The 115,343-nt window shown below is 70.3% G+C and carries 106 protein-coding genes, 1 pseudogene and 3 riboswitches (2 of these 110 only partly in view); of the genes and pseudogenes, 70 read left to right on the forward strand and 37 right to left on the reverse strand.

Annotated features, from left to right (window positions below; all coding sequences use genetic code 11):
* A protein-coding gene (locus D457_RS0105635; protein WP_017579669.1) for a DeoR/GlpR family DNA-binding transcription regulator crosses the window boundary here: on the forward strand, positions 1–475 show its 3' portion. Its footprint begins 296 nt before the window's first position; only the last 475 of its 771 coding nucleotides appear in the window; its start codon lies beyond the left edge, outside the window; its stop codon occupies positions 473–475.
* A 77-nt stretch (positions 476–552) separates the two neighbouring features.
* Here the strand turns inward: D457_RS0105635 and D457_RS0105640 are convergent, their stop codons facing one another.
* On the reverse strand, positions 553–1,035 hold the full coding sequence (locus D457_RS0105640; protein WP_026116367.1) for a VOC family protein: 483 nt from the start codon (positions 1,033–1,035) through the stop codon (positions 553–555).
* A gap of 83 nt (positions 1,036–1,118) precedes the next feature.
* Positions 1,119–2,402 carry an MFS transporter gene (locus tag D457_RS0105645; RefSeq protein WP_017579671.1) on the reverse strand — a complete coding sequence of 428 codons (1,284 nt, stop codon included), beginning with the start codon at positions 2,400–2,402 and terminating at the stop codon, positions 1,119–1,121.
* A 214-nt stretch (positions 2,403–2,616) separates the two neighbouring features.
* On the opposite strand from D457_RS0105645, the gene D457_RS0105650 reads away from it, so the two are divergent.
* The 3 genes from D457_RS0105650 (at position 2,617) to D457_RS0105660 (ending at position 5,692) form a co-directional block, all read left to right on the forward strand.
* Positions 2,617–4,218: a sensor histidine kinase gene (locus D457_RS0105650; RefSeq protein ID WP_017579672.1), complete on the forward strand. Its 1,602-nt coding sequence runs from the start codon at positions 2,617–2,619 to the stop codon at positions 4,216–4,218.
* 73 nt (positions 4,219–4,291) lie between these two features.
* A complete protein-coding gene (locus tag D457_RS0105655) occupies positions 4,292–4,954 on the forward strand; it encodes a response regulator (RefSeq protein WP_017579673.1) in 663 nt (220 codons plus the stop codon).
* A gap of 39 nt (positions 4,955–4,993) precedes the next feature.
* Positions 4,994–5,692 (forward strand): HD domain-containing protein, encoded by a 699-nt coding sequence (locus tag D457_RS0105660; protein ID WP_017579674.1) that lies wholly within the window; start codon positions 4,994–4,996, stop codon positions 5,690–5,692.
* Here D457_RS0105660 and D457_RS0105665 read toward each other — a convergent pair.
* Both D457_RS0105665 and D457_RS0105670 read right to left on the reverse strand, forming a co-directional pair.
* The gene (locus tag D457_RS0105665) at positions 5,655–5,990 is read right to left on the reverse strand and encodes a DUF4031 domain-containing protein (RefSeq protein ID WP_017579675.1); all 336 of its coding nucleotides are present in this window, start codon (positions 5,988–5,990) and stop codon (positions 5,655–5,657) included. The two genes, D457_RS0105660 and D457_RS0105665, sit on opposite strands and share 38 nt — an antisense overlap.
* Complete coding sequence (locus tag D457_RS0105670; protein WP_017579676.1) at positions 5,987–6,454, reverse strand: Lrp/AsnC family transcriptional regulator; 468 nt, start codon at positions 6,452–6,454, stop codon at positions 5,987–5,989. The genes D457_RS0105665 and D457_RS0105670 overlap by 4 nt, the downstream gene beginning before the upstream one ends.
* Before the next feature lie 206 nt (positions 6,455–6,660).
* On the opposite strand from D457_RS0105670, the gene D457_RS0105675 reads away from it, so the two are divergent.
* From D457_RS0105675 to D457_RS0105685, 3 genes are all read left to right on the forward strand, one after another.
* Positions 6,661–7,566: a tryptophan 2,3-dioxygenase gene (locus D457_RS0105675; protein WP_017579677.1), complete on the forward strand. Its 906-nt coding sequence runs from the start codon at positions 6,661–6,663 to the stop codon at positions 7,564–7,566.
* A gap of 105 nt (positions 7,567–7,671) precedes the next feature.
* A complete protein-coding gene (kynU, locus tag D457_RS0105680) occupies positions 7,672–8,910 on the forward strand; it encodes a kynureninase (protein WP_017579678.1) in 1,239 nt (412 codons plus the stop codon).
* A 719-nt stretch (positions 8,911–9,629) separates the two neighbouring features.
* Positions 9,630–10,472 carry a hypothetical protein gene (locus D457_RS0105685; RefSeq protein WP_026116369.1) on the forward strand — a complete coding sequence of 281 codons (843 nt, stop codon included), beginning with the start codon at positions 9,630–9,632 and terminating at the stop codon, positions 10,470–10,472.
* A gap of 180 nt (positions 10,473–10,652) precedes the next feature.
* Here the strand turns inward: D457_RS0105685 and D457_RS0105690 are convergent, their stop codons facing one another.
* The 3 genes from D457_RS0105690 to D457_RS0105700 all read right to left on the reverse strand — a co-directional run bounded on the left by D457_RS0105690 (position 10,653) and on the right by D457_RS0105700 (position 14,184).
* On the reverse strand, positions 10,653–12,038 hold the full coding sequence (locus tag D457_RS0105690; protein WP_017579680.1) for a dihydrolipoamide acetyltransferase family protein: 1,386 nt from the start codon (positions 12,036–12,038) through the stop codon (positions 10,653–10,655).
* Positions 12,035–13,018 carry an alpha-ketoacid dehydrogenase subunit beta gene (locus tag D457_RS0105695; protein ID WP_026116370.1) on the reverse strand — a complete coding sequence of 328 codons (984 nt, stop codon included), beginning with the start codon at positions 13,016–13,018 and terminating at the stop codon, positions 12,035–12,037. The genes D457_RS0105690 and D457_RS0105695 overlap by 4 nt, the downstream gene beginning before the upstream one ends.
* A 68-nt stretch (positions 13,019–13,086) precedes the next feature.
* Positions 13,087–14,184, reverse strand: coding sequence for a thiamine pyrophosphate-dependent enzyme (locus D457_RS0105700; RefSeq protein WP_039830997.1), 1,098 nt, complete (start codon positions 14,182–14,184; stop codon positions 13,087–13,089).
* 133 nt (positions 14,185–14,317) lie between these two features.
* Here D457_RS0105700 and D457_RS0105705 point away from each other — a divergent pair, with 133 nt between their 5' ends.
* The 3 genes from D457_RS0105705 (at position 14,318) to D457_RS0105715 (ending at position 16,076) form a co-directional block, all read left to right on the forward strand.
* The gene (locus D457_RS0105705; protein WP_017579683.1) at positions 14,318–14,758 is read left to right on the forward strand and encodes an Lrp/AsnC family transcriptional regulator; all 441 of its coding nucleotides are present in this window, start codon (positions 14,318–14,320) and stop codon (positions 14,756–14,758) included.
* A gap of 83 nt (positions 14,759–14,841) precedes the next feature.
* Complete coding sequence (locus D457_RS0105710) at positions 14,842–15,642, forward strand: PhzF family phenazine biosynthesis protein (protein WP_017579684.1); 801 nt, start codon at positions 14,842–14,844, stop codon at positions 15,640–15,642.
* Positions 15,643–15,653: 11 nt separating this feature from the next.
* Positions 15,654–16,076, forward strand: a complete 423-nt coding sequence (locus D457_RS0105715) for a hypothetical protein (RefSeq protein WP_017579685.1) — start codon at positions 15,654–15,656, stop codon at positions 16,074–16,076.
* Positions 16,077–16,357: 281 nt separating this feature from the next.
* On the opposite strand, the gene D457_RS0105720 is transcribed toward D457_RS0105715, so the two are convergent.
* Both D457_RS0105720 and D457_RS0105725 read right to left on the reverse strand, forming a co-directional pair.
* The gene (locus tag D457_RS0105720; RefSeq protein WP_017579686.1) at positions 16,358–16,846 is read right to left on the reverse strand and encodes a hypothetical protein; all 489 of its coding nucleotides are present in this window, start codon (positions 16,844–16,846) and stop codon (positions 16,358–16,360) included.
* Positions 16,847–17,397: 551 nt separating this feature from the next.
* The gene (locus D457_RS0105725) at positions 17,398–18,639 is read right to left on the reverse strand and encodes a glycosyltransferase (protein ID WP_017579687.1); all 1,242 of its coding nucleotides are present in this window, start codon (positions 18,637–18,639) and stop codon (positions 17,398–17,400) included.
* Between the two features lie 267 nt (positions 18,640–18,906).
* On the opposite strand from D457_RS0105725, the gene D457_RS35620 reads away from it, so the two are divergent.
* The 4 genes from D457_RS35620 (at position 18,907) to D457_RS0105750 (ending at position 23,497) form a co-directional block, all read left to right on the forward strand.
* A complete protein-coding gene (locus tag D457_RS35620; protein ID WP_394297031.1) occupies positions 18,907–19,368 on the forward strand; it encodes a TetR/AcrR family transcriptional regulator in 462 nt (153 codons plus the stop codon).
* 106 nt (positions 19,369–19,474) lie between these two features.
* Complete coding sequence (locus tag D457_RS0105740; RefSeq protein WP_017579690.1) at positions 19,475–21,238, forward strand: ABC-ATPase domain-containing protein; 1,764 nt, start codon at positions 19,475–19,477, stop codon at positions 21,236–21,238.
* Positions 21,239–21,437: 199 nt separating this feature from the next.
* Positions 21,438–22,361 (forward strand): proteasome assembly chaperone family protein, encoded by a 924-nt coding sequence (locus tag D457_RS0105745; protein ID WP_017579691.1) that lies wholly within the window; start codon positions 21,438–21,440, stop codon positions 22,359–22,361.
* Positions 22,358–23,497, forward strand: a complete 1,140-nt coding sequence (locus tag D457_RS0105750; RefSeq protein WP_017579692.1) for a quinone-dependent dihydroorotate dehydrogenase — start codon at positions 22,358–22,360, stop codon at positions 23,495–23,497. The genes D457_RS0105745 and D457_RS0105750 overlap by 4 nt, the downstream gene beginning before the upstream one ends.
* A gap of 75 nt (positions 23,498–23,572) precedes the next feature.
* Here the strand turns inward: D457_RS0105750 and D457_RS0105755 are convergent, their stop codons facing one another.
* Both D457_RS0105755 and D457_RS0105760 read right to left on the reverse strand, forming a co-directional pair.
* Positions 23,573–25,105, reverse strand: a complete 1,533-nt coding sequence (locus D457_RS0105755) for a polysaccharide deacetylase family protein (protein ID WP_026116371.1) — start codon at positions 25,103–25,105, stop codon at positions 23,573–23,575.
* A 127-nt stretch (positions 25,106–25,232) separates the two neighbouring features.
* The gene (locus D457_RS0105760; RefSeq protein ID WP_017579694.1) at positions 25,233–26,825 is read right to left on the reverse strand and encodes a polysaccharide deacetylase family protein; all 1,593 of its coding nucleotides are present in this window, start codon (positions 26,823–26,825) and stop codon (positions 25,233–25,235) included.
* 209 nt (positions 26,826–27,034) lie between these two features.
* Positions 27,035–27,247, forward strand: a riboswitch (cobalamin riboswitch).
* A gap of 142 nt (positions 27,248–27,389) precedes the next feature.
* Between D457_RS0105760 and metE the strand changes: the two genes are divergently transcribed.
* Positions 27,390–29,666 (forward strand): 5-methyltetrahydropteroyltriglutamate--homocysteine S-methyltransferase, encoded by a 2,277-nt coding sequence (metE, locus tag D457_RS0105765; RefSeq protein ID WP_017579695.1) that lies wholly within the window; start codon positions 27,390–27,392, stop codon positions 29,664–29,666.
* Positions 29,667–29,773: 107 nt separating this feature from the next.
* On the opposite strand, the gene D457_RS0105770 is transcribed toward metE, so the two are convergent.
* Both D457_RS0105770 and D457_RS0105775 read right to left on the reverse strand, forming a co-directional pair.
* The gene (locus D457_RS0105770; protein ID WP_017579696.1) at positions 29,774–30,829 is read right to left on the reverse strand and encodes a hypothetical protein; all 1,056 of its coding nucleotides are present in this window, start codon (positions 30,827–30,829) and stop codon (positions 29,774–29,776) included.
* An 817-nt stretch (positions 30,830–31,646) separates the two neighbouring features.
* On the reverse strand, positions 31,647–32,702 hold the full coding sequence (locus D457_RS0105775) for a coiled-coil domain-containing protein (protein ID WP_017579697.1): 1,056 nt from the start codon (positions 32,700–32,702) through the stop codon (positions 31,647–31,649).
* A gap of 710 nt (positions 32,703–33,412) precedes the next feature.
* Here D457_RS0105775 and D457_RS0105780 point away from each other — a divergent pair.
* From D457_RS0105780 to D457_RS0105810, 7 genes are all read left to right on the forward strand, one after another.
* Positions 33,413–34,369: a methionine ABC transporter ATP-binding protein gene (locus tag D457_RS0105780; protein WP_017579698.1), complete on the forward strand. Its 957-nt coding sequence runs from the start codon at positions 33,413–33,415 to the stop codon at positions 34,367–34,369.
* Entirely contained in the window at positions 34,366–35,097 is a 732-nt protein-coding gene (locus D457_RS0105785; protein WP_017579699.1) for a methionine ABC transporter permease, read from the forward strand. Before D457_RS0105780 ends, D457_RS0105785 begins: the two co-directional genes overlap by 4 nt.
* Positions 35,098–35,202: 105 nt before the next feature.
* The gene (locus D457_RS0105790; protein ID WP_017579700.1) at positions 35,203–36,063 is read left to right on the forward strand and encodes a MetQ/NlpA family ABC transporter substrate-binding protein; all 861 of its coding nucleotides are present in this window, start codon (positions 35,203–35,205) and stop codon (positions 36,061–36,063) included.
* Between the two features lie 224 nt (positions 36,064–36,287).
* The gene (locus D457_RS0105795) at positions 36,288–37,685 is read left to right on the forward strand and encodes a GH1 family beta-glucosidase (RefSeq protein WP_017579701.1); all 1,398 of its coding nucleotides are present in this window, start codon (positions 36,288–36,290) and stop codon (positions 37,683–37,685) included.
* Positions 37,686–37,810: 125 nt separating this feature from the next.
* A complete protein-coding gene (locus D457_RS0105800; protein WP_017579702.1) occupies positions 37,811–38,842 on the forward strand; it encodes a LacI family DNA-binding transcriptional regulator in 1,032 nt (343 codons plus the stop codon).
* A 187-nt stretch (positions 38,843–39,029) separates the two neighbouring features.
* Positions 39,030–39,254, forward strand: coding sequence for a hypothetical protein (locus D457_RS36905; RefSeq protein WP_017579703.1), 225 nt, complete (start codon positions 39,030–39,032; stop codon positions 39,252–39,254).
* A gap of 108 nt (positions 39,255–39,362) precedes the next feature.
* Positions 39,363–40,028, forward strand: a complete 666-nt coding sequence (locus D457_RS0105810; protein ID WP_017579704.1) for a hypothetical protein — start codon at positions 39,363–39,365, stop codon at positions 40,026–40,028.
* A 42-nt stretch (positions 40,029–40,070) separates the two neighbouring features.
* Here the strand turns inward: D457_RS0105810 and D457_RS0105815 are convergent, their stop codons facing one another.
* Positions 40,071–41,225, reverse strand: a complete 1,155-nt coding sequence (locus D457_RS0105815; protein ID WP_239646020.1) for a D-alanyl-D-alanine carboxypeptidase family protein — start codon at positions 41,223–41,225, stop codon at positions 40,071–40,073.
* A 719-nt stretch (positions 41,226–41,944) separates the two neighbouring features.
* On the opposite strand from D457_RS0105815, the gene D457_RS0105820 reads away from it, so the two are divergent.
* The 15 genes from D457_RS0105820 to D457_RS0105890 all read left to right on the forward strand — a co-directional run bounded on the left by D457_RS0105820 (position 41,945) and on the right by D457_RS0105890 (position 58,483).
* Positions 41,945–45,274, forward strand: coding sequence for a sensor histidine kinase (locus D457_RS0105820; RefSeq protein ID WP_026116374.1), 3,330 nt, complete (start codon positions 41,945–41,947; stop codon positions 45,272–45,274).
* 229 nt (positions 45,275–45,503) lie between these two features.
* Complete coding sequence (locus D457_RS0105825) at positions 45,504–45,905, forward strand: roadblock/LC7 domain-containing protein (RefSeq protein WP_014909276.1); 402 nt, start codon at positions 45,504–45,506, stop codon at positions 45,903–45,905.
* Positions 45,906–46,003: 98 nt separating this feature from the next.
* Positions 46,004–46,420: a DUF742 domain-containing protein gene (locus tag D457_RS0105830; protein WP_239646021.1), complete on the forward strand. Its 417-nt coding sequence runs from the start codon at positions 46,004–46,006 to the stop codon at positions 46,418–46,420.
* Between the two features lie 34 nt (positions 46,421–46,454).
* The gene (locus D457_RS0105835; protein ID WP_017579707.1) at positions 46,455–47,051 is read left to right on the forward strand and encodes a GTP-binding protein; all 597 of its coding nucleotides are present in this window, start codon (positions 46,455–46,457) and stop codon (positions 47,049–47,051) included.
* A gap of 157 nt (positions 47,052–47,208) precedes the next feature.
* Positions 47,209–48,942, forward strand: coding sequence for a DUF885 domain-containing protein (locus D457_RS0105840; RefSeq protein ID WP_017579708.1), 1,734 nt, complete (start codon positions 47,209–47,211; stop codon positions 48,940–48,942).
* 94 nt (positions 48,943–49,036) lie between these two features.
* On the forward strand, positions 49,037–50,845 hold the full coding sequence (locus tag D457_RS0105845) for a DUF885 family protein (RefSeq protein ID WP_017579709.1): 1,809 nt from the start codon (positions 49,037–49,039) through the stop codon (positions 50,843–50,845).
* 108 nt (positions 50,846–50,953) lie between these two features.
* The gene (locus D457_RS0105850; protein WP_017579710.1) at positions 50,954–51,529 is read left to right on the forward strand and encodes an HIT family protein; all 576 of its coding nucleotides are present in this window, start codon (positions 50,954–50,956) and stop codon (positions 51,527–51,529) included.
* Positions 51,530–51,674: 145 nt separating this feature from the next.
* On the forward strand, positions 51,675–52,310 hold the full coding sequence (gene pgsA / locus D457_RS0105855; RefSeq protein ID WP_017579711.1) for a phosphatidylinositol phosphate synthase: 636 nt from the start codon (positions 51,675–51,677) through the stop codon (positions 52,308–52,310).
* 84 nt (positions 52,311–52,394) lie between these two features.
* Positions 52,395–53,345, forward strand: coding sequence for a phosphatidylinositol mannoside acyltransferase (locus D457_RS0105860; RefSeq protein ID WP_017579712.1), 951 nt, complete (start codon positions 52,395–52,397; stop codon positions 53,343–53,345).
* 77 nt (positions 53,346–53,422) lie between these two features.
* Positions 53,423–54,577 carry a glycosyltransferase family 4 protein gene (locus D457_RS0105865; protein ID WP_039831031.1) on the forward strand — a complete coding sequence of 385 codons (1,155 nt, stop codon included), beginning with the start codon at positions 53,423–53,425 and terminating at the stop codon, positions 54,575–54,577.
* Between the two features lie 17 nt (positions 54,578–54,594).
* A complete protein-coding gene (locus tag D457_RS0105870) occupies positions 54,595–55,095 on the forward strand; it encodes a hypothetical protein (protein ID WP_017579714.1) in 501 nt (166 codons plus the stop codon).
* A 220-nt stretch (positions 55,096–55,315) separates the two neighbouring features.
* Entirely contained in the window at positions 55,316–56,227 is a 912-nt protein-coding gene (gene pdxS / locus D457_RS0105875) for a pyridoxal 5'-phosphate synthase lyase subunit PdxS (RefSeq protein WP_017579715.1), read from the forward strand.
* 129 nt (positions 56,228–56,356) lie between these two features.
* A complete protein-coding gene (pdxT, locus tag D457_RS0105880; RefSeq protein ID WP_017579716.1) occupies positions 56,357–56,965 on the forward strand; it encodes a pyridoxal 5'-phosphate synthase glutaminase subunit PdxT in 609 nt (202 codons plus the stop codon).
* Positions 56,962–57,708 (forward strand): YebC/PmpR family DNA-binding transcriptional regulator, encoded by a 747-nt coding sequence (locus D457_RS0105885; protein ID WP_017579717.1) that lies wholly within the window; start codon positions 56,962–56,964, stop codon positions 57,706–57,708. The genes pdxT and D457_RS0105885 overlap by 4 nt, the downstream gene beginning before the upstream one ends.
* A gap of 337 nt (positions 57,709–58,045) precedes the next feature.
* A complete protein-coding gene (locus D457_RS0105890; RefSeq protein ID WP_017579718.1) occupies positions 58,046–58,483 on the forward strand; it encodes a DUF4282 domain-containing protein in 438 nt (145 codons plus the stop codon).
* Positions 58,484–58,630: 147 nt separating this feature from the next.
* On the opposite strand, the gene D457_RS0105895 is transcribed toward D457_RS0105890, so the two are convergent.
* The 6 genes from D457_RS0105895 to D457_RS31950 form a co-directional block, all read right to left on the reverse strand.
* The gene (locus D457_RS0105895) at positions 58,631–59,056 is read right to left on the reverse strand and encodes a PPOX class F420-dependent oxidoreductase (RefSeq protein WP_017579719.1); all 426 of its coding nucleotides are present in this window, start codon (positions 59,054–59,056) and stop codon (positions 58,631–58,633) included.
* Between the two features lie 151 nt (positions 59,057–59,207).
* Complete coding sequence (locus D457_RS0105900; RefSeq protein ID WP_017579720.1) at positions 59,208–60,596, reverse strand: adenylosuccinate synthetase; 1,389 nt, start codon at positions 60,594–60,596, stop codon at positions 59,208–59,210.
* Complete coding sequence (locus D457_RS0105905) at positions 60,593–61,588, reverse strand: hypothetical protein (protein WP_017579721.1); 996 nt, start codon at positions 61,586–61,588, stop codon at positions 60,593–60,595. Before D457_RS0105905 ends, D457_RS0105900 begins: the two co-directional genes overlap by 4 nt.
* 90 nt (positions 61,589–61,678) lie before the next feature.
* Entirely contained in the window at positions 61,679–62,797 is a 1,119-nt protein-coding gene (locus D457_RS0105910; protein ID WP_017579722.1) for a J domain-containing protein, read from the reverse strand.
* Between the two features lie 74 nt (positions 62,798–62,871).
* Positions 62,872–63,672 (reverse strand): NUDIX hydrolase, encoded by an 801-nt coding sequence (locus D457_RS0105915; protein WP_017579723.1) that lies wholly within the window; start codon positions 63,670–63,672, stop codon positions 62,872–62,874.
* 82 nt (positions 63,673–63,754) lie between these two features.
* On the reverse strand, positions 63,755–64,216 hold the full coding sequence (locus tag D457_RS31950) for a DUF998 domain-containing protein (protein ID WP_083926682.1): 462 nt from the start codon (positions 64,214–64,216) through the stop codon (positions 63,755–63,757).
* Positions 64,217–64,242: 26 nt separating this feature from the next.
* Here D457_RS31950 and D457_RS31955 point away from each other — a divergent pair.
* A pseudogene (locus tag D457_RS31955) lies at positions 64,243–64,668 on the forward strand (TetR/AcrR family transcriptional regulator C-terminal domain-containing protein); the annotation flags it as partial.
* Between the two features lie 95 nt (positions 64,669–64,763).
* On the opposite strand, the gene D457_RS0105930 reads toward D457_RS31955, so the two are convergent.
* From D457_RS0105930 to D457_RS0105940, 3 genes are read right to left on the reverse strand one after another with little or no spacing between them, the layout of a single operon-like run.
* Complete coding sequence (locus tag D457_RS0105930; protein ID WP_017579726.1) at positions 64,764–65,066, reverse strand: type II toxin-antitoxin system RelE family toxin; 303 nt, start codon at positions 65,064–65,066, stop codon at positions 64,764–64,766.
* Positions 65,063–65,344: a type II toxin-antitoxin system Phd/YefM family antitoxin gene (locus D457_RS0105935; RefSeq protein WP_239646022.1), complete on the reverse strand. Its 282-nt coding sequence runs from the start codon at positions 65,342–65,344 to the stop codon at positions 65,063–65,065. Before D457_RS0105935 ends, D457_RS0105930 begins: the two co-directional genes overlap by 4 nt.
* Positions 65,345–65,381: 37 nt before the next feature.
* A complete protein-coding gene (locus D457_RS0105940) occupies positions 65,382–65,576 on the reverse strand; it encodes a hypothetical protein (RefSeq protein WP_017579728.1) in 195 nt (64 codons plus the stop codon).
* Positions 65,577–65,810: 234 nt separating this feature from the next.
* On the opposite strand from D457_RS0105940, the gene ruvC reads away from it, so the two are divergent.
* The 6 genes from ruvC (at position 65,811) to D457_RS0105970 (ending at position 72,572) form a co-directional block, all read left to right on the forward strand.
* Entirely contained in the window at positions 65,811–66,359 is a 549-nt protein-coding gene (gene ruvC, locus D457_RS0105945; RefSeq protein WP_026116377.1) for a crossover junction endodeoxyribonuclease RuvC, read from the forward strand.
* A gap of 89 nt (positions 66,360–66,448) precedes the next feature.
* Entirely contained in the window at positions 66,449–67,075 is a 627-nt protein-coding gene (ruvA, locus tag D457_RS0105950) for a Holliday junction branch migration protein RuvA (RefSeq protein ID WP_017579730.1), read from the forward strand.
* Between the two features lie 64 nt (positions 67,076–67,139).
* Entirely contained in the window at positions 67,140–68,264 is a 1,125-nt protein-coding gene (gene ruvB / locus D457_RS31960; protein WP_017579731.1) for a Holliday junction branch migration DNA helicase RuvB, read from the forward strand.
* A gap of 325 nt (positions 68,265–68,589) precedes the next feature.
* A complete protein-coding gene (gene yajC, locus D457_RS0105960) occupies positions 68,590–68,955 on the forward strand; it encodes a preprotein translocase subunit YajC (protein ID WP_017579732.1) in 366 nt (121 codons plus the stop codon).
* 164 nt (positions 68,956–69,119) lie between these two features.
* On the forward strand, positions 69,120–69,683 hold the full coding sequence (locus tag D457_RS0105965; protein WP_017579733.1) for an adenine phosphoribosyltransferase: 564 nt from the start codon (positions 69,120–69,122) through the stop codon (positions 69,681–69,683).
* A gap of 705 nt (positions 69,684–70,388) precedes the next feature.
* On the forward strand, positions 70,389–72,572 hold the full coding sequence (locus D457_RS0105970) for a RelA/SpoT family protein (protein ID WP_017579734.1): 2,184 nt from the start codon (positions 70,389–70,391) through the stop codon (positions 72,570–72,572).
* Between the two features lie 71 nt (positions 72,573–72,643).
* On the opposite strand, the gene D457_RS0105975 is transcribed toward D457_RS0105970, so the two are convergent.
* On the reverse strand, positions 72,644–72,862 hold the full coding sequence (locus D457_RS0105975; protein ID WP_017579735.1) for a hypothetical protein: 219 nt from the start codon (positions 72,860–72,862) through the stop codon (positions 72,644–72,646).
* 188 nt (positions 72,863–73,050) lie between these two features.
* Between D457_RS0105975 and D457_RS0105980 the strand changes: the two genes are divergently transcribed.
* Positions 73,051–73,974 carry a GNAT family N-acetyltransferase gene (locus D457_RS0105980; RefSeq protein WP_017579736.1) on the forward strand — a complete coding sequence of 308 codons (924 nt, stop codon included), beginning with the start codon at positions 73,051–73,053 and terminating at the stop codon, positions 73,972–73,974.
* A 108-nt stretch (positions 73,975–74,082) separates the two neighbouring features.
* Here the strand turns inward: D457_RS0105980 and D457_RS0105985 are convergent, their stop codons facing one another.
* The 4 genes from D457_RS0105985 to D457_RS0106000 all read right to left on the reverse strand — a co-directional run bounded on the left by D457_RS0105985 (position 74,083) and on the right by D457_RS0106000 (position 77,525).
* Entirely contained in the window at positions 74,083–74,550 is a 468-nt protein-coding gene (locus D457_RS0105985; RefSeq protein ID WP_026116378.1) for a nitroreductase/quinone reductase family protein, read from the reverse strand.
* A gap of 66 nt (positions 74,551–74,616) precedes the next feature.
* A complete protein-coding gene (locus tag D457_RS0105990) occupies positions 74,617–75,810 on the reverse strand; it encodes an acyl-CoA dehydrogenase family protein (RefSeq protein WP_017579738.1) in 1,194 nt (397 codons plus the stop codon).
* 40 nt (positions 75,811–75,850) lie between these two features.
* Entirely contained in the window at positions 75,851–77,125 is a 1,275-nt protein-coding gene (locus D457_RS0105995) for a CaiB/BaiF CoA transferase family protein (RefSeq protein ID WP_017579739.1), read from the reverse strand.
* A 7-nt stretch (positions 77,126–77,132) separates the two neighbouring features.
* The gene (locus D457_RS0106000) at positions 77,133–77,525 is read right to left on the reverse strand and encodes a DUF3870 domain-containing protein (protein WP_017579740.1); all 393 of its coding nucleotides are present in this window, start codon (positions 77,523–77,525) and stop codon (positions 77,133–77,135) included.
* 215 nt (positions 77,526–77,740) lie between these two features.
* A riboswitch (SAM riboswitch) is annotated at positions 77,741–77,855 on the forward strand.
* 64 nt (positions 77,856–77,919) lie between these two features.
* On the opposite strand from D457_RS0106000, the gene D457_RS0106005 reads away from it, so the two are divergent.
* Complete coding sequence (locus D457_RS0106005; protein WP_017579741.1) at positions 77,920–79,308, forward strand: aminotransferase class V-fold PLP-dependent enzyme; 1,389 nt, start codon at positions 77,920–77,922, stop codon at positions 79,306–79,308.
* On the opposite strand, the gene D457_RS0106010 is transcribed toward D457_RS0106005, so the two are convergent.
* Entirely contained in the window at positions 79,305–79,769 is a 465-nt protein-coding gene (locus D457_RS0106010; protein ID WP_152514150.1) for a hypothetical protein, read from the reverse strand. The two genes, D457_RS0106005 and D457_RS0106010, sit on opposite strands and share 4 nt — an antisense overlap.
* Positions 79,770–80,149: 380 nt before the next feature.
* Between D457_RS0106010 and D457_RS0106015 the strand changes: the two genes are divergently transcribed.
* Entirely contained in the window at positions 80,150–80,833 is a 684-nt protein-coding gene (locus tag D457_RS0106015) for an SAM-dependent methyltransferase (RefSeq protein ID WP_017579743.1), read from the forward strand.
* Positions 80,824–81,390 (forward strand): DinB family protein, encoded by a 567-nt coding sequence (locus D457_RS0106020; RefSeq protein WP_026116380.1) that lies wholly within the window; start codon positions 80,824–80,826, stop codon positions 81,388–81,390. The genes D457_RS0106015 and D457_RS0106020 overlap by 10 nt, the downstream gene beginning before the upstream one ends.
* A gap of 138 nt (positions 81,391–81,528) precedes the next feature.
* Here the strand turns inward: D457_RS0106020 and D457_RS0106025 are convergent, their stop codons facing one another.
* A complete protein-coding gene (locus D457_RS0106025) occupies positions 81,529–83,736 on the reverse strand; it encodes a primosomal protein N' (protein WP_026116381.1) in 2,208 nt (735 codons plus the stop codon).
* 109 nt (positions 83,737–83,845) lie between these two features.
* Between D457_RS0106025 and fmt the strand changes: the two genes are divergently transcribed.
* The 10 genes from fmt to D457_RS0106075 all read left to right on the forward strand — a co-directional run bounded on the left by fmt (position 83,846) and on the right by D457_RS0106075 (position 94,237).
* On the forward strand, positions 83,846–84,781 hold the full coding sequence (gene fmt, locus D457_RS0106030; protein WP_026116382.1) for a methionyl-tRNA formyltransferase: 936 nt from the start codon (positions 83,846–83,848) through the stop codon (positions 84,779–84,781).
* Positions 84,782–84,857: 76 nt separating this feature from the next.
* Entirely contained in the window at positions 84,858–86,321 is a 1,464-nt protein-coding gene (locus tag D457_RS0106035; RefSeq protein ID WP_017579747.1) for an RsmB/NOP family class I SAM-dependent RNA methyltransferase, read from the forward strand.
* A gap of 394 nt (positions 86,322–86,715) precedes the next feature.
* Positions 86,716–87,384: a ribulose-phosphate 3-epimerase gene (gene rpe / locus D457_RS0106040; RefSeq protein ID WP_017579748.1), complete on the forward strand. Its 669-nt coding sequence runs from the start codon at positions 86,716–86,718 to the stop codon at positions 87,382–87,384.
* 260 nt (positions 87,385–87,644) lie between these two features.
* Positions 87,645–88,727, forward strand: coding sequence for a phosphatase PAP2 family protein (locus tag D457_RS31965; RefSeq protein ID WP_017579749.1), 1,083 nt, complete (start codon positions 87,645–87,647; stop codon positions 88,725–88,727).
* A 70-nt stretch (positions 88,728–88,797) separates the two neighbouring features.
* Positions 88,798–88,928, forward strand: a riboswitch (FMN riboswitch).
* A 118-nt stretch (positions 88,929–89,046) separates the two neighbouring features.
* Entirely contained in the window at positions 89,047–89,709 is a 663-nt protein-coding gene (locus D457_RS0106050; protein WP_017579750.1) for a riboflavin synthase, read from the forward strand.
* Positions 89,710–89,782: 73 nt separating this feature from the next.
* Positions 89,783–91,078 carry a bifunctional 3,4-dihydroxy-2-butanone-4-phosphate synthase/GTP cyclohydrolase II gene (locus tag D457_RS0106055; protein ID WP_017579751.1) on the forward strand — a complete coding sequence of 432 codons (1,296 nt, stop codon included), beginning with the start codon at positions 89,783–89,785 and terminating at the stop codon, positions 91,076–91,078.
* 98 nt (positions 91,079–91,176) lie between these two features.
* The gene (gene ribH / locus D457_RS0106060) at positions 91,177–91,650 is read left to right on the forward strand and encodes a 6,7-dimethyl-8-ribityllumazine synthase (RefSeq protein ID WP_017579752.1); all 474 of its coding nucleotides are present in this window, start codon (positions 91,177–91,179) and stop codon (positions 91,648–91,650) included.
* Between the two features lie 102 nt (positions 91,651–91,752).
* Positions 91,753–92,211 carry a PH domain-containing protein gene (locus D457_RS0106065; RefSeq protein WP_017579753.1) on the forward strand — a complete coding sequence of 153 codons (459 nt, stop codon included), beginning with the start codon at positions 91,753–91,755 and terminating at the stop codon, positions 92,209–92,211.
* A gap of 159 nt (positions 92,212–92,370) precedes the next feature.
* Positions 92,371–93,522: an XdhC family protein gene (locus D457_RS0106070; RefSeq protein ID WP_026116383.1), complete on the forward strand. Its 1,152-nt coding sequence runs from the start codon at positions 92,371–92,373 to the stop codon at positions 93,520–93,522.
* 142 nt (positions 93,523–93,664) lie between these two features.
* On the forward strand, positions 93,665–94,237 hold the full coding sequence (locus D457_RS0106075; RefSeq protein WP_239646030.1) for a nucleotidyltransferase family protein: 573 nt from the start codon (positions 93,665–93,667) through the stop codon (positions 94,235–94,237).
* Positions 94,238–94,250: 13 nt separating this feature from the next.
* On the opposite strand, the gene D457_RS0106080 is transcribed toward D457_RS0106075, so the two are convergent.
* The 4 genes from D457_RS0106080 to D457_RS0106095 form a co-directional block, all read right to left on the reverse strand.
* Positions 94,251–95,234: an aldose 1-epimerase family protein gene (locus tag D457_RS0106080; RefSeq protein WP_017579756.1), complete on the reverse strand. Its 984-nt coding sequence runs from the start codon at positions 95,232–95,234 to the stop codon at positions 94,251–94,253.
* Positions 95,235–95,270: 36 nt separating this feature from the next.
* A complete protein-coding gene (locus D457_RS0106085; protein WP_026116385.1) occupies positions 95,271–98,132 on the reverse strand; it encodes a protein kinase domain-containing protein in 2,862 nt (953 codons plus the stop codon).
* Between the two features lie 271 nt (positions 98,133–98,403).
* Entirely contained in the window at positions 98,404–98,661 is a 258-nt protein-coding gene (locus tag D457_RS0106090; RefSeq protein ID WP_394297032.1) for a DUF2470 domain-containing protein, read from the reverse strand.
* Between the two features lie 373 nt (positions 98,662–99,034).
* Positions 99,035–99,577, reverse strand: a complete 543-nt coding sequence (locus tag D457_RS0106095) for a YceI family protein (RefSeq protein WP_017579758.1) — start codon at positions 99,575–99,577, stop codon at positions 99,035–99,037.
* 169 nt (positions 99,578–99,746) lie between these two features.
* Between D457_RS0106095 and D457_RS0106100 the strand changes: the two genes are divergently transcribed.
* The 10 genes from D457_RS0106100 (at position 99,747) to D457_RS0106145 (ending at position 108,419) form a co-directional block, all read left to right on the forward strand.
* Positions 99,747–100,220, forward strand: coding sequence for a MarR family winged helix-turn-helix transcriptional regulator (locus D457_RS0106100; RefSeq protein ID WP_017579759.1), 474 nt, complete (start codon positions 99,747–99,749; stop codon positions 100,218–100,220).
* 492 nt (positions 100,221–100,712) lie between these two features.
* Positions 100,713–101,420 (forward strand): SseB family protein, encoded by a 708-nt coding sequence (locus tag D457_RS0106105; RefSeq protein WP_017579760.1) that lies wholly within the window; start codon positions 100,713–100,715, stop codon positions 101,418–101,420.
* A 139-nt stretch (positions 101,421–101,559) separates the two neighbouring features.
* Complete coding sequence (locus D457_RS0106110) at positions 101,560–102,549, forward strand: prepilin peptidase (RefSeq protein WP_017579761.1); 990 nt, start codon at positions 101,560–101,562, stop codon at positions 102,547–102,549.
* A gap of 74 nt (positions 102,550–102,623) precedes the next feature.
* A complete protein-coding gene (aroC, locus tag D457_RS0106115; protein ID WP_017579762.1) occupies positions 102,624–103,805 on the forward strand; it encodes a chorismate synthase in 1,182 nt (393 codons plus the stop codon).
* A 77-nt stretch (positions 103,806–103,882) separates the two neighbouring features.
* Entirely contained in the window at positions 103,883–104,233 is a 351-nt protein-coding gene (locus D457_RS0106120) for a hypothetical protein (protein ID WP_017579763.1), read from the forward strand.
* A 518-nt stretch (positions 104,234–104,751) separates the two neighbouring features.
* The gene (locus D457_RS0106125; RefSeq protein ID WP_017579764.1) at positions 104,752–105,270 is read left to right on the forward strand and encodes a shikimate kinase; all 519 of its coding nucleotides are present in this window, start codon (positions 104,752–104,754) and stop codon (positions 105,268–105,270) included.
* On the forward strand, positions 105,267–106,349 hold the full coding sequence (gene aroB, locus D457_RS0106130) for a 3-dehydroquinate synthase (protein ID WP_017579765.1): 1,083 nt from the start codon (positions 105,267–105,269) through the stop codon (positions 106,347–106,349). The genes D457_RS0106125 and aroB overlap by 4 nt, the downstream gene beginning before the upstream one ends.
* Positions 106,350–106,567: 218 nt before the next feature.
* Positions 106,568–107,131 (forward strand): elongation factor P, encoded by a 564-nt coding sequence (efp, locus tag D457_RS0106135; protein ID WP_017579766.1) that lies wholly within the window; start codon positions 106,568–106,570, stop codon positions 107,129–107,131.
* On the forward strand, positions 107,131–107,544 hold the full coding sequence (gene nusB / locus D457_RS0106140; protein ID WP_026116386.1) for a transcription antitermination factor NusB: 414 nt from the start codon (positions 107,131–107,133) through the stop codon (positions 107,542–107,544). Before efp ends, nusB begins: the two co-directional genes overlap by 1 nt.
* A 77-nt stretch (positions 107,545–107,621) precedes the next feature.
* Complete coding sequence (locus D457_RS0106145) at positions 107,622–108,419, forward strand: methyltransferase domain-containing protein (protein WP_017579768.1); 798 nt, start codon at positions 107,622–107,624, stop codon at positions 108,417–108,419.
* Between the two features lie 47 nt (positions 108,420–108,466).
* On the opposite strand, the gene D457_RS0106150 is transcribed toward D457_RS0106145, so the two are convergent.
* Complete coding sequence (locus D457_RS0106150; protein WP_017579769.1) at positions 108,467–109,411, reverse strand: ribose-phosphate diphosphokinase; 945 nt, start codon at positions 109,409–109,411, stop codon at positions 108,467–108,469.
* 267 nt (positions 109,412–109,678) lie between these two features.
* Between D457_RS0106150 and dinB the strand changes: the two genes are divergently transcribed.
* Entirely contained in the window at positions 109,679–110,965 is a 1,287-nt protein-coding gene (dinB, locus tag D457_RS0106155; RefSeq protein WP_051072873.1) for a DNA polymerase IV, read from the forward strand.
* Between the two features lie 244 nt (positions 110,966–111,209).
* On the forward strand, positions 111,210–111,629 hold the full coding sequence (locus D457_RS0106160; protein WP_017579771.1) for a DUF3040 domain-containing protein: 420 nt from the start codon (positions 111,210–111,212) through the stop codon (positions 111,627–111,629).
* A gap of 498 nt (positions 111,630–112,127) precedes the next feature.
* Here the strand turns inward: D457_RS0106160 and D457_RS0106165 are convergent, their stop codons facing one another.
* Together D457_RS0106165 and D457_RS0106170 are read right to left on the reverse strand one after the other, a co-directional pair.
* Positions 112,128–114,455, reverse strand: a complete 2,328-nt coding sequence (locus D457_RS0106165; protein WP_017579772.1) for a transglutaminase family protein — start codon at positions 114,453–114,455, stop codon at positions 112,128–112,130.
* Positions 114,456–114,472: 17 nt separating this feature from the next.
* Positions 114,473–115,343 carry the 3' portion of a DUF58 domain-containing protein gene (locus tag D457_RS0106170; protein ID WP_017579773.1) on the reverse strand. 443 nt of this gene lie beyond the right edge of the window, so the window shows 871 of its 1,314 coding nt (coding positions 444–1,314); the start codon falls outside the window, past its right edge; the stop codon is at positions 114,473–114,475.

A 115,343-nucleotide genomic window follows, 5' to 3' on the forward strand; every position in this document is an offset into this window, starting at 1 on the left:
CGCGGGCACAACCACCCTGCAAATGGTGCCGCTGCTCACCGACAAGGTCGGGCTGACCGTCATCACCAGCGACTTCAACGTCGTCGGCCACCTGATGGAGTACCCGGGGATCGAACTGATCCACACCGGGGGTGTGGTGTCGCACTCCGACCACTCCTCCGTCGGCCAGTTCACCGCGGACTTCCTCCGCCAGGTCAACGTCGACCTCGCCTTCATCGCGAGCAGTTCTTGGGACGCCGAACGCGGCTCGACTACCCCCTCCGAGGCCAAGGTGATCGCCAAGCAGGAACTGCTGCGCATCGCCTCCAAGAGCGTTCTGGTGGTGGACAGCACCAAGTACGGCAAGTTCGGCACCTTCCGGGTGGCCCGCCTGGAGGAGTTCGACCTGATCATCACCGATGACCGCCTGCCGCGCTCCGCGGTGGACGAGCTCGGCGAGCGCGACATCCGCCTCAAGACCGTTCCGGGCGAGTAGCCCCGCTCCTCCTCAGGTTTCCCAGATTCCCCGCGCAGAGCGCTCTTTCCTCGCAGGGAGCGCTCTGTCCGGGGGACTCAGTCCTCGCCGGTGTCGGGGTCGGCGGGCACGAACAATGCGAGTTCGGTGCCGTCGGGGTCCTGGAAGACCAGGGTCGAGCCCTCCGCGGTGTGGGCCACCGGGGTGTGTTCCACATCCATCCGGGTGAACCGGTCCTCCCAGGCTTCCAGCACGCCCAGGTTGGCCACGGCCAGGGTCAGGCGGCCCAGGCCGCAGCGACGGCTGTCGAAGCGGCCCTTGAAGTTGTCCCGGTGCTGGGCGAGCTCGATCACCAGACCACCCGGGTGTCGGAGCACGGTCTGGCGCAGGCCGTCCCGGTCGTCGGGGCGCTCCGGCCGGAACCCCAGCACGGAGCGGTAGAAGTGCGCGCTCACGTCGTGGTCGCGCACGGACAGGGTCACACGCGCGATTCCGGCGAGCGGAGGGGACGGTGGGGAAGCCACACGGCGCAGGCTGGCACGGGGTGCGAGCGCTTTGAACAGATCAAGCACGGTTGCCAACCCTAGGCCCGACCCCGCCTTCCTGTCAGGTTCTTGACGCGGGCTTAACGCCCGCATCACAGGGGTTGCGGCGCCGGACCAGATCAGGCCCCGTGGGTGGCCCCGGTGGTCTTGGCCACGGGCGCCACGGCTATCGGGGCGGCGGTGGCATCAGGGCTGTGGGAGCGCTCGTACCAGCGCCCGCGCAGGACCAGCGTGGTCACCGCGAACGAGATCAGCCCGCCAGCCGTGGCCAGCGCGAACGCCCCCTGGTGGCCGTAGGTGTCGGCCAGGGCGCCGGAGGTCATGGAGCCCAGGGACTGCCCCAGGATCAGGCTGCTCAGGATGATCGCCATCGACTGGGAAAGCCGGCTGGGCGGGGCCGCCCGCTCGATCAGCCCGAACAGACTCACCAGGTGCGGGCCGATCGCGATACCCAGCACGAAGATGGCCACCGCCAGGGTCGCGGGCCCGTGGTTCAGGTACAGGGGGAGGGTGAGCAGGGCCAGACCGCCCGCCGCCACCCGGGTGCGCGCGGTCAGCGAGAAGCCCACCGGCAGCGAGGCCATCATCAGTCCGGCCACGGCGCTGCTGGACCCCATCACCGCGTACATCAGTCCGGACAGGTCACCGTGTCCGGCGTTGTCCGCGAACGCGGTCACCCCCGTGGACATTCCGCCGAAGAACAGCCCCTGGCAGAACATCGGTACGGCGAGCAGGAGCAGCGCCGGACGGGCGATCCGGCCCTCGGTGCCGCGCACCGGGACCGACCCGGGCGGAGCGGTGGGGTGCAGGGCGAACACGGTGCCGAACACACCGATCAGCACGGCCGCGCCGAGCACGCTCGCGGTGGGTGAGAGGGTGAGGGTGAGGATGCCGACCAGGGCCGGGCCCAGGACGAAGGAGGCCTCGTCCAGGACGCCCTCCACCGACATTGCCGCCGAGACCGAGCGTTCACGCTCCGGTCCACGGTCGGGCCCCTTACCGATGAGCACCACCCAGCGGGTGCGCGCCATCGGGCCGACCTGGGGCATGCACAGACCGCCGACGGCGGCCAGCGCCACCAGGGCCGGCAGCGGGGCGTCCGCCGCGACCGCGGCGACCAGCAGGACGATCAGGGCCGCGTCCAGGAGCGCGGTGACCAGGACGGGGACGCGCTGCCCGTGGCGGTCGGCGAAGCGGGCGATGATCGGACCGCCCACGGCCTCACCGAGCGCGAACGCCCCGGAGACCAGACCGGCCGCGGCGACGCTGCCGGTGGTACTGGTGACCAGGGTCAGCAGCCCGATGAGGGTCATCGATACGGGGAGCCGGGCCAGGAAGGTGGCGAGGAGCAGCGGCCAACCGGCGATCCGGTTCATCCGCCGCAGGGTCTCCAGAGGTGACATACAACCTCGTTCTGTCTCGTAGTGCCGCACCGTCGCCCCCGGCCGCAAACCATCCCATGATAGGTGGACTGTCCCAGGCCGGGGACACGGCAACCGTCCTGGGGCGAGGGCGCAGGACGTCAGGTGACGGAACAGGGCAACCGCCATCGGACAGGGGCAGGACCTGACTTTCGTGGGTGACCGGAGCCGGTCCCGGCTGTGTAGGTTCCTCCCCATGGACTTCGCCGAACTGTTCCGGGGTGCGCGTCGGGCGCTGACCCCCGCCCCCGGGTGGCCCGCCCGGGGCGCCGCCGTGCGCGACCTGCTGCTGTGGTTCGGGCTCAGCCTGATCCTGCTCTCGGAGTCTTACGCCTTCTCACTCGCCGGACACGACGGCATGTCGCTCCTCCCGGTCCTCACCGCGGCGGCGGGGCTGGTGATCGTGCTCAGCCGCACCTACCCCCTCCTGGCCCCCTGCCTGGCCGTGTACGTCTGTACCTGGTCCCAGGCCTTCGTGGTCCCGCTGATCGTCGTGTCCTACCTCGCGGGCCGCCGAACGAGGCGCACCCGGCTCGCGATCGCGGTTTTCGCCGTCCTGTGCCTGGTGATGGCCTGGTACGTACTGGACAGGATCGAGGAGACCCCGGGCCTGTGGATCACCGTGGGGTTCGCCCTGGTGATCTGCACGGTGCTGCCCTGGCTGGTGGGCGTCTACCGGCGCCAACAGGTGGAACTGGGTGCGGCGGGCTGGGAGCACGCCCGCCAGTTCCAGCTCGAACAGCAGCTCACTGCGGACCGCGCCCGGATGCGCGAACGCGCGCGGATCGCCCAGGACATGCACGACTCCCTCGGCCACGAGCTCAGCCTCATCGCCCTGCGCGCCGGAGCCCTGGAGGTCTCTCCTGACCTGGCCGACCGCCACCGGGAGGAGATCGCGCAGCTGCGCGCGACCGCCGTCTCGGCCACTGCCCAGCTGCGCGAGATCATCGGGGTCCTGCGCCCGGACGCCGAGCCGGAACCCGCGCCCACCGCACCGGCCGGGGAGAGCGTCTGCGCCCTGGTCGAACGCGCCCGCGACTCGGGGCTGGACGTCACGATCGTCCGCGAGGGGCCGCTGGAGGAGCTGCCGCCGATGGTGGACCGCGCCGCCTACCGGGTGGTGCAGGAATCCCTGACCAACGCCACCAAGTACGCGCCGGGTGCCCCGGTGACGGTGTGGTTGACCGCGGACGGCACCCGGGTGGAGGTCCGGGTCACCAACGCCCGCACCGGGAAGGAGGGACAGGCGCCGGGCTCCGGCGGCGGGCACGGGCTCACCGGCCTGCGCGAACGCGTCCGGATGGTCCGCGGAAGCCTGGCCGCCGGTCCGCACGGGGACGGCTGGGAGGTGTGCGCCACCATGCCGCTGGACGGGGAGCAGGTGACCGAGGGGGAGGGCGACGGCGACAGCACCGAGGTGATCGAGCAGCTCCAGCGGGCCGCCCGCCGCCGGGTCCAGCCGTGGACCCTGGCTCTGGTCGCCGTTCCGGTGGGCGTGGTCCTGGTCGTGATCGCCGCCGTCTACGCCACTCTCGCTAGCGTCCTGGCAGACAGCACACTGCCGCCGCAGGAGTACGCGTCGATCCCTGTGGGCGAGCACCGGGACGAGCTGGAGGAGCGGCTGCCCGACTACCCGATGGGGCTGACCGTGGCGCAGCTGGAGAGCTTCGAGTCGGCGGACCCCGGCTGCGACCACTACCGCAGCTCGGCCAGGATGTTCGACGGGGACGTGCTCTTCTACCAGCTGTGCTTCGAGGAGGGGGTGCTGGTGAGCAAGGAACAGCTGGAGTCCCGATGAACCCGCAAACCCGACGGGAACGGCGTTGTGGCATGCTTCCCCAGACAATCCGGACAGGAAAGAGGTCACGGTCGTGATCAGGGTGCTGCTCGCCGACGACGAAGCGATGATCCGCGCGGGTGTGCGGGCGATCGTGCAGAGCGATCCGGAGATCGAGGTGGTGGCGGAGGCCGCCGACGGCCGCGAAGCGGTGGAGCTGGTCCTCTCCCACCGCCCCGACGTCGCCCTGCTGGACATCCGGATGCCCCGCATGGACGGGCTCGCCGCCACCGCCGAGCTCCGCAAGGCGGCCCCGGACACCAAGATCATCATCCTCACCACCTTCGGCGAGGACAGCTACATCTCCCAGGCACTCGGCGACGGTGCAAGCGGCTTCCTGCTCAAAGCGGGCGACCCCCGCGAACTCATCTCCGGGGTACACGCGGTCGCCGACGGCGGCGCCTACCTGTCCCCGCAGGTGGCCCGGCAGGTGATCGCGCAGTTCGGCGGCGGCCGGGCGGCGAAGCAGGCCGCCGCCGCGGAACGGGTGGCCGACCTCACCGAACGGGAGCGGGACGTGCTCGCCCTGGTGGGCGCGGGGCTGTCCAACGCCGACATCGCCGAACGCCTCTTCCTGGTGGAGGGCACCGTCAAGAGTTACGTGAGCAGCATCCTCAACCGCCTGGGTATGAGGAACCGCGTGCAGGCCGCGATCCTCGCCTACGAGGCCGGGCTGGTGGAGGGCGCGGACTCCTGACCGGGATTCTCTCCCCTCGCCCTGGGGAAGGGTGGTCACATGACGAGCTTCGAGGACCGGCCGGATCGTTTCTTTCCTCTGCAGGAGGAGGACGCGATCCTGCTCGCCGACTCCTGGAGGCGCCTGGCCGGGGAGGGCTACGAGGCCCGGGCGGCGGGGGAGGAGCTCCTCGGCCGCTGGAGCGAGTCACACCGCCGCTACCACACCGTCTCCCACTTGTGGAGCACTCTGCGGGCCGTGGACGTCCTCCAGGAGGAGGCCCGTGACCCCGACGCGGTCCGGTACGCGGTCTGGTTCCATGACGCCGTCTACGAAGGCCGTCCCGGCCGGGACGAGGACGAGAGCGCGGCCCTGGCCGAGCGCCTGCTCGCGCTCATGGGCAAGGAACCCGGACTGATCGCCGAGGTGGTGCGTCTGGTGGGGGTCACCAAGAACCACCGGCCCGAGCGCTGGGACGCCAACGGCGCGGTGGTCTCCGACGCCGACCTGTCCACACTCGCGGGTCCCGCGGACGAGTACCTGGCCTACACCGCTGCGGTGCGGGCCGAGTACTGGCACATGGCCGACAAGGTGTTCCGGGCCGGACGCCTCCAGGTCCTGCGCTCCCTGCTGGAGGCCCCGCACCTGTTCCACACGCCCTTCGGCCGGGCGCACTGGGAGCCCCGAGCCCGGTCCAACATCCTCGCCGAGGTCGACCGGCTCACACAGGAGGTCCCGGAGGAGCTTCCGCCACCCTGACCGGCGGCGCTTCCCTGATGGCGGGCGGGGCGGGCCGCGGGTGCTTGGGGCGGCGCAGCCCCGACGCGCGCAGCCGACGGACCAGCTCGCGCCCGCTGACATGCTCGGCGCCCAGGTCCAGCGCACGGGCGTGCAGGTGCTCGGGGACGTCGTAGTGGTCCCGTTCGAAGGCGTGCTCGGGGACGCCCAGCTCGCGTGCGAAGGCGTGGAGTTCGTCGAAGGAGCTGTCGCTCGCCAAATGCGCGAAGCTCCAACCGCGCGGGCCCGGCCAGACGGGGCTGTCGATCAGGACGCTCACTGCATCCCCGGTGCGGTCACCGCGCGCCAGGGCACCGGGCTGGACAGGACCATCGTGCTGGAGGGGCGGCCGTGCTCGGCGAGCTGGTCGATGACCTCCTCGAAGTGCTCCATGGAGCGCACCGCGATGAGCAGTATGCAGCAGGCGTCCCCGGTGACCCGGTGCACCTGGAGGATCTCCGGCAGCTCCAGCGAGGACTGCTCGCGCAGCAGGCAGTGGGCGCCGAAGCACTCCATGCGCACCAGAGCGGTGACCGGCAGTCCGGCGGCCGCCGGGTCGACGTGCGCGTGGTAGCCGGTGATCACCCCGCGGTCGGTCAGGCGGCGGACGCGGTCGGCCACGGCGGGGGCCGAGAGGTTCACCCTTCGGGACAGTTCGTTGAAGGACAGCCGCCCGTCCTGTTGGAGCTCCTGGAGGATGCGCTGGTCAACGCTGTCCAGCGGGGTTGCCAGTCGTGAGGTCATACTTTGTGATCCCAAGGCCGATGGTTGTTTCTCGTTATGAATGTTAGGTCAATGACCGACTTGTGTCGTCGACGCCCATTCCGTATCGCGGGAATATGTCCGAGTATGTGAGCTCACGTTCACGACGCCGTGCACGGGGGACTTTTCGACTACGGCGCGGTGCGTGCCACGACCGAAGCCGCGCAGCAAAACGAGGGGTACACCCGATGCTCTCCACCACGTCCGCCCAGCAGTGTCCCTACGCTCCGACCGAGGACGTCGGCGCGGCGGAGGCCCGCGCCAGCAGGGCGGAGAGCAACGGGGGAAAGCCGACCCTGAGCTTCGACAAAAACACCCCCTACGTCGACTACGCCGGGATCGACACCCTTCTGAGTCTGCAGAACCCGCGCACCAAGGAGCCCGCCGAGTCGGCCTTCATCATCGGCACCCAGGTGATGGAGTTGGTGTTCGCGCTGATCCAGCAGCGCTGGGAGCAGGCCCGGGACGCGCTGGAGGTCGACGACGTGCCCGGCGCCGTAGCCTGGTTGCGCAGCGCCTGCAACGCCCAGGACGTGCTCAACAGCACCTGGGGCCTGTTCTCGGACATGACTCCCACCCAGTTCAACCGCTTCCGCGACTCCTTCGGCGAGGCCTCGGGCTTCCAGTCCTACAGCTACCGCAAGTTGGAGTTCCTGCTGGGTCACAAGTCCGCCGCCATGATCCGCCCGCACAAGGCGATGAGCGGGGTCGTCACCGACCTCACCGACCTGATCGAGCGCCCCAGCCTCTACGACGCCGCGCTGCGCCTGCTGCACCGCCGCGGCCTGCCCGTCCCGGACACCAGCGCCGAGCGCGACTGGACCGAGGACTACGAGCCCTCCGCCGAGGTCGAGCGCGCCTGGACCGAGATCTACGCCGACGACCGCCCCGGAAACGAGCTGTACCTGCTGGCCGAGGCGTTGGTGGACGTGGCCGAGCGGGTGACACGATGGCGTCAGCTCCACCTGGTCGCGGTCAAGCGCACGATGGGTGGCAAGCCGGGAAGCGGTGGCTCCAACGGCCTCAACTGGCTGGCCCGCAACGCCGAGAAGGACGTCTTCCCGGAGCTGTGGTCTCTGCGCAGCACCATCTAGAGACACCGCGCAGCGCCCTCCGGGCACACCGCATCCAGGAACATCGCGATGCCGAACAGTCACCACACACCTCACAGCACAGCCTTCGCAAGGAAGCAGGACCCGATGACGCCCACCACCCGTGAGGAGTGCGCCGCCCTGGACGCGGCCGACCCCCTCGCCGCCCTCCGCGAGGAGTTCGTCCTCCCTGAGGGCGTGATCTACCTGGACGGCAACTCGCTGGGCGCGCTGCCCCGCTCCACCCCCGCCCGGGTCGCCGACATGATCGAGCGCGAGTGGGGCCAGGACCTCATCCGCAGCTGGAACGACGCCGGCTGGTGGGACAAGCCGCGCACCCTGGGTGCCAAGGTCGCGCCCCTGGTCGGGGCAGACGCGGACGAGGTGATCGTCGGTGACGGTGCCTCCGCCAACCTGTTCAAGTGCCTGGTCACGGCGCTGCGCCTGTCCGACCGCTCCGTGGTGTTGGGCGAGGCGGGCAACTTCCCGACCGACCTGTACGTCACCGAGGGCGCGGTCGGCCTGGCAGGTGCGCAGCAGCGCCGGATCGACCCGGACGGCCCCGAGCTGGCCGGGGCCCTGGCCCGTGAAGACGTCGCTGTCCTGCTGCTCAGCCACGTGGACTACCGCAGCGGGGTGCTGCGTGATATGGCCGGGATCACCCGCCTGGCGCACGAGCACGGCACCCTGGTGATCTGGGACCTATGCCACAGTGTGGGCGCGGTGCCCATCGAGCTGTCCGGCAACGACGTGGACTTCGCGGTGGGGTGCACTTACAAGTACCTCAACGCCGGTCCGGGTGCCCCCGCGTTCCTGTACGCGGCCCGCCGCCACCACGCTGCCGCCGACCAGCCGCTCAGCGGTTGGCACGGGCACGCCCGCCCCTTCGACTTTACGCCTGACTACGAACCCGCTCCGGGGGTCTCGCGCTTCCTGAGCGGATCGCAACCGCTGGTGGCCGACGCGGCCCTGGAGGCCGGACTGGACGTGTGGGCCAAGGCCGACCTGGCGCACGTGCGGACCAAGAGCCTGGCCATGACCGACCTGTTCCTGGCCAAGGCGGCCTCGGTGGGCCTGGCCTCGATCACCCCGGCCGAACACGAGCGGCGCGGCAGCCAGGTCGCCCTCATCCAGCCGGAGGAGGGTGCCGGTTACCCGATCGTGCAGGCGCTGATCGAGCGCGGGGTGATCGGTGACTTCCGTGCCCCGGACGTCATGCGCTTTGGGTTCACCCCGCTCTACCTGCGCTACGTGGACGTCTACGACGCCGCCACCGCGCTCGTCGAGGTCGTGGAGTCCGGCGAGTGGCGTGCCGAACGCTTCAACCGCAGGTCACAGGTGACCTGATCCGCGAGCACTCCCCGGTCGGGCAACCTACCGGGGAGTTCTTTGTACCGGCTGGGTCTTGGGCGCCCTGCCGTGACCCCGGCCAAGACCACGCTTACGTGGCCTTTACCACGAAAGCCCTTCGCGCGGCTTCCCCGCCCTACCCCTGACCCGCTCCGGAATAGGCCCGGTCCCGTGACCTTCCGGTGCGTATGTGGCCCCCTGTCCGCTTCCGGCTCGTCCCGCGGACACGTGTACCGGTTTATGACGAGGGCCACGCGCGGGCCTGTCCGCCGTCCTCGGACAGGCCCGCGAACCCCTGCTGACAGGGGTTTTTCGTGTTTTCAGGGCAGGTTTCGGGCTGCGTCATTTTGTATTTGTGTAAACACGCACTGTCATTTTACTCGGAATCCTTCGGTACTTTGCCAAAGCCTGGGTTAGTGTCCTTCGTGACCGGCTCGTTATGAACCTTTAACGCATCGGTGCCGAGCCCTTGACCGGCCTGCGGGTCGGAAGGGAATCGAGACCTTATTTCTCTCGGGAACGAGCAGCGCGAATCCACGCGCAGCTGTCCGGCGGAGCCGATCCGGCCCCCCGTTCCCACCCCGCCACTCGCCGCCAGCGACGCGGGACGCCCCATGGCATGACACCAGCCCGGAGTGCAGACCTGTGCACCCGTGTGCCCTGACGAGTCATGCCCCGGTCTTCTCGGCCTCTGACGTCAACCTGGCTAATACTTCATGAGCAACGAAACTCCCATTCAGTACGGCGAAATGACCGCGACCTATTTCTGGGACGACGGTTCCGGCATCAACGGTGACACCGGGCTGCCCGCCAGTGGTGAACCCATGCAGAAGGGGCTCTTCTCCAGCCCCAGCTGGCCGTTGGGCACCGAGGGATTCATCGTCCACGAGGGCGAGGAGTACGAGTTCTTCATCGGCGACCGCGGTCCCGGTGTCCCCTCCCACGACTGCGACGTCCTTCTCGACATCGACGGCAAGACTTTCGCCGACATGATGGGCGAGACCTTCGACGACCAGACCCTCGTGGTCAGCGGCGGCAACGGCCACGCCGAGGTCGAGTACTTCATCACCAAGTGGGGCGACGGCCACGGGGACGAGGGCACGCCCTACCCGTTCCAGCAGCCCGAGAACAAGTGTGAGAACGCCGTCTCCGAGATCCCCGCGGAGTACCTGCCGCAGGAGGAAGAGGAAGAGGAGGCCGAGGAGGAAGAGGCCGCCGAGAACGCCTCCGAAGAGACCTCCGAGGACGCCGAGGAGCAGCAGGACGACGCTCCCGCCGCCGAGGAACAGGACGACTCCGACACCGGCGTCACCGCCGAGACCGCGACCAACGACCTGTCCGGCTTCGGCCTGATGGGCGCCGAGGGCACCCCCTCCGCCGCCGGTCTGCTCACCCTGGCGATCATCCCCGCGATCCTGATCGCGCTGTTCTTCGCCTGGACCCGTCGCCCCGCCGGCGCCCACGCCGGTGCCGACGACGACAGCGGCAAGGGCCTGATGGCCGAGAGCGACGGCCGCCACGGCATCGCCTCGTTCTTCGACAAGCTGCGCGGCAAGTAACTCCGACAGCACCAAGAACCACCCCCGGGCCCACCTCAGGTCATCCGTGACCTCGGGAGTCCGACATGCCAGGTGTTCCTCCTGGCGGGGGGAACAAAGGAGACTTCCGGAGGGAACGGACCCTCGGAGAGTGGGTAGGGCCAGGGGCCGCGATCGACGATCGCGGCCCCTGAGCCGTGGTCAGAGATCCCCGAGTAACAGCTGAGGGCGTTCCACGCAGTCGGCGACCCAGCGCAGGAAGCCGCCCGCGACGCCGCCGTCGCAGACGCGGTGGTCGAAGGTCAGTGTGAGTTCCGTGACTGCACGGGGCACCACGTCGTCGCCGATCACCCACGGGCGGCGCAGGATGCGACCCATCCCCAGGATCGCCACCTCCGGGTGGTTGATGATCGCCGCCGAGCCGTCCACCCCGAACACCCCGTAGTTGTTCACCGTGAAGGTTCCGCCGTCCAGGTCAGCGGGGGCGAGCTCACCGGCACGAGCGGCTCCGGCGCGCTCGCCCAGCCGGGCGGAGAGTTCTCGCGTGGTGAGCGTGTGGGCGTCGCGGACCACCGGGACCACTAGGCCGCGCGGGGTCTGCGCGGCGAACCCCAGGTGCACGGCGTCGTGGCGGACGATCTCCTGACGTGCGGGGTCGAAGTGCGCGTTCAGTTCCGGGAATCGAGCCAGGCCCATCAGCGCGAACCGCGCCACCAGCCCCAGTACTCCCACAGGCCGGTCCGGTGCGGCCTCGTTGAGCTCCCGGCGCAGCTCCAGCATCCCGGTGGCGTCGGCGTCCACCCACACGGTCGCCTCGGGGATCTCACGGCGGGACCGGGACAGGCGTTCGGCCATCACCCGGTGCGCTCCGCGCAACGGGATGCGACGGGTTCCGGGAGCGTCGGCGGGCTCCGGCGCGGCCGAGGCTCCAAGCGAGGCCTCGACGTCGCCGCGCATGATCAATCCGCCCGCACCGCTGCCGCGCAGCGCGGTGACATCGATTCCGTTCTCTCGGGCCAACCGCCGAACCAGGGGAGAGATCACCCTGGTCACCGAGGAGGCCGGGGGAGTGGTGGAGGTTGTGGGCGGGCCGCCGGTCGCCGTTGACTCGGCTGGCCCGCCCGCCCCGTGGACACGGCGGCGCGAGGGCCGCGTGCCCTGTCCCGTGCCGTAACCCACCAGGACCGCGCCCGAACCCGCGTCTTTGTCGGCGGCGCCGTTGCCGCCCGCAGGGTCGGAACCGTCCCGTGTGTTCGGCACGGTGGTCTGTGTCGTGCTGCCTGTGCTGCTGTTGGTTGTACCGCTTGGTCCGGCAGCGGTTCGAGTATCAACGGTGATCAGGGGTGCGCCGACCGCGACCACCTCGCCCACCGCCCCGTGGAGTTCGGTGACGGTCCCACCGTAGGGGGAGGGGAGCTCCACCGTCGCCTTCGCGGTCTCCACTTCGGCCACCGGTTGGTCGACGGAGATACAGTCCCCTGCCGTGACCAGCCAGGACACGATCTCCGCATCGGTCAGCCCCTCACCCAGGTCGGGGAGGGCGAAGGTGGCGGTCCGGCGCTCTTCGGCCTGGCGCTCCTCGTTCACTCGCGCCCCTCCACCCACTCGGACTCCCATTGGAGGCGGTCCACCGCGGCCAGGATCCGGTCCACCCCGGGCAGGTGGTGCTCCTCCAGCTTCGGTGGCGGATACGGGATGTCCAGCCCGCCGACCCGTAGCACCGGGGCCTCCAGGTAGTGGAAGCACTGCTCGGTCAGGCGCGCGGCCACCTCGGCGCCGTAACCGCCGAAGACCGAGGCCTCGTGCACCACCACCGCACGTCCGGTCCGGCGGACCGAGGCGGCCACCGTGGCGTCGTCGAACGGAGCCAGTTGGCGCAGGTCCACGACCTCGATGTCCCGCCCCTCCGAAGCGGCCTGCTCGGCGGCCTCCAGAGCGGTCTCCACCATCGGACCGTAGGCGATGAGGGTCACGTCCGTACCCGGTCGGCGCACTATGGAGCGTTCCATCGGCTCCGTACGCACCGGCAGGTTCACCGTCTGCCGGGACCAGTAGCGCCGCTTGGGTTCCAGGAACACCACCGGGTCGTCGCCGGCGATCGCCTCGCGCAGCATGGAGTAGGCGTCCGCGGGGGTGCCGGGCGTGACCACGCGTAGCCCTGGGGTGTGCGTGTAGTAGGCCTCGGAGGAGTCGCTGTGGTGCTCGACCCCGCCGATCCCACCGCCGTAGGGCACCCGGATCACCACCGGGAGGGTGACGGCGCCCCGGGTACGGTTGCGCATCTTGGCCAGGTGCGAGACGACCTGCTCGAAGGCGGGGTAGGCGAAGGCGTCGAACTGCATTTCCACCACGGGCCGTAGCCCGTACATGGCCATGCCGATGGCGGTGCCCACGATCCCGGACTCCGCCAGCGGTGAGTCGAAGCACCGTTCCTCACCGAAAGTCGAGGTCAGACCGTCCGTGACCCGGAAGACCCCGCCCAGCGGGCCGACGTCCTCCCCGTAGACCACCACGTCGGGGTCCTCGGCGACGGCGTCGTGCAGGGCGCGGTTGAGCGCCGCGCCCATGGTGACCTCGGCCGTCTCGGTGGTGTCGGTGCCGGAGGCGGTGGGTTTGGAGGTGCGTGTGCGCGCCATCAGACCCCCTTCAATTCCTCCGCCAGCCCCCGCCGTTGCTGTTCCAGAGCCGGGGGGACGGCGGCGTACACGTCGGTGAACAGGGAGTCCGGGTCGAGTTTGTCCTCCCCTGCCATGCGTTCGCGGACCGCGGTGGCGACCTTCTCGCCATCGCGCTCGTAGATCTCCAGGAGACCGTCGTCCACCACCTGCTCGTTGCGCAGCAAAGCCTCCATACGCGCCAGCGGGTCGCGTTCGGCCCAGTACTCCACCTCGGCGGCGTCCCGGTACCGCTGCGGGGCGTCCGAGTTCGTGTGCGGGTCGATGCGGTAGGTGAGCGCCTCGACGATCGCGGGGCCGCCGCCGTCGCGGGCCTCGGCCAGGGCGTGTTTGACCACCGTGTGCACCGCGGCGGCGTCGTTACCGTCCACGTTGTACCCGCGCATGCCGTAGCCGACGGCCTTGTGCGCGAGGGTGGGCGCCGCGCTCTGCCGGTGGACCGGGACGCTGATCGCCCAGTGGTTGTTCTGGATGAGGAAGACCACCGGGGTGTTCCACACGGCGGCGAAGTTGTACGCCTCGTGTGCGTCGCCCTCACTGGTGGCGCCGTCGCCCATGAGCACCAGGGCGGCCACGTCGCGGCCCTTGCGGCGGGCGGCGTAGGTCAGGCCCACCGCGTGCGAGGCGTTCGTGGCCAACGGCGTGCACTGGGGTGCGCAGCGGTACTGGTGCGGGTTGTAGCCCGAGTGCCAGTCGCCGCGGAAGAGCGTGAGCGTCTCCACCGGGTCCACGCCGTGCGTGACCATGGCGACGCTGTCGCGGTAACTGGGGAAGAGCCAGTCCCGTTCCGACAGCGCCAGCACCCCGCCGACCTGGGAGGCCTCCTGCCCCATGGAGGAGGGGTAGACCGCGAGGCGCCCCTGTCGGGCGAGGGTGCTGGCCTGCTGGTTGAAGCGTCGTCCGATGACCATGGCCCGGTGGAGCTCGGCGAGGACTGCCGGGTCGGGAGCGGTGAACGAGGAGTGTTCGTGACGTCGGCCGTGCCGGTCCACCAGTCGCACCGGTTCCTGGGATGGGAGAGGAGGAACCGGACGAGATCGCTCATCGGTGTACTTCATGTCTTGAATATGAGCTGAATCACCCCATATTGTCGATGGGCCCAGGGCGATACTGGACGAACTGCTCGGTAGGGCGTCTTCAATCGCAAATCATCTAACTTGTCCACCATGCGGACGGTATGAGGTAAGACACATGGCCGTGCAGCTGGACGACACCGACCGTCGGATCATCGCCCTCCTGCGCGACGACGGCCGCATGTCGATCCGTGCCGTCGCCGAACGCGCGCACATCTCCCGGGCCAACGCCTACTCCCGTCTCGAACGCCTGCGTGACGAGGGTGTGATCAGGGGTTTCACCGCCGTCATCGACCCCGAGAAGTACGGCACCGCGCTTTCGGCCTACGTCTCCGTGCGGATCGAACAGCATTCCTGGGAGAGGTTCCGTGGGTACCTGCGCGACATCCCCGAGGTCGACCACGCGGCCTTGGTCTCCGGCGACGTGGACCTGCTGCTCCTGGTCCGGGTGGCCGACGCCGCGGCCCTGCGCACCTTCGTCCTGGAACGGCTCCAGCGCCTGCCCGAGGTGAAGAGCACTCAGACCATGTTCATTCTGGACGAGCCTCACCTGCAGTAGGGGTGGCAGTAGGGGTGGCAGTAGGGTCCACTTCACCCAAAACTGGCCCTTGGTCACCCCAGTCCACTTGGCAGAATGGGCCCATGCCCGAGTACCGCGTCGTCGACGCCTTCACCGCCGAGCCCCTGTCCGGCAACCCCGCCGCCGTCCTCGTCCTGGACGACACCTACCCCGAGGCCTGGGCGCAGGGGGTCGCCGCGGAGTTCAACCTCTCCGAGACCGCCTTCGCCCGCCGGATCGAGGGCCCGGACGCGGACTTCGAACTGCGTTGGTTCACCCCGAGGGTCGAGGTGGACCTGTGCGGGCACGCCACCCTGGCCACCGCGCACGCCCTCACCGAGCTCGGGGTCCAGGGGCCGATCCGCTTCAGCACCCGCAGTGGGATCCTCACCGTGGAGCGCAGGGACGGCAGGCTTTGGATGGACTTCCCGGCCCGCCCTGCAAGCGAGGCCGAGGAACCCGAAGGGCTGGCTGAGGCCCTCGGCGCCCGTCCCCTGTGGGTCGGCCGCGGCGGTACGAACGATCTGCTCGTCGAGCTCGCGGACGAGGCCACCGTTCGCTCCCTTGACCCCGATCAGGCCGGACTGGCCCGGATCCCGGCTCGCGGCGTTATCGTCACCGCGCGTGGAGACAAGGGGGCAGAGGACGGCCCCGACATCGTCTCCCGGTTCTTCGCGCCCAACGTCGGTGTCCCCGAGGATCCGGTGACGGGCAGCGCGCACACCGTCATCGCCCCGTTCTGGGCCGAGCGCCTGGGCCGCACCGACTTCCTCGCCCACCAGGCCTCCCCACGCGGCGGTGACCTGCACCTCCAGCTGACCGGCGACCGCGTCCTCATCGGTGGCGACGCTGTGACCGTCGCCACCGGAAACCTGAACCTCTAGAAGGGATCCCCATGGAGCAGTGGGCCACGAAGGAAGAGATCAACGCCGCCCGCGAGCGGCTGGAATCAGGGCACACCGGCTATCAGCGCCCGGTGGCCTACGCGGTGGGGGTGTACCGCGACGGAGAGACGGCCTTCGGACTGACCAACGTCGGTACGAGTCCTCTGCCCGCGATCGTCCTGGCGATCGAGTGCGGCCACACCTGCGGCACGGCCACCTACGAACTCACCCCGGCCCGCCTCGCCTCGGCCATGGACGCCCTCGCACCGGCCGAAGCCTGCGTGGAGCTCAAGCACCCCAACCTCGTCGAGTGGAAGCGGCTGGCGGCGGAGCTCGAGGACAAGGGCGGCCAGCCGGTGGCCGTGTTCGTCGGGGACCTGTCCGACAGCCCGGTGGACCAGCACGACCGGGCGTTCCGGGCGGCTATCGCCTGATTCGCATCACTCGCGCGTAAGCGTATTCCCTCGGTTTCTCGGTTTTCCCCGTACGGCCTGCCCCGGTCCGGTAAGAATGGTTCCACGACACCCCCCACCCCCTCCGAGGAGGTGTCGGGACACGGCCTGACCGGGGCGCCCCTTGTTTCCGGACGGGCCGAGTCCGCCCCGCCGGTCGGCGTAGGCCCCCTCCTGCCTGACCGACGTCCTCTGGAGGTCGGGCCGCGAACCCCGTACCCGGCCCGGCCCCAGAGGCCCGGGCGTACAGGGCACGAGCGCTCTCAGAGGATCTCCGCACCCGGGTTGCGCAGTATCAGGGGAAACAGCGCCTCGATCTCGGCAACGCTCATCCGGTTGATGCGGTCCTTCGCCGCCTGCGCCTGACCAGTGCTCGGCAGGTCGCCGGACAACAGCTTCGGCAGGAAGAGCCGCCGGACCAGCACTTCCTTTTCGGAGATCCCCTGCGGGCGGCGCACCACCGAGACGCTCACCCGAACCGCGTGCTCGTTCCCCGGCCTGGCGCCCGGCCGGTCCGTCTCCACCGCCGCATACCTGAACCCGTTCGCCAGGTCGCAGGCACCGCATCCCACCGGTCCGCGACTCAGCGGCCCACCGCACTCCCAACACACCACCCGGTCCAGCGCCGCGTCCACGACCCGCCAGTCGTGGCTGTCCGGCTCCTCGACGACCAACTCGGCCACCTCGGGCTCGTCCGCCAGCGCCTGCCGTGCGAGGAACGCGCCCCACTCCGCTTCCAGGATCGCGTCCACCAGTGCCCGGCACCGCGCACAGTCCGGCGCCCCGCTGTACTCGGGCCCCACACACCCAGAACAGGCCCGCAGGGGATCACCCATACTCGGCCGCACCGGCCTCACCTCCGAATCCCCATTCAAGCTCCCCGGCACGGCCCGCCTCCACCCGTTTTCCGAGCCCCGACAACCCGGCGCAGGACACCCGCCTCAGAGCCAGGGCAGTTATCCACAGGGCGGGGAGGTGCGGCGTGTGGTGGATCGGGGTGAGTCCGCATTCTCGATACATGGGGAAGCTTCGTTCCCGCCCGCTTCGGCATGCCCGAAAGCAAACAGCAGCGAGGCCCCTGTCCTCCCCCAAGGCAGGCAACGCCCCGCATGACGCGGCTGGTCAAGCGTGCCACCGGAACAGCGGCAGCGAAGGTGCCGGGCTCCCCCCGGACTCCGCGTTTTGTGTGCGTTTGCCCCGTTTCCCGCCGCTCGGCGCAGGGCTGGGGAACCTGGCGTCCTCGCTGTTGTTTGTCCGTCGACCGGCAGTATTCGGGACGCTTGGTCGGGGTTGTGGCACGGGGTCAGGAGGGGGCGATCAGGGAGTGGATGTGGTCGGCGGCGTTCCTTGCTCCGTCGATGTCGGCGAGGCGTTTTTGGAGTTCGACGGCGCGGGTGCGGAGCAGGGGGTCGTGGAGGAGCGTCTCCAGGGCGCGGCGCAGGCGTTCCCCCTGGGCCTGGTTGGGGGAGAGCCCCACCGCGTTGCCGAATGCGGCGCAGTCGGCGACGTTCCAGCGCTGCTCCAGTTGGAGGCCGATGCCGAGGAAGGGCTTGCCTGAGGCCACGGCGGTCTGGACGGTGCCCTCGCCGCCGTGGATGACGGAGGCGTCGATGAGGTCGCCGAGTTTGTGCGCGGGCAGGAGGTCGAACACGTGCACGTGGGGGCCCAGCTGATCCCCGGGCTCCAGATATCGGGCGACCGGGGCGATCACAGTGACGGGCAGCCGGGAGAGTTCGTGCAGCACGCGCAGGACGATCTCCCGGTTGGCGGAGCTGCCCATCGCGCAGTAGACCACCTGTCGGTCCGCCTTCCTAGCCTTCTTGACCAGGCGGAACACCGTGGCCGGAATCTCCTGGTCCAGGCGGGCGTAGACCGGCCCCACCCAGCGGTAGTTCGGCGGGAGCCGATAGGGCCGCAGGTAACCGGAGATCGAGGCGACCAGGTTGAGGTCGCCGTCCAGGGCCTCGACGGTCCGACGGGGCAGCACCACCCCGTACTCGCGGGCGACCCTGGCGAAGCCGCGCGGTTTGAACGTGGTGTACCGGGCGGCCTCGCGCAACAGCAGCGCCGCCCCGGTGTTGACCACTCCGCTCAGGCAGCCGGCCCTCTTGAACAGCGGGATGGAACGCGCCTGGCGCAGGTGCGGCCATGAGTAGGCGAACGGTTTCACATAGACCAGTGGAACCCCGCTGACCCGCGCGCTGATCAGTTGGCTGAGCGTGGTGCCGATGACGGTCGCCGCCGGGCGCAGCAGGGTATTGAGTTCGAGCTCGCTCTCCACCCGGGCCCGCACGAGCTCCTCGGTGAACGGGTGGCTCACGCTCCGCCCCTGGTCGAAGCGGATCAGCTGATCGGCCTGGGCGTCGGTGAGCTCCGGAAAGAGCGGGTGGTACTCGAACCCCGCCTCCTCGACCAGTCCCGCGTACCGCTCCGAATACCCGGCGAACACGCACTCGTGTCGGTTCCTCAGCTGTCGGGCGACCTCGATCGCGCGCGTGGTCTCGGCGAGGTTGAACGTCTCCGGGGCGAACAGGACCGTGCTCATGAGCGGACTCCTCGACAGAGGGGGCTCTCCGAAACGTAGTGCCCCGAGGACGCCCCGGGCAAAGGACTTTCCCGGCGGGCCGCTGAATGTCGTACGTCACCCGCCCTTGCGCTGGGGGCTCCCCCGGGAAGAGGAGGCCGGTTCCGTTAGGGCCACAGCAGGACTGGAGGAGGAGACCTGAACCAGACGGACGGCCGCCGCGCCAAGGGCGAACTGCGCCGCAAACCCCTGATCGAGGCCACCCTGCGCGTCATCGAACGCGACGGGGTGGCCGGGGTCAGCCACCGTACGGTCTCCCAGGAGGCGGGCCTGCCCACCTCCGCCACCACGGACTACTTCACCGGGCTCGGCGACCTGCTGACCGCCGCCCTGACCAGGGTGATGGACGAGGACTCCGAGCGGATGCGCCGCCTGTCCGGCGGCGGTGACCGCCGCCGCGACCTCGCCGAGCTCCTGGCCAGGGTCGCGGCCGAACCGGGCCGCCTGCTCGCCGAGTATGAACTCTTCCTCCTCGCCGTGCGCCGCCCCCACCTGCGCGAGTCCACGGACGCCTGGCTCGCCGCCGTGGGGGCGTTCGCGCGCTGTTACACCGACGACCCGGTCCGCGCGCGTGGTGACCGCGGTGATCGACGGCGTCCTGCTCCACACCCTGCTGGGGGAGACCAAGCCGAGCGCCGACGAGTTCGAGGCCATTCTCACCGACGTCCTTCCCGAAGCTCCTGCCCCTGACCCGTGCTGAACTGGGGAGACACACTCGTCCACAGGGCCTGAGCGGGATTCGCGCAGAAGTCCTAACCTGGGCGTGCAGTGACGTTCAAACGATTCGGGGGTATCGATGACGGGGCAGCGGGGGAACGGTGGCCAGGGACGCCGTTACGGCGGCGGGGGCCGGGGCGCTGGTGGCGGCCGCAGGCCCGAGCCCGAACCCATCCGCGGCAAACGCGACGAGGCGCACCTGTCCGAGGAGCTCCTGAAGATGCACGGCGCCTCCTACGGGCGTTACAAGGCGCTCAAGGGCGACTGGGATTTCGGCGACTTCACCCTCACCGTGCAGCGGGTCCAGGCCGACCCCTTCGCCCCGCCCTCGCGCATCCGCCTCCTGCGGCCGGACGCCGGGATCCCGGACAGCGCTTACGCGGACCCTGTCCGGCGCCGGGCGACCGCCGACTACCTGGGCCGACGCGCCCGGCGGCTGCTCAAGGGTTCCCTGCTCAAGATCGACACCGGCGGCCAGGAGGTTATCGCCCGCTCCTCCTGCCAGGTCACCGAGGAGGGGGCGCTGGACCTGCGGATCGGGCTGGACCTGCCCGGGCAGGGTCGCCGGATCGACGGCCGCACCGCCGAGCGGGAGCTGTGCCGTACCGTCCCCGAGCTGATCGACGACCTCGACTGGGACGAGATCGACCGGGAGGAGGCCGAGGCCTTCGCCGACAGTGTGGTCGACACTGTCGCGCTGCGCGCGGGCCTGGTCGAGCGGGACCTGGTCGCCTTCGTGGCGGACGGGGCGGTCCTGCCCCGGCGCAGCGGGGTGAGTGACGAGCCCATGGCCGGGCGGGGCGTGGTGCCCTTCGCCTCCCCGGAGAGCCTGCGGGTGAGCGTCGACCTGCCGCACCAGGGCACGGTCACCGGTATGGGAGTGCCCGAGGGCATCACCCTCATTGTCGGCGGTGGCTTCCACGGCAAGTCCACCCTGCTGCACGCCCTGGAACGGGGGGTGTACGACCACGTGCCCGGCGACGGCCGTGAACTCGTGGTGACCAGGCAGGACGCGGTCAAGATCCGTGCTGAGGAGGGTAGGGGCGTGGAGCGCGTCGACGTCAGCCCTTTCGTGCGCAACCTCCCCACCGGGGCCGATACCAGCGACTTCCGTACCGAGAACGCCTCCGGTTCCACCTCGCAGGCGGCCAACATCTGTGAGGCGGTGGAGGCCGGGGCGCGCACCCTGCTGGTGGACGAGGACTCCACCGCCACCAACCTGATGATCCGCGACGAGCGCATGCAGGCCCTGGTGCACGGCGACCGGGAGCCACTGGTGCCGTTCGTCGACCTGGTGCGCCCCCTGCACCGCGAGCAACGGGTCTCCACGGTCCTGGTGATGGGCGGCAGCGGCGACTACTTCGACGTCGCCGACCAGGTGATCATGCTGGACGCCTACCACCCGCACGACGTCACCGAACGCGCCCGGGCCCTGGCACATGAGCGCGAGGACGCCGAGTTCACCCTGCCCAGGGCCCGCGTGATCGATCCCCGCTCGGTGGACGAGAACACCGCCAAGGGGCGCAGCAGGCTCAAACGCCGCGACATGGACGTGCTGGTCTTCGGCGAGAGCGACATCGACGTCCGCTCGGTGGAGCAGTTCGTGGACCCGGGGCAGATCACCGGGGCCGGGTTGGCCCTGCGTGCGCTGGTCCGGGGGCGGCACCTCGACGGGACCCGGACCCTGGCTGAGGCGCTGGACTCTCTGGAGGAGGCGCTGGACGAGAAGGGGGTGACCCTCTTCGGCGGGGACTTCGGCGGGGACTACGCCCTGCCTCGCAGGCACGAGATCGCCGCCACCCTCAACCGCCTGCGCTCCCTCACCGTCATGAGCCAGCGCTGAGGACCACTGACGTACGCGACAGCGATGTGGCCGTGCTCACCTCCGGGGCCGGGGGTCCGGTCCCACCCGTGCCGGGTCGGTATTGTGGAAAAGCAGGGCACAGCGACCCCGTCGAGGGGCATATCGGGCCTTTCCGGCAGTCCGGAGCGGGTGTGTCGCGCCCCCTGCGACCCCGACCAGTTTTGGAGACGAGAACCCGGTGCGTGACCCCGCAGATCTGTACGAACTCCACCCAGGCTTCGACGACGTCGCCGGACTGGTGATGCTCGTCTGTCTGGACGGCTTCGTCGACGCCGGAAACGCAGGCCGCCAGATGGCTGAGACGTTGTTCGAACGGTTCACCGTCGAGGAGATCGCGACCTTCGACACCGATCGCCTGGTGGACTACCGCGACCGCAGGCCGCCGATGACCTTCGTCGAGAACACCTGGACCGAGTACACCCCGCCCAAGCTGGCCCTGTACCGGATGCACGACGACGAGGGCAGTCCCTTCCTCCTCCTGCACGGCCCGGAGCCGGACCGCGAGTGGGAGGCCTTCGTTGCGGCGGCCACGAGCCTGGTCGAGCGCTTCTCCGTCTCGCTGTCCATCAGCGCCAACGGCATCCCCATGGCGGTCCCGCATACTCGGCCGGTCACGGTCACGCCGCACTCCACCCGGCCCGAGTTGGTCGCGGGGCACACCCCATGGATCGGCCGGGTCGAGGTGCCCGGGAGCGCGGTCTCGCTGCTGGAGTTCCGCCTGGGCGAGAGCGGTCACGACTTCCTCGGCTACGCCATCCACGTGCCTAGCTACCTGGGCCAGTCCACCTACCCGCGGGCGGCTATCGCCGCCGTGGAGTACGTGGCCGGGGCGACCGGCCTGGCCGTGGCTACGGAGAAGATGGAGGAGATCGCCGCCGCCACGGACGTGGAGATTGCCGAGCAGGTCGCGGCCTCCGAGGAGATCCAGCGCGTGGTCGCCAACCTGGAACGTCAGTACGACGACATCATGTCCTCGCGCTCGGAGGAGGGCGGCGGCCCCGCCCCGCTGTCCGACGACGCCGCGGGCCTGCCCACCGCCGACGAGCTCGGCGCGGAACTCGAACGCTTTCTCGCCGAACGCGAGGGAGACGGAAACGGATGACCGTGTTCTACCAAGTCCTCTTCAGCTCGGTCCTGCGCCACATGGACGCGGAGAAGGTCCACAAGCTGAGCTTCGCCGCCCTGCGCGGCGTGACCGCCGTACCCGGTGTGGCCGAGACCATGGAGCGGGTCCTGGGACCGAGTGAGCCCGAGCTCACCGTGCAGGCCCTGGGCCGAGAGTTCCCCGGCCCGCTGGGCATGGCCGCCGGTTTCGACAAGAACGCTGAGAGCCCGCGCGGTCTGGCCGCCCTGGGCTTCGGCTACGTGGAGGTGGGTACCGTCACCGCCCACCCCCAGCCCGGAAACCCCAAGCCGCGCCTGTTCCGGCTGGTGGCCGACCGCGCCATCGTCAACCGGATGGGCTTCAACAACGAGGGTTCGGCGCTGGTCGCCGAACGCCTGCACCACCAGCGCAAGGGCCCGCTGGTGGGGATCAACATCGGCAAGACCAAGGTGACCCCCGAGGCCGAGGCGCCCGCCGACTACGCGCTCAGCGCCCTGCGGCTGGCACCCTACGCCGACTACATGGTCATCAACGTCAGCTCGCCCAACACCCCGGGCCTGCGCAACCTCCAGGGAGTGGAGCAGCTGCTGCCGCTGGTCACCGCGGTCCGCGAGTCCCTCGCCGAGGCGGGCCGCCCCGAGCTGCCGCTACTGGTGAAGATCGCCCCGGACCTGGCCGACGAGGACGTGGACGCCGTCGCCGACCTCGCGCTGGCCGAGGGCCTGGACGGGATCATCGCCACCAACACCACGATCTCCCGCGCCGGGCTGGACACCCCCGATGTCGAGGTCGAGGAGGCCGGTGCCGGCGGCCTGTCGGGCGCCCCGCTCAAGGAGCGTTCGCTGGAGGTCCTGCGCCGTCTGCGCGCCAAGGTGGGTGACCGGGTGACCCTGGTCGCGGTCGGCGGGATCGAGACCCCCGAGGACGCCTGGGCCCGGATCCGCGCCGGCGCCACCCTGGTCCAGGGCTACACCGGACTGATCTACGGCGGTCCGTTGTGGCCGCGCCGGATCCACCGCGGCCTGGCCAGGCTGGTGCGCGCCGCCGGTTACCGGTCGATCCAGGAGGCCGTGGGCTCCGACGCCCCGGCCCCGGCGCTGAAGGTGGTCCAGGAGCCCTCCGAGGCCAGCTAGCCGATCCGGGAACGAGAAGGCGGCCGGTGCGGAGACTTCCCACCGGCCGCCCTTGCGTGTCCAGGTCGCCGCCCCTTACCAGTCGCCGTCCCAGCCGTCCGGGTAGACCCGGCCCGGCTCGGGGCCGCCGAGCGCCTGGGTGGTGGTCACGAACACGTAGTCATCGTCCTTCAGCTGCTCGATGATCTCCGGGACCGCGGCGAGCGTGGCGGGCTGGGGGTCGTGCAGCAGTACCACCGCGCCCGGGTCCATCCGGGAGATGACGTTGTCCACGATCTCGTCAGGACTGATGCTCTCCCAGTCCTGGCTGTCGATCGTCCACGCGATCTCGGCCATCTCCTGGGCCTCGACCTCGTCGTGCACGTCGTCGTTGGTGGCGCCGAACGGCGGCCGGAAGAGGTCCACGGTGTACCCGGTCTGCCTGCGGATCATCGCGCTCACCGCCGCGGTCTGCCGGGACAGCTCGTCGGCCTTCATCCTGTTCATGTGCTCGTGCTCGTCACCGTGACTGGCGATCTCGTGGCCCTCAGCGTAGGCCCGCCGCAGCACGCTCGGCCGGGTCAGGGCCGGGCCGCCGTTGAGGTAGAACGAGGCCGTCACCTCCTCCTCGGCCAGGATGTCCAGCAGGTGCGGGGTGGCCTCGACCGGACCGTCGTCGAAGGTGAGCGCCACGCACTTGGTCTCGCCGTCGTAGCAGTTCACCCCGGGCTCCCCGGCGGTGATCACCCCCGGCACCGGACCGGGGTCCTCCGCGTCCTCGTCCGCCTCAGTCTCGGGTAGTTCCAGGTCGGGCTGGTCCACCATGGCTGCCTCCCGGGCCCGCGTGCCCAGGTCCGACAGCAGCGTCTGGGCCCGCTCGTGCTCGACCACCACGGTCTTGCGTCCGGGCTCGCTGTCCGGGACGTGCCCCTCGACGATCGGTGACAGGTGCCCGTCGCTGAACTCCACGACCAGGTCACCCGCGTCGTTGAAGCCGATCGAGTCGTAGGTCCGCTGCACCGGCCACAGTGCCTCCGGGTCCACCTGCTCGTCGTCGGCCAGCTCCTCGCGCGCGATCGTGTTGAGCTCGGTCAGTTCCTCCTGCCCGGCCAGTAGCTCGGTGGAGTAGGCCGCGGCGCCCGCCCGGGCGTCGTACCAGTAGGTCGAGTAGCCCTCACGCAGACCGTGCATGTCCAGTTCGGTGCGGAGCAGCCGCACACCCAGTACACCGTCCCCGGCGGCGACCAGCTCCCAGCTGATCTCCAGGCTCACCGGGTCGCGGGTCCCGGCCCGGAAGTCCTGGACCTCCTGGTCCACCTGCGCGGCAAGGGCCTCAGAGAACGCCTCGGCCCCCTCGAACTCCGGGTAGGCGACGCTGACCTCCGCCCCCTCCGGCTCGTAGTGGTGGCCGGTGAAGTCCCCGGCGTCCCCGCGCCACTCACCGAAACCGTCCTCGACCTCGTCCACCAGCATGGTGAGCTCTTCGGGGTCGCCCCCGCCCACGATCTCGTTCTCACAGGCGGCCAGGGGCAGGAGCAGCGCCACGGCCACCGCCCCGGACCAGAACGGGTGGCGGCCCGCACACGGCCGGGGAGCGGTTCGGTCCGGTTCGATTCTCCTCGACGACAAAACCCGACTCCCTCGTCCCTAGGGCAGGTGCTCACACGGCTGCTGGGAGCAACATAGGGGACGACGTCCCTGGTCCCGGGGCAGTGTCCACATGTGGACACCGCCCCGGGACGGGAATGTCCCGGGGTTACCCCAAGTCGTCCGAAGCACCTTCCTCGGAGGTCTCCTCCGTGCCTTCCTCTTCTTCTGTCACAGGGGGTTCGGGGACGCCGTCGACGTAGGTTCCGCCGGGCTCCGTGGTGCCCAGCAGTTGCGACACCGTGACCATGGTGTACCCGCGTTCGTCCAGTTCACGGATGATGCCGATGGACGCGTCGATGGTGGTGGAGTGGATGTCGTGCATCAGGATGATGGCGCCGTCGGCCGCGCCGTCCAGCGCGCGCTTACGCACCACGTCGGCCTTGCGGTCCTTCCAGTCGTTGGTGTCCACGCTCCACAGGATCTGCGCCAGCCCGAGCTCCGCGGTGATCTCGGCGACCTTGTCGTTGGTGGCGCCGTAGGGCGGGCGCATCAGATCCATCGTGTAGCCGGTTTCCCGGTACACCAGGGCCTGGGTGGCCTCCATGTTGGCGCGGGCCGCACCTGCCCCGATCTCGGTCAGGTTGGGGTGGCTGAGCGTGTGGTTGGCCAGCTCGTGGCCTTCGGCGTAGGTGCGCCGCAATACCCACGGTTGCTCCATGATCGGGTACCCGGTCACGAAGAAGGTGGCCTTGGCGTCGTGTTCGGCCAGGGCGTCCAGCAGTTCGGGGGTGCGCCCGCCGGGGCCGTCGTCGTAGGTCAGGGCCACGCACTTGGTGTCGGGGTCGGCGCAGTCGACGGAGTCGTCACGCGGGGGCAGCACGCCGGGGGCGGCCGCGCTCGAGCCGTCCTTGTCCGCCTCGGGGGCCCGGTCGATGGTGAACTCGTTGACGCCGGTGGTCGCGGCCTCGCGTACGCGCAGTCCGAATTCGGACAGCAGGGCCTCGGCCTCCTCCCGGGGGATCACCGCGTGGATCCGGCCCGCCGAGGCCGGGGCGACCTGGCCGGAGTCGAACTCCACCACGAGGTCGCCGTCGGGGTTGAAGCCCACGGAGTCGTAGAGGGAGCTGATCGGGTGCAGCGCGGACGGCACGGCGTCGGTGTCCGACACGGCCTCGCGCACCCGGTCGTTGAGTTCGGTGAGCTCGGACTGCCCGGCGATCAGGTGGCTGGAGCCGTGGACCGTACCGTCGCCGGTCTCGTACCAGTAGGTGCTGTGGCCCTCGCGGGTCTCCTCGGAGTCGGTCTCCTCACTGGTCAGCCGGACCCCCACGATCCCCTCCTGCGCGGCGGTCAGCCCCCACTCGCCGACGAACGAACGAGCTCCGGGGTTGGCTGCCTCGAAGGCCTGTACCTGGGCGGTCAGGGTGCGGTCCAGGAAGTCCGACAGCGGGGTGGCGTTGGGGATGACCGGGTAGGCGACGTCGGTGTCACTGTCGCCCTCGAAAGCGATTCTTGCCTCCTCGATCCCGGGGAGGGCGTCGGGGGCGACGGTCGTCAGGCGGTCGGGTTCACCGGTGGCCGGAAGCCGTTCCTCGTCCGCCGCGGACTGCTCGGCGGAACTGTCGGCGCTGGCGCTGTCCGGCAGCAGACCGGGTGGTCGGGCGGCCGACAGCACCAGCCCCAGCAGGACGACCATCGCGATCGCGACCGTGAGGAAGGGCCGGTCGGGGGCCAGGGTCTGAGGGTTCTGCTGCTTCACCTGGGGTTCTCCACGTTCATCGTCAGACGAACGTTCGCGGGGGAGGCGGGGGCGCGCTCTCCCACGTAACGCTGATGTCGGGTGTGATGCCGAGCACACGGCGGAGGTTCGCTTCGTGCGGGCGGGGGCCACGCCGGGTTCAGGGGCGGAGGGGGTGCTCCCTATACTTGCAGGCGTGGAAGGTACACGCTCCACCATTTCGACCCTGGAAGCCCTTCAGGGCGGGAGGTGCGTGTCGAAAGAGGGAACCCGGTGCGAATCCGGGACTGCCCCGCAGCGGTGAGTGGGAACGACTGTCGCCATAAGCACTGGTGATCCGACCGGAAAAGTCGGGAACTGGGAAGCGGTGACCGGTAGGAGACCCGGCGGCCACGCCGGAAGCGCCCACGAGTCCGAAGACCTGCCTCCACCCGGCGGTGCACCCGTGCCGCCGGTGGTCCCGCGCCCCGAGGGAGGGCCGAGGGCGGGCACAGCCGTGCGCCGAACCGGCGCTCCCCGGCATGCCCGCGCCCTCGCTCGCCTCGCGGCCGGTACCCGGCTTTCGACGAGGGAGAGAAGCTCTTCATGCCTACGACCCCGGCCGTCCGGCCGTCCGTGCGGTCCACCGTGCACGGTTACCCGCGCATCGGCCCCGACCGCGAACTCAAGCGCGCCAGTGAGTCCTACTGGAAGGGCGGCACCACCGCCGCCGAGCTCGACGCCGTCGCCGCCGAGCTCCGCAAGGGCGTCTACGCTCAGCTGCGCGAGGCCGGTGTGGACGACCTGCCGTCCAACACCTTCTCCTACTACGACCACGTGCTGGACACGGCGGTCCTGTTCGACCTCGTGCCCTCCCGCTTCACCTCCCCGGCCCAGGCCGAGGACCGGGACGAGCAGCTGCGCCGCTACTTCGCCCTCGCCCGCGGGGTGCAGGGGGCCACTCCGTTGGAGATGACCAAGTGGTTCGACACCAACTACCACTACCTCGTCCCCGAGCTCTCCCCGAGCACCCGCCCGCGCCTGGTCGGTGACAAGCCCGTTGCCGAGTTCCGCGAGGCCGCCGAGGCCGGTTTCCAGACCCGTCCCGTGCTGGTCGGCCCGCTGACCTTCCTCCTGCTGGCCAAGGCCGCTGACGATGCCCCCGAGGGCTGGGAGCCCATCGAGCTGCTCGACCAGCTCCTGGACGCCTACGCCAAGCTCCTAGGCGACCTCAAGGCCGCTGGTGCCACCGAGGTCCAGCTCGACGAGCCGATCCTGGCCACCGACGAGGGCCGCGCCGCCGTCGGCCGGCTCGAGCGCGTCTACCAGCGCCTGGGGTCCCTCACCGAGCGCCCCTCCCTCCTGGTCTCCACCTACTTCGGATCCATCGGCGCCGCCGCCCTGCGCGTGCTCAAGGACTCCCCGGTGGAGGCTGTGGGCCTGGACCTGGTCACCGACTCCGAGGGTGTCGCGGACCTCACCGCGGTCTCCGGCCTCGGCTCCACTCGCCTGGTCGCGGGCTTGGTGGACGGCCGCAACGTCTGGCGCACCGACCTGCCCGCCGCCGTGGCCGGGCTGGGCACCCTGCTCGCCCTCAGCGACGAGCTCACCGTGAGCACCTCCTGCTCGCTGCTGCACGTGCCCATCGACCTGGACGCCGAGACCTCCCTGGCCCCCGAGCTGCGCGGAGCGCTGGCCTTCGCCAAACAGAAGGCCAAGGAGGTGGCCCTGCTCGGCCGCGTCCTGACCGAGGGCGAGGACGCCGAGTTCGACGCCGCCAAGACCCAGAACCCGTCCTTCACCGACGCCCGCGTGCGCGCCCGCCTGGACGCCCTGGGCCCGGACGCCTACGAGCGCCCCGAGGACCGCGGCGCGCCCACGGACATCACGCTCACCACGACCACCATCGGGTCGTTTCCACAGACCCCGGAGCTGCGCCGGGCCCGAGCCGCGCATCGTCGGGGCGAGCTGCCCACGGAGGAGTACAACCAGACCCTCCGTGCGGAGATCGACCGCGTCATCGCGCTCCAGGAGGAGATCGGCCTGGACGTGCTCGTGCACGGCGAGCCCGAGCGCAACGACATGGTCCAGTACTTCGCGGAGCAGCTGGAGGGCTACGCCACCACCGAGAACGGGTGGGTGCAGTCCTACGGTTCGCGCTGCGTGCGTCCCCCGATCCTGTTCGGTGACGTCTCGCGTCCCGCGCCGATGACGGTCGAGTGGATCACCTACGCCCAGTCGCGCACGGACAAGCCGGTCAAGGGCATGCTGACCGGTCCGGTCACCATGCTGGCCTGGTCGTTCGTCCGTACCGACCAGCCGCTCGGGGAGACCGCCCGTCAGGTCGGTCTGGCCCTGCGCGACGAGGTCGCGGACCTGGAGAAGGCGGGTATCCGCCACATCCAGGTGGACGAGGCGGCCTTGCGCGAGCTGCTGCCCCTGCGCGAGGAGCAGCGTCAGGCGTACCTGGACTGGGCGGTCCACTCGTTCCGTCTGGCCACCTCGGGCGTGGCGGCGACCACCACGATCCACACGCACATGTGCTATTCGGAGTTTAACCAGATCGTCGGCGGCATCGAGGCGCTGGACGCCGACGTCACCAGCGTCGAGGCGGCCCGTTCGCGCATGGAGCTCGTGGAGGCCCTGGGCCGGCGCGGCTACAAGCGGGGGATCGGCCCGGGCGTGTACGACATCCACTCGCCGCGGGTGCCCTCGGTCGAGGAGATCGAGGCCTCGCTGAGGTTGGCGGCCTCGCACATCGATGCCGGGAACCTGTGGGCCAACCCGGACTGCGGTCTGAAGACCCGTGGTTACGAGGAGACCGAGCAGGCGCTGCGCAACATGGTCGAGGCGGCCCGCCGGGTCCGCGCCGACCTGAGCTAGGCACACACCCGAGCCACACCGGCGACACCAGGCATGAGAAAGGGGGCCGCGGCACTGCCGCGGCCCCCTCCGGTGCCTCAGGTACTACGTACCCTCGACGGGTGGCACTAGCCGGCGGCGAGGACGTTGAAGGCCTCGTTGGCGACGTCGAGCATGCTCTCCTCGACGTTGTCCGGCATGACGAAGTCAGCGTTGCCGTCACTGTAGTTGCTGAGCTCGTAGTTGATCTCGATGATGAGGTTGTCCTGGCGGATGACCAGCATGGCCTCGGGGAACTCGTTGCCGAGCGAGTCGTTGATCGTGGTGGTGATGAAGTACGCCTCGCTGCCCAGGCCGTCGATCTCCTTGTCCTCCTCGACATCGTCGGCGCTGTAGCGATCGCTGTAGCCATCGCCGCGCAGATTCTCCAGCGTGTACTCGATGTCCGTGGAGGCGGCCTCGGGGGAGTCGGTGGCGCTGAAGGGCAGCTTGAAGGTGACGTCCAGGTAGCCGGTGGTGCCGTCGGCGTTGTCCGGGACGCCGCCGCGGCTGGAGGAACCGGTGCAGCTCGCCCGGTTGTCCGAGACGTTCTTTCTGCCCTCACCGCTGAGGTGGAAGTCCGACTGGGTCGTCTCGGTGAAGACGTCGCAGGGCTCGGTGGGCAGTCCGTGCGGCGGATCGCCGAGGTCGCCGCCGCCGGTGTTCGCCGGCTCTTCCTCAGGCTCTTCCTCGGTGGACTCCGGCTCTTCCTCGGGGGCACCAGCAGCCTCGGAGGCATCGCCGGAACCGACCGCGACCTGTTCGCCTTCGCCGCGGTTGCCGTTGGTAACCAGCATGATGACCACGGCGATCACCAGAACGATGATGACCGCGCCGCCGCCGATGACCACCCACAGGCCGGCCTTGCTGCCGCCGCCCTGGGGCGGCTGGGCGGGCGGGTACCCGCCGTGGCCGCCGGGACCGGCTCCGTAGGGCGGCTGACCGCCCGCGTACATGCCCTGGTCCTGGCCGGGGACGCCGGGGCCGCCCGGGTAGGGGGCCTGGCCGTAGCCGGGCTGGCCGCCGGTGCCAGGGTCGCCGTAAGGGCCTCCCTGCGGCTGGCCGTAAGGCGGCTGGCCGCCGGTGCCGTCCCCGCCACCGTAAGGGTTCTGCGGTGGTTGGTTGTAAGGTCCGTTTTCGCTCATGGCTCCCCTCGCCCGGTGATGTGGTGACCGTGTTGTCTTAGGCGCACGTTTGCGCCTGTGGGTTCTCACGAGTTCCCGTGGTGGCCACCGGCGGATCGCCGGGGTGGTGACAGCACGGGGAATCGTGGGGGAGGTGGGCCCGCCTCGGACGCCGTTACCGCGGGCGAGAGCGGGCGGGCGCGGGCAGGAGTTCCCCGTGTCGTGAGGAAGGTCCCCGGTTCAAACGGGGCGCCGACCGCCGCGTGTGGAGCCAGCGGGTCGGTTCCCCGCAGGCCAGGGGTCGGGACGCCTTGCATCCTAGCCGCGACTGGTGTGTGAGGGGCAGGTGGGACTGGGGGTAACTGGGTGAATCGTCACCGTTTCGTGCTTAGCGCGCGCGAGCTCACATTCCACGTGACTCAATCGTGACACCGAATCGTGGACAGGTTGATCAGGTATTAGGTAATGGACGGTGTCAGCATTAAGGTCTTTCGTCACCTAAAGCTCGGATGAAGGCTTTGCCTGTGAAGTGCGCTACTGCGTCGGGTGTAGGGCGGTGATCGCAGAGTGAGAGCCGTGACCGGTTGTGGCCACAGTGGCGTCGAAGATGAGGTGTCGGAGATCAGGTGGTTGCGCGGGCCAGCGCCTCGGTCACCTCGTGGCGGCCCGTTCGCCCGACTCGATGGCACCGTCCAGATACCCGGGGCGCTCGCACGCAGGGAGGTGCCCGCGACACCCTCGCACGAGATCACCGCACGCGCGGCTGCCCCGAACTGCCTGCTGCGCACTGACGCCTCGACCGAGGCCATCCGAGCGTTCCGCCTGTCAGAACCGCTGGTCAGAACATCGAGATGTGCACGTGGTCGAAGTGGTTCTCGGTGAGGTTTCCCCGGTCCGACATCGGGCGCCAGTCGGTGTCGCCGCGGCGCACGTCCCAGATCTGCTGCCGGTAGATGATGTACATGATCCCCAGGGTGTCAGCGTTCTCCATCGCCCATTCGGAGATCGCCCAGCCGCGGTCGATCTGGGCCTGTGTGGGCATACCCCCGCTCGGGTGCAGCATGAAGTCGCAGGCACGGCCCTTGGGGTGCTCACCGACCACCCAGCCGCCCTCGGCCCGGTAGCAGCCGACACCGCCCACGTCGTCCCCGCGCCCGAACTCCTCGATCACCAGGTCGCGCATCTGCTCCGTGCGCGGGGTGATGTTGTTGTGCGGCTGCATGGGCTGGTTCGGGTGGTCGGCGATCAGGGCGTGCACCTCGGTCCGGCGCTCCTCCAGGGCGTCCAGGTCCTCCTGGGCCTCGGCCAGCAGCTCCTCGGCATTGGCCTGTGCGATTTCGTCGCGGGAGAGCGCCTGGGCGAGCTGGTCGATCTTCTCCTGGTTGGTGGTGGAGAGGTAGTCGATGACCACCGCGCGGTCGATGACCTCGTCCGGCTCGGCCTCTACGAACAGCGACATCGACGGGTCGATCCCGCTGCTGGTGTAGGTGGCCACCGCCAGGGAGACCACCTGGTCACGGGCGTCCTGCACGTCCTGCCGAGTGCCTTCGGCGCGGCTCTCGGCCCGTTCGGCCTCCTCGATGACCGCCTCCATGTCGCGCAGCTCGCCCTGGAACTCGTCGGTCAGGTCTGAAGCGCGCGACTGGAGGTCGCTCATGCTCTCCGGCTCCTGCGGGAGGAACCCGGGGGCCGGGGCGGCCGAGGCGGGCAGCGGTGTCAGAGCCGTCGCGCCGAGCAGGGACAGGGAGACCACAGCCACCCGGCTCCGGCCCGGGCGCGCCAGACCGGGCAACACCCGCGGCAGGGTCCCGGCACAGTCAGCGAGGGCCTCCCGCCAGGTGCGGGCGGGGGGATCGGGCGCCCAGAAGTCGGCGTACTCGTCCCCGGCCTTCACTGTGCTGCCGGCCTTCGCTGTGTCATTGAACTGCGCTGGGTCTTCGAACTGCGCTGGGTCCTCAAACTGCACGGTGTGGTCGCTCCTCGGCTCCACGCGCGGCCCCCTGCGGGTACGGGGGCGCTGTGGACGCGTCTGCTCGTCTTTCCCGGGCGGGGCGCGGCGGCCGTTCGACGGTCGGGCCCTCGACACCCGCGGCGCGAATACGCCGGGGAGAGTAACGGGACGGTAATGAGTGTAGGCACTCACACGGACCAACGGGAGGGACGGGGGGATTCACACGTCCGGCAAACGCCCCAATGTGTTGTAAATAACCATATGAGGGTCAGGGATTTTGCCGAACCGACCCGTCCGATCATGGTTGAGTTGGTTCCGTGAAGGCTCCTGAGCACGTCAAAGCGACCCCCGCCACCACGGCGGACACCACCCGGCGGTGCGTTCCGCTGCCCGGCGGTCGCTGTCGTATGCCCCGTTAGTCACCTCTGACACCGAGCCGAGCCCGGCGCCACGCGCCGGAGCCACCCCAGGGCCGCCCTCCACGCGCCCCGCGACCGCCGGACACCGGCGCGTCGCCGCCGCCCGCCAGGTGAGCGCTTCGTACGCTCGGGTGTGGACGTCAAACCCACGCTGAGTCCAGAGCCATCCCCTGCCCGAGAGCGGCCGCTGGGACACCACCGCCAGACGTCGATGGGAAAACCGTGATTGACGCAGTGGGTCTACACAAGACCTACAGGTTGAAGAAACGCCAGGTGCACGCCCTGAACGGGGTGGACCTGCATGTCGAGTCCGGCGAGATCTTCGGGGTCGTGGGCCAGAGCGGTGCGGGCAAGAGCACCCTCCTGCGCTCAGTGAATCTCTTGGAGCGCCCGGACAGTGGCACCGTGACCGTCGGGGACGAGGAACTCACCTCCCTGCGCGGTGCCCGGCTGCGCGCGGCTCGTCGGGGAATCGGCATGGTGCACCAGCACTTCGCCCTGCTCTCCTCGCGCACGGTCGCGGGCAACGTCGGCTTTCCCCTGGAGGTCGCCGGGGTCTCCCGCGCCAAGCGGGCCGCCCGGGTGAGCGAACTCCTGGAGCTGGTCGGCCTGGAGGACAAGGCGCGCGCCTACCCCTCCCAACTCTCCGGCGGACAGAAGCAGCGCGTGGGCATCGCCCGCGCCCTGGCCTCCAACCCCCAGGTGCTGTTGAGCGACGAGGCCACCTCGGCGCTGGATCCGGCCACCACCGAATCGATCCTGGCCCTGCTGCGCCGCCTGCGCGACGAACTGGGCTTGACCATCCTGCTGATCACCCACGAGATGGACGTGATCAAGCGGATCTGCGACTCCGCGGCGATCATGGAGAACGGTGAGTTCCGCGAGTCCGGCCGCGTGCTGGACCTCATCGGCACCCCCGGCTCCCTGCTGGCCCGCTCGCTCTTCCCGCTGCCGGACAACGGCGGACCCGAGAGCGTGATCATCACCTACCCGCGCTCCTTCGACGAGCCGTTCATGTCCGAGCTCACCCGCCGCTTCGACGTGGACGTGAACATCCTCGGCGGCGGTGTGGAACAGGTGGCGGGCCAGTCCGTGGGCCGACTCAGCGTCGACATGCGCGGCGAGCACCGCCGTGCGGCGCTCACCTACCTGTCCGAGCACGGCCTGCTGGTCGAGGAGGCCGGAAAGTGATCATCAACCCCGCGGACGCACTCGTTCTCGCGCAGGACGGCAACGCGCTCACCGCCATCACCGACTTCATCGCGGCCTGGCCGGCCATGTGGCCCAACCTGTGGATCAGTACCCAGGACACCATCTACATGGTGTGGTGGGCGACGGTCTTCAGCGTGCTGTTCGGCCTGCCCCTGGGCGTACTGCTGGTCGCCACGGACAAGGGCGGCCTCATCCCGGCCCCGGTCGTGCGCGCCGTGCTCAGCGCGATCGTCAACATCGGCCGCTCACTGCCCTTCATCGTCCTGATGGTGGCGGTGCTGACGCTGACCCGCTTCCTGGTGGGCACGACCCTGGGCCCCACGGCCGCGATCGTGCCGCTGAGCATCGGCGCCATCCCGTTCTTCGCCCGCCTGGTGGAGACCGCCCTGCGCGAGGTCGACCGCGAGGTGATCGAGGCCGCGCACGCCATGGGCACCCGCAAGTTCACGATCGTTGGCAAGGTGATGCTGCCCGAGGCCATGGCCGGTCTGATCGCCGGTCTGGTGATGACCGTGGTCACGCTGATCTCCTACTCGGCGATGGCCGGTGCCATCGGTGGCGGAGGTCTGGGCGACCTGGCCATCCGCCAGGGCTACCAGCGCTTCGACGACCACTACCTGTGGGCGACCGTGATCCTGCTGATCATCATCGTCCAGGTCGCGCAGAGCCTGGGTGACCTGCTCGTGCGCAGGCTGTCCCGGCGCTGACCCCGGCCGGGGTCAGCGCCCCGGCCACCACCCCGCCCCCCATGTATTGCCATCCCCTTCCCCCCACTTCCAGAGTTGTCCGGAACGAACGGCAAGGAGACAGCGATGACAGGAACGAACGTGCTGCGGGGGGTCGCCGTGGCCGGTGCCACGGCGGTCCTGCTCGCGGGCTGCGGAAGCGCCAGCGAACGGGCCGCCGACGACAACGGCGGCGGTGGCGAGGGCGTCGCGACGCTGCGAGTCGGCGCCACCCCGATGCCGCACGCCGAGATCCTGGAGTTCGTCAACGACGAGCTCGCGGCCGACGCGGGCCTGGCCATCGAGGTGGTCGAGTACACCGACTACAACCAGCCCAACGCGGCCCTGACCGAGGGTGAGCTGGACGCGAACTACTACCAGACGGTGCCGTTCCTGGAGGAGTACCTGGCGGGCAACCAGGGCGCGGACCTGGCCTACGTGGCCGACGTGCACCTGGAGGCCTTCGGCGTGTACTCCGAGAGCGTCGAGGACCTGGACGACCTGTCCGAGGGCGCGGACATCGCGGTGCCCAACGACTCCTCGAACATGGACCGCGCGCTGCGGTTGCTCGAAGCCCACGACGTGATCACCCTGGCCGAGGGTACGGACGGGCAGGCCTCGGAGTCCGACATCGAGGACAATCCGCTCGACATCACCATCACCCCGGTGGAAGCGGCCCAGCTGCCGCGCTCACTCCAGGACGTGGATGCGGCCGTGGTCAACGGCAACTACGCCCTGGAAGCGGACCTGCCCGAGACCGCCAACGCCCTGGCCTGGGAGGAGACCGAGGACAACCCGTACGCCAACGGCCTGGTCGTGCGTTCGGAGGACGTGGACGCCGAGGACATCGTCCGCCTCAACGACCTCCTGCACAGCCAGGAGGTGCGTGACTTCATGGAGGAGCGCTGGCAGGGCATCGTGCTCCCGGTCGGGGGCGTCGAAGAGTAGGCGAGTGGTCGTCCAGTCGCTCGGATAGTCGTCCGAACCCGTGGACGGCCCCGGCGGGGGAGTCTCGCCGGGGCCGTTTCCGAGGGGAGCGGACTCCCGGGGTCCGGTAACGTTTGGGTTGCGGGCGCACTTCGTTCCGTTGACTTGCGAGTAGGGGTCTGCTTCGGTAAATGGGAGCGCTCCCAAACGATGTCCACCCGCCACGGAAGGTGCGTACCGAAGCAGTGAGCAACCCGAACGATTTCCCTGAGGGCTTCCTCTGGGGGGCGGCGACCGCCTCCTTCCAGATCGAGGGCGCCACCACCGCCGACGGTCGAGGCCGCAGTATCTGGGACACCTTCGCCGAGACCCCCGGCAAGGTTCTCAACGGGGACACCGGTGACCCCGCCGACGACCACTACCACCGCTACGCCGAAGACGTCGCCCTGATGAAGCGGCTCAACCTCGGCGCCTACCGTTTCTCCATCGCCTGGCCGCGCGTCGTCCCCGACGGCACCGGCTCGGTCAACCAGGCCGGACTGGACTTCTACGACCGCCTGGTCGACAGCCTCCTGGAAGCGGGCATCCAGCCCTGGGCGACCCTCTACCACTGGGACCTGCCCCAACCCCTGGAAGACGCAGGCGGCTGGCCCGCCCGGGACACCGCCCTGCGCTTCGCCGACTACTCCAAGGTCGTCGCCGAAGCCCTCGGCGACCGGGTCAAACACTGGATGACCATCAACGAACCCTGGTGCGCGGCCTTCCTCGGCTACGAGAACGGCCACCACGCACCCGGCCACAGGGACGCCGCCGCGGCCCTGGCCGCCACCCACCATCTGCTGCTCGGCCATGGCCTGGCCACCGAGGCGATCCGCTCCACCGGCCACCCCTCCGTCGTCGGTCTGGCCCACAACCAGGCGGTCATCCGACCGCACGGGGCCAACGCCGCCGACACCCGGGCGGCCCGCCGCGCGGACGGCGTGCGCAATCGCATCTTCACCGACCCCCTATTCAAGGGCGCCTACCCCGCCGACGTCGTCGAGGACCTCGCCGACATCAGCGACTTCTCGTTCGTCAAGGACGGGGACCTGGCCACGATCTCCGTGCCGCTCGACTTCCTCGGCATCAACTACTACTCGCCCGAGTTCGTCGCGGGTTCGGCCAAGGGCATCGACCCCGCCCTGGTCAGCGGCGAGGGCGAGGCCTGGCTCGGTGCCGGCCCTGACGAGGTGCACGTTTCCCAGGGGCTGCCCGTCACCCACATGGGCTGGGAGATTGACCCCACCGGCCTGTACGACGTCCTCCAGCGCCTGGCGGGGGAGAGCGGCGGTATCGACCTGTACGTGACCGAGAATGGCTGTGCGTTCGAGGACACTGTCAGCGAGGACGGCGCCGTCCACGACCCCGACCGCACCGCCTACTACGAGGGCCACCTGAGGGCCGCGAAGGAGGCCGTCCACGCCGGAGTGCCCCTGCGCGGTTACTTCGCCTGGTCTCTTCTGGATAATTTCGAGTGGGCGTGGGGCTACTCCCGCCGGTTCGGGATCGTGCACGTGGACTATGAGACGCAGGAACGCGTCATCAAGGACACTGGGCACTGGTACGCGGAACTGGCGCGGACCAGCCGCTTCCCCGAGCGGTAGTCCACGAGTGTTCGTGGGGCGTCCTACTGGGGCGCCCCACACGCGTTCACGGCGGGCCCGCGCCCGCCCACACACAACACATGCCGTCCGGTCATCCGGCGGCACGACGTCCAAGGAGCCTCCTAGTGGCCAAGAGCGGCGGTCGGCAGCGACCGACCCTGGAGATGGTGGCGGAACGGGCCGGGGTCGGTCGCGGCACCGTATCCCGGGTGATCAACGGGTCGCCCCAGGTCAGCCCACGTACCCGAGAGGCCGTACACACCGCGATCGCCGAACTGGGGTACAGCCCCAACCAGGCGGCGCGCACCCTGGTCACGCGGCGGACCGACACGATCGCGCTGGTCGTCTCCGAGTCACGGGACCGCCTGTTGGCAGACCCCTTCTTCGCTGACATCATCCGCGGAGCGAGCTCGGTCCTGCACGAACGCGACCTCCAGCTCATGCTCACCACCGCCCGGGGCGAGACCGAGCACAAACGGGTGGGCGAGTACCTGAGCGGGTCGCACGTCGACGGCGTGCTGCTGGTATCCCTGCACCGGGACGACCCCCTCACCGTGCTCCTGGCTGAGTCCGGGGTGCCCGTGGTGCACGGTGGCCGCCCCTACTCGCCGTCCCAGCCCGCGCCCTACTGCGTGGACATCGACAACTTCAGTGGAGCCCGCGCGGCCACCGGCCACCTGCTGGAATCCGGGCATCAGCGGGTCGCCACCATCACCGGCCCCCAGGACATGAACGCCGGTGTGGAGCGGCTTCGCGGCTACCGTGACAGCATGGCCGAGGCCGGACGCGAGGTCGACGAACGCCTTATCGTCCAGGGCGACTTCAGTGTGGAGGGCGGCGCGGAGGCCATGGTCCGCCTACTCGATCAGGGCGGTGACCCCGACGCGGTCTTCGTGGCCTCGGACATGATGGCCGTCGGCGCCATCCGCGTCCTGCGCGAACGCGGCCTGGTCATCCCCGAGGACATCGCCCTGGTCGGGTTCGACGACACCCTCATGGCCCAGCACAGCGACCCGCCGCTGACCACTGTCCACCAGCCCACGGTCAAGATGGGTCAGGAGATGGCGCGGCTGCTCGTGGACGTGGCGATCCCGCGCACGGCCGAGTCCGAGACGGTCCTGCTGGAGACCCACCTGGTGGTGCGCGACACCGCTTGAGGTCGATTCGGAGTATGTCCGGAAAGCTTCCGGCCCCGGCCAGGGAGAGGGTCCGGAGCCGGTACCCCGTACCGGACAAGCCCGATGAATCGGACATTCGCCCCACTGTCCCCGCTGGACTCCCGTGTACTGCCTGTGCAAGGCTGGTCACGATTTCGCGGGCGTTCGCGGGAGACGGTGGGAGCATATGGACCCGACACGGGAACCGACACACACCAGGTGCGCCATCTCCGCGTGCGGATGGTGCGACCGGGACGGGGTCGAGTGCCGGTTCTGCGCTGGGACGGGGTGGTGGCGGCCGGAGCGGCCGCACCGGGACGGCAACGGGCTGGTCGTCTGGCACCGGATCGACGAACCCTGCCGCGGCTGCGCCGGAACCGGCAAGGAACACAGCCCCCTCGCCGCTTTCTGACCCGCGCCATCCGCCATGATCTTGCTACCAGAGGCGCGGTGCCACTGGAACCCCAGGCGCCGATCGCGCCTCTGGTAGCAAGATCACGGACAGAGGGAAGAAGGAACATTGCGCTGGGTCACCTATCTGTCGCCGAGCGGCGGAGGCAAGCGCGTCGGCGCTCTGGACGACGGTGACGTGCTGGGCTACCCCGGGCCGGAGAGCCTCGGCGAACTGCTGGACGCCGGGTACCACGCCATGGACAACGCGCTCCAGACGTGTCTGCAAGCCGCCAGCGAGATCATCGTCGAACCCGAGGCGCGGATGTGTGCCCCGGTCGACCCCGCGGCGCTGGTGCCGGTGCGGGTCGGAGACCGTGAACTCGAGATCCATCCAGAACTGGTGCAGGGCGTCGACGACGCCGTGTTGCCCGAGGCCCGTACCGCCTGTGTGGGTGTGGCGGCGCTGACCGCGGGAGACGTGCGCGCGGTCGCCTACACCCCCGCCTGTCTGTGGCTGGACGAGGAGGAGCGGCCCGTCCAGCTGACCCTGGGCCCGGTGCTGACCTTCGACGAAGGGAGGGGCATGCGGCCGATCGAACTCAGCACATCGGTGGACGACCTGGAGAACGGCCGCGGCCTGGTCGACCCCGCCCACCAGTGGCTGGTCTCGGGGCCGGGCCGGATCCGTGCTCTGCTGCCGGTGATCACGCCCGCTCTGGCGGAGGACGACGAACTCTTCGTCGACGCCGGGGAGCTGGGCACCTACGAGGTCAGGGTCGGCTCCCAGGTCTGAACAGGGCCTCCCGAGAACCCAGGACGGCGGCGGTTCCCACGGTCAGGGGGTGAACTCCCAGTGCCAGGGCTCGAAACCGTTCCGGGCCCAGTCCGGGTTGTCCCACCCGTGTGAGGGGCCGTTGTCGAGCATCCACTGGTGCTCCGCGGTGCCGAGCTGGTTCACCCCGCCGCACAGGTCGACGGCGATACCGAGTCCGTGCGCGCTGGTGCCGGGCCTGGCCGCCATCCCGGGCAGCATCTCCTGGAAGAGCCGGACTTGCTCGTGGTAGGGCCGGTAGGAATCGGTCACGCACATGGGGCGGCCGAACTCTGACCGGAACGCGCCGTCGAGTTCGATGAAGGCCACCGCGGCGTCGGCGCGCAGCTGCTCGCCCGGCTGCGGGAGAGGGCAGAGCACGGTGTCCGGGATCTTCCCGTTCTCGTAGCCGCCGGTGCTCCCGCCGCTGCAGCCGCCGGTGCTCTCAGCGTGGTCGTCCGCCTCGCCTTCGGCCGGGCGCACCTCGGGTTCGACGGTTTCTGTCTCCGCGGCCACCGCGTCCGGGGCGGCCGCGCGGGCGTCGAGCAGAGTCGCCTCGCGGCGCTCCTCCTCGTCTTCGGGGTCCCGCGTCCGGGCCAGGGCCTCCTCCAGCAGGGTCTGCCGGTCCAGGAGTTCCTTGGTCCGCTTCTCCTGCGCGTCGATGGCCTCAAAGACCGCCTCGCGGGCGGCGTCGGCGGCCTCGGTCGCCTCTGCCTGCTGTTGTTCCGCGTTCTCGGCCGCCTCGGCCAGGGTGTCCGTGGCGACCTGTGAGGCCTGGGCCCGGGCCAGGTGGGCCGAACGGTGCTCGCCGAACAGCGTGAGGTAGGCGCCGCGCTCCAGGGCCAGGGAGGGCCCCTCCGGGGAGATCCAGGCCTGCATCAGGCTCAGGTCGGCGCCCTTGTAGGCGCTCGCGGCCTGCCGGGCCGCGCCCAGCCTGCTGCCTTCGTGGCGCTCGCCCGCGGCCTCGGCGCGGGAGTCGGCCGCCTCCCGTTCCCCGGTGAGCTCCGTGAGGCGGGCGCTCTCCTCCTCGTACTCCCGGATCCGCTCCGTGGCGTTCTCCCGGAGCGCGGCCACCTCCGCGCGGGCCTGGGCCAACTCCACACGCAGCGTGTCCAGTTCCTTCACCTCCGCGGTTCCGGGGGACGCGGAGCTGAGCGTGAACAACAGAGCGGTACTCAACGGGAGCAGAGCGTTGACCGAAATACGACGTACCGCGTCGAACTGGCGTGAACTGCGAAGAGAGCCTTGGGCGACTTTGCCGTTGCTCTGTGTAGTTGAAACTGGGCGCGACGAGGTGCGCATTTCCGCTTCCCCCTCAGGACCTGCGTATACGTCATGTCACGATGTCACGGAGAGGCACTGTTGGAGGGGAAGCTGGGGGTGTGTCCAAATAGTTACCTCAATGTCCGGGCGGTTTTCGGTCCCCTGTCCTGACCTGGGAGGTTGGGAATAATGGGGGCAGGGTGGGCATTATGGTCGCGGCTGACCGCAGATGATCTTGCTTGATCGGCATCAATCGGCCGAAGCGAGCCCTTCTCGCCCATTGGTACGCTATGCAACGCACGTGCACCACGACAGTGTCGGTGCGCGGCGCCTCTCCTCCCAGGCGAGTCCGGCGGACAGTCTTCACATCTCCCCACATTCCCACCGCTTCATGTTCTGGTGGACCACTGTGGTCTATACCGATTTTTTTCCGGTCTGGAGCGGTTCCGATCCCTGGGTTCAACAGCCGTTCGAGGCGGTGACACGAAAGGTTGCGAGGGTCCGTGTCGACACGAGCGACGAAAAACGGGGCCAGCGCGCAGAGCGAGGCAGCGCAGGCCGATAACGCCGATGCCACGCCCCGGCGCAGAGCCAACTGGTGGCGGCCACGTAACTGGCGGGTACGCTCCCGACTGGTGGCCCTCATCGTCATCCCCACTGCCGTAGCGCTGGCGCTCGGTGGTCTGCGGGTCTACGAGGCTTCGGTCTCCACGGTCACCCACGCGCACATCGAGGACAGAGCCCAAGTGGGTGTCCTCATCGTGGACCTGGCCAACCAGCTGGGCCGCGAGCGCACGGCCAGCGCCGTCTACATCTCCGACAACGCGGACCCGAGCCGGCGTTCGGACGACCTCCGCCAGGAGATGGACAACCAGCGCGACGCCACCAAGGATCTCCAGATCACCCTGAACGCCCAGCTCGAGGACATGGGCGAGATGGACGGCGACCTCGCGCAGACCCGCCTCTCGGCGATGAGCAGCCAGCTCGCCACTCTGGACGCCCTGCGTGCCGAGGTCGACGACACCCGCATCACGGTCCTCCCGGTCGTCACCAAGTACCGGACGATCGCCCGATCGCTGTCGGACTTCAACCAGACGATCGCGGACGAGACCAACGACACCGAACTGCGTGAGAGCGTCCGTGCTCTCACCGCGCTGTCGAACGCCCGCGACCAGCTCTCCTACGAGACCGCGCTGATGGGCCACTCGCTGGCCCGCAACACGATGACCGGCGGTATCTCCGAGGCCATCGACTCCAGCCGGGCCCGCTACGAGAACGAGATCTCGAACTTCATCCAGGCCGCCTCGCCCGAGCAGCGCGCGGTCTTCGACGAGAACTTCACCGGTCTCGAGGTCAGCCAGGTCTCCACCATGCGTATGCGTGTCATGTACCGCGCGGACCGCAACGACCCCCTCACCGGGGTCACGCCCAACGACGGCCCCGCTGACTACGCGGCCATCGCCGACACCGCGCTGGACCGCCTCCAGACGGTCGAGTCGACCCTGGCCGAGGGCATCGCCGACGACGCCAACGAACTGCGTGACCAGGCTCTGTTCCGCACCGTGATCGACCTTCTCCTGGTCGCGGGCGTGCTCCTGGCCGTCTTCATCCTGACCTCCCTCGTGGTCCGCTCCCTGGTGCGCCCGCTGCGCACCCTGGAGGACGGTGCCCGCCGGGTCGCCGAGCGCGATCTGCCGGACTCCATCAACCGGATGCAGGAGGCCGGAGCGGTCCCCGAGACCGTCAAGGTCACGCCGATCGAGGTCGATACCCAGGACGAGATTGGCGAGGTGGCCCGCGCATTCGACGACGTCCACCGCGTCGCCCTGACCCTGGCGTCCGACGAGGCCGCGCTGCGCAGCAACGTCAACGCGATGTTCGTCAACCTCTCCCGCCGAAGCCAGACCCTGGTGGAACGGCAGTTGCGTCTGATCGACGGTCTGGAGCAGTCCGAGCAGGACGCCGACCGCCTCTCCGACCTCTTCCAGCTGGACCACCTTGCCACGCGTATGCGTCGCAACAACGAGAACCTGCTGGTTCTGTCCGGCCAGGACAACACCCGCAAGTGGGCCCAGCCCGTCCCGCTGGTCGACGTCCTCCGCGGCGCCGTCTCCGAGGTCGAGCAGTACGAGCGCGTCAACGTGCGCGCACCCTCGCACATCTCGGTGCTCGGCCGCCCGGTCAACGACGTTATCCACCTCGTCGCCGAGCTGGTGGAGAACGCCACCGCGTTCTCCCCCCATGACACCGAGGTGCAGGTCGGTGCCAAGATCCTGGACAACGGAGCCGTGCAGGTCGACGTGACCGACAGCGGCATCGGCATGGCCCCGGAGGACCTGGCGGCGGTCAACGCCCGCCTGGCCGCCCCGCCGGTCATCGACGTCGCGGTCTCGCGCCGCATGGGTCTGTTCGTGGTCTCGCGCCTGGCGCACCGCCACGGCATCCGCATGAGCCTCAAGGAAGCGCACGGGGGCGGTACCACCGCCAGCGTCGTCTTCCCGCCGGACCTGCTCATCACCCCGGTGGAGGGTCAGCACGCCCTGGGCGGGGCCGATACCCGGCCCGAGCTCTCCGCGGGCGCTCCGGACACCTACGCGGACGCCGAGGCGGCCTTCGCGGCCAGCCCGGCGGTCGACGAGCCCGCCGACCCCTGGCAGACCCAGGACAACGGTGCCGTGGCCAGCGACCTGGGCGGCCTGCCCAAGCGCAAGCCCGGCGGCGGTCGCACGGACGAGCACCCGCCCAGCGGCCAGGACCTGTGGAACACCACCAGCACCGGTTCGGTCTGGGAGGCTCCCAACCGCGCCGCGGGGCTCTCGCCCAACAACGGCGTGACCGACAACTCCGGCTCCGTCGTGGACCCCTACGACGTTCCGGAGGAGGACGAGCCGCAGCAGCCGCAGCAGCCCCAGCAGGAGCCGACCGGGCGCAGTCTGTTCGACCCCGCGCCCCGGAACTCCGACACGGGTTCGTTCCAGGCCCCGGACACCGGATCGCTGCGCCGTACCCCCGACACGGGAGCTTTCAGCCGCCCGCCGTCGGACACGGGGGCTTTCCGCCGGCCCACCGAGGCTGAGCGTCAGGAGTCGGACTCCTACGACGCCTTCGGCGCCGGTGCGCAGCAGAGCAGCGCCTTCGACACCGGATCCCACACCAACGGGTCCTACGGCACGGGTTCTCAGGACACCGGTACGCACAGCACCGGGTCCTACGACACCGGTTCGTTCGATAGCGGCAAGTATGGGAGCCCGTCGGCCCCGGTCCGCCGTGACGACAACACCGAGACCTTCCCGGCGGTCTCCGCGTGGGACACTGGAGCCCAGCAGGCTCCGCAGACCCCGCAGCAGCCCCAGCAGGCTCAGCAGCCCCAGCAGCCCGAACCCAACGACACCGGGAACTGGCGCACCGGGGGCGGCGACTCCCGGGAGGGCTACGGCTCCACGGCCTACCTCTCGCGCCGCTACGGTGGTGCACAGGGCCCGAACAACACCGTCGTACCGCCGACCCCGGCGGGCGAGGGCGCGGATTCGCTGCCGATCTTCGACGCGATCGAGTCCAACTGGTTCAAGCGCCGCTCCGGTGGTCCCACCGTGGACACCACCGAGACCGGTCCGATCCCGCAGGTGCCCGAAGCGCCCCAGCCGGAGGCCCAGAGCCCCCGTCAGGACGCTGTCCAGCAGCCCGAGCCCAACCCGCGTTCGGAGCAGGAGTGGAACTCCGCGGCGGACCGCGGCTGGAAGGCCGCGCGCACTGCGGCCGAACCGCTCGCCGGTGGTCTCACCACCTCGGGCTTGCCAAAACGAGTTCCCAAGGCAAACCTTGTTCCGGGGACCGCACCCAAGCCGGAGAACTTCAAGCAGATGCCCACCCGGAGCGCGGACCGAGTCCGCAACCGCTTCTCGGGCTTCCAGAAGGGTGTCCGCGACGGTCGGAACCGGCTCGGCGACAGTTCGACGGAGGAGTGACCCAAGTGGCCAGTGGTGGGACGGGGTCCCTCTTATTCCTGGAAGCCGGATGCAATAGCATCTACCGAGCTTCTCGGACGCACCACACCCAACGCTCCACAAGAGCGGAACACCAGACTCCCGCCCCCCACGGGAGGGGCCGGGTAGTTCGCAAAGGCAGTGCTGTCACATGCCGTGCCGGCGGTAGCAGTGCCAACAGATCGACCGGCGAACTTGGACAGGAGATCAGATGAGTCGACAGGTGAATGAACTCAACTGGTTGATCACTGACTTTGCCGACCGGGTGCCCGATGTCGCCCACGCGATTGTCGTCTCTTCAGACGGCCTTCCGTTGGCTTCGTCCGCGGGCTTCCCGGCAGACCGGGCCGACCAGCTGGCGGCTATCGCCTCTGGTCTGTCCAGCCTGACGCAGGGCGCTGCCCGGGTGTTCGAGGGTGGAGCGGTCGCCCAGACCGTCGTGGAGATGGAGCGGGGGCTGATGCTCATCATGGCCATCAGCGACGGCTCCTGCCTCGCGGTCCTCGCGGCGGCCGAGAGCGACCTGGGTCTGGTCGCGTACGAGATGACCCTGCTCGTCGAGCGGGCGGGGCGGGCGCTGACACCAACGGCGCGCACCTCGGGAATCCACTGATCCACCACCGACAGGAGGAAGTGGTGGCACCTCACAGTAGAGATGCCGGGAGCGCCTCGTGGTTCGGACAACAGCCGGGCCATCCCCCCACAGGAGGGATGCCAGCTGTGCCGGGCGGCGGAGATGTTCCTCGACCAATCCAACAACCGTATGACCAACGACCCGCGCCGGGCAGCGCACCCAGTTCGCTGGTGCGTCCCTACGCGGTCACCAAGGGCCGTACGAAGCCGAAGTCTCAGCTTCCACTGGAAGCGCTGATCTCGGCCACCGCGGCGGCTCGGAACGAGTCAGGAACACTGACGCCTGAATGGCAGGCGATCAGTGACCTGTGCCGGGAATGGCGATCCGTGGCGGAGATCTCCGCGCTGTTGCGGATGCCTCTCGGTGTGGCGCGGGTGCTTGTGGCGGACATGTCCGAGCAGGGACTGGTCCAGATCAGGTCCTCGCTCAACAACGAAGCTCGCCCCAACACCAACCTGCTTGAAAGGGTGCTCAGTGGACTTCGCAAGCTCTAGCCCAGCCGAGGAAGGCGGTGCTGGGGGGAACGCGATGACGTCGGTCAAGATCGTCGTCGCCGGGGGCTTCGGTGTCGGGAAGACGACATTCGTTGGCTCCGTCTCCGAGATCGTGCCGCTGACGACCGAGGCGGTCATGACCAGCGCCAGCGTGGGGGTGGATGACCTCGCCAAGACGCCGGACAAGCAGACCACGACCGTCGCCATGGACTTCGGTCGCGTCTCCCTCGACTCCGACCTGATCCTGTACCTGTTCGGTACCCCCGGACAGCACCGGTTCTGGTTCATGTGGGACGACCTGGTCAAGGGTGCCATCGGTGCGGTCGTACTGGTGGACACCCGTCGCCTGGCCGACTGCTTCCCCGCGATCGACTACTTCGAAGAGGCGCGTCTGCCCTTCATCGTGGGCATCAACGGGTTCGATGGTTACTACCCCCACGCCGCCGACGAGGTCCGGGATGCGCTGACGCTCAGCCCGGAGATCCCCATCGTCCAGGTGGACGCCCGTGACAAGGCCTCCACCAAGTCGACGCTCATCACCCTCGTCGAGCACGCGATCACGGTGGGGGACCCCGAGGGCGTGGCCGGGCAGCAGCCCACCTCCACCGGGGGCCAGAACTCCTGGCGCTGACCAGGATCTGTCCCGGGCCGGGGTCCCGCACAGAGCACGGCCCGGTTCCCGCACAGCGGGAACCGGGTCCTCGTGCTGCCCGAAACCGTTCCGAGCGTGCCGGGCCGGCTGGCATCATGGCGGGATGAGCTCTTCCTCCCAGCCTGACGCGGCAGAGATGACCCGGCGGTTCCGAGAGGTGGCCGAGCGGGTGCTCGACTCACTTCTCGCCGACGCCCCCGAGTGGGCGCTGGGTCTGGGGGACACCCGAGGGGCGCACCGGCTCACCGACTACTCGGTGGAGGCCGACGCCCGCCGGGTCGACGTGCTCACCGACGCCCTCGGTTCGCTGGACGAGATCGACGCCGACCTCATCTCCGCCGACGACCAGGTCGACCTGGAGATGCTCCGGACCAGGATCAGCGCGGACCTGTGGCACACCGCTGAGCTGCGCCCGCACACCTGGGACCCGCTGTACCACTCACCGGGCGAGGCCGTCCACGCGCTCTTGGAGCGCGACACCCTCCCGGTCCCCGAACGCCTGGAGGCACTGGCCGCGCGCTGTGCCGCCCTGCCCGCCTACCTGAAGACCGCGCGCGACCGCCTCTCCGAGGGCCCCGGTATGCCCCGCGTGCACGTGGAGACCGCCCTGGATCAGCTCGAGGGCGCCCGCACGATGCTCTCCGAGGCCGTGCCCGCCCTGGCCGCCGAGCACCCCGAACACGCCGCCGGGGTCGAGCCCGCGCGCACGGCCGCCCTGGCCGCGTTGGAGGAGTACACCTCCTGGCTGCGCACCGAACTAGAGTTCGCCACCGCCGACCCGCGCCTGGGCGCCCGCCAGTTCGCCGCTCAGCTCTGGTACACCCTGGACTCCGAACTCTCCCCGGACGCGCTGCTGGTGCGCGCCGAAAGCGACCTCCTGGCCACGGAGGAGGCCATCGCCGAGGCCGCCGCCGAGTACACGGACGAGCCCCGCCGTCCCGGGCAGGTCGCCGAGGTGCTCTCCGCCCTGGCCGACGAGTTCACCCTCGCCCCCGAGGGCGTCGTCCCGGCCTGTATCGACGCCCTGGAGCACCTGTACACCCGGGTCCGGGAACTGGACCTGGCCACGGTCTACGACGACCCGGTTAGCATCATCCCGATGCCGGTCTCCCGCCGCGGTGTGGCGGTCGCCTACTGCGACCCGCCCGGGCCGCTGGACCCGAACTCCCACTCGCAGCCCACCCGTCTCCCGCCACCACCCTCAAACGAACGCCTTCGGCGTCAGCCGACCTTCATCGCCGTGGCCCCGCCGCCCGGGGACTGGCCCGTCGAGCGCCAGAACTCCTTCCTGCGCGAGTACAACGCGGGCATGCTGCGCAACCTGATAGCCCACGAGGCACTGCCCGGCCACGCACTCCAACTCGCCCATGCCGCCCGCCACCGGGGACACACCCGGGTGCGCTCGGTCCTGATGAGCGGCACCTTCATCGAGGGCTGGGCGGTCCACTCCGAGCAGGTCCTGGCCGCACACGGGTGGTCCGGGGAGAGCACCCCCGACACCCGCCGCGCCAACCTCGCGCTGCGCATGGTCCAGCTCAAGATGCGACTGCGGGCCATCCTCAACGCGATCCTGGACGTGCGCGTGCACACCGGGGACATCACCGAGGAAGAAGCGATCACGCTGCTCACCGAGCGCGGCCACCAGGAGGAGGGCGAGGCGGTCGGCAAGTGGCGGCGCGCTCTGCTCACCAGCGCCCAGCTGTCCTCGTACTACGTCGGCTACGTCGAGGTCTCCGACATCGCCCGGGACCTGGCCGAGGCCCGCCCGGACGAGCCGGTGGGCCGGATCCACGACGCTATGCTCGCCCACGGCAACCCGTCCCCCCGCCATCTGAGGACCCTCCTGGGCCTGTGGTCCCCGGGCCGGTGAACGCGGCACTACCCGCGGTGACCCCTGGCCGGTGCCGGACCAAGGCGCAGTTGAGGAGCGCTGCGGGTGTTTCATCCTGTTAGCATCCCGGGCCATGCGCCTCCTCCAGCGTTTCCTCTCCCTGTTCCGACGCCAGTCGCCGTTTCCCGCCAAGGCCCGCTTCGCGGTGGGGGAGCTGCTCTCGGCGGATCCCGAGTGGGCGCGGCGGGTCGGGGGCTCCCGGGCGCTCCCGGGTTACCTGGCCGACCGCACGGAGGAGGGCGACCGGCGCCGCCTCGCCCACCTGGACCGGGCGCGGGCAGCGCTGGACGAGCTCGCCCCTGAGCGGCTCACCGAGGACGAGCGGGTCGACCTCGCGCTGCTGCGGGCCGAGATCGAACGGCGCCGCTGGCTGCTGGAGGAACTCTGTCCGCAGGAGTGGAACCCGGCCCTGCACGATCCCGCCGAGCTGATGGCCGCCGCGCTCGACGAGGTGCACGGCACCGACGAGGAGCGCTGGGCCGGGGTGCTGCGTCGGGCCCAGGCCCTGTACGACCACTCCGCGCAGGTCCGGGACCGCCTTGACCAGGGGGAGGGGATCGCGCACGCCCACCTGGCCGTGGCCATGCGGATCGGGGACCGGCTGGAGGGCGACGTCCAGGACCGGGTCCGTGCGGTGCTCCGACCGGATGACCGGGAGGCGGACCTGCCCGAGCCCGCGTCGGTCCGGCTCGGCGCCTGCCACCGGGTCAGCGCCGCCTCCCGGCTGTTCGTCTTCCAGGCCGCCCGGGGCGCCGCCGACCGGCGCGCCAACGGCACGGAGACGGCCGAGCATCGCCTGGGCGACCGCTACGGGACCTGGCTCCACCACGAGCTGGACACCGAGAACACCCCCGAAGACCTGCTCCGCCGAGCCGAACGGGACCTTGCCGGGACCGACCGCGAACTCGTCGCGACCGCGGCACGCGTGCTCGACGCCCCGCTGCGCACCGGCCAGATCGACGAGGTGTTCGCGGAGCTGGCCAAGGAGCCCGTCACCTTTGACAACACCACTCCCTGGACCCAGGAGGCCCTGGAGCACCTGCACGCACGGGTGACCGAACTCGACCTGGTCACGCTGCCGGAACGGCGGATCGCGCTGTCCTTGCCTTACCACCCCGTCCCCGGCCCGGCCCGGATCGTCCCCGCCCGACCGCTCAGCGGAGACAGCCCGCGCCTGGTGCCCTGCATCGTGTCCACCGACCCCGACCACCCGGTGGCCCCGGCCGACCCGCACCGCAACCTGAACCGGCTCCGGGCGGACCTGTGCCGGATCGGCGGGCCCGGCCTGGCCCTGCTGGAACAGCGCGCCGCCGAATCCGGCACCGCTCCGAAAGGTTCCGAGAGGAAGATCCCGGTGCGTTCCCTGCTGCCCAACCCGCTCCTGGTCCGGGGTTGGGCCGCCCACGCCGCCCTGTCCCTCGCCCGTGCGGGTTGGCACACCGAACCGGGGAACGAAGGGGAGAGCGGCATCGGGGGAGTGGCCGAACTGCACCGGAGCCGGGAACTTGACCGCGAGAATACCGCCCTGCTCTTCCTCACCCTGCTCGACCGCCTACGCGACACCCTCTACGCGGCGATCGAGATCCGGCTGCACACCGGACACCTCACCGAACCCGAGGCGATCGGCCGCCTCATCAGGGAGGGGCACCACGACGCCGAGGAGGCCGACCGGATCTGGCAGCGGATCCGTACCGCCACGACGCCCGCGGCCACCGCCTACGTCGGTCAGGTGGAGGTGGCCGCACTGGTCCGCGACCTCATCGGGGCCCGGCCCGGCGCCGTCCCCGGCCGAGTCCACGACGAACTCCTCTCCCACGGCCCGCTGCCCCCGCGCCACCTGCGCACACTGCTCGGTCTCCGCACACCCGGGTCCGGTCTCTGATACCCGGTCCCGCCGACCGCCTCCGACGTTTTCCCCACCAGGCGCTTCTATGCTGGAGTGCGCAGCACGAGCAGTACGGAACGGTCAGGCGAGGGGAACGGACAAGCCATGCGCGGTGCCGACGACGAGCCCGGGAACCGGGAGAACGACCTCCCCGAAGCGAGGACCGGGACGCGTGACGGGTACGAACGGCTCTGGACCCCGCACCGTATGGCCTACGTCAAGGGAGAGGGGAAGCCGACCGGCCCCGGCGCCGACGACGGCTGCCCCTTCTGCCGCGCCCCCGGCCTGGCCGAGGAGGAGGGACTCGTGGTGGCCCGCGGCAAGTCCGCCTACGTCGTCCTCAACCTCTACCCCTACAACAGCGGGCACCTCCTGGTGTGCCCCTACCGGCACGTCTCGGAGTACACCTCGCTGGACGAGAACGAGACCGCCGAGGTCGCTGCGCTCACCCAGACCGGCATCCGGACACTCACCGAGGCCTACCGCCCGCAGGGCTTCAACGTCGGGATGAACCTCGGTACCGTGGCCGGTGCCGGAATCGCCGCCCACCTCCACCAGCACATCGTGCCCCGTTGGGGCGGCGACACCAACTTCATGCCGGTCATCGGCCAGACCAAGGTCCTGCCCGAGATGCTCGAGCAGACCCGTTCCCGGCTGGCCGAACTCTGGACCCGGGAGTGAGCCCGAGTCCGCCCCTGCCCCCGCCCGATCCCCCACCCCGACCGGCGCCCCGAGGTCGACGCCACCCCCAGCAGGTGCGGCTCCCACCCCGACGACCCTTCCCGTCCTACGATCACAAGAAGACATGCTGAGAATCCTTCGCCCCATGATCTCCCGGGTCACCGCTCCGCTCGGCCGGAGCCTGGCCCGCATCGGCCTGACGCCGAACATCGTCACCATCATCGGTGCGACCGGTGTCGTCGTCAGCGCCCTCTATTTCTATCCGCGCGGCCAGCTCTACGCGGGCTCGGTGATCATCACCGTCTTCGCGCTCTTCGACATGCTTGACGGCGCGGTCGCCCGCGCCAAGGACAGCGCTAGCGCCTTCGGTGCCTTCCTCGACTCCAGCCTGGACCGGGTCGCCGACGCCGCGATCCTGGCCGGTCTCATGTGGTGGTTCGTGGGTGAGGGCGACGACCCGATGCTCGCCGGACTCACCCTGTTCTGCCTGATCAGCGGCTTCATGGTGTCCTACATCAAGGCGCGGGCGGAAGGCCTGGGCGTCAACTGCGACGTCGGCGTGGCCGAACGCACCGAACGCCTGGTGATCGTCCTGGTGGCGGTCGGGCTGAGCGAGCTCGGGGTTCCGTACATTCTCGCGGGCGGCCTGTGGTTGCTGGCCGGGATGAGCCTGCTCACGATCCTCCAGCGCCTCGTGGAGACCCGCGCCCGCCTCAACGACCCCGGCTACGCCGGTGGCGAGGGCAACGGCGAGGACGAGAAGACCAGCAACGGCGCCTGAGGCCCCGGCCGGACGGGTCGCGGGACACGTAGGACAGGCAACACGGACCAGGGAAAACGGTCCAGGGAACACGAGGGAAACGACGTGGACGAACGCATGGCCGACCTGGCCTACTCGGCAGGGTGGACGATGGTCCGCCGCTCACCCGAGCGGGCCGGGCGGGCGGTGTTCCAACGCCTGGCCGACCGGGCCTGGCGCACCCACAACGACGGCACCCGCGGCCTGGAGCGCAACCTGCGCAGGCTCGTCGGCCCGCACGCCACGGACGCCCAGCTCAGGGCTCTGTCCAAGGCCGGGATGCGCTCCTACATGCGCTACTACTACGAGATGTTCCGACTGCCCGCCATGGGCCGGGAGCACATCCTCGCCAACACCCACCAACGCGGGGTGGAGGTGCTGGAGGAGCACATCCGGTCCGGGCGGGGGGTCGTGGCGGCGCTGCCGCACATGGGCAACTGGGACCACGCGGGCGCCTGGATCGCCGCCCGCGGTACCCCGCTGACCACCGTCGCCCAGCGGCTCAGCCCCGAAAGCCTCTTCCAGCGGTTCACCGCTTACCGGGAGTCCCTGGGCATGGAGGTACTGCCGCTGACCGGCGGGGCTGCCAACACCGTCGGGACGCTCGCCCGCCGCCTGCGCGAGGGCGGGCTGGTCTGCCTGCTCGCCGACCGTGACATCAACGGCACGGGACTGGAAGTGGACTTCTTCGGTGAGAAGGCACGGATGCCCTCCGGCCCCGCCGCCCTGGCCCTGAACACTGGGGCCGCCCTGATGCCGGTCTCTCTCTGGTACGACGGCCCGCACTGGAACATCCGTATCCACGACGAGATCCCCGTCGCCGCCGAGGGCACCCGCACCCGGCGGATCCAGGACACCACCCAGGAGCTGGCCCGGGTCTTCGAGGGCGCCATCGCCCGCCACCCCGAGGACTGGCACATGCTCCAGCCCGTGTTCAGCGCCGACCACGACGCCGACCGGGCCCGCCGCCGCGAGATCGAGGCGGCCACCTGGAACGACCTGGAACAGCGGCGGTGATCCGAGCGCTGTCACGGAGGCGGGTACCGGCGGAGGGTCGGGGACACGGGGACGAACGGGAGAAGGACTGGACCGGGATGCGGGTCGGGATTGTCTGCCCCTACGCCTGGGACGTCCCCGGCGGGGTCCAGCAACACATCGGCGACCTCGCCGAGGCGCTCACCGCCATGGGCCATGAGGTCTCGGTGCTCGCCCCGGTCGGCGACGCCGACCACACCCCGCCGCCCTACCTGGTCCCGGCCGGGCGCCCCGTACCGGTGCCCTACAACGGCTCGGTGGCCCGCCTGAGCTTCGGCCCGCGCACCGCGGCCCGGGTCCGCAGGTGGATCGCCGAGGGCGGGTTCGACGTCCTGCACATCCACGAACCCGCCGCGCCCAGCGTCTCCCTCCTCGCCTGCTGGGCGGCGGAGGGGCCCATCGTCGCCACCTTCCACACCTCGAACCCGCGCTCCCGGGCCATGGCCGCCACCTCCAACGCCCTGCGCTCGGCCCTGGAGAAGATCAACGCGCGCGTGGCGGTCTCCGAGGCGGCCCGGCGCACCTTGGTCGAACACGTGGGCGGCGACGCCGTGCTCATCCCCAACGGCGTGTCCGTGCGCCGCTTCGCCCGCGCCGACCCCCTGCCCGGCTGGCCGGGGGAGGGCGGCTCTATCGGCTTCCTGGGCCGCCTGGACGAACCCCGCAAGGGCCTGGCCACCCTGCTGGCAGCCTTCACCCGGATGGCCCCGCACCGGCCCGGACTGCGCCTCCTGGTGGCCGGACCGGGCGAACCCGACCTGTCCGGGGTTCCCGAGCCCCTGCGCGAGCGCGTGGTGCTCCTCGGTCGGCTCGACGACGCCGACAAGGTCCGCGCCTACCACTCCGCGGACGTCTTCTGCGCGCCCAACCTGGGCGGGGAGAGCTTCGGCATTGTCCTGACCGAGGCGATGGCCGCCGGGGCCGCCGTCGTCGCCAGCGACATCCCGGCTTTCGCCGCCGTCCTGGACGGCGGCGGCGCCGGAGAACTTTTCCGGGTCGGCGACCCCGAACACCTGGCCGAACGTGCCGGGGCCCTGCTGGACTCGCCCGAACTCCGCGCCCACCTGTCCGTGGCCGCGCGCAAGGCGGTGCGCGCCTACGACTGGGACACCGTGGCCGCCGACATTGCCCACGTGTACGAGACCGTCCTGATGGGGGACGGCGAGAGCGGTGAGGGCAGCGACGTCGTACGCCTCAGGGGTGGTCGGCCCTGATCGAGGACGTCGGTTTCGTGATCGCGGTCGCCGCGGTCCTGCTCGCCCTGGTCCTGCTCAGCTTCTACCTGTCCTGGCGGGCCACCCGGCTGGACCGCCTCCACCACCGGGTGGAGACCGCGCGCGCCGCCCTGGACGCGGCCCTGCTGCGCCGGGCCGCCGCCGTCCTGGACCTGGCCGCGGACCCTGGCCTCGACCCCCTGACCGCGAAATCCCTGTTGGTCGCGGCCAATCACGCACGGCGCGCCGCGGACGAGGAGCGGGAACTCGCCGAGAGCGAACTCTCCCGGGAACTGCGCGCCGCCCTGCACCCCGCCCCGGAGGGCCCCTCCCGGGACCGGCTGGCCGAGGTGGCGGTCGCCGCGCGCGGGGTGCACCTGGCCCGCGTCTTCCACAACGACGCCGTTTCCGACACCCGCCGTGCCCGCCGCTCCCGCCTGGTCCGCCTTCTGCGCCTGGCCGGTACCGCCGGGCTGCCCGACTACTTCGAGATGGACGACCGGCCGCCGCAGCGCTGAAAAGGCCGGCGCTCGGACACCGAACGGACAGCGTGGCCAGGCCGCACCTGCCAATACTCCAGCCTGGCCAAAGGTCACAAACGGGATGGAACTAGGATGGGAGGCTGGTCGACCCAGGGTGCGCGGCGCCGACGGTGTCCGTGTACCCACGCGTGACCGCCGAGCCCGCTGCCCTGAGTCCGCACTGTCCGCTCAGCCGAAGAAACGGGAGCCCACCACCGTGGCCACCAACGCATCGAACACCTCCGACAACGCCGTCGGTACCCAGCGCGTCAAGCGCGGCATGGCCGAGCAGCTCAAGAACGGCGTCATCATGGACGTCGTTACGCCCGAGCAGGCCAAGATCGCCGAGGACGCCGGTGCCGTCGCGGTCATGGCCCTGGAGCGTGTGCCCGCCGACATCCGCAAGGACGGCGGCGTCGCCCGCATGTCCGACCCGGACATGATCGACGGCATCGTCGAGGCGGTCTCCATCCCGGTCATGGCCAAGGTCCGCATCGGACACTTCGTCGAGGCCCAGGTCCTGGAGTCCCTCGGTGTGGACTTCATCGACGAGTCCGAGGTCCTCACCCCGGCCGACGAGGCGTACCACATCGACAAGTGGGCGTTCACCGTCCCCTTCGTCTGCGGCGCCACCAACCTCGGCGAGGCCCTGCGCCGGATCGCCGAGGGCGCGGCCATGATCCGCTCCAAGGGCGAGGCCGGTACCGGCAACGTCGTCGAGGCCACCCGCCACATGCGGTCCATCAACGGCGAGATCAAGCGCCTGGGCACCCTGGACGAGCCCGAGCTGTTCGGTGCCGCCAAGGAGCTGCGCGCCCCGTACGAGATCGTCAAGGAGGTCGCGCAGCTGGGCAAGCTCCCCGTGCCGCTGTTCTCCGCCGGTGGTGTGGCCACCCCCGCCGACGCCGCGCTGATGCGCCAGCTGGGCGCCCAGAGCGTGTTCGTCGGTTCGGGCATCTTCAAGTCCGGTGACCCGGCCAAGCGAGCCGACGCCATCGTTCAGGCCACCCTGCACTACGAGGACCCGTCTGTCATCGCCCGCGTCTCGCGCGGCCTGGGCGAGGCCATGGTCGGCATCAACCTGGACGAGCTGTCCGACTCTCAGCGCTACGCCGGTCGCGGCTGGTAACAGCAGTAGGCAGGGCGATCGGACGGCGGCCGGGCGGTGGAAGGGAACCCTTCCGCCACCCGGCCGTCCCGTCCTCACCCACCATCCACCTCCTCCCCACACAGCAAGACCCACAGAGTGAGGCCGTACTTGACAGCCAGACCCACCATCGGCGTCCTCGCCCTCCAGGGGGACGTCGCCGAACACGTGCACGTCCTGGAGACCCTGGGCGCGGACACCGTGAAGGTCCTGTCCGCCGACCGCCTCGACTCCGTCGACGGCCTGGTCATCCCCGGCGGGGAGTCGACCACCATGTCCAAGCTCGCCGTGCGGTACGACCTGATGGAGCCGCTGCGCAAACGCGTCGCCAACGGCATGCCGGTCTACGGCACGTGCGCGGGAATGATCATGCTCGCCGACCGCGTTCTCGGGGGCACGGCCGACCAGGAGACCGTCGGCGGTATCGACATGACGGTGCGCCGTAACGCCTTCGGCCGCCAGACGGAGTCCTTCGAGACAGGCGTGCACATCGACGGCATCGGCGAGGACCCCTTCGACGCGGTGTTCATCCGGGCCCCCTGGGTGGAGTCCGTGGGCCCACAGGTCCGCGTCCTCGGACGCGTACCCGGCACGGACGAGGCCGGTAGGATCGTCGCCGTACGACAGGGCGGCCTGATGGCGACGTCCTTCCATCCCGAACTCACCGGCGACACGCGTATCCACCGCCTCTTCGTCGACATCGTGAAAGGACACCCATGAGCGGCCACTCCAAGTGGGCCACCACCAAGCACAAGAAAGCCGTCATCGATGCCAAGCGCGGCAAGTTGTTCGCCAAGCTGATCAAGAACATCGAGGTGGCCGCGCGTACCGGTGGTGGGGACCCCGAAGGGAACCCGACGCTCTACGACGCCATCCAGAAGGCGAAGAAGAACTCGGTGCCCGCCGACAACATCGAGCGCGCCCGCAAGCGCGGCTCCGGTGAGGAGGCCGGTGGCGCCGAGTGGCAGACCATCATGTACGAGGGCTACGCCCCCGGCGGCGTGGCTCTGCTCGTGGAGTGTCTGACCGACAACCGCAACCGCGCCGCCTCCGAGGTGCGCGTGGCGGTCACTCGCAACGGCGGCAACATGGCCGACGCCGGTTCGGTGTCCTACATGTTCAACCGCAAGGGCGTCGTGATCGTGCCCAAGGAAGGCACCACCGAGGACGACGTCACCATGGCGGTCCTGGAGGCCGGGGCCGAGGAAGTCGAGGACCTCGGTGAGGCCTTCGAGATCGTCTGCGAGGCCACCGACCTGGTCCCGGTGCGCACCGCTCTCCAGGAGGCGGGCATCGACTATGAGTCCGCCGACTCCAGCTTCCTGCCAACCATGGAGGTCCCGGTCGACGCGGAGGCCGCCAAGAAGGTCATGCGAGTGGTGGACGCCCTGGAGGACTCCGACGACGTCCAGAACGTCTTCACCAACGCCGACATCCCCGACGAGGTCATGGCCGAGCTCTAGAACCCGGTCCCCGAACGGGAACACGCGTCAACGCCTGTGGCCGCACCCCGCTCAGGGGCGCGGCCACAGGCGTCTGTCAGGGAAACTCCAGACGCGGTGCTGGGTGATCACGGGCGCTCGATTCCGACCTCGGGGCCGGTCAGCCCCTGCTTCTCCACGCAGGCGTCCAGCCAAGGGCAGCACATCCGCGCACCGGCCGCTGAGGCACAAGCCGGGCGGGGCGGACGGGCGGGTGAACGGATGAGTACAGTTCGTTGTGTCGGCCGCCCCTCCCCACGGGCGGTGCGGACTTTGACCGAGACGACAACTGAGACGACAGACGAGGAACAAAGAGACCATGACCAATCCCCCCGGATACCCCCAGGACCCCTCTCAGCAGCCTTACGGCCAGCAGCCGCAGTCCGGCGGGTACCAGGGCGGCCAGTATCAGCAGCAGCCCGCCGCCGGGTACACCCAGCCCGCGCCCGCCAGAACTGGGTTCTTCGGGGCGCTGTTTGACTTCTCCTTCCGGGAGTTCATCACCGCCCGGATCATCAAGGTCGTCTACATCCTGTGGCTGATCATGATCGCCATTGGATTCCTGTTTGGGCTGATCTCCGCCATCGCGATGATGGGCGACGACGACTTCGGCTTCCTCGGCGTCCCCATGCTGATCGGTACCTTCGTCGGAACCGCGATCTCCGTGCTGCTGTCGCGGATCGTCCTCGAGCTGCTCATCGTGGCCTTCCGGATCAGTGAGGACCTCAACGCCATCCGCAAGCGCGGCGGTATGTAGTCCTCCCACGGGGGCCGGCGCCGGACCGCTGCCGTCGGCCCCGTCCCGCGCCCGTTCAGGGAAGCTGACGCAGGACCTCGGCGGTGAACTCGTCGGTTCCGGCGGTGTCGCCCAGGCAGCGAGTGCCGCCCAGGCCGCGTCCGTGGACTAGCCGGTCATGTCCATGGCGGCGACGACCTTGGTCGGGCGGATCCGCACCACGAGCTCGCCGGGGACGCCGTTGCGGCGGCCGAATTCCTTGGCCCGCTCCGGGCCCATGTACCGTCGGGCGATCTCGGTGGCGGTGCGCACCAGCTCGTCGGGATCCTCGGAGACCTCCGCCGTGCCCTGGACCTGAACGAAACCGAACGGCGGCTCCTCCAGGTCCACCAGCAGCGTCAGCCGGGGGTCACGGGCGAAGGACCTGCCCTTGGCGCTCTTGCTGCCGGTGTTGAACACCAGCCCGTCGTCGTCGATGGTGAACCAGACCGGTGCCACCAGCGGACGGCCGTCCGCCGCGGTGTAGGTGACCTTTCCCGTGCGGGTGCCCTTGAGTAGGAAGTCGCGGACCTCGGGATCGGAGAGTGAGCTCATCGCACCAAACTAGATCGCACGCCGCCCCGGCCCGAGCCCGACACGCACGGCGCCCGGGGACCCGGGGACTCGGTTCAGCGGAGTACCGGATCCGCTCAGGTCCGAGCGCGACCGCCCGGAACCCCTCCCGGGCTTCGGGACCGGCCCGGGTTCAGGCGACTCGGTGGCGGGCCAGGGGCATTCTCCGGGGGAAGGCGCCCACACGGGGTAGGCGGCGGACCGGGAGGTGGGCGTCGTCCCTGGTCGGGCCAGTGAAGACCGCCTCCAACGGCAGGTTCAGGGCGTCTGCGACCGTGGTGGGCACCTCGCCCGGGACCGGTTCCAATACCGGCCGGGCCGCGGTCAGCAGACCGGCCAATCGGGCCTGGCGGGCCAGGTCGGGGGAGTCTCCCGGAGCGATCCGCAGTGGGGCGCCGTCAGCCAGTTCGTACCCCACGCACCAGTGGAGCTCCCGGCCCAGCCGGGCGGGGGCGTCGGCGTGCGTGACCACCAGCGAGTCCACCCCGCCGGTGGCCTCCAGCGCGTACCGGAGCGCGACCAGGTCCAGGTGGCCCACCCGGAACCCGCCCTGCCAGAGGTGGGTCCGGTTGTGCCGGTCGGCCAGCCGCTCGGTGAGCAGTACGTTCTCGGTGACCATCGGTCCGGCGCCGTGCCGGGTGGCGAAAGTGCGGGTCACCCCGATCCGGCGGGCGCCGTCCGCGTGGCCCGCCTCCGCCAGCAGCGCCAGCGGGTTGACGGTGGTGGTCGTGGACCAGGTGGTGTACGGGTGGAAACCGTGCCACTCGTCGAGCAGCACCCCCTGCGCGCCCTCGAACACCACCGGGGTGCGGGCCAACAGCCGGGGCAGGTACCGCTCGTCCACCAGCCGTACCCGCTCCGCGAAGGCCCGGTAGGCGGCCAGACACTCGTCCGGGTCAGGGCGGGGGCCGTGTTCCCGGCCCCCGTCGGACTCCGCCGCGGACGAGGCCGCGGCCAGCACCGACTCCAGGTGGTCGGCCAACCGGACCAGCTTGCGGCGGAGCAGGTTCGGGGAGGCGCAGTCCCCGACGGTGGGCGCGTCCTCCGGGTGCGCCAGGGCGTAGGCCGTCGTCTCGCCCACGCCCATCCCGCACGAACCGTGCCGGTCCCGGCCCCGTGCCCGCTCCCGGGCCCGGTTGGCCGCCGCGTGCCACGGCGTGCTGATCAGTGCGCGCCGGTCCACCGTGACCAGCGAGAACGGGTCGGGAACCCCCAGTTCGGCCAGGTGCTGGGCCTCGGCGGCCAGCGCGAACGGGTCCACCACCGTGAACCGGGACAGGTGCGTGGGCACCGGACGGCCGGGGGCGAGCGTGCCCGCTCCGAACTGTGCAAACGTGTGGTGCCGACCGTCCGGGGTGACCACGTTGTGCGCGGCCTGCGCGCCGCCGTTGGCCCGCACCACCGAGCCGAACCCGCCCCGCGCGCACAGCAGGTCCACGGTCACACCCTTGCCCGCGTCACCGAACCCCAGGTCCACCACGATCGCGTGGTCGTCGGCCGTGCGCGTGGGAGTGCCGGTCACAGCCGGTCCACCCCGCTCTCGGTGGTCCCGTCTCCCAGACCGTCCGGTGCCTGGGAGACCACGACGGATCCACGCGACCGGGCCAGCGGCGACAGGGCCTTGCCGACCGCGTCAGCGGCGGTGGAACCCGTTTCGGCGAGGTCGTTCAGGCCCTCCTGCAGGTCGATGGCCTCCTCGGCCAGTCCGACAGTAACGGCGATGGTCTCGGACACCGCGTCCAGGTCGTCCAGATAGATGAAGTTTTGGCCGAGGTGGGTGTCCCAGAAGCCGCGCACCTTGTCGTCGTGGAAGTGGTAGCTGCCCGTGGGCATGATGAAGAAGACCTCGAAGCTGCGACGCAGTTCGGCGAGGATCGTCGGGAACGGGATGTTCTCGCCGACGTCGTCGCCGATCACCTCGCGCACCTCCCGGGCCTTGACGGCGCCGTAGGCCATCTCGTCGCCGATGACGAACAGGTAGCCCCGCCGTCCGCGCTTTTCCAGGCAGTCCATGGCGGTGTGCCGCGCCATGAAGTACATGGCCAGCTCGTAGGACTCGGTGGTCTGTCCTCCGCCGCCGCCCTCCAGCAGGATGTTGCCCAGGTCGTCCTCCAGTTCGTTGCCGGACTCGAACTGGCCGACCTGGAGCGGGGCGCGGTCGCAGGTGGCGTCCCCGATTCCGCCGAACAGAATCTGCGGGTCCTCCACGTAGCCCTTGCGCAGCAGCAGCCCGAACAGGTCCGGCAGCTTGGTCTGCAGGCCGCGCGGCACCCGGCCCATGGAGCCGGTGACGTCGAACAGTACGGAGATGGCGAGCGAGTGGGGGTGCTCGTCGGAGTCGCGGCTCTCTCGGACGGTCACGCCCTGGGGGTCGAGCGACTCGTGGACCTTCCACGAGCTCCGCGGCATGGATGAGGCCACGTCGTCGGTGTAGCCGAAGCTGCTGGAGCCGACGGAGGCGTTGTAGGCCTGCCGGGCGTGATAGGCGTCGGTGGACCAGTTGCTGTTTCCCATGTGTGTCTCCTCTGAACGGGGTGCTTGGGAGCGGCCTGGGGCCGGAAACCGGGTGTGGTTCAGGCCGGGTGCGGTTGAGGAAGGGACGGTTCAGGAGGCGTGTGTGGCACGGGGTGGCATGTGGAAGGGCCGGAACCGATGCGGTCCGAACTCCCGTTCCAGCGCCTCGTCCAGGTCGCCCAGCAGGGCGAGCCCGTCGCTCGGCCGACGCGTCGCGGCGGGCAGGGAGGAACCGCGCGCGAAGGCGCGCAGCCGCCTGGGCAGGCGTTCACCCGTCACGTACTCGACGCAGCGGGTCGCCATGTACACGTCCGTGGCCGCCACGGCCGGGCGGCGCTCGGTGACCTCGGGCGGGTAGAAGTCCTCGCGGTCGGCGACCATGGCGGGAACGTGCGGCGCGGTGTGCGGTTCGCCGAAGGTGACCGAATAGCACCAGTCCAGGAGCACCAGCCCGTGCTCCTGGGGGTGGATCATCACGTGCTCGGGCACGACCGCGCCGTGCACGACCCCGGCCCGGGCGGCGTTGCCCACCGCGACCAGCAGCCGCCGCCACATCCAGGCGGCGTCGCGCGGGTCGATCCCCTCGGGGTGGGCGCGGCGCACGTCGGCCAGGGAGTGGAAGCCCTCCAGTCGCCGCAGGACGTTGCCCCGCCGTTCGACCCGGCTGGCGGCGTCACGGTGGCGGACCGCCTCCACCAACTCGGGGACGAACGCCCGGTAGCGCCGGTGCCCGCGCTCCCGGATCCGCCGCAGGGCGGTGGCCTCGGCCGTCATCAGGTCGTTGTCGCGGGGTGAGCGCGGCAGTTTGAGCACCGCGTCCCGCCAGCGGCTGTCCCGGTAGCGCACCGCGTACACGTCGGCGGCGTCCCCGCGGGCCAGCGGGCCGCCGTCGAGCCGCACGTGATAGGTGTGCTTGCGGGTGGGCAGGGTCAGGTCCGAGAAACGCAGGCGGCCCCAGGCCAGGTCCTGGTAGAGGCTCCACAGCTGACTCAGCCGGGAGAACGCCCTGGTGGCCTCCTTGTCACGCACAGCCGGGGCCAGGTCGGGGTGGACCCGGCGGGCCAGGCGCCAGTACTCGGCGGTCGCGGCCGGGGGAACGCCGTCGCGGCCGACCGGCAGCGGTCCGAACAGGTCGGCCGGGTCGTCGGCCAGGACAATGGCGCGCAGGGTCGCCTCGAACGCGGTCGTCTCGTTCTGCTCCGTGCTCATCGTGTCTCCCGAGCGGACGGGGAAGCGGTGGAGTCGCGCGGGAACAGGGCGCGTGGGGCGGGACGGTCAGGGGGTCACTGCGCGGACCGCAGCAGGGGCGGGTGTAGCAGGGCGGCGCCGCCCGCCCGGTAGAGCCGTGCGCGGCGGCCGCCACCGGCTCCGCCCCGGTCGGCCAGTTCGCCGGTGTCCTCGACGAACCCGGGAGTGGCGAGGATTTTGCGGTGGAAGTTCGCGCCGTGCAGGGGGCGGCCCCAGACGGCCTCGTAGACCTCGCGCAGCGCGGTGATGGTGAAGGTGGCGGGCAGGAACGCGGTGGCCAGCGCCGTGTACTCCAGCTTGGAGCGCGCGCGCTCCACCGCGTCGGCGATGATCCGTTCGTGGTCGAAGGCGAGGGGGCGGCCGCTCCGGGCGCCGTCGCCGTGGCCGAGTTCGGTCCAGGGGACCCACGCGGCCTCGTCGGTGTCGCGGCCGACGCGCGGGTCAGGCAGGTCGGGGGCCAGGATCATGTAGGCGACCGAGATGATCCGCATACGCGGGTCCCGGTCCCGTGCGCCGTAGGTCCCCAGTTGTTCGAGGTGCAGTTCGGTGGGCAGCGGAGTCTTCTCCGACAGCACGCGCAGGGCGGCGTCGGAGAGGTCGGGGTCGGTGGGTCCGTCCGGTCCGTCCTGCGCTCGGATGAACCCGCCGGGTAGGGCCCACCACCCGCGCTGCGGTGGCGCCGCTCGGCGCATCAGCAGCACGTGGGGAAGCCCGGCACGGATGGTGAGGGCGACGACGTCCACGGCCACGGCGGCCGGTGCGTAGGCGTGCGGGTCGTAGTCGTCGAGGAACCGGCGCTCACCGTCGTCGTGCCCTGGTGTCCGTTCGCCGGTCACTTCACCCTCCCAGTTGTTCTCAGATTGAGTATTTCTCGATTTGAGGAGAACTTAGCAGTGAGCTCCGTCCCCTGTCCACCCCTCATGCGGTTCGGGGAAGTGCGCGCAGCAGCCGCCACGCCATGGCGGCGAACCAGCCCAGACTGATCGTCAGGTTGATCCGCTGCCACAGTCCGTGGAACCCGGAGTCGGCCAGGGCGAGGGTGACCATGATGGTCGCCGGTGCGAGGACCGCTGTGGCCACGCAGGACCACGCCCACGCACGTCGGCCCGGCTCGGTAAACAGGCGCTGGGCCATCACCATCGCGGCCGCGGTGATCGCGAGGTGGAAGGGCACGATGTTGAGGTTGTGAATCGTCCCTGTCAGCGTGGCCACCTCGTGGCCGCCCTCTCCGGGCGGGTAGCCCGGCAGCGGATCGGTGGGGAAGGCGCCGCCCGCGATCGCGCACACACCGGTGATGCTGGTCAGGGCGGGTACCGACCACGACCCCCGCCCCATGGGCATCGCGCGCCGAAGCCCGCCAGCCAGGGCCAGGAGCAGCAAGCCGGTGACGAAGAAGTTGGCGGACGTGGCTGCTGCGACGCGCCCGCGAGCGACGTGCCGTCCTGCTGGCGCACCGTGACGCCGCCCGGATCGTCGCGGGCAGCCGCGCTGGACCGGCGACCCTCGCCGCCGTCGACGCCGACCTCGCCGCTTTGGTCGGCTTCGGTTTCACGCCCGTGCGCGCCATGCGCGTGGCGACCCTGCTCGACCACTACGTGGTCGGCTCGGTCCTGCAGCAGCAGGCCGACCGGCGGCGCCACGAGGACGAAGGGGCGACACCTCCCGAACTCCTCCCCGAGGACCAGCGCGCGGCGCTCACCGAGGGAACCCCGACCCTGGCCGCAGCCCTTCGCGACGGCGGAGACCCGGGCGGGGACGACGCCTTCGACGACGGCCTGCGCATGCTCGTCGGCGGCATCACAACCGACCTATCCCAGGCCCCCACACCCTGAACCCCTGCTCTGGCCGGCGGTCACGGTGACCGTGCCGACCCGACGACGTCGGTTGCGGTCCGCTGTTCGTTCGTCGGGAGGGGGCTCTCCGAGCGTTAGAACCGACGGTAGATCTCCTTGCGGTCTCCGACAGCGACGACCCACAGCCAGATGACGAGGTTGCCGTCCTCGTCGGGCTCGAGGGTGTAGACGGTGCGGTAGTCGCCGATGCGTAGCCGCCAGTGGCCAGGGGGTCCCTGAAGGGCCTTGATGTCGAAGGCATCGGTGGTGCCGTCGTCCATCGCCTGCTGGAATTCGGCGAGGCGGCGCAGGATGCGTAGGGCTTCCTTCTGGGGGAGTTTGGTGAGGTCTCGGCGGGCGGTGGTCTTGAAGCGCGTCAGGTGGCGGCGGTCGCTCACCGGTCACCACGTAGGATCTCGGCGGTCATCTCCTCAAGACTGACGGACGCGCCGTCATCGGCGGCCTGGGCGGTGTCGACCAGGCGGGACAGCCATTCTTCTTCGACGCGCTCTTCCAGATCCTTGAAGCGGCGGTACTCGTCGATGTCGATGAGGACGGCCTCGGCTTTCCCGCGTCGGGTGACGATGGTGGGCGTGGCGTCGCGGCGGGCGCGGTCGAGGACGTCGGCGAGATGGCTGCGGACTTCGGCCATGGATTCGGTTACAGGCTCACTCATGCCATAAATGTAACAGGTGTACATGTTCTGGGGTTGGTCATACTTCGATGCCGTCGAAGAACTCGTCCGCTTCGGCACTCATCGCGGCGTAGTCGATCTTCGTGAGCTGATGGTGGCGCTCCACGAGCTCCTGTGCGCTGAGTTTGCACCCGCAGGAGATGGGGCGTACTTCCGTGACCTCGATACCGTTGCGGGTCACGCGGAAGGTCTCGCCTGCCTCCACTGCGTCCATGACGGCGGCGGCCTGGTTGTGAAATTCACTCTGAGTGATCGTCTTCGTGGGCCCAGTGAAGCACCGTGTGTCCCGCCGTGCTGCGAGTTTGCTCGTGTCTTCTCGGAATAGAGTCAGGGCGAGATTCCCGGGCGCCGACACGCCTAGGCTGGCGGGCGGCGCGGGTCGGACCCCGCCGCTAGCATGATGGTACGAACGAACGTTCGAGAAGCTCGGGAAGGCAAGGGTGGCAGCGTGCGCGTGGTGGGGATCGACCCGGGACTCACCCGGTGCGGGGTCGGGGCCGTCGAGGGCGCCATCGGCCGCCCGCTCACCCTGCTCGGGGCCGACGCCATCCGTACCAGCCCCGACGACGACCTGCCCCAGCGCCTCGTCGCGATCGAACGCGGCATCGAGGACTGGCTGGACAAGCACCAGCCCGACGCCGTCGCCGTGGAACGTGTCTTCGCCCAGCACAACCTCAGCACCGTCATGGGCACCGCCCAGGCCAGCGGGATCGCCCTGGTGTGCGCCGCGCGCCGTGGGCTGCCCGTCGCCCTGCACACCCCCAGCGAAGCCAAGGCCGCCATCACCGGCAACGGCCGCGCCGACAAGAAGCAGGTCGGCAGCATGGTGGCGCGTATCCTCGGACTCGACGGGCCGCCCAAACCGGCCGACGCCGCGGACGCCGTGGCCCTGGCCATCTGCCACATCTGGCGCGGCGGGGCCCAGGCCCGGGTCGCCCAGGCCCAACAGGACTTCGCCCGCAAGGTGGAGCTGGCCCGCCGCGCCCGCGGCCGCTAGCCCCCGCCGGACCCCGGACCGGGCTGCAACAGGCAGCCGTACCGCCCCCAGGAAGGAGACGGGCACCCCTCCCGGTGCCCTCACACGAGATGATCGCGTTCCTCACCGGCCGGGTGGCCGCACGCGGCGCGGGCAGCGCCGTGATCGACGTCGGCGGGGTCGGCATGACCCTTCAGTGCACCCCCTCCGCCCTGTCCCGCCTCCACGTGGGGGAGGAGGGCACCGTCGCCACCAGCCTCGTCGTGCGCGAGGACTCCCTCACCCTCTTCGGGTTCGCCGACGACGACGAGAAGAACCTCTTCGAGCAGGTCCAGACCGCCTCGGGTATCGGCCCGCGCATCGCCCTGGCCATGCTCGCCGTGCACAGCCCCGACAGCCTGCGCCAGGCGGTGGCCACCGAGGACACCGCCGCGCTCACCCGTGTGCCCGGCATCGGCAAGAAGGGTGCCCAGCGCATCGTCCTGGAACTGCGCGGCAAGCTCGACGCCCCGGTCATGACCGACGGCACCCTGCCACCCGCCGACGCCCCGAACGGCGCGAACGGTGCGTCGCCCAACGGTGCCTGGCGCGGACAGGTCGTCTCCGGCCTGGTCAACCTCGGCTGGTCGGCCAAGGACTCCGAGGCCGCAGCGGCCGCCGTCGCGGCCGAGGCCGAGGACACCAGCGACGTCACCGTCCTGCTGCGCAGCGCCCTGCGCAAGCTCAGCCGCGCCTAGCCGGGACCGGCCGTGACGCGGAACACGAACGGGAACACGAACGGGAAGAGGAAGGAGGCGACCCGTGTACGAGCGTGACGCCGTCTCACCGGAGGCCGACGTCGAGGAACACCAGATCGAGGGTGCGCTGCGCCCGAAGAACCTGGACGAGTTCGTCGGGCAGCACCGGGTACGCGAGCAGCTCTCCCTGGTCCTGCACAGTGCCCAGCGCCGCAACCGCGCCCCCGACCACATCCTGATGTCCGGCGGGCCGGGCCTGGGCAAGACCACCCTGGCCATGATCATCGCCGCCGAACTCGGCGCCCCGCTGCGCATCACCTCGGGGCCCGCGATCGAACGCTCCGGCGACCTGGCCGCGGTGCTCTCCACCCTCCAGGAGGGCGAGGTCCTCTTCCTCGACGAGATCCACCGCATGGCCCGCCCGGCGGAGGAGATGCTCTACGTCGCCATGGAGGACTTCCGGGTGGACGTCGTGGTCGGCAAGGGGCCCGGGGCCACCGCCATCCCGCTCGACATCGCCCCGTTCACCCTGGTCGGGGCGACCACCCGCGCGGGCATGCTCCCGGCGCCGCTGCGCGACCGCTTCGGCTTCACCGCGCACATGGACTTCTACGAGCCCGCCGAGCTGGAGCAGATCCTGCATCGCTCCGCCGGGCTCATGCGGGCTCCGATAGAGGCCGAGGCGGCCCGCGAGATCGCCGGCCGCTCTCGCGGCACACCCCGGATCGCCAACCGCCTGCTGCGCCGCGTGCGCGACTACGCGGAGGTACGCGGGGACGGCCGCATCACCCTGGGCAACGCCCACGCGGCCCTGGAGCTGTACGAGGTGGACGCCCTGGGCCTGGACCGCCTGGACCGGGCCATCCTGGACGTGCTGATGAACCGCTTCCGCGGCGGGCCGGTCGGGCTGTCCACGCTCGCGGTGTCCGTGGGGGAGGAGGCCGAGACGGTGGAGACCGTGGCCGAGCCCTTCCTGGTCCGTTCCGGTTTCCTCGCCCGCACCCCGCGCGGCCGGGTGGCCACGCCGATGGCCTGGGCGCACATGGGGCTCACCCCGCCGCCGGACGCCGCCTTCGGTGCCGCCGCCGATCCCGCGGCCAACGGCGGCCAGAACGCGAATGGCCAGAGCGAGAGTGGTCAGGGCTCAGGTGGTCAGAACGCGAGTGTCCGGAACAACGGAACCCCCTAGTCGGGGCGGGTAACCTTCACAGAGCGCGTCCGTGCGGGCACAATGAAGCGCGCGTGCGTGCGAACCGGGGCCGAACCGTTAGCCCTCGGATCTCAGCCGGTGGGATACTGGTGACCAGCGCCACGTAAACTGGGATGAACCAGCCAAAGCGGGGCAGTGGCCTCGCATGGTGTCGTCGGATACTGGCGGAACGAGTTGGCACCCTTGTGCGTTGTAAACGCCGGGTGTGAATTCGGCCGTTGGGTCGGTCGGCCCGAGAAGGTGGTCGTCGCGGTACCCGAGCCGGTAGCCGTCGGCCACAGGAAACGTCAGGAAGGACGCCCCCGTGCAGGGCATTTACACTCTCGCCGCCGCGGCCCAGGGAGAGAGCAGCCTCTTCGGCATGTTGCTTCCGTTCGCGCTGATCCTCCTGGTCTTCTGGCTCCTGTTCTGGCGCCCGAACCAGAAGCGCCGCCAGCAGGAGACGCAGATGCAGAGCTCCCTGGTCCCAGGCGTCGAGGTCATGACCAAGGCCGGAATCTTCGCCACGGTGGTCGAGATCCACGACCAGGACGTACTGCTGGAGATCTCCCCCGGCACCCGTATCCGCATGCTCAAGGCCGGCGTCGGTGAGGTCATCACCCCCGCCGCCGACGACACCCCGGTCGAGGACCGTCCCGACTTCGGCGACGACGACAAGCCCAAGGGCTAGTCCAGGGCGAACAGCCCCCTCGCCGAGACTCGGCGCACCACAGACTTCGGTACCGGCCCCCGTCATCATCCGGGGCCGGTACCGCTGTTTTTCCGGCCGGGAGCACAGCTTTTCAGCACACACCCGGTTTCCGGCCCGCACACCAGGAGAAGGCCCCACCACCCATGCCCAATGACACCGCGACCCCGGATGTCCCCGACGCCGCCGCCGATCTTGCTCTGATCGAGGCGAACATCCGCGATATCCCGGACTTCCCGCACGAGGGCATCCTCTTCAAGGACATCACGCCCCTGCTCAACCACCCCGAGGCCTTCGCCGCGACAGTGCGCGGGCTCACCGCGCCCTTCCTCGGAACTGGGATCGACCACGTCGTCGGGCTGGAGGCGCGCGGCTTCATCTTCGGCGCCCCCGTCGCCATGGCGCTGGGCGCGGGCTTTGTTCCGGCGCGCAAAGCCGGGAAACTGCCCGCGGACACCATCGACCAGGCCTATGATCTGGAGTACGGCACCGCGACCGTCGAGATTCACGCCGACGCGATCACTTCGGGCAGCCGTGTGCTCGTCGTCGACGACGTCCTCGCGACCGGCGGCACCGGCAGGGCCGCGGTGGAACTGGTCCGCAAGGCGGGTGGTACGGTCGTGGGATTCTCCGTCCTGATGGAGCTCTCCGCGCTCCAGGGACGCGGGAAGATGCCCGACGTGGAGCTGCACACCCTCCTTTCGGTCTGAGGCCGACCTCGCCGCGCCTGTCGCCCCCGCAAGGGAATACCGCGACAGACCGTCCTTGTTGACGTACTCCAGCACTCGGTGTGACGTACCTGGTGACCTGTGTCACTACGCGTACCTCCGAGTCGATACCAGGAGTCGGTGCCAGGGACACGAGGAGGCCAGACCGCTCCCCGCGCAGGTGGGGGCGGTCCCACTAGACTGGTGGGAGAGGTGACCGCGGCGGCCGCGTCAACGACTGGCCCTGATGACACGCACGTGCACCGGAGGCGAGCCGGACGATGACGTCGGCTCCACCGGGTGGAACCGCGGGAGGTAGGCATGCCAAGCGAAGTGGTCTCGACCGGGGCGGTGTCCGAGCAGGAATCGGGCCGCCAGCCCGCCGAGGCGCCGAGCGCCGCCGCCCGGGGCAACGGCGTGCCAGGAGCCGCCGATGCCCCGGACGCCGCCGGAACTGCCCAAGCCTCCGGTACGCCGAAAACCGCCGGCGCCACGGGTTCCCATGCGCCGGGAGAGCGTGCGGACGGCAGCGGTGTGCCGACCGCGAAAAGACCACAGCAGGACCGCCCGGAGGGCGCCGCGAGCGATGCGGCGCCCTCCGACGTCTCGGGGCAGGGGGCCCCGGGCCAGCAGGCGGCCGCCAGCACGCCCTCCACCGTGCGAGTACGCAGAAGGCTCGCCCGACTCGGCGCCCAGCGGGGAGTAACGATGAACCCGGTGCTCGAACCACTCATCAAGACCGTGCGAGCCACCCACCCGAAGGTGGACGTACGGCTGATCGAGCGCGCCTACGAGGTCGCGGCACACCATCATCGCCACCAGAAACGCAAGAGCGGCGACCCCTACATCACGCACCCGCTCGCCGTCGCCACCATCCTCGCCGAGCTCGGCATGCAGGAGGCCACTTTGGCCGCTGCCCTACTGCACGACACAGTCGAGGACACCGAGTACTCACTCGACGAGCTGCGCGCGGACTTCGGTGACGAGATCGCCGAACTGGTCGACGGCGTCACCAAGCTGGACAAGGTCAAGTACGGCGAGGCCACCCAGGCCGAGACGGTCCGCAAGATGGTCGTGGCGATGGCCCGCGACATCCGCGTCCTGGTCATCAAGCTCTGCGACCGCCTGCACAACATGCGGACCCTGCGCTACCTCCCGGCCAAGGCCAAACGGGAGAAGAAGGCCCGCGAGACCCTCGAGATCTTCGCCCCCCTCGCCCACCGCCTGGGCATGAACACCATCAAGTGGGAGCTCGAGGACCTGGCCTTCGCCACCCTCTACCCCAAGCGCTTCGACGAGATCGCCCGCCTGGTCTCCGAGCGCGCACCCCGCCGCGACGTGTACCTCCAGGAGGTCATCGAGGCGGTCTCCGCCGACCTGCGCGAGTCCAAGCTCAAGGCGACCGTCCGCGGGCGGCCCAAGCACTACTACTCGATCTACCAGAAGATGATCGCCCGCAACGTGGGCTTCGACGACATCTACGACCTGATTGCGGTGCGAGTCCTGGTGGACAGCGTCCGGGACTGCTACGCGGCCCTGGGAACCATCCACGCGCGGTGGAACCCGGTGCCCGGCCGGTTCAAGGACTACATCGCGATGCCGAAGTTCAACATGTACCAGTCGTTGCACACGACGGTCATCGGCCCCTCCGGCAATCCGGTCGAACTGCAGATCCGCACCCGCGCGATGCACCGCCGCGCCGAGTACGGCATCGCCGCGCACTGGAAGTACAAGGAGGACCGCAACTCCTCCAACACCGAGGCCAAGCCCAAGGGCACCACGGACATGCAGTGGCTGCGCCAGCTCATCGACTGGCAGCAGGAGACCAAGGACCCGGGCGAGTTCCTGGAGTCGCTGCGCTTCGACCTGTCCGTGCAGGAGGTGTTCGTCTTCACCCCCGGGGGTGACGTCATCCCCCTGCCACAGGGCGCCACCGCCGTGGACTTCGCCTACGCCGTGCACACCGAGGTCGGCCACCGCACCGTCGGCGCCCGCATCAACGGTCGCCTGGTGCCGCTGGAGAACGAGCTGCATAACGGCGAGACCGTCGAGATCCTCACCTCGAAGGACCCCGACGCCGGTCCCAGCCGCGACTGGCTCAACTTCGTCAAGAGCGCCCGCGCCCGCAACAAGATCCGGCACTGGTTCACCAAGGAGCGCCGAGAGGCCGCGATCGAACAGGGCAAGGACGAGATCGCCAAGTTCATGCGCAAGCAGGAACTTCCGGTCAAACGCCTGTTCAGCGGTGAGGCCCTGATCGCTCTGGCCAGCGACCTGCGCTATCCGGACGTGGAGTCCCTCTACGCCGCCGTGGGCGAACGCCAGGTGAGCGCGCAGAGCGTGGTCAGCAAGCTCGTGGACTCCATGGGCGGGCTGGAGAGCCACACCGAGGACATAGCCGAGTCCTCCCTGCCCTCCAAGGCCGCCACCACCCGCCAGCGCTCCGGGAATCCGGGCGTGGTCGTGGCCGGCGGCGACACCGACGTGTGGGCACGTCTATCCAAGTGTTGTACGCCCGTGCCCGGGGACGAGATCGTCGGTTTCGTGACCCGCGGCAACGGGGTGTCGGTGCACCGCCAGGACTGCGTCAACGCCGCCAGCCTGGACCGCGAGCGCATGGTGGACGTGGAATGGCGGCCGACCGAGGACTCGATGTTCCTGGTGGCGTTGCACGTGGAGGCGCTGGATCGGTCCCGGCTGCTTTCCGACATCACCCGGGTGTTGTCGGACCAGCACGTCAACATCCTGTCCGCGACGGTGCAGACCAGCCGCGACCGGGTGGCGCAGAGCCGCTTCACCTTCGAGATGGCCGACCCGACGCATCTGGGGAGTGTGTTGCGGGCGGTGCGTGGGGTGGACGGGGTTTACGACGTGTTCCGCGTCCGTAACTGAGCGGGGTCTGAGTAGGGGCTGAGCACGGGGGTGGCCGGGATCTGGGGAGAGACCGGCCACTGCGCCCGTCGTCAGTCCTGCGCTTCGGCTTCCTTCTCCAGATTCCTGACAGTCCTGGTCTCCCGGCCCAGCAGGTAGGCCATGACCACCAGGACGACCACGCTGGCCAGCTGCAGCGGAATGCGCAGGGCCGGGAACGGGTCGGCGGTCGTGATGATCGCGACCAGAACGCAGAACACGGCGGTGACGGCCGCGTAGATGGTGACCCGGCTGGAGTTCTTCTCGGACACGGGGGATACACACGCTTTCTGTGGGGGTTGGGTGTCAGCGTAGCGCTAGGAAGATATCACTATGCGCCACCGGCTCCGCGCCCGCCGTGCTCCCCGTGGCCGCAGCGCTCCGGAAAACCAGTGGAGTTCCGCCTGCCGCGGTGGCTAGCGTGCAGCTGTCCGTGAGACCGCCAGAAAGGCAGACCCCCATGCCCGAAATCCGTCCCTTCCGTGCGGAGGACAGCCGCTCTCTGGAGGCGCTCGCCCAACTGCTCTGGCCGATGGCGCCCCACCCGGGCGGTCTGGGCTGGCAGCTGGCCACCGGGGAGATCTCCTCAGACAACGCAGCCGTGGCCCTTCGGAACGGCGAGCTCGTGGGCTGGTCCGTGGTCGAGGCGCCCAACGCCCTCTTCGACCGTAGCCAGATCATCCTCGTGGGTGCTTCGGCCGACCCCGAGGCCGGGGCCGCCCTCCTGGACCGTGCGTTGGCCGAGGCCGGTGACGCCGTCGTGGACCTGCTGACCTTCGAGGGCGACGGCGAACTCCGCGCGCTCGCCGAGCGGTCCGGTTTCGACGTGTCCGACCAGAACACCTACGGCGAGTGGATGAGCCGGGACGCTGGTGAGGAGGAGGTCGTCCTGCCGGAGGGCTACCGGCTCCGCCCGGTGCGCGAGGGCGAGGAGGAGGCTCGGGTGGAGTGCCACCGGACCGCCTGGAAGCCCTCCGACCTGCCCTGGCCCGAGCGTGTGGGCCCGGTCAACCCCGAACTCACCAGTCGTTTCAGTCGGGAACGCTATGACAACACGCGTGCGGCCCTGCTCTACGACCGCGAACTCGACCTCGTCGTCGAGGCCCCGGACGGCTCGCTTGCCGCGTGTTGTGTTGTTTGGTGGGACGCGGAGAACCGCTGCTCGGAGATCGAACCCCTCGGAGTGGTCCCCGCCCACCGCCGCAAGGGCCTGGCCGTCGCCATGGCCCTGCAGGCGTGCACCCTGACCGCCCGCCGCGGCGGCGCCCGGGTGTACATCAACACGACCCCGAACGAGGCCTACCCGACCCCGGCCAAGACCTACGCCACCGTCGGCTACAAACCGGTCGACCGCGGCACGGTCTACACCCGCCCCGCTGGGTGATTGCACGACGCCAGATGACCGCGTGACGCTGGCTACAGCTGTGTTTTGAGTGGGAAGGCGGAGGCCCCGGTCGCCTGATCTCTCAGGGGCCGGGGCCTCGGGTGTGTCTCAGAGGCGGATCGTGGTGGAACGCACGATCTGGAAGACCGGGTGGCGGTCGGCCTCCGCCTCGAAGGCCTCTTCCGGGGCCTCCGGCGGGACGTCGAAATACGGGCCTACGACTGCGGACCGCGGGTGCTCCAAGTACTCCTTGAGCACCGGAGCCGCCTCGGCGGGGCTCAGCTCGCGCACGCTCACCAGCTCGATCCAGCCGCCCTGGCGCAGTGTCGCGAACCCGTCCTTACGGATGTTGCGCACCCAGTTGACCTCCCCGTACGGGGAGACCAGGTACCGGCCGCTCTCACTGTCCAGGACGCTGAGCGGGATGGTGCGCAGGAAACCGGACGTGCGCCCACGCGTGGTGAGCAGGTGCAGCTCGGGCGGGCAGGCCCCGTACTTGACGAAGCCGCTGACGAAGGCGTTGGCGGTCCGCCGCAGCTTCGTCATCTCGAACCGCTTCGTCGGTTCGTTCACCATCTTCGGCAACTCCCTCACTCGGATGCTCCCATTGTGATGGTTTTCGGTCGCTGATGGCACCTCGGCCTAGCGGAAGGCGGAGATGCCGGTCACCGACTGGCCGATGCTCAGCGCGTGGATCTCCTCGGTTCCCTCGTAGGTGGCCACCGTCTCGAGGTTCACCATGTGCCGCATCACCGGGTACTCCAGGGTGATGCCGTTGGCTCCGTGGATGCCGCGCGCCGTGCGGGCCACCCTCTGAGCCGCCGCCACGTTGGCGAACTTGCCGAAGCTCACGTGGTTGTGGTGGCAGTTCCCCTCGTCCTTGAGCCGGCCGATCCGCAGCGCCGCCATGTTGGCGTGGTTGACGTCCACGACCATGTCAGCGAGCTTGCGCTGGGTGAGCTGGAAACCGCCGATGGGCTGCCCGAACTGCTCGCGGGTCTTCGCGTAGTCCAGCGCCGCCTCGTAGCAGGCGCGGGCGGCACCGGCCGCGCCCCACACGATCCCGTACCGGGCCTCGTTCAGGCAGGAGAGCGGTGAGCCGAGCCCCTTGGACTCGGGCATGACGGCGTCAGCCGGCAGCCGGACTTCTTCCAGAACGAGTTCGGAGGTGATCGAGGCTCGCAGCGACAACTTCTTGTGGATGACGTTGGCCGAGAACCCGGGGGTGCCGGTGGGTACCACGAAACCGCGGATGCCGTCCTCGGTGGCGGCCCACACCACGGCCACGTCGGCGACCGAACCGTTGGTGATCCACATCTTGGTGCCGTTGAGGATCCAGTCCGAACCCTCCTTGCGGGCGCGCGTGCGCATCGAACCCGGGTCGGAGCCGGAGTCGGGCTCGGTCAGACCGAAGCAGCCGATCGCCTCACCGGCGGCCATCTTCGGCAGCCACTCGTTCTTGTGCTCCTCGGAGCCGAACTTGTGGATCGCCGCCATGGCCAGCGAACCCTGCACGGACACGAAGCTGCGCAGCCCCGAGTCCACGGCCTCCAGCTCGCGGCAGGCCAGGCCGTAGGCGACCGCGCTGGAGCCGCCGCAGCCGTACCCCTCCAGGTGCATGCCGAGGACGCCCAGGTCACCGAAGGCCTTGGCCAGGCCGCGCGGGTCGGGGATGGTCCCGGCTTCGAACCAGTCGGCGACGTTCGGCAGGAGCTCGCGGTTGGAGAAGTCGCGCACAGCGTCGCGGACGTCGCGCTCGGTGTCGGACAGCTCCGCGTCCACCGCCAGGAAGTCGAGGGGGTCGGGGGCGGCGGCCTTGCGCCGGGAGTCGCTCATGGAAAGTCCCTTCGTGGTGCTTGCGTGTGTGAGGTCTGTGCTAGCGAACGTCGGTCTGTTGGGCGGCGCCGCTCTTCAGCAGCGCCTCGATCCGGTCCGGGGTCAGTCCCAGTTCGGCCAGGATCTGCGCCGAGTGCTGGCCGAGCAGCGGCGGCGCGGTCATCGGGGTGGGCGTGCGCTCCATCCGGAACCCCGCCCGCACCTGCTCCAGCGGGCCGGCTGTGGGGTGCTCCACCGTGCGCAGGACGTCGTCGCCCCTGGCGTCCGCGGTGCGCAGCGCGTCCAGCACACCCCGGACCCGGCCAGCCGGGACCCCGGCCTCGACCAGGACCGTCATCCAGTGCTCGGCTGGTTTCTCCTGGAGGGTCGTGGAGAGTTCCGAGACCAGTTCCTCGCGGTGCGCCACGCGTTGCGGGTTGGTGGAGTACCGGGGGTCGGCGCCGAGGTCGGGGCGGTCGATCGCCGCGCACAGGCGCTGGTACAGGGCGTCGTTTCCGGCCGCGATGACTACTTCCGCGTCCTTGGTCGGGAACACCTGGTACGGGACGATGGTGGTGTGCGCGTTGCCCACGCGGGCCGGTTCGGACCCGGTGACCAGTGCTTGTTGGGTGAGGTTGACCAGGCTGGACAGGGTGGAGTTGATCAGCGAGACGCTGATGTTCTCGCCCCGCCCGGTCACCCGGGCCCGCATCAGCGCACCCAGGATGCCCACGGCCGCGTTCAGGCCGGTGAGGACGTCGGTGAGCGCCACCCCCACCTTGCTGGCCGGGCCGTCCGCGGGACCGGTCGTGGCCATCAGCCCGCTCTCGGCCTGCACGACGATGTCGAACCCCGGCCGCGTGCTGGGCTCGTGCTCGGGGCCGAACCCGCTCACCGAGCAGTACACGACCGCCGGGTTGCGCTTGCTGATCTCCTCGTAGCCCAGCCCGAGCCGGTCGATCACCCCCGGCCGGAAGTTCTGGATCACCACGTCCGAGGTGGCGCACAGGTCCTGGACCGCGGCCAGTCCTTCCGGATCCTTGAGGTCCACGGCCAGGCTGCGCTTGTTCCGGTTGACGGACAGGAAGTAGGCGGCCTCGCCGGGGGAGTGCTCTGCCCGGTGCTCCTCGGTCGGCTCTGCGTAGGGCGGTCCCCAGGAGCGAGTGTCGTCGCCGCGGCCGGGCTGCTCCACCTTCACGACCTCGGCGCCCATGTCCGCGAGCAGCATGGTGGCGTAGGGGCCCGCGAGCACCCGGGACAGGTCGGCCACCCGCACCCCCGCGAGGGGCAGCGGGGCACCTGTCTCGGATCCGGGTTCGGGGCTGGTCTGACTCATGCGCAGGTCACTCCTTGCCGTCGGGGTTCGCGGAGCCGTCGGGCAGCTGATCGCCGTCCCGCAGCTGGTAGTAGGTCTCCAGGCAGCGGCGCAGCGCCGTCGTGAGGGCGGCTCCGGACTGACCCGCGTAACGCGTCTGGACCCGATGGATGATCTCCGCGATGTCCTCGGTCACCGAGGCGCCCTCGACCAGCGCGCGGAAGAAGTCCTTGGCCAGGTCGGTCAGGAGAGTGGTGTCCGCGGCCACGATCCGGCCGTCTGCGGAGTCCACCGCGAGCACGACACCGAGCCGCTGGTACTGGGAATGGCTCGCCACCGAGTCGGGGAGTCGGGCGTAGCCGGAGATGAGCACAACCCTGGGGTTGCGGAAAAGCTGCTGAACACGGTCGTCGCCGTACAAGGAAGGCACCTCTTGTCTGCGGGCATGCGAAAACTCCGACGCACTGGAGTCTCGCGCCTGAAGGGCGGCCGGGGGAAACCGGACACCCGCGACGTGAGGGCAGTTCGGGATCAGTATGACCCAGCCAGGTCCGCCGCTGTCAAGAGGGGCAGTGTTCCAGGCCACAGGAACACACGGATGCGACCCGCGCGCACCTTGTGTTACATTTCGGCACAGGTCACGAGTACCAGCGACAAGCCCCGGCTAGCTGGTCGGCAACCCTCCTTCCGCGGTGGGGTGCCCCGGGTGAGGACCAGGTCCCGACACGACCGTGTCAGACAAGCGCGGACCCCTGAGGAGATGCCGTCATCCGGCGTACCCCTGTGGGTCCCACGACCCACAGAAGAGGTGCCCCATGACCACTGTCATCCCGTTCGACTCGACCCGCTCCAGCCGCTCCGCCGCCCGGATCGCGGCCCGCGAAGCCGACACCGCGAACCCCTGCGCGATCGTCACCGCCGACAGCGGGGTCCCCCTGGTCACCGGTGAGTACGTGGACTACGCCAACTTCGACTACGCCGCCAGCGCCCCCTGCCTGACCAGCGTCGCCGACGCCCTCTCCGCCGCCCTGCCGTACTACGCCAGCGTCCACCGCGGCGCCGGACACCACTCGCAGGTCAGCACCGACGCCTACGAGCGCTCCCGCCGCAGCGTCGCCCGCTTCCTGGGCGTGCGCGCCGAGGCCGACGAGTCCGGCTCCGCCGACGCCGTCGTGTTCGTCCGCGGCACCACCGACGCCGTCAACCTGCTGGCCCGTGCCGTCCCCGAGGGCTGCACCGTGGTGGTCTTCGAGTCCGAGCACCACGCCAGCCTGCTCCCGTGGGAGCACCCCGCTTCCCGAGCCGGCGAGGTGGTGCGGCTGCCGCTTCCCGAGACCCCCGAAGCCGCCGTGTCCGCCGCCCGCGCCGCGCTCGCTGAGGCCCCCGAAGGCCCCAGGCTGCTGTGCGTGACCGCGGCCTCCAACGTCACCGGTGAGATCTGGCCGGTGGAGGAGCTGGTCGAGGCCGCCCACACCGAGGGCGCCCGCGTGCTCGTGGACGCCGCCCAGTACGTTCCGCATCTGCCGTTCAGCCTCGCCGAGACCGGCGCGGACTACGTGGCGCTGTCCGGCCACAAGCTCTACGCGCCCTTCGGATCGGGTGTGTTGGCCGGTCGCTCCGACTGGCTGAGCGCCGCCACCCCCTACTTGGCCGGTGGCGGAGCGACCCAGAAGGTGACCGAGCACGACGTCATCTGGAATGACCTGCCCGCCCGCCACGAGGCCGGAAGCCCCAACGTGCTCGGTGCCGTGGCTCTGGCGGCGGCCTGCGACACCTTCAACACCCAGACGTTGTTCCTGCAGCACATCCGTGAGGCGGCGCTGCTGGAGCGCCTGCGCGCCGGGCTCACCGAGATCGACGGCGTGCACGAGCTGACGCTGTGGGGTGCCGAGCACGCCCGCGTCGGGATCGTGTCGTTCGTGGTCGACGGCCTGCCCGCGGACCTGTTGGCCGCCGCGCTGTCCGCGGAGTACGGCATCGGGGTCCGGGACGGCCTGTTCTGCGCCCACCCGCTCACCCAGCACCTGCTCCCCGAGGGACACACACAGGCGGTGCGGGCGAGCCTGGGCGTGGGGACCACCGAGGAGCACGTGGACCGGCTGGTGGGCGCGGTCGCGGACCTCGTGGCCCGCGGACCGCGTTGGGAGTACGCCGACTGCGACGGACGCCTGGCCCCGGTGCCGGACCCGCGCAACGTCCTCTAACCGAGCCGGTGCATCTGGATGGCCAGGCCCCACACCAGGGCTGGCAGGGCGATCGTGAGCAGCGTGACCGGAAGCGTCCTCCTCGGGTAGAAGACGAGGTGGCTCAGTGCCGACTGGACCCCGTAGCCGATCAGCGTCAGGAACAGTGTCATCACCACTGTCAGCGCGCTCGGCTCCCACACCACCACGGAGATACCGAACAACGCGTACAGGACCGCGCTCGGTACGGACCCGATGACGGGCAGCAACGGGTGGGTGATCAGCCGCCCGCCTCTGCCCAGAGCCCTGACCACGAGGAACAGCACTGCGAACGGCAGGGTGTGGGTCACCAGCACCAGCCCGTAGAAGGTCGCCACCGGGTAGGGGAGCCCTCCGGTTCCGTCCAGTGCGCTGTTCGCGATGGGCAAAAGGAAGAGCAGCAGTGCGATGTGCGCCGCTCCGGCCCCGCTGAGGCGCGCCACGGCGGAAACCGACGCGAACCGGGGATCGGACACGTCGGGGGAACGGGGGACGGGGACACCAACACGACTCCTGGGTGCTCGGGGAGGAGTGGAAGAGGTCTTCAGGAAGAGGGTGTTCGGGTTTGAGGGCTCGGGACCTCATGCTCACAAAAGCTTGCGACGCACGGACCTACATAAGGGGCAATAGGGCACATTTCACTCGGATGTGTGCGGGGCATCACTTTCGCAAGCTGTACTATCAGGCCTTGACGGCAAGGCGCACCGTCGTCGGACCCGACCGGTCCGCCCCGACGAAGCGCCCTGCCTCCCGCGAGCGAACCGGCTGGGGGAGCGTGAACGTGACGGACGTCCGAGGACCCAAAGCAGGTCCCCTCACGGCCGTGTTCCGAGAACCCGAACCCCTGCGCGTGCCCGGGCAGCAATCCCGGGTGGTCAGCCTCGGTAACCGCACCCGCGCCTGTGCGCTGCCCGACCCCGTCGAAGCCGAGCGGGTCCGCCTGCACCAGGCCTTCCTCGGCCGGGCCGTCGACTACCTGTGCGCCGACGCCGGGATACGCCAGTTCGTGGACTGGGGCTGTCCGGTGCCCGGCACCGCCGAGCGGATCCGCCGGGCCCACGCCGACGCCACGGTGGTGCACGTCGCCCCGACCGGTACGGCCGGGGTCCTGACCGCCGCCGCGGACAACGCGGCCGTCCTGTCCGGGGACGGCTCCGGCCCCGGGGCCGCCTCCATGCTCCGCCGCCTCCACACCAGCGGGCTCGTCGATTTTGACGAGCCCGTCGCCGTACTGATGACCCGCCCCTTCGGCGAACAGGACCCACCCGCCGGGCTGGACGCCCTCCACTCGATGATGCGCGGTGGCGGCTACCTCGCGCTCACCTCCACCGCGCCCCGCGCGGTGGCGGAAGCGGCCTTCTCACCCTTCCTCCCCGTTGAACCGGGGGTCGCCGACCTCACCTGGTGGCCCTACCCCGACGAGGACGTGTCCGCCCCGGGATGTGGAACCCTGGCCGGACTGGGTCGTGCGCCCAGGAGAGGAAGGGGAGTGAGTCGATGGCAGTGAACTGGAACGGCGAGATCCAGGCCCAGATGCGGTTCTACTGGGACTTCTCGCTGTGGCCCCGGCTGGAGGGGCTCACCGACGCCGAGTTCTACTGGGAGCCGGTTCCGAACTGCTGGACCGTCCGCCGGCTGCCGGACGGTCGCCACGCGCCCGACGGCGCCTACCCCGAACCCGACCCGCCGCCGGTCACCACCATCGCCTGGCGCATGGGCCACCTCGTGGTGGACGTACTGGAGAGCCGGATCAACTGGCACTTCGGCGACCGCACCGCCAACCGCGACGCCATCGACTGGCCCAGCACCGCCGCCGAGGCCCGGCAGCGCCTGCGCAATGCCTATCTCACCTGGTCCGAGCACCTCCAGGAACTCGACGACGAAGCCCTGGCCGTCCCAGTGGGCGGCGCCGAGGCGCCGCAATGGGCGGACTTCCCGCTGGTGGTGCTGATCCTGCACCTGAACCGCGAGTTCATCCACCACGGCGCCGAGATCGCCCTCCTCCGTGACCTCTACCGCGCCCGCCCCCAGGGCCAAGATCAGGGCCAGGGCACAGCGGGCTAGGCCGGTTGGGCCCCCTCCTGAAGATGATCTTGCTACCAGGAGCGAAATCGGCGCCGAACTTGCTCCTGGTAGCAAGATCATCGGGGAAGAGGGGGCGGAAGCAACGGGCGCCCTCCGGTACGGAGTTGGGGCGCGGGGCTAGAGCACGTGCAGCGGGTCCACCCGGACCTGGGCGAGATGCTCGTCGCGGCGGGCGCTGCGGGCCGACGCCGCGGTCTTCAGCGCCCGGGTGAGCTCGCCGACCGCCCCGCGCGGCACCCGCAGCAGGGCGCGCTCGGTCTTGTTGGTGCCGCTCTCGGTGCGCTCCGACCCCACCGGCACCGGGCCGAGCAGCTCCGCCCGCTCCGGGAGTTCGATCTGGTCCAGCAGCTCGCGCAGGTGCTCAGGGGCGCCGGTGATCGAGGCCATCGACACCGCCGGTGGAAACCCGAGCTCGCGGCGCTCGGCCAGTTCCCGCTCGGCGAAACCGCCCGGATCCCACCGCACCAGCGACTGCACCACCGGCAGCGAGGCGTCCGCGGACACCACCACCGCGCCGCCCGGCCGCACCAGCGCGGACGCGTTCAGCCAGCGCCGCAGGGTCTCCTCCGAGGCGCGCAGGTCGGCCCGGTTGAGCAGTGCCCACCCGTCCAGCAGGACCGCCGCGGCGAACCCGCCACCGGCGACCACCGGTTCGGCGCCGGGCGTGGCCACCACTAGCGACGGTTTGTTCGCAACCTCGGAGAGCACCTCCTCGCGCCCCGACGTGCGCACGGTCAGCGACGGGAAGGCCCGGCCCAGCTCCTCGGCGGTGCGGCGGGCGCCCACCACCACCGCGCGCATCCGGCTCACCCCGCACTCGGGGCAGGCCCACTGACCGGCCACCCGGCCGCACCAGCCGCACGAGGGCATGGCGTGGGAACCGCGCACGGCCAGCGGCCCGTGGCAAGCATCGCAGCGCGCCGGTTCGCGGCAGCCCGCGCAGGCCAGCGTGTTGAGGTAGCCCCGGCGCGGCACCTGGAACAGCACCGGGCCGCTCTTGGCGCCCTCACGGGCCGCGCGCAGCGCCAGGCTCGGGATTCGCGCGGACCGGGCCGCGCCATCCCGGGCGAGTTCGCGGTCGTCACCGGCGGGCCGGATTTGCGGGGCCCGGCTGCGCAGCGTGGCCCGGTCGGAGACCAGCGGGCGCGCCCATCCGGACTCCACCAGCAGCTGGGCGTCGGTGGTGCGGGTGTGCCCGCCGATCAGCGCCGCCGCGTCGGCCTTGTGCGCGCGCATCGCCAGTACCGTGCGCGCGTGCGGGTAGGGGGCGTGCGGGTCCACGTGCACGTCGTCGCCGTCGTCCCACAGGGCCACCAACCCCAGGTCGCGCACGGGTGCGAAGACCGCGGCCCGGGTGCCCACCACCACCTGGACCTGTCCGCGCAGTACCGAGAGCCAGCTCCGGTAGCGCTTGGCCGGACCCAGGTCGGCGGTGAGCGCCACGTGGCGGCCCTCGCCCAGACGGCGGGTGAGCGCGGCGTCCACCGCGGCCACGTCGCGCCCGTCCGGCAGCACCACCACGGTGCCGCGCCCCGCGCCCAGGGTGGCCTCGGCGGCCACGGCGAGGGCGTCGGGCCACTCCGTGCCGGGCAGGGCGTTCCACACCGCGCGGGCCGGTACCCCGCTGTGCAGCGCCTCGATGAAGTCGGGGCCCTCGGGGTAGGCGTCCCAGGGGCCGGGGTCCACCTCCAGCACCGCCGCCTCCACGGTGTCCTGCACCGGGGCGTCGTCGTCGGGGGAAGGCGCCACCTCGGGGTGCTTGGGGGCCTCGGGCGGGTCCTCGTCGGCGGGTTCCACCCCTTCGACGTCTTCGGCCCGGGCCTGCTCCTCGCGCGCGGTCTCTTTCTCCACCCGCGCGTGCCGGGGCGGCACCGCCAGCCGCAGGACGTCGCTCAGGGTGCCCGCGTAGCGGTCGGCCACCGCCCTGGACAGCGCCAGGATCTCGGGCGTGAGCACGGGTTCGGGGGAGACCACCGTCTCCAGGTAGGCCAGCCGTCCGGCGAACTCCGAGCTCTCCACCCGCTCGGCGAGGAAACCCGCCAGCAGACGGCCGTTGAAGCGCACCTTCACCCGGCAGCCAGGCACGGCGGCCTCGTCCATGTCGGCCGGGACCCGGTAGTCGAAGTAGCGGTCCAGGTGCGGCAGCGGGGTGTCCACGATGACACGCGCGACGGGGAGCCGGTCGGCGGGCCTGCGCTTGGCCGGTCGACGGCTCTTCGCGGTCTTCTTCGCGGTGTCGGCCTTCTCCTTCGCCGTTTCCTTCTTCTGCTCCTGCCGAGGCAGGTCGAAGAGGACCTCGTCGGGCGGGCCGGGCTGCGCTGTCATCTCCACTGGTTTATCAGAAGGCACCGACAACACCGCTCTTCCCGGCGGGGAGCCCCCGTCGGGACTGGTAGAACAGTGATCCGTAGGCGCAGCGGATGGGGGACCCGAAATGAAGCTTGTCTTTGCCGGAACACCAGAGGTGGCGGTGCCCTCGCTCCGGGCACTGATCGACTCCGAGCACGAGGTCGCAGCGGTGGTCACCCGGCCCGACGCGCGCTCCGGGCGCGGCCGCAAGGTCTCCGCTAGCCCGGTCGGCGAACTCGCCGAGAGCCAGGGCATCGAGGTCCTCAAGCCCGCCAAGGCCGGTGATCCCGAGTTCCTGGCGCGCCTCGCCGAGATCGCCCCCGACTGCTGCCCGGTGGTCGCCTACGGCGCCCTGCTGCCCCAGTCCGCGCTGGACATCCCCAAGCACGGCTGGGTCAACCTGCACTTCTCGCTGCTGCCCGCCTGGCGCGGCGCCGCCCCGGTCCAGCACGCCGTCCTGCACGGCGACGACGTCACCGGCGCCGCCACCTTCCGCATCGTCAAGGAGCTCGACGCCGGCCCGGTCTACGGCACCCTCGCCGAGACGGTCCGCCCCACCGACACCAGCGGTGAACTCCTCGAACGCCTCTCGGTGTCCGGGGCGGGCCTCCTGGTCCGCACCGTCGATGGCATCGCCTCCGGGGAGCTCAGCCCGGTCCCGCAGCCGGACGCCGACGTCTCCTACGCGGGCAAGCTCACCACCCTGGACGCCGAACTCGATTTCACCGCGCCCGCCCAGCGCGTGGACCGGGTGGCTCGCGCCTGCACGCCCGCGCCCGGCGCCTGGACCACCTTCCGCGGTATGCGCCTGAAAGTCGGCCCGGTCCGCCCGGTCACCGACGCGGACCGGCCCGATCTCGAACCCGGTGAGCTGCACGTGGACAAGAAGCGCGTCATCGTCGGCACCAGCACTCACCCCGTCGAGCTCGGCGAGGTTCAGCCGCAGGGCAAGAAGGCCATGGCCGCTGTGGACTGGGCGCGTGGCGTGCGTCCCACCGAAGTTGACCGACTGGGCCGCTGAGCTGCCGTACTCTCGGTTCTGGCGTGCGTGAGCGCGCGCCAGAACCCGTCCCCGGCTTGTTGAGGCAGAGCACACGTTGAGCGAGCAGTCCCGGTCCCAGCACCAGCGTCCCCGTAAGGGCGGCAAGCCCAGGCAGGGCGGTGGCCAGCGGTCCGGGCCGCCCCAGCCCCGCGACCCCGCCCGCCGGGTCGCCTATGACGTGTTGCGCGCGGTGGAACAGCGCGACGCCTACGCGAACCTGCTCCTGCCCTCCCTGCTCAACGAGCGCGGTATGTACGGCCGGGATGCGGCGCTGGCCACCGAGCTCACTTACGGGACCCTGCGCTGGCAAGGCACCTACGATGCGATCCTGGAGACCTGCGTCGACCGCTCGCTGTCCTCGGTGGACGCCGAGGTGCTGCCGCTGCTGCGGATGGGCTCCCACCAGTTGCTGTCCACGAACATCCCGCCGCACGCCGCGGTCAGCGAGACCGTGGACCTGGCCCGCCGGGTGGTGGGCCAGCACCGCGGCAAGTTCGTCAACGCGATCCTGCGCAAGGTTAGCGCCCGCGACCTGGACGCGTGGATCGATGTCATCGCGCCCGACCGTGAGCGCGACCCCAGCGGTTACCTGTCCGTGGTCCAGAGCCACCCGCGCTGGGTGGTCAAGGAACTGGCCCGCGCCCTGGGCGAGCGCGCCAAGGACGGCCTGGTTCGAACCGAGCAGCTGCTGATCGCGCACAACGACCGCCCCAAGGTCACCCTGGTGGCCAAGCCGGGCCGCGCCAAGGTCGCCGACCTCGAGGAGTCCGGGGCGATCCCCGGCCGCTACTCGCCCTTCGCCGCCTACCTGCCCGAGGGCGACCCGGGTGCGATCCGCGAGGTTCGCCAGAACCGGGCCGCCGTCCAGGACGAGGCCAGCCAGCTCGTCGCCCTGGCGCTGACCCGGGTGGACGCCCACGGCACTGACGGTCTCTGGCTGGACATGTGCGCCGGCCCCGGCGGCAAGGCCGGTCTGCTGGCCTCCCTCGCCGGTCAGGGTGAGGCCCGCCTGGTCGCGGCCGAACTCCAGCCGACCCGCGCGGGCCTGGTCGCGGGCGCCGTGCGCCGCGCACCTCGCGACGCCGGGCGCGCCATCGCCGCGGACGGCACCAGGCCCGCCTGGAAGCCGGGTTCCTTCGACCGGGTTCTGGCGGACGTACCGTGCACGGGCCTGGGCGCCCTGCGCCGCCGCCCCGAGTCCCGCTGGCGTCGCGGCCCGGAGAACGTCACCGCGCTCGCCCCGCTCCAGCACGAACTGCTCACCAACGCGGTCGAGGCGGCGCGCCCCGGTGGCGTGGTCGCCTACGTGACCTGCTCGCCGCACCTGGACGAGACCGACGTGATCGTGCGGAAGGTCCTGGACGAGCGCGAGGACCTCGAACTCCTGCGCGCCCCCGACTACCTCGACGAGGTCCCCGACCTCGCCGCCGGTCCGGAGGGCAGGTACGTCCAGTTCTGGCCGCACGTGCACGGCACGGACGCCATGTTCCTCGCCCTGTTCCGCAAGAAGCCGGAGTAAGGGCGAACAAGAGCAGGGGTAACCGAGTCGGATCAGGCCCTGTCGGACAGCTCTGCCAACTCCGACAGGGCCTTGGTCAGTTCCCGGCTCACGTACTGTGCCCGCCGCTCGTGTTCGGGGCCCGTGTAGCCGCGGGGCCGCCTCGACCAGCATGATCAGGTACAGGTAGCTCCGGTACAGCGCGAGGCGCCCGGGCATGCCCGTCGAGGCCGGGAGTCCTGTGCTCCCGGTCGTGACAGCGCGACGCCAGCTGTCCCGAACCTGTCCCACCCAGGGGCGATTCGGACAAATGTTAATCTACGTCGTCAAGGCGAAGATGTGGAAAATCAGCCCGTCATCGTCAAACGCGACCCGTGGCACACCTGCCCAACAGGGAGCTGGATACACTGCTGACGTGGCAATTCAGATCTCTCCCAGCATCCTCAGCGCCGATTTCGCGCGCCTCGCCGACGAAGCCGCCGCTGTGCCCGGCGCGGACTGGCTGCACGTCGACGTCATGGACGGACACTTCGTCCCCAACCTCACCCTGGGCCTGCCCATCGTGGAGTCCCTCCTGAAGGCGACCCCCACGCCGCTGGACTGCCACCTGATGATCGAGGACCCCGACCGCTGGGCCCCCGCCTACGCCGAGGCGGGCGCGGGCAGCGTCACCATCCACGCCAGGGCCGCCAGCGCCCCCGTGCGCACCCTGCGCGAGATCCGCAGGCACGGTGCCCGCGCCGGGCTGGCCCTCAATCCCGCCGAGCCGGTTGAGCCCTACGAGGACCTCATCGGCGAGATGGACATGCTCCTACTCATGACCGTCGAGCCCGGCTTCGGCGGCCAGAAGTTCCTGGACCTCGTCCTGCCCAAGATCCGCAAGGCCCGCCAGCTCCTGGACAACCGGGGCGCCGCGGTCTGGCTCCAGGTGGACGGCGGGGTCAGCGACGAGACCATCGAGCGCGCCGCCGAGGCCGGGGCGGACGTCTTCGTCGCCGGTTCCGCCGTCTACGGAGCCCAGGACCCGGACAAGGCGATCGAGTCCCTGCGCGCCCAGGCCCAGCAGGTCAGCAAGCTGGCCTGACCCGTGTGCCGGCGCGGACGCCGCCCCGCGGATAACGATCCCGGCGCGGCGCACGTGTGGGCCTGGTCACAGAGGCCCCGATCGCTCTAAGCTGCCCGCGGTAGTCGTTGATTTTTCGCTTGGTCGCGGCTCCGTCTTCCCCTGCACGCGCCACAGGTGCCGGTGTCCGGGGGAGCGGCGCGGCGTGAGCGCGTAGCCAGGCGCGGACCTGTGGAGTACGCGTGAACGCTGGGAACGCTGGGAACGCCGCATATCTGGCCATGGACGCCCTTTGGGAGGCGGAGAGCTCAGCGATCCGCTGGCTGCAGGGCGGGGGCGACTGGCTGGCCTACCCCCTGGAGGCCGTCACCTTCCTGGGCTCCCAGGGCGTCATCATCGTCCTGCTCGCCGCCGTCTTCTGGAGCGTGCACGCCGGGCTCGGGGCCCGGCTGTTCGTGGCGGTCATCGCTTCGGCAGTGGTGAACAACCTGTTCAAATCAGTCTCCTACGGGCCCCGGCCCTACTGGTTCGACGCCCAGGTCACCGGCTACAGCCACCACAGCGGCTTCGGGATGCCCTCGGGGCACAGTCAGGCCGCCGTGGTGACCTACGGATATCTGGCGGCCAGGTCCGGTCGCCGATCGCTGCTCTGGGCCGCCGTCGCCGTGATCGCCCTGGTGGCCTTCTCCCGGATCTACCTGGGCGTGCACTTCTTCAGTGACGTGGTGGTCGGCCTTCTGCTCGGCGGGGCGATCCTGTGGGCGGTCCTGCGCTACGAGGACCGCGTGCTGGCCTGGTGGTGCTCCCTGGACACGGTGCGCTGGGTGTCCTACCTGCTGGCCTTCGCGCTGGTGCCCTGCCTGGCGGCCACCGCCTGGCAGTTCGGACTCCGCGGCGACTGGGCGGTCCCGGCCGCCGAGTGGATCGGCGCCACCCCGGCCGACCCGGCCGGGCACACCCTCGCCGGGCTCTACACGACCTGCGGCGCACTCCTGGGCGGGATCTGGGGCTTCACCCTGTTGCACCGGCGCGGCTGGTACAGCGCCGAGGGGACGATCACCGCGCGGGTGGCCCGCTTCGCGCTCGGGATCTCCGTGGTGGTGCTCATCCTGGTGGTGGAGCAGGTCCTCTTCCGGGACCTGACCGGCTTCACCACGGCCCCGGTGGCCTTCGCGGTCTACGGCGCCGTGGCCTTCTGGGCGACCTACGGTGCGCCGCAGATGTTCGTCCGCAGCGGCCTGGCCACCCGCCCCGAGGAGCCCGCCGAGACCGAGGACAGCGACCGGACCGCGTCTGAGGACACGCCTGGTGAAAGCCCCGAGCAGTCCACCGGGGACGGGTTCAAGGGCGCAGATCAGACATGACCCCTGTCACACCGGCTATGCGGTCAGGCTACTGAGGGGTTAAGATCATGATCGTTTAGACAACAGTCAAACGCGTGCTCCGGGGTCGGTGAAAGTCCGAACCGGCGGTGATAGTCCGCGACCCGGTCGAGTCCATCGACCGGTTGAACCGGTGGAATTCCGGTACCGACGGTTAAAGTCCGGATGGGAGGCAGTGCGCGTTGGGGCGGATCTGAGCCGTGCCAACCCTTGGCGTCGGCTTTCAGCGTCGTCCTTGTCGTGGACCCGATTTTCCACGCACCTTTTCCCCGGAGCCGTACCAGGCGAAGGGATGTAGGGCGTGTTCACCGGAATCGTGGAAGAACTCGGCAAGGTCATCTCCATCGAACCGGCCGGGGCCAACGGCGAAGCGGCACTGCTCACCGTGCACGGACCCCTGGCCAGCTCTGACGCCGCGCACGGCGACTCCATCAGCGTCAACGGTGTGTGCCTGACCGTCGTCGACCGGGGGGTGGACACCTTCACCGCCGACGTGATGAAGGAGTCCCTGGACCGCTCCTCCCTCGGCGGCCTCGTCCCCGGCTCCCCGGTGAACCTCGAACGGGCGATGCCCGCCCACAGCCGCCTGGGTGGTCACATCGTGCAGGGCCACGTCGACGGCACCGCCACACTCCTGAACCGGAATCCCGGTGACAACTGGGACGTTCTACGTTTCGGCATGTCACCGGAGTTGTCCCCGTACGTGGTGGAGAAGGGCTCCATCACCGTGGACGGCACCAGCCTCACTGTCTCCGCCGTGAGCGCCCCCGGCGCCAAGGACGAGTACTTCGAGGTCAGCCTCATCCCGGCCACCCTGGAGGCCACCACCCTGGGCGGCCTGGCGGTCGGCGCCACCGTGAACATCGAGGTGGACGTCATCGCCAAGTACGTGGAGCGCATCACCGCGGTCGCCCAGGCCCGCAGCCAGGGCCAGGCTCGCGTGCAGGACGGCACCCGCGCCTAGCGTCACCCCGCCGGCGCCTCCACCCCGGCAGCACCCACCCGGAATCACCCACGACGTACCTTCAGGAGCGGGAATGACCGTCACCGACACCACCCCGGCCGCCGACACCGAGCAGAGCGAGCAGGCCGTCGTCCTCGACCGGATCGAGGACGCCATCGCCGAGTTCGCCGCGGGCAAGGCCATCGTGGTCGTGGACGACGAGGACCGCGAGAACGAGGGCGACATCATCTTCGCCGCCGAGCTCGCCACCCCCGAGCTGCTCGCGTTCATGATCCGCTACACCTCCGGCGTGGTGTGCGTGCCCATGGAGGGCGAGGACCTGGACCGCCTCGACCTGCCGTTGATGACCGCACGCAACGAGGAGAGCCTGCGCACCGCCTACACGGTCACCGTCGATGCCCGTGCGGGTGTCAGCACCGGCATCTCGGCCGCCGACCGCGCGCACACCATCCGCCTGCTCTCCGCCGCTGAGAGCCGCCCCGTGGACTTCGTGCGCCCCGGTCACATCCTGCCGCTGCGCGCCCGCCCGGGCGGTGTCCTGGCCCGCCGCGGCCACACCGAGGCCTCGGTCGACTTCGCCCGGCTGGCCGGTCTGCGCCCCGCCGGTGTGCTCGCCGAGGTGGTCAACGACGACGGCACCATGTCCCGCCTGCCCGAGCTGCGCGAGTTCGCCGACGAGCACGGCCTCAAGCTGGTGTCGGTCGAGCAGCTGGCCGCCTACCGCGCAGCCCTCGGCCAGACCCTCACCGAGGAGGAGGCCAGCCCCGCACTGGTCACCCGCATGATCGAGACCCGCATGCCCAACGAGCACGGCGAGTGGCGCGCGGTCGGCTTCAAGGGCACCGCCGACGGCGCCGAGCACGTCGCGCTGGTCTTCGGTGACCTGACCGACGGCACCGACGTTCTGGCTCGCCTGCACTCCGAATGCCTGACCGGCGACGCGTTCGGCTCCTACCGCTGCGACTGCGGCGCCCAGCTCGACGCGGCCATGGCCGACATCGCCAAGGAGGGCCGCGGGGTCATCGTGTACATGGGCGGCCACGAGGGCCGGGGGATCGGTCTGCTGCACAAGCTGCGCGCCTACAGCCTCCAGGACCAGGGCGCGGACACCGTCGACGCCAACCTGAACCTGGGCCTGCCGGCCGACGCGCGTGAGTTCGGTGCGGGCGCGCAGATCCTCACCGACCTGGGTGTGTCCTCGGTCCGACTGCTGTCCAACAACCCGGCCAAGACCGAGGGCCTGGAGCGCCACGGCGTGCGGGTGACCGAGCGGGTGGCCATGCCCACCTTCGTCACCGACGACAACCTCGCCTACCTGCTGACCAAGCGCGACCGTATGGGCCACGACCTGGCCGGCGTCGCCAAGTAGGCGAGCTGTCAGTCGAGTCAACAGCCGTGTACGCCTCATCAAGCAGGCGTACATCTTTACCACCACGAACACCCGTCACACACGAAGAAGGGCCGGTCATGAGCGGCGCAGGACGTCCGGACGAACAGCAGGTCGACGCCTCGGGGATGTCGGTCGGCATCGTCGTCACCCGTTGGAATGAGGCCATCGTCGAGCCGATGCTCGCCAACGCGCTCAGTGTGGTGAAGGCCTCGGGGGCGGGTGAGCCCGTCGTGGTGAAGGTCGCCGGGGCGGTGGAGATCCCGGTGGTCGCCCAGGAACTGGCGCGCAAGCACGACGCGGTGATCGCCCTGGGCGCGGTCATCCGCGGCGGTACCCCGCACTTCGACTACGTGTGCCAGTCGGTCACGCACGGGCTCACCGAGGTGGCCCTGCGCGAGTCCACCCCCGTGGGCAACGGTGTGCTCACATGTGACACCCTGGAACAGGCGCGTGACCGCGCTGGCCTGCCGGGAAGCGTCGAGAACAAGGGCGCCGAGGCTGCGCTGGCCGCCCTGGACACGGCGGCGGCCCTGCGCGGGCTGCGCCGCTGACCAACCACCTTCCGGCTTCCGGTTCGCGCGCCCTGGTAGCGGGTGAGAGTCACGCCCGAGAGCGTGGGGACGGAGCAGTTGGTGCGGACGAGGGAACAACCTGTGGACGAGGCGTCGAAGAAGCCGGTCCTGCCGATGACGTGGCGGCCCCGGGCGGTACGGCTGGTGGCCTACGGCCTGGCGCTGCTGATTGTGGCGACCTTCGTGGTGCTCGCCGTGATCCTGCCCGCGGACTGGCGTCTGCTGGACCGGATCCTGGCCGTCGGGTTCGGTTTCGTGATCGCTGGCGGGCTGCACATGCTGGGCCGCCCCCGGCTGATCGCCACCGAGAAGAACGTGGTCGTGATCAACGGGATCCGCACCCACTACCTGGCCTGGCCGGAGGTCCTGGACATCAGGATGCCGGTTGGGGAGCCGTGGCCGTGCCTGGACCTGTCGGACGGCACTTCGCTGCCGGTGATGGGCATCCAGAGCACCGACGGCGAGCTCGCCCAGCGCAACCTGGCGGAGTTCCGTTCGATGCTGGCGCGCGGCGAGGGCGAGGAGCCCGAGCTTCCCTGAGCCGGCTGCCCGACGCTGGGCTTTGCCTCCCCTGTTCGTAGACGCAACCGAATTGAGCCCTCGTTTCCTGGAGGAACGGGGGCTCTTCTGTGTTGTCTTGGGCACATAGGTTGGTACCGGAGGCCAGAGCTCCTCCGGGAGTCGTGGAAGAGGTGCCGAGTGCGTGATATCCGAGCGTCCGTGTCCGAGCTGTATGCCTCGGGGGAGACCTTCGCCGTGGCCACGGTCGTCGACACCTACAAGAGCGCCCCGCGCGACGCGGGCGCGGCCATGCTGGTGAGCTCCTCCGGTGAGGTTACCGGCAGTGTCTCGGGCGGTTGCGTGGAGGGCGCGGTCTACGAGGAGGCCCTGGAGGCCATCCGTACCGGCGTCCCGGTCCGCCGCACCTACGGGGTCAGTGACGAGGACGCCTTCAGCGTCGGCCTGACCTGCGGCGGAACCCTGCACATGTTCATCGAGCCGGTCAACCGTGAGACCTACGCGCAGTTGGGCGCGGTGATCGGTGCCATCGACGAACACCAGCCGGTGGCGGTGGCCACGATCGTCTCCGACCCCTCCGACACCTCCCGTGTGGGCCGCCGCCGTATCGTGTGGCCCGGCCACGCCGAGGGCGACCTGGGCGAGGGCGGAGAGCGCCTGGCCGCCGCGCTGGACGACGACGTGCGCGGCATGCTTGCCCAGGGCAGCACCGGCCTGCTGCACTACGGTGTGGACGGCCAGCGCCGCGGCGACGAGCTGGAGGTGTTCGTCCAGTCCTTTGCCCCGGCGCCCCGGATGCTGGTGTTCGGCGCCATCGACTTCGCGGCCGCAGTGGCCGACCTCGGCACTTACCTGGGCTACCGGGTGACAGTCTGCGACGCCCGCCCGGTCTTCGCTACCCCCAAGCGCTTTCCTACGGCCGAGGAGGTCGTGGTGAAGTGGCCGCACGTGTTCCTGGACGAGATCGCGGACGAGATCGACCAGCGCACGGCGATCTGCGTGCTCACTCACGACCCCAAGTTCGACGTCCCCGTCCTCAAGCGCGCCCTGAGCACCGAGGCTGGGTACATCGGCGCGATGGGCTCCCGGCGCACCCATGAGGACCGGCTGGACCGGCTCCGTGAGGCGGGGGTGGCGGAGGAGGCCCTGGGCCGCCTGCACTCGCCGATCGGCCTCGACCTGGGCGCACGCACTCCCGAGGAGACGGCGGTGTCCATCGCGGCCGAGCTGGTGCAGAGCCGATGGGGCGGCAGCGGCCGGGCCCTGCGCGAGACCAGCGGCAGGATCCACCGTGAACTGGTTCCGGCCGGATTCGATCAGCCCGAGAAGTGAACCGAAACAAATCCAGCGTCAAAGTTCCAGTTCAGAGCCTTTCGCCTGGAATGGGGTTCCGATTCTTTCGTCCAGCCGGGCCACTCGGGAACCCCGTCCGTGACATCATCGCGTCATGAGCGCGGGGGACAAGGGAACACTGATAGCGGGCCTGCTACTGGCTGCGGGGTCGGGCAGCAGACTGGGCCGCCCCAAAGCCCTGGTCGAACTCGGCGGTGAACGCCTCGTCGACCGAGGGGTACGCACCCTCGCCGACGGCGGCTGCGCCCCCGTCCTGGTGGTCCTGGGCGCGGCGCACGCCACCGTTCCCGGAGCGCTCACCGTGCACAACCCGGACTGGGTCACCGGCATGGGTTCCTCGGTACGGGCCGGGATCGACGCCGCGCCGGACAGCGTGGACGCCCTCGTCTTCGCCCTCGTCGACCAGCCGCTGGTCACCTCCGAGGCGGTCCGCCGCCTGATGGAAGCCTACGAACAGGGCGCCCGCGCCGCGGTGGCCACCTACAACGGCAACCCCCGCAACCCGGTTCTGCTGGGCCGCGAACACTGGTCCACGGTCCACTCCATGGCCGAGGGGGACGTCGGCGCACGGCCCTTCCTGCGCGCCTACTCCCACCTGCTCACCACCGTGGCCTGCGACGACATCGCCAGTCCCGAGGACATCGACACCGAAGAGGACCTGACCCGCCTCAGCGCGCTGCTGAACAACGCCTAGAGAGCCCGACGGGTCAGCCCAGCTGCTCGGCGAGGATCCCGAAGGTCCGCTCGACGTTCTCGCCCGGGCCCAGCACGATCAGGTCCCTGCCGCTGTTGAGGGCGTCGGGCGGGCAGGTCATGGGTTCGACCGCGAGGTTGGCCCGGTGTAGTTCACCGCCGAGGGTGTCGGAGCTGAACAGCTGGAGCCAGGAGAAGCCCGGCCCCGACCACAGTGCCACCCGGTGCTCGGGACCGCTCAGCCGAACCCAGGCACGGTCCTCGCCGTCCCGGTCCAGATCGGTGAAGGCGGTGTCCAGCACCGTCGTGCCCAGTGCACGGCCCGGCGCGCGGAGGTTGAACCCACCCCCGGCCACCGGTACCGGGTCACCTTCGGGGATCATCCTGGAGTCCGTGGGCTGGTAGCTGCCGATTCCGGCTTCCACGTGCGCCTCGCCGCGCTCGGCCAGGTCTCGAAGCGGGGTGCCGAGGGTCAGGTAAGGATGGAAGCCGAGCCCGAAGGGGGCGTGCGAGGTTCCGGTGTTGCGTGCGGAGGTGGTGACGGTCAGCCCCGCACCGCTCAGCCGGTAGGTGATGGTCAGCTCCAACGGGAACGGGTACCCCGAGGTGCCGGGGAAGTCCAGCCGCAGGGTCACGGCCTCCTCGGACTCCTCGACCGGGGTCCACTCCACGCCGTCGACCAGCCCGTGAATGGCTGATCCGGTGGCCGGATCATTGACGTCCAGCCGGTACTCGGTGCCCTGGAAGGTGTAGCGGCCCGAGGCGACCCGGTTGGGCCAGGGAGCCAGTACCTGACCCTGACCGGCCAGCGGGCCCTCCGGTCGGGTGTACGGCCAGACCAGGTCCCGTTCCCGCCAGGTGAGCGCCTGCAGTCCGGCTCCGACCCGGTCGACGCGCGCTCCGTACTCACCGGCGCGCAGTTCGAACACCTCGCCCACCTGTTCACCCTTCCCGTCATGCCGCTCCCGGTCCGGCAAGCCGCCGAACCGGGAGATCATAGCGCGCCCGGCACCTCACGAGCCCGCTGAAAACTCTCAGCCCAGCAGCCCGTCCAAGGGGATGAGCACACCGGACCCCAGCGCCAGCAGCCCCGTGGAGAACAGCACCACGAGCATCAGCAGCGAACCCGCCACCGCCAGGCGGAAGGCGCCCAGACGGCGCCGGGCCTTGACCGTGGACTTGGCCGCGGTGCGCCCCAGCACCACCAGCGCCACCGACAGCAGTACCGGGAACCACCAGGAGGCGCCGATCCCGCCGGGCAGCAGCCCGGTCAGCGCGGCGGCGCCGTCCGCCAGCGGGTTGCCGCTGAAGTCGATCAGGCCCGTGTAGGTGTCGGTCACGAAAGCGCTCTCGGGGAAGAAACCCTCCTCGGGACGCAGCGCCCGGCCCAGACCGTCCACCATGCCCAGCAGAGCGGCCGGGTAGGCGAAGCGGCGGCACTTGCCCGCCTTCATCGCGCGCTGGATCTGACCCATGGTCTTCTGGACCCGGCGTTCGGCCTTGTCCTGCCTGCGCTTCTCCTTGGCGGTGGCGGGTTCCTGCGGGCGGGTGGGGTCACCGGCCACCCTCTGCCCGCCGGGCCCGACCTGCCCTCCGGGAACCGCCCGGTGGTCCGGGCGCGTGGTCGCGGCCTCCGCCCGCCGCTGCTTGGCCGTGGCCACCTTCTCCTGGGTGCTCTCCCAGCGTGCGCGCGCCGAACCGGCCAGCGACGCCCAACGGTCCCGGCGGCGCTCCCGGCCGTCGGCCCGCTCCCGCTCGGCGATCGCGCCGCCGACCCGGTCGGCCTCGGGCAGCAATAGCAGGGCGGTGAGCATCGCGCTGCGGCTGGCCAGCTGGTCACCGCCGTCACGCAGGGCGGTCTTGCGCTGCTCTAGCCACCACGGCGCGTTCGGTGCGGCACTGCGCTGGCTGGGGTGCCAGGACTGGCGGCGCAGCAGCGACCGGTGCTGGGAAGCGGTCTCGGGGACCAGCACCAGCTCCACGGCCCGGGCCCAGGCGGAGTTCATCTCGTGGGCCGCGGGGCGCTGAGGGGCGTCCGTGTTCCCGGTTCCTCCGGCCCCCGAACCCACCACCCGGTCCAGGGTCTCCTCCACCCGGCGCATCAGCAGCGGAACCTCGTGCTGGACCCGCTCCAGCAGCACGCACCGCCCCGAACCCCCCGAACGGCAGCCGGGGTGCGGGCACCAGTGCTGCGATCCCAGGCCGACCACGCCCGACTCCACGGCCTCGCGCACCACCGCGTGGCGGCTGGCCTCACCGGTGGCCAGGCTCAGGAGACCGTCGGCGCTGATCTCGTGACCGCGAAAACGCGGCGGCATACCCGGCACATAGCGGGCAGCCAGCGCGCTGATCGCCACGTGCGCGAGGTCGGGCCGGGCATCCAGACCGGTCAGGTAGGCGCGGTCGAAGGTGTAGTCGTTGACCTCCCGGTCCAGCCAGGTGCGCAGCTCCGACCAGTGGCTGCGCAGCCACATCGCACCGGTGTCGGAGCGGTCGAGCAGGTCGAAGGCGAGGCTGGGCGGGTCCTCGTGGAAGGCCCCGGCGAAGTTGATCGGGCGCAGCCGGCTCGCCGTGCGGATCGGCGGCCGATCACCGGCCAGCCAGGCGGCGACCTCGTCGTACCCCCAACGCGCGGAGGGCGCGAGGGTGAGCAGCCCGCGGGCGAGCAGGCGCCAGCGCTCGTCGGTGATCGCCGAGATGTCCACCTCGGTGTTGCGGGCGGTCAGCCAGTTCCCGCCCCGCTCGGGGCGGCGGCCGGTGGTGAGCTCGTGGACCATGACGCCCAGGGACCACCAGGACGCGGGGGCCTCGCGGCGGCCCTCGATCACCTCGGGGGCGGCGTAGTCCTCGGTGATGGCCTGACCGCCGTAGACCCGGCTCATGGTGGCGCGCACCGCGCCGCCGAAGTCGGTCAGCGCGACCACCGGCGGGTCCAGGGAGCGGACCAGCAGGTTCTCCGGCTTGACGTCGGTGTGGTTGTGCTGGAGTTCGCTCTGCCAGTGGTGCAGGCAGTCGGCGACGGCGCGGACCACGGCCCGCGCGCGTTCGTCGTCCATGGGGGACTGGTTGATGACCTCGCGCAGGGTGCCCAGGGAGAAGTACTCCTGGGCCTCCCAGGCCAGGTCCTCGCCCCAGGAGCTGGTGGCGGTCCCGTACCCCTGAATGGCGGGGGTGTACGGCGAGGCGGTGCCCCGCGCGCGCAGGCGGTCCAGCAGCTCGCGGTTGATGTCGTGGCCGGGCCGATAGACCTTCAGGGCCAGGCGGCGCCCGGGGGAGTCGGTGGGTTCGGCGAGGTAGACCACGGCCTCGCCGCCCGCACCGATGTGGTCCAGGACCTGGTAGCGGCGGCGGAGCTCGGCGGGCACGGCGTAGTCGAGGTCGCCCGCGGGGCCGACGACCACGCGGGAGAGCAGGCGGGCCATCCAGTCCAGCAGGGGGCCGAAGAGCATCCGCCACCAGGGGGCGCGGCCCTCGGGTGAACCGGGCGCGCCGGGACCGGCGGCACCGCCGGTGGCGGTTCGGCGGGCGGGGCGGCTCGCGTCCAGCCTGGCGCTGGGGGAGGCGGGCGGCTGGACCCGGGTGCCGTCGGCGCCGTTCCCGGGGCGGGCGGCGTCACCGGGCAGAACGGTGGTGCGATCGCTTCCGTTCGGGTGTCCGCCTCCGGCGGGGGAACCCGGGGGGACGATACGGGTGGGCGCCTCGTCGGGGCGGGGCTGCTGAGGCTGGGGCGGTCCTCCCGGCCCCGGGTGTGGCTCCGGTGGTGGGGATGCCCCCGGTCGGAACACGCGCGTGACCCAGCGCGTGGCACCCACCGCCGGATTGATGCGCGTGGTGGGTGGAGTGGGGTCGATCCGTTGGGTCGGTGCGTTCTCGTCACCGGGGTCTGGCGTGACCATCGAGGCCGGGGCCATCCTTCGGATAGGCGGTCGGTTGCGGATGTCCGGGGGGATTCCGTGGGAAGGCGGACCCTTCCAGACTAGGTCTTGCGCGCGCCCGATCGGAGTGGTGTGACCACCCCGGTTCGGGCGTGCGGACCGCTTTCCCCCGTACCTGCTTGGACTCCACCGGGACCGCCCGGGTTCCGGTTTTCGTGACTCTTCGTCACAGGTTCCGTGCATTGGTGCCGGACAGTGGCTGCTCCGCCGCGAACACGGGGCACGGGAGGGATCAGTGCTGGCCGCGGGGGGTGATCCCGAGTTTGGCGCAGGCGTCTTGGTACATGCGCACGACCTCTGCGCGGATCTGGGCGCGCTCGGTCAGCGGCTCGGCCCAGGGGATGCGCACCTGGTGTTCGGTGCCGTCCACGGTGACCGCGTAGTCGCCGCCCTGGCCGTCCAGGCCGGTCATCCGGGCGGCGGTGGCGTCGGGCTGCCCGCCCAGGGCGCGGCAGATGAGCAGGGTGTCCTCGGGGTGGTCGCCGTTCATGTGGGCGGTGACGGCGGTGACGACCTCGGGGGCGAAGGGGTTCGGCTGCACGGTGGGGCTCTCCTGCGGTTACTGGCGCACGGTCGCGTGACGCTCGGCGGTGGCGCACGCGTGCCCGGCACGGTTCGGGCTCGGAAAAACGTCACGGGGGAGGGTCGCGTGGACCCTCCCCCGTGACGATATCCGAGGCCTCAGCGAGTTTCTGACGGGGTGTCGTTAAAACCTGGCGCCGTCAGAACTCGGGGCGGTGGTCGTTACCCCGGTCGGCCACGCTCGGACACCGTCCCTTCCCGAGGTCCTCCCCAGGTCCTCGGAAAGCGCCCCGGCCGGACGGCGGCAGAGAAGCCGGGCCGGGACGTTGTACCGCTGCGGCCTAGGCCTCGCGGGTGAATTCGGCGTCGATCTCGATGGTGATCTTGTCGCCGACGACCACGCCGCCGCCGTCCATCGGCATCTCGATGTCGACGCCGAACTTCTTGCGGCTGATGGTGGTGGAGGCGGCGAACCCGGCGCGGTCCAGACCGTAGGGGTCGACGGTGGAGCCGTTGAACTCCAGGGAGAGCTCGACCGGGTGGGTGTTCTTCTTGATGGTCAGCTCGCCCTTGAGGACGAAGTCCTCGCCCTTGGCCTCGAGGCCGGTGGAGCGGAAGGTGAACTCGGGGTGGTTGTCGGTCTCGAAGAAGTCCGCCGACCGGATGTGGCCGTCACGGTCGCTGTTGTCCGTGTTGATGGAACCGGCGTCGATGGTGGCTTCGACGGAGGCCTTGGTGGGGTCCTCGGGCACGGTCAGCGTGGCGTCGAATTTCTCGAAACGACCGCGGACCTTGCTCACCATCATGTGGCGGACGGAGAACCCGACCACGCTGTGGGCGGCGTCGATCTTCCAGGTGCCGGGCTTGAGTTCCTGAGCGGCCATTGGTGTCTCTCCCTGTGTGTGGGTGACCCGGTTCGGGTCGACTCTCTGTCCAGATTCTCTGCCTGGAAACAAAGTAGCTTAGAAGTATCTTCCCGGGAAGGAGTCTATGTGTTGGATTCCGAGGAAGCAAGGGCCCGGGCGGACGAGCTCCCGGCGCTAGAATCAGGCCATGGAAAAGGCCTGGCTCGAACCCGACGAACAGGACGTCTGGCGCGGGTTCCTCCGGATGAACGCCTGGATCTACGACGAACTCGAACACGATCTGCGCACCCGCGACGGGCTCTCTCTCATCGAGTACGGCATCCTCGCGCACCTTTCCGAAGCCCCCGGGCAGCGCATGCGCATGCGCAACCTCGCCGAGACCGTCATCGTCTCCAAGAGCCGCCTGTCCCACCAGATCGCCCGCCTCGAACGCGACGGGAACGTGCGCAGGGAGAACTGCGAGGACGACCGGCGCGGGTTCTGGGCGATCCTCACCGACAAGGGCGCCGACACCCTGGGGCGGGCCGCCCCGGAACACGCGGCCCGGGTGCGCTCCCTGATGTTCGACCGCCTGTCCCGGGAACAGGTCGACCAGCTTCGGAAGATCGTCGACACACTCAGCGGCGATCACCCGGACCAGGGGGATCCGGTACCGGGGTAGGGGAGGCGGCAGGGAAGCAAGGAGAGACCGAACAACTCTGAACTGAGAGGTCCGGTGCAGTGAGCTCCCGGGCGTCCGCGCACTAACCCGCAGCCCGGGCCCACCTGCTCCAGGTCCGGTTCCCGGCTTTGGCCCAGGTCTGCACAGCCCCGACCCGTGTGCCTCTCTCCACCTCTGCTCGAACCGGTGTCCCTGGGGTCCCCGGTGCCCGCGGTGTTCCGAGGGCGATCCCCGAGGGAACGCCATGCGGGATCCAGCCCTGTGCCAGGGATTCGGGGTTCGGCCGGTTCAGGCCATTCGGCGTCTTCTTCCCGAAACCGCTGGCCCGTAAGCCGAGCGCCTGTGAAGCTTGGGTCATGGGGACGGCGCGGGGCAACCGCGCCTCCCGGGGAGGACGGCGGCCGGGCGCGGCCTGAGGAGGGGAACAGCCACATGGTTCTGTCCGAGAAGCGATCCCGAAACGGATACGCATCCCAGGTAGAGTCGGAGCCTGTGAGTAGACCATCGATCACCGGCGCCCAGAACTTCCGTGACGACGACGGCAGCGCCGACCCGGAAGTCGAAGCTCGCCTGCGTGACCACGCGGCGGGCAAGATCGGCGATCGTCAGGTCCTCGCCGCCCTCAGCGAGTCCCGGGTCCTCATCCCAGTGGTGGCCGTGGCCACCGAGACCGAGGAAGGCGTGGGCGGACTCACCAAGGACAAGAACAGCGAGGTGGCCATCCCCATCATGACCGGCAAGGACGGTCGTCGGGGAGTCCTCGCCTTCACCTCCGTGGACGCGGTCCGCCGCTGGCGCCCGGACGCCCGGCCGGTGCCCTTCACCACACAGGACGCCTGCCAGGCCACCTTGGAAGAGAACGCCGACGCCCTGGTCATCGACGTCTCCGGGCCGGTCCCGCACAGCATCCAGGGCCGCTTCCTCACCATGCTCGCCGAGCAGGGAACCGTCCCCGAACCCAAGGACGACCCACAGGTCCTGGCGCTCATCTACCGGGTGACCCACGCCGAGTTCGGGATCGAACGCGTGCGCATCCACCCCTCCGAGCGCGGAGAGATCGGCATCCGCCTGGAACTGGACGAGCGCGACGACGAGTCGCTGCGCCGCGTCGCCGAGCGGCTGACCACCGAACTCCAGCACGTCCTGCCCGGCGGGGTCGAACTCAGCGCCGTCGTCCGCGCCCAACGCGACGACGAGTAGACCCCGGCGGTCCCAGACCGCCCAGGTCACTGAAGGCTTGCGGGTCGTGCATGCTGCGCACGTGGTCCAAGGCGACCGGGTTGTCCACAGGAAGCCGCTGGCACTGTTGCGTAGCTCACCCAACAGGTAGCTTCCACACATGCCCACCCCCTTGGTGTTCACGCCGTCTCCGCTGTTGTGGGCGGTCCTCGCGGCCGTCAGCCTCTGTGTGCTCGGCATCGTGGTCGGCCGTGCCACCGGTCGCCTCGTGCACCTCTTCGGATCGGCCTGCCCCTCACGGAGTTCCGAACCCCCCACCGAGGCGGGGTCACCCTCCGCGCTCAGAACTGCCCGGAGCCGGGCCCTCCCCGGTCAGGAAGGAGCCTCCGACGCACCGTTCGGGGCCCCATCAAGACCTACGCCCGCTAGCCCCGGCCGCGACCTAGGGGAGGACGACGGGCCGCCACCGCCCTGTTGTCCGCACTGCCGGGCCGAACTCCCCTTCGCCAGAGGGTTCCCGGTCGTCGCCGCCCGCGCCTTCCGACAGCGCGGCGCCTGCCCCCACTGCGAACGCCGGGTTCGCCCCCACCCGGCCGTCATCATCGGCACTGCCCTGCTCTTCGCGCTGGTCGGCGCCCTGGCGCCCTGGCATGCGGGCGACTGGTCTCCGTTCGGCGTGCTGGCTGTGCTCTGGCTCATCGTGCTCGGCGTGCCCCTGTCCGTCATCGACCTGCGGGTCATGCGCCTGCCCGACGCCCTCGTCGCTCCGGCCTACCCCGTGGCCGCCCTCCTGCTGGCCGCGGCGGTTCTCCTCCCACCCGTCGGCCCCGACCTCGAACGCGGTTCGCAGGCCCTCGTCGGCATGGTCCTCATCACGGTCCTGTACTGGCTCATGTGGCGGATCAAACCGGGCGGGCTCGGTTTCGGCGACGTCAAACTCTCCGGGCTGACCGGCCTCTACGCGGGCTGGGCCGCCGGTCCGGTGGGCGCGCTGGTCGCCGCGTTCTGGGCCTTCGCGGCTTTCTCCCTGGTGGGTCTGGCCCTGCTGGCACTGCGCCGGATCACCCGCGCCGAACCCCTCCCCCTGGGCCCGTTCATGCTCGCTGCCACCCTCGCCACCGTCCTCGCCGGTCACCCTCTCCTGCCATAACCCAGGACCGGTTCCTCCCATAACCCCGATCCCGGTGATCACCCCGGCACCTGATCCGTGGGAGGATCGTGCACATGTTGCGTTGGCTGACCGCGGGGGAGTCCCACGGACCTGCACTCGTCGCGATTCTGGAGGGCCTTCCGGCCGGTGTGTCCGTCACCTCTGACGACATCGCCGCCGCACTGCTCCGCCGCCGCGCCGGGTACGGTCGGGGCGCCCGGATGAAGTTCGAGAAAGACCAAGTCTCCGTTATCGGAGGCATCCGGCACGGCATCACCCAGGGTGGGCCGGTCGCGATCGAGGTCGGAAACACCGAGTGGCCCAAGTGGGAGAAGGTGATGTCGCCGGACCCGGTTCCCGCTGAGGAACTGGACGGCGTGGCGCGCAACGCGCCGCTCACCCGGCCCCGCCCCGGGCACGCCGACCTCGTCGGTATGCAGAAGTACGGGCACGAGGAGTCCCGACCGATCCTGGAGCGCGCCAGCGCTCGCGAGACCGCGGCCCGGGTCGCGATCGGCGAGGTCGCCCGGCAGTTCTGCCGCCAGGCGTTCGGTATCGAGATCCTGAGCCACGTGGTCTCCATGGGACCCGTCGCCGTCCCCGAGGGTTCACCCGAGCCCCGCCCGGAGGACCTCGCCGCGATCGACGAGGACCCGCTGCGCTGCTTCGACGCCGAGACCAGCGCGCGCATGGTCGAGGAGGTCGACGACACCAAGAAGTCCGGGGACACCCTGGGCGGCGTCGTCGAGGTGCTCGCCTACAACCTTCCGCCCGGTCTGGGCAGCCACGTGCACTGGGACCGCCGTTTGGACTCCCGCCTGGCCGGAGCGCTCATGGGCATCCAGGCGATCAAGGGCGTGGAGGTCGGCGACGGCTTCCGCACTGCGGCCCGCCGCGGATCCGAGGCCCACGACGAGATCGAGCCCGGCCCCGACGGCGTGCGTCGGCGGACCAACCGCGCTGGCGGTGTCGAGGGCGGCATGTCCACCGGTGACCCGCTGCGAGTGCGCGCCGCGATGAAGCCCATCGCCACGGTGCCCAACGCGCTGGACACCATCGACATCGAGACCGGCGAGCCCACCAAGGCCAACCACCAGCGCAGCGACGTCACCGCCGTCCCCGCCGCCGGTGTGGTGGCCGAGGCCATGGTCGCCCTGGTCATCGCCGAGGCCGCCATCGAGAAGTTCGGCGGCGATTCGGTCCCCGAGACCGCCCGCAACCTCCAGGGCTACCTGGACTCACTGGCGATCCGCTAGACCCGAACCGTTCACCCCGGCCCGCCCTCCCTCTGGAGGGCGGGCCACCGCTCTTTCGCCCCCGAGGAGTGCTCCGCATGGACAACCCCCGCCTGGTCACCGTCTGGTGGGACCTGTCCGAGTCCGCCCAGACCATCGAGTCCCTGCGCGCCTACCTGCGCGACCAATCCGTCGACGCCTTCGCTGAAGTGCCCGGCCTGCGCCTCAAAGCTTGGATCGCCGACCCCGAAACCGATCGCTGGGGCGCGGTCTTGCTCTGGGAGTCCACCGAGGCTTCCGAGGGGACCGTACCCAGCCGCGCCGCGGAACTCATCGGTTACCCGCCCACCGAGGTTCACGCCTTCGACGTCGAGGCCACCGTCCAGGGACGCTACGAGGACGAGGAACTGAACCATCGAGGCCTTGCCTTCTCCGCCGAGCGGCCATGATGATGTCTGTTCTGTCTGATTTTCCAGAAGTTGGATTTCTGACCACTGTCCGCTGGTAAGTTGCCTGCTCAAGAAGTCTGCTCCCCGCGCATGCGGGGATGGCTCCGTCAAGCCAACCTTGACAGAAAAAGACGTCAACTGCTCCCCGCGCATGCGGGGATGGCTCACTCTGCGAGTCGAAAAAACTACTCCTAGTGGTACTGCTCCCCGCGCATGCGGGGATGGCTCGCTGTTGACGTATGCCGTAGCGCGGTTTTCGGGCATGCCGAGGTCGGCCGAGACGAAGGTTCCCCCACAAACGAGCATGCGTGCTGGGCCAGACCCGTGACAAGCGGGGATCCGTCAGGCTGTGGATAACTCACGCGGCCCGGCAGCCGGCTGCTGAGGTTGAACGCCTGCTCCCCGCACGCGCTGTGCGGTGTTTCTGCTAGACAGGACGCACACGGCAGAGATTTCCTCCTCGCGTTCGCGGGGAGCGGTTCCCCAGAGGTAGGCAGAGCGTGGCAAGAGCGATCGCGGTGCTCATCGGTTCGCCCGGTTCGGGCAAGTCCACCGTCGGCGAGGCGCTGGCCCGTCGGCTCGACGCGGACCTGTTGTGTACCGACACCGAGATCGAGAAGCGCGCGGGCAAGCCCATCAGCGACATCTTCCTCGAGGACGGCGAAGAGCACTTCCGGGCCCTGGAACGCGAGGTCGTCGCCGAGGGCCTTCGTGTCTGGGAGGGCGTCATCGCGGTCGGCGGTGGCGCGGTCCTGAACGAGGACACCCGCAAGGACCTGGTCGACCACCACGTGGTCTACCTGCAGGTGGACTTCGGCGAGGCCGCCAAACGCGTCGGGATGGACGTCGCACGCCCCCTGCTGGCCGGGAACCCGCGTACCCAGTTGCGCAAGCTCCTCAACGAACGCCTCCCCGTCTACGAGGGCCTGGCCTCGGTGACCGTGCCCACCACCGATTACCACCCCGAGGAGATCGTGGACACCATCGTCTCCTCTCTCCCCGACCTCCCCGAAACCACTGGAAAGGCCGACAAGTGACCGTGACCCGGATCGGTGTGGGGGAGCCCACTGGACGCTACGACGTGGTCGTCGGCAGCGGGATCCTCTCCGAACTGCCCTCTCTGGTCGGGGGCGCCGCACAGGTGGCCGTCATCCACCCCGAGGGTCTGGGCGAGATCGCCCGTCCCGTGGTCGGGGCCCTGGAGGGTGCCGGTTACCGCGTCCGGCCCATGCCGGTGCCCGACGGCGAGGCTGCCAAGACCGCCGCCGTCGCCACCGACCTGTGGTCGCGGCTGGGCTCGTTCAACTTCACCCGAACCGACGCCGTGGTGGGTGTGGGCGGTGGTGCCGCCACCGACCTCGCCGGGTTCGTGGCCGCGACCTGGCTGCGCGGGGTGCGCTCGGTGCTGCTGCCCACCACCCTGCTCGGCATGGTGGACGCCGCCGTCGGCGGTAAGACCGGCATCAACACCCCCGAGGGCAAGAACCTCGTCGGCGCCTTCCACCCCCCGGCCGGGGTGCTGTGCGACCTGGCCACTCTGCCGAGCCTGCCCCAGGCCGACTACATCGGCGGCCTGGCCGAGATCGTCAAGGCCGGTTTCATCGACGACCCCGTCATCTGCGATCTGGTCGAGGACGACCCCGAGGGTGCGGCACTGCCCGAGGGCAAGCACACCCGCGAGCTCATCGAGCGCGCGATCCGGGTCAAGGCCGACGTCGTCTCCGGTGACCTCAAGGAGAGCGGCCGCCGCGAGATCCTCAACTACGGCCACACCCTTGGGCACGCCATCGAGCGCGCCGAGAACTACACCTTCCGGCACGGCTATGCGGTCTCCATCGGCATGGTCTTCGCCGCCGAACTCGCCCGTCTGGACGGCCGGATCGACGATGCCCTGGTCCAGCGGCACCGCTCCGTGCTCACCTCGGTGGGCCTGCCGGTCAGCTACGCCGCCGAGTCCTGGGACGAGCTGCGCGCCACTATGGCCGTGGACAAGAAAGCCCGCGGCGCGACCCTGCGCTTCGTGGTCCTGGACGGCCTGGCCAGTCCGTCGATCCTCAACGGTCCCGCGCTTGAGCTGCTGGACGCCGCCTACCAGGCGGTCGTGGACGGTTCCTGAGTCCCCGGAAGCCACTAGACTGATCGAAGGCGAGGAGTGCCCGGGCGCTGGCGGACACAGTCCCCGCTAGCAGTGGACACACCCGTCTGGCGGTGGAAACACCCAACCGCGGACACACCCACCGGCGGCCTCGGGAGCCACGCCTCGCCCCACTGACCACCGACCGGACCAGCGAGTCCGGTCTCCGACGTGTCACACCCCTTGGAGAGACGACCGAAGTGGCCACGACGAACGACATCAAGAACGGCACGACCCTGAAGCTCGACGGAGGCGTTCTCTGGAACGTCCTGGAGTTCCAGCACGTCAAGCCGGGCAAGGGCGGCGCGTTCGTCCGCACCAAGCTGAAGAACGTCCTCACGGGCAAGATCGTCGACAAGACCTTCAACGCCGGTTCCAAGGTCGAGTTCGCCAGCGTCGACCGCCGGGACATGGAGTACCTGTACCACGACGGTGACTCCTTCATCTTCATGGACACCCAGACCTACGACCAGATCCCGGTGTCCGACGCCGTGGTCGGCGAAGCCAAGGGCTTCCTCCTGGAGAACACCAAGGTCACGGTGGCCACCAACGAGGGCAACCCGCTCTACATCGAGATGCCCGCCGCGGTCGAGCTGGAGATCACCCAGACCGACCCGGGCGTCCAGGGCGACCGCTCCACCGGCGGCACCAAGCCCGCCACTGTCCAGACCGGCGCGACCATCCAGGTGCCGCTGTTCGTCACCCAGGGCGAGCGCGTCAAGGTCGACACCCGCACCGGTGACTACCTCGGTCGTGTCAACTGATGAGTGGTGCACGGCGTAAGGCCCGTCGGCGCGCGGTGGAGGTCCTCTACGAATCCGAGGTGCGTTCCACCTCGGTGGAGGACGTCATCAAGCGTCGCCGGGCCCAGCCCGAACCGCCGATCAACGAGTTCACCGAGCTGTTGGCCCGCTCCGTCGATGAGCGGCGCGCACGCATCGACGAACTCCTCGACGAGTACGCCATCGGGTGGACCCTGGAACGCATGCCGGTCGTGGACCGCAACATCCTCCGGATGGGCGCCTACGAGCTGCTGTGGGCCGAGGACATCCCCGACGGCGTGGCGATCGCCGAGGCCGTCGGTGTGGCCAAGGAGCTTTCCACCGACGAGTCGCCCAACTTCATCAGCGGACTTCTGTCTAGGCTGATGGAGAACAAGTCGACGCTCTCGCTCTGAGACCTCGAGCCGAGGCCGGGCCGGGCGGACCGTGCCCCGTGGCGGGGCGCGGGCACTAGCTGATTGAGGGAACGCAGTTGACTGACAGGAGCGGCACGTTCGCGACCACCGCGAGCGGCTTCGGTACGAGCGGTGCGACCGGTCCCGCGCGGGCGGCCAACACCGCCCGGACCGCCGTGGTCTGGGACGCGCTCTCACAGCTGTTGTCCCGCCTCTCCGACGGTGAGCCCCTGGAAATCGTCGACGCGGGCGGCGGCACCGGTGGCGCCGCCGTCCCGCTCGCCGAGCTCGGTCACCGTGTGACCGTCGTCGAGCCCAGCCCGGACTCCCTGGCCGCCCTGGAGCGCCGCGCCGCGGAGAGCGGTGTCACGGTGCGCGGCGTCCAGGGGGAGACCCAGGACCTGGCCTCGCTCTTCCCGGCCGACAGCGCCGACCTCGTGCTGGTGCACAACGTGCTTGAGTACGTCGACGAACCCGCCGTGGCGCTGGCCGACGTCGCCGGTATCACCCGGCCCGGCGGCGCGGTCAGCCTGCTGGTGACCAACGCCGTCGCCGGTGCCCTGCACCGCGCCCTGGCCGGGCACATCACCGACGCCCAGCACCTGCTCTCGGACGCGGACGGCCGCTGGGGCGAGGCCGACCCCATGCCCCGCCGGTTCACCCGCCAGCAGCTCCTCGAACTCATCGGGCACTCCGGCCTGACCGGGGAGAGCGTGCGCGGGGTGCGCGTGTTCGCCGACGTCCTGCCCGGGCACGCCTGGGAGGGCGACGCCCAGGCCGGGCAGCACCTGGTGGATCTGGAGCGGGCCGCCGCCGACCACCCCGAGCTGATCGGCATCGCCACCCAGCTGCACGCCATCGCGCTCAAGCACTGACGGCGGGGGTTTCCCGGGGGCTCTCTGTTCCAGGTCCTCCCGTCGCTCTAGTGGATGTCGAAGAGCGTGCTGACGGACTCCCCGTCGTGGATGCGTCGAATCGCCTCGGCCAACGCGGGCGCGATTGACAGCACCCGCAGTTTCGGTGAGGTCTGCTCCGGGGCCAGGGGCACCGTGTTCGTGCACACGATCTCGGCCACGTCGTCCATCGTGGTAAGCCGGTCCAGCGCCCCGTCACTGAACAGCCCGTGCGTGCAGGCGACGCGGATGGAACGCACCTTCTGCTCGCGCAGCCGCTCGATCAGCCCCACGACGGTGCTCCCCCTGGCGATCTCGTCGTCCAGGATGATGATGTCTCGGTCGGCGACGTCACCGATCACCGACGTGACGCTCACCCGGTCGTCACTGAACCGCTGCTTGGCCCCGGACGCCACCGGGGTGCCCAGCCTGCGGGCGAACGCCGAAGCCTCCTTGACGTTGCCGAAGTCGGGGGAGACCACCACCGTGTTGGACAGATCCCCGCTCCGGAAGTGGTCGGCGAGCTCACCGAGCGCGTGTAGGTGGTCTACCGGGACACTGAAGAACCCGTGGACCTGGGGCGAGTGCAGGGTCATGGCCAGGACTCTGCTGGCGCCCGCGGTGGCGAGCAGATCGGCCACCAGCCGCCCTCCGATGGAGATGCGCGGCGCGTCCTTCTTGTCCGAGCGTGCGTAGGCGAAGTGCGGCATGACCACCGTGGTCCGCGCAGCGGAGGCGCCCCGGGCCGCGTCCAGCATCAGGAGCAGCTCGACGAGGTTCTCCTGCACCGGGGGGACCAGCGGCTGGATGATGAAGACGTCGCGTTCGCGGCAGTTGGCCTGGAGCTGTACTTCCAGGCAGTCGTTGGCGAACCGGGAGACCCGGGTGGGGGAGAGGGGCTTGCCGAGGTCCGCGCAGATCTCCTCCGCGATTTCGGTGTGTGCGCTGCCGGAGAAGATGACGATGTCTCGCATGGGATCCCTGGGATAGGAGCGGGCGGTGCGGCCGAGAGCAGACTACTGGTGCGGACCTCGTGCGCCCGGGTGCCTCCCGTCCCAGCTGGGACGGTAGGCACCCCGTGTGCTCAGCATGTCCCGTGCGCCCTGCACGCCGCGTCTACCTGGGACGCGTGCGCCTCGTACGCGCCCCGGCCCAGCCCTGCTTTTGCAGGGCGTCGGGGTGGCCGGTACCGGACGGTGCCCCGGGGCAGGGCGGCTCCGGTCAGGGCATAACCTGGGCCTATGAGCCGACGTCAACTGGAACGCGGTGCCGCTCTGCGGGGTGTGGTCACCCCCGACGGCATCGCTCCGCTGGACGCCGACTTCCCTCCGGACGGCTCCGGTCCGGACGAGGACTGCCACATCCTGCACTTGGACATGGACGCGTTCTTCGCGAGTGTGGAGCAGCTGCGCCACCCCGAGGCGCGCGGCCGCCCGGTGATCGTGGGCGGTACCGGTCCGCGCAGTGTGGTCTCCTCCGCCGACTACATCGCCCGCCGCCACGGCGTGCACTCGGCGATGCCCATGGCCCAGGCGGTGCGGTTGTGCCCGGACGCCCTGGTCTACCCGCCGGACGGAGCCGCCTACCGGCAGGCCTCCGAGGCCGTCATGGACATCCTGCGCTCGGTCACGCCCCTCGTGCAGCCGTTGTCTCTGGACGAGGCTTTCCTGGACGTCTCCGGTGCCCGCCGGCGTCTGGGCGGCCCTGTGCGCATCGCCGCGATGATCCGCGAACGCGTCCGCCGGGAGCAGCGGCTCACCTGCTCCGTCGGGGTAGCCGCCACCCGTTTCGTGGCCAAGCTCGGCTCCACCCACTGCAAGCCCGACGGGCTGCTGCTGGTCCCCACCACCACCGTGCACGGCTTTTTGGACCCCTTGCCCATCGGGGCGCTGCCCGGGGTCGGGGACAAGACCGAACGCACACTCGTCCGGCTGGGCCTGCGCACCGTCGGCGCCCTGGCCCGGACCGACCCCGAACTCCTGCGCATGGAACTGGGCGAGAAGGCCGGTACCCGCCTGGCTGCGCTGGCTCGGGGCGAGGACCCTAGCCCGGTCGTCGCCGAGACCCCGGACAAGAGCGTGGGCGCGGAGGAGACCTTCTCCGTGGACGTGGATGACCCGGGCTTGGTCGACCGCGAGCTGCTGCGCCTGTCCGAGAAGGTCGCGCACCGGCTGCGCGCCTCGGGGCAGGTGGGGCGCACAGTGAGCGTGAAACTGCGCAGGGCCGACTTCTCCACGATCACCAGGGCGAAGACCCTCTCCGAGACCACGGACGTGGGGAGGGAGATCAGCGCTGTGGCGCGTGCGCTCTACGCGGCGTCGGGGCTGAGGGGTACTCCGCTGCGGCTGGTGGGGGTTCGTGTGGAAGGTGTCGCCCCGGTGGAACTTTCACACCGCCAGTTGGCGTTGGGGGAGGAGGACACAGGTTGGCGGGACGTTGAACGGGTTATGGACCGGGTGAAGGCCCGTTTCGGTCCGGGCGCGATACAGTCGGCCGTATTGGCCAAGAGTGACGAAAACGACGTATGATGCGGCAACTTCCGGGGACCTCTGAGCGTTCTCATGGGTAGAACCGGAGTAAGGGTAAGAAGAGAGGCATGGAAGCCGGTGTTTCCGATACAGGGCGAGGGTATCGTGGCCGTAGTGGGTCAGGTACACACGCAGCTTTTCTTTCCACTAGGCGCTAGTGCACCGTATTCTGGGCATACCACTGACCAAGAGACTGTTTTTCAGTACCCGTCACCCCAACCGGGGACTGCCGTAGGGAGGCGCCGTGCCGCTCTCTGAACACGAGCAGCGCATGCTCGACCAGATCGAGCGGGCGCTGTATGCCGAGGACCCGAAGTTCGCGAACACTGTTCGGCAGACGAACCCCGGAGTCCATTACAAGCGCTGGATCATCAAGGCCGTCATCGGCTTCGTGCTCGGCATGGGGTTGCTGCTCCTGGGGCTGTTGTTGGGAGGCCCGGACGCGTCGCTGGCACTTCCGGTCACCATCAGCGTCCTCGGCTTCATCTTCATGCTGGCCTCCTTCCTCATGGGGGCGAACGCCTGGCGTAAGGCCGCCGGCGGCGCGGAGGCGATGCTCGCGGAGGCCGAGAATGAGCCCAAGAAGCGCAAGGGCGACAAGCGTCCGGGAATGATGAACCGCTTCGAGGAGCGGTGGCGTCGCCGCCAGCAGGGTGAGGAGTAGTAACTCACCCGGGGCGGACACCGGTTCGCCCTCGCGACGGATGCCCTGAGCGCCTGCGTGTTCCAAGACGGTGGGGCCCGAGCACGATCATCGTGTGCGGGACCCACCGTTTTTCGTGCCTGAACCCTGAGCCAGCCCCGTCCCGCCCCCGACCGGAACAACCCCGCCCGGGGTTTCGGACACAGAACGCCCACACCCGAACACCCACCGGGGCCCGGCTGGGTCGTGTGCGTCACGCCCGCCTCCAGTGCCTGTGCCTCTTGGAGGCACTCCCACCTGCCTCTCGGGGGTCACGCCTTCACCGGCCGCAGCCCACTGACGCGGTCCTCGGAGGTCTCCGGGGCCCACGAGTCGCTTCCTGGTCCGGCTACGTTCCGGGTCTCCCGTGCCCCTGCCTTGGGGCAACCCGGTCCCTCCCAGGGGACTCAGACGTCCCTGGGGCCACAGACACCCCAGGCGCCCCTGGAACCTTGTAGGGCCCAGGGACACCACCGGCACTCAGGAAGTGGCGGGGACGGCTTCCGCAGCGGTTCTGGGGCGCTGCCAGGGGGCCAGGGAGCGCGGGAGCAGAAGGGCGCGCCAGCGGTCGCTGCCAGATGCGCTGGCGGACAGGCCCGCCGTGGCCGTGGCCAGGTCGGCGGCCATCTGGGTGCCGGTCTCCGGGTCCGGGGCGTAGCGGGCGGCCTCCTCGGCTCGGGCCAGACGCCAGATGGCGGCGTGGGCCTCGCCGGGGATGACGCTTCCGTCCTCGCGGACGGCGCACAGGCGGGCGGCGGTTGCCCGGGGGCTCTCCGTGAGCACCCAGTCCAGGCCCAGGTCCAGGCAGGTGTCGCGCAGTTCCCGCCATGCGGTGTGGGCTCCGGCGACCCCACCCGAGGCCAGGGCGGCCCGGCGGGACCCGCGGATCAGGACCCGGGTCAGGGCCGGAGCGGCCAACAGCAGCAGGGCGGCGATCACGCCGACGACGGCGGGCCACCAGAGCGCCGCGTCCGAGCTCGTGCTCCCGCCGGCGGTGCCGCCGACGTCCTCGGCGGGCTCGTCCTCGGGGGACTCGCCGGCCTCCGGGGAGGCGCTGGGCTCCTCGGTCGGGGAATCGCTCGGCTCGGGACTGCTGGCGTTCGTGGGTTCTGGTTCGGGGACGGGCTCGGGGTCGACGTCGGCCCCGGAGGTGTAGTCGGGGACCGTGGCCGACCCCTGCCCCTGCGAGGAGGCCGGTGTGGGCTCGAAACGCACCCAGCCCGAACCCTCGAAGTACAGCTCCGGCCAGGCGTGCGCGTCGCTCACCGCCACGGACCAGCGGCCGTCGCCCACCTGTTGACCTGCGGTGTAGCCCACCGCGACCCGGGCCGGGATGTCGGCCTGGCGGGCCATGATCGCCATCGCCCCGGCGAACTGCTCGCAGTAGCCGATCCGGTCGTCCAGGAGGAAGTGCGACAGGGGGTCGGCATCGCCGGGCGTGGCGGGCGGGCTCAGGTCGTAGGTGAAGGCGCCCCCGGTGAAGAAGTCCTGGAGTGCGGTGGCACGCGCGTAGGGGGTGTCGGCGTTCGTGGTCAGGGAGTCGGTGAGCTCCTGCACGCGGTCGTCGATGTTGTTGGGCAGTCTGAGGTAGTCGTTGGGCAGTGAGCGCGGCCGTCCGGCGTTGGCCAGGTCCTGGGCGTCGGGCTGGTTCTCGGCGGACTCCACCACGAAGTTGAAGCCGGTCGGCGGGGTGTCGGTGGTGAACACCATCAGGGTGTCGGGGTCCACGTACCAGTCGCCGGAGACCTCCACCGTGCGCGCCGGGTAGGGCAGCGGCAGGAACTCCATCCGGGGGGCGTCGGAGTCCAGGGACACCCGGGTGGTGACCGAGGTGTCGGACTCCTCCGACCAGCCCGGGGGCAGGGGCAGGTCGCCGCTGACCCTGGCGTCGCGGTCGGTGTGCACCGGGGACATCGTCCAGTTCTCGCCGTCGAACTCGTCCAGGACGAAGGTGCGCAGGTACTCGGGGTCCTCGGCGTCGGTGCGGTAGGTCAGCACCGTGCGGTCGGAGGAGGAGGCCAGGTCGCGGCGGAGCGAGACCAGCGGGTGTGTGGTGGTCACGCTGTTGTTCGAGGCGAACTGGTTGCCGTCGGCCATCGTGTAGAAGGCGTCGGTGCGCAGGGAGGGCATCATCAGGGGCAGCGACAGGGCCAGCAGGATCGCGGTGGCCGCGGCGGCGACCACGGTGCCCAGCTGGACGGCGCCCGCGCTGAAGCGGCCGGCAGGGTCGTTCCCGCTCGGGACCCGGACCCCCCACTCACGTCCCCGAACCCACATGTCCGTGGCGAGCAGGGCGAGGAAGCCCGCGGCGCAGACAGCGGCCTGGACCCAGGTCAGACCGCCGCCGTCCACGGCCAGCGGTACCAGCATCAGCGCCAGCAGCAGGCCGCCGACCATTCCCGGGCAGCGGGCGGTCACTGCCAGGAAGTCCGCGGTGATCGCGAACACCACGAAGGTCAGCGCGATGATCATCCGCAGCCCGTTGGTGGCGGCCACCGGGGGAGCGCTGGTGTTGATGCTGTGCACGCCCTGCTCGAACAGCGTCCAGGTCTGCTCGAAGGTGGCCGCGGTCGGAACGATGCCGAGGAAACCGGTGCCCGGGGCGAGGATCGGGGTGAACAGGAGCGCCGCGACGATCAGCTGCAGGAAGGGCACCGGGAACGCGTTGCGGTCGGTCAGGCGGTACAGCGCGGAGACCACGGCCACCGCGACGACGAGGACGGCGGCCGGGCCCCACCAGTCGCCGCGGATCAGCCCGCCCAGGAGTGGCAGCGCCGCCAGCATCGAGACCATGACGGCCAGCGGCATCAGTGCTCTGGTCACTCTCAACGGGACCCCTCCCAGGGGACGTGGGGGCCCGCCGGGGTCAGGGGGACCTCCCCGGTGCGGCTGCTGGCAGAGGGCGGGAAACCGGAGCGGCCGGGAAACCCGGAGGAGCCGGGGGAGATCGCCTGCTGCCACAGAGCGGGCAGTTCGGTCGGGTCGGCGACGGGGAGTACTCGCCAGCCGTTGGCGGAGAGCAGTTCAGCGATGCGCTGGGTGTTTTCGGAGGTGTCCCAGGCGGCCCGCACACACAGCACCGCCACGTGCAGTCCGGAGCCGCGCACCCGGGAGAGCGCCGAGGCGTCCTCCGGGGAGAGTGCGCCCAGGACCGCCACCACCAGGCTGGCCGAGGAGCCGCGGGCCCCTTCCAGGGTGCTGATCCCGCCGTGGAGACTGTCCGCCTCGGAGGCCTCCACGGTGGCGAGCCCGTCCAGGACGCCGGACGCGTGCTCGGTGAACAGCTGGCCCCGCTCGGTGTGCAGGCGCAGTTCATGCCCGCTGTCCAGGAGGTTCACCGCGACGGAGGCGGCCACGCTCACCGCGGTCTCCAGGGAGCTCCAGGGGCCCTCTCCGGTGTGGGCCGCGTCCCGGGTGTCGAGGAGCAGGGTGCTGTGCTCCCGCCAGTGCTGTTCGTCCCGGCGCACCATGAGCTCGCCGTGCTTGGCAGTGGAGCGCCAGTGCACCCGGCGCATCTCGTCGCCGTAGCGGTACTCGCGCGGAATGGGGTCCTGCTCACCGGCGCCGTTCACCGAACGGCGCGGCGAGTTCTCACCCTGGGAGCCGTCGGAGGCGCCGAGGACGGCGATCGGGACCACGGGCGGGGTCACGAGCAGGGGCGTGGGCGCGCCGACCTCACGGGTCACCCGGACACAG

It is taken from the genome of Nocardiopsis valliformis DSM 45023 (assembly GCF_000340985.1).
Classification (GTDB): Bacteria; Actinomycetota; Actinomycetes; order Streptosporangiales; family Streptosporangiaceae; genus Nocardiopsis; species Nocardiopsis exhalans.

Excerpts from the sequence above, each read along its gene's own strand:
- D457_RS0105645 (WP_017579671.1), bottom strand. The coding sequence starts at position 2,402 with ATGTCACCTCTGGAGACCCTGCGGCGGATGAACCGGATCGCCGGTTGG.
- D457_RS0105650 (WP_017579672.1), top strand. The coding sequence starts at position 2,617 with ATGGACTTCGCCGAACTGTTCCGGGGTGCGCGTCGGGCGCTGACCCCC.
- D457_RS0105660 (WP_017579674.1), top strand. The coding sequence starts at position 4,994 with ATGACGAGCTTCGAGGACCGGCCGGATCGTTTCTTTCCTCTGCAGGAG.
- D457_RS0105670 (WP_017579676.1), bottom strand. The coding sequence starts at position 6,454 with ATGACCTCACGACTGGCAACCCCGCTGGACAGCGTTGACCAGCGCATC.
- D457_RS0105675 (WP_017579677.1), top strand. The coding sequence starts at position 6,661 with ATGCTCTCCACCACGTCCGCCCAGCAGTGTCCCTACGCTCCGACCGAG.
- kynU (WP_017579678.1), top strand. The coding sequence starts at position 7,672 with ATGACGCCCACCACCCGTGAGGAGTGCGCCGCCCTGGACGCGGCCGAC.
- D457_RS0105685 (WP_026116369.1), top strand. The coding sequence starts at position 9,630 with ATGAGCAACGAAACTCCCATTCAGTACGGCGAAATGACCGCGACCTAT.
- D457_RS0105695 (WP_026116370.1), bottom strand. The coding sequence starts at position 13,018 with ATGGGCGCGGCGCTCAACCGCGCCCTGCACGACGCCGTCGCCGAGGAC.
- D457_RS0105700 (WP_039830997.1), bottom strand. The coding sequence starts at position 14,184 with ATGAAGTACACCGATGAGCGATCTCGTCCGGTTCCTCCTCTCCCATCC.
- D457_RS0105705 (WP_017579683.1), top strand. The coding sequence starts at position 14,318 with ATGGCCGTGCAGCTGGACGACACCGACCGTCGGATCATCGCCCTCCTG.
- D457_RS0105710 (WP_017579684.1), top strand. The coding sequence starts at position 14,842 with ATGCCCGAGTACCGCGTCGTCGACGCCTTCACCGCCGAGCCCCTGTCC.
- D457_RS0105715 (WP_017579685.1), top strand. The coding sequence starts at position 15,654 with ATGGAGCAGTGGGCCACGAAGGAAGAGATCAACGCCGCCCGCGAGCGG.
- D457_RS0105725 (WP_017579687.1), bottom strand. The coding sequence starts at position 18,639 with ATGAGCACGGTCCTGTTCGCCCCGGAGACGTTCAACCTCGCCGAGACC.
- D457_RS0105740 (WP_017579690.1), top strand. The coding sequence starts at position 19,475 with ATGACGGGGCAGCGGGGGAACGGTGGCCAGGGACGCCGTTACGGCGGC.
- D457_RS0105750 (WP_017579692.1), top strand. The coding sequence starts at position 22,358 with ATGACCGTGTTCTACCAAGTCCTCTTCAGCTCGGTCCTGCGCCACATG.
- metE (WP_017579695.1), top strand. The coding sequence starts at position 27,390 with ATGCCTACGACCCCGGCCGTCCGGCCGTCCGTGCGGTCCACCGTGCAC.
- D457_RS0105770 (WP_017579696.1), bottom strand. The coding sequence starts at position 30,829 with ATGAGCGAAAACGGACCTTACAACCAACCACCGCAGAACCCTTACGGT.
- D457_RS0105790 (WP_017579700.1), top strand. The coding sequence starts at position 35,203 with ATGACAGGAACGAACGTGCTGCGGGGGGTCGCCGTGGCCGGTGCCACG.
- D457_RS36905 (WP_017579703.1), top strand. The coding sequence starts at position 39,030 with ATGGACCCGACACGGGAACCGACACACACCAGGTGCGCCATCTCCGCG.
- D457_RS0105825 (WP_014909276.1), top strand. The coding sequence starts at position 45,504 with ATGAGTCGACAGGTGAATGAACTCAACTGGTTGATCACTGACTTTGCC.
- D457_RS0105830 (WP_239646021.1), top strand. The coding sequence starts at position 46,004 with ATGCCAGCTGTGCCGGGCGGCGGAGATGTTCCTCGACCAATCCAACAA.
- D457_RS0105835 (WP_017579707.1), top strand. The coding sequence starts at position 46,455 with ATGACGTCGGTCAAGATCGTCGTCGCCGGGGGCTTCGGTGTCGGGAAG.
- D457_RS0105840 (WP_017579708.1), top strand. The coding sequence starts at position 47,209 with ATGACCCGGCGGTTCCGAGAGGTGGCCGAGCGGGTGCTCGACTCACTT.
- D457_RS0105845 (WP_017579709.1), top strand. The coding sequence starts at position 49,037 with ATGCGCCTCCTCCAGCGTTTCCTCTCCCTGTTCCGACGCCAGTCGCCG.
- D457_RS0105850 (WP_017579710.1), top strand. The coding sequence starts at position 50,954 with ATGCGCGGTGCCGACGACGAGCCCGGGAACCGGGAGAACGACCTCCCC.
- pgsA (WP_017579711.1), top strand. The coding sequence starts at position 51,675 with ATGATCTCCCGGGTCACCGCTCCGCTCGGCCGGAGCCTGGCCCGCATC.
- D457_RS0105865 (WP_039831031.1), top strand. The coding sequence starts at position 53,423 with ATGCGGGTCGGGATTGTCTGCCCCTACGCCTGGGACGTCCCCGGCGGG.
- D457_RS0105885 (WP_017579717.1), top strand. The coding sequence starts at position 56,962 with ATGAGCGGCCACTCCAAGTGGGCCACCACCAAGCACAAGAAAGCCGTC.
- D457_RS0105890 (WP_017579718.1), top strand. The coding sequence starts at position 58,046 with ATGACCAATCCCCCCGGATACCCCCAGGACCCCTCTCAGCAGCCTTAC.
- D457_RS0105895 (WP_017579719.1), bottom strand. The coding sequence starts at position 59,056 with ATGAGCTCACTCTCCGATCCCGAGGTCCGCGACTTCCTACTCAAGGGC.
- D457_RS0105905 (WP_017579721.1), bottom strand. The coding sequence starts at position 61,588 with ATGGGAAACAGCAACTGGTCCACCGACGCCTATCACGCCCGGCAGGCC.
- D457_RS0105910 (WP_017579722.1), bottom strand. The coding sequence starts at position 62,797 with ATGAGCACGGAGCAGAACGAGACGACCGCGTTCGAGGCGACCCTGCGC.
- D457_RS0105935 (WP_239646022.1), bottom strand. The coding sequence starts at position 65,344 with ATGAGTGAGCCTGTAACCGAATCCATGGCCGAAGTCCGCAGCCATCTC.
- D457_RS0105940 (WP_017579728.1), bottom strand. The coding sequence starts at position 65,576 with ATGGACGCAGTGGAGGCAGGCGAGACCTTCCGCGTGACCCGCAACGGT.
- ruvA (WP_017579730.1), top strand. The coding sequence starts at position 66,449 with ATGATCGCGTTCCTCACCGGCCGGGTGGCCGCACGCGGCGCGGGCAGC.
- D457_RS0105965 (WP_017579733.1), top strand. The coding sequence starts at position 69,120 with ATGCCCAATGACACCGCGACCCCGGATGTCCCCGACGCCGCCGCCGAT.
- D457_RS0105970 (WP_017579734.1), top strand. The coding sequence starts at position 70,389 with ATGAACCCGGTGCTCGAACCACTCATCAAGACCGTGCGAGCCACCCAC.
- D457_RS0105980 (WP_017579736.1), top strand. The coding sequence starts at position 73,051 with ATGCCCGAAATCCGTCCCTTCCGTGCGGAGGACAGCCGCTCTCTGGAG.
- D457_RS0105985 (WP_026116378.1), bottom strand. The coding sequence starts at position 74,550 with ATGGTGAACGAACCGACGAAGCGGTTCGAGATGACGAAGCTGCGGCGG.
- D457_RS0105990 (WP_017579738.1), bottom strand. The coding sequence starts at position 75,810 with ATGAGCGACTCCCGGCGCAAGGCCGCCGCCCCCGACCCCCTCGACTTC.
- D457_RS0105995 (WP_017579739.1), bottom strand. The coding sequence starts at position 77,125 with ATGAGTCAGACCAGCCCCGAACCCGGATCCGAGACAGGTGCCCCGCTG.
- D457_RS0106005 (WP_017579741.1), top strand. The coding sequence starts at position 77,920 with ATGACCACTGTCATCCCGTTCGACTCGACCCGCTCCAGCCGCTCCGCC.
- D457_RS0106020 (WP_026116380.1), top strand. The coding sequence starts at position 80,824 with ATGGCAGTGAACTGGAACGGCGAGATCCAGGCCCAGATGCGGTTCTAC.
- D457_RS0106025 (WP_026116381.1), bottom strand. The coding sequence starts at position 83,736 with ATGACAGCGCAGCCCGGCCCGCCCGACGAGGTCCTCTTCGACCTGCCT.
- fmt (WP_026116382.1), top strand. The coding sequence starts at position 83,846 with ATGAAGCTTGTCTTTGCCGGAACACCAGAGGTGGCGGTGCCCTCGCTC.
- D457_RS31965 (WP_017579749.1), top strand. The coding sequence starts at position 87,645 with ATGGACGCCCTTTGGGAGGCGGAGAGCTCAGCGATCCGCTGGCTGCAG.
- D457_RS0106055 (WP_017579751.1), top strand. The coding sequence starts at position 89,783 with ATGACCGTCACCGACACCACCCCGGCCGCCGACACCGAGCAGAGCGAG.
- ribH (WP_017579752.1), top strand. The coding sequence starts at position 91,177 with ATGAGCGGCGCAGGACGTCCGGACGAACAGCAGGTCGACGCCTCGGGG.
- D457_RS0106080 (WP_017579756.1), bottom strand. The coding sequence starts at position 95,234 with ATGATCTCCCGGTTCGGCGGCTTGCCGGACCGGGAGCGGCATGACGGG.
- D457_RS0106085 (WP_026116385.1), bottom strand. The coding sequence starts at position 98,132 with ATGGTCACGCCAGACCCCGGTGACGAGAACGCACCGACCCAACGGATC.
- D457_RS0106090 (WP_394297032.1), bottom strand. The coding sequence starts at position 98,661 with ATGAACGGCGACCACCCCGAGGACACCCTGCTCATCTGCCGCGCCCTG.
- D457_RS0106095 (WP_017579758.1), bottom strand. The coding sequence starts at position 99,577 with ATGGCCGCTCAGGAACTCAAGCCCGGCACCTGGAAGATCGACGCCGCC.
- D457_RS0106100 (WP_017579759.1), top strand. The coding sequence starts at position 99,747 with ATGGAAAAGGCCTGGCTCGAACCCGACGAACAGGACGTCTGGCGCGGG.
- D457_RS0106110 (WP_017579761.1), top strand. The coding sequence starts at position 101,560 with ATGCCCACCCCCTTGGTGTTCACGCCGTCTCCGCTGTTGTGGGCGGTC.
- aroC (WP_017579762.1), top strand. The coding sequence starts at position 102,624 with ATGTTGCGTTGGCTGACCGCGGGGGAGTCCCACGGACCTGCACTCGTC.
- D457_RS0106120 (WP_017579763.1), top strand. The coding sequence starts at position 103,883 with ATGGACAACCCCCGCCTGGTCACCGTCTGGTGGGACCTGTCCGAGTCC.
- nusB (WP_026116386.1), top strand. The coding sequence starts at position 107,131 with ATGAGTGGTGCACGGCGTAAGGCCCGTCGGCGCGCGGTGGAGGTCCTC.
- D457_RS0106150 (WP_017579769.1), bottom strand. The coding sequence starts at position 109,411 with ATGCGAGACATCGTCATCTTCTCCGGCAGCGCACACACCGAAATCGCG.
- dinB (WP_051072873.1), top strand. The coding sequence starts at position 109,679 with ATGAGCCGACGTCAACTGGAACGCGGTGCCGCTCTGCGGGGTGTGGTC.
- D457_RS0106165 (WP_017579772.1), bottom strand. The coding sequence starts at position 114,455 with ATGCCGCTGGCCGTCATGGTCTCGATGCTGGCGGCGCTGCCACTCCTG.